The following is a 115,343-nucleotide window of genomic DNA, read 5'->3' on the forward strand; positions in this document are numbered from 1 at the left end:
CAGTTTACTTTACACCCTCTAATTAGAATATCATGTTACGTTTGAAAGCACAGCCTAATTCAATGATCGAATCCGTTTTTGCAATTCCCGGAATGCTATCGATTTTTTCATACAGCAATTGTCGCATATGTTCGTGGTTTTTAGCAATAATTTTCACATACAGCGTGTAGTTACCTGTGATATAATAGCATTCTGTAACTTCTGGTATTTTCTTAAGTTCTTCAATTATTCGGTTTGAGTCATGATCTTTTTCTAAACTTAGCCCAGTAAAAGCTCCCCAATCATAACCTAGCTTTTTTTCATTCAATAGCGGCTTTATTCCTGTCAATATTCCTTGCTCTGTCAAACGCATGATTCTTTGATGGATCATGGTATTGGAAACTCCCATAGCAGTTGCTATTGCAGAGTAGGCCATTCGTCCATCTTGTTCTAAATATTTCAAAATCTGCCGGTCGAATTCATCGATACTATTCATTTTTATATACGATTAAAAAGGTAATTTTAATATTATAGTGCTAATTTAGTGTAAAATTTATTTTTTTTAATAATAAATTAGTGAATTTGTATATTTGTTTTTATTTAAAAAGTCTGAATTATGAGTACAGTTGTTAAACACGGTAAGGGCGAGTTATTCATTGCCAAAGAAGAAAAATACGGAGCGCACAATTATCACCCTCTTCCAGTTGTATTGGAACGCGCTGAAGGCGTAATGGTATGGGATGTTGATGGAAAGGCCTATTTTGATTTCCTTTCCGCATATTCTGCAGTCAATCAGGGACACTGTCATCCAAGAATAATTCAAGCCTTAAAAGAGCAGGCTGAGAAATTGACACTTACTTCGAGAGCATTCTATAATAATAAATTGGGTGATTTTGAGGAAATGCTTTGTCTGCTATTTGGATTTGATAAGGCGCTAGTGATGAATTCGGGAGTAGAAGCGGTAGAAACAGCGATGAAGCTTTGTCGTAAATGGGCGTACCAAGTAAAGGGTGTAGTACCTAATCAAGCGAAAATTGTCTTTGCCAAAGACAATTTCCATGGTAGGACCATCTCTGTGATATCGGCTTCCGATGATCGTGCAGCAACCCATGAGTTTGGTCCCTTTTTAGACGGGATAGTGCTTGTTCCCTATAATGATGTTGATGCTTTGGAACAGCTATTCAAAACAGACAGCGATATTGCTGGTTTTATTGTTGAGCCTATTCAAGGGGAAGCTGGTATTGTTGTTCCTGACGAACAGTATTTGAAGCGTGTCAGACAATTATGTACGGCATATAATATTTTATTTATTGCAGACGAAATTCAGACGGGCATTGCTCGTACTGGAAGTATGTTGGCGTCCTATAACATTGAAGATGAGCATAGCGACAGTAAACCGGATGTTTTGATTTTAGGTAAAGCTTTATCGGGCGGGGTATTGCCTGTTTCGGCTGTATTGGCCGACGATTCAATTATGCTGTGCATTAAGCCAGGGGAGCATGGATCTACCTATGGGGGAAATCCCCTTGCCTGTGCAGTGGCGAAGGAAGCGCTACAAGTTGTATTGGATGAAAATTTAACCCAACGGGCGCTTCAAATGGGTAACTTATTTTTGGATGGGCTACGCAGAATTGCTGCGAATTGTGAGTTAATTAAAGAAGTGCGCGGAAAGGGACTTCTAACTGCTATTGTCATTGATGCGGATGAAACAAGTGATTTGGCTTGGAACATTTGTCTCAAATTTAAAGAAAATGGACTATTAGCGAAGCCGACACATGGGAACAAAATTAGGTTAGCTCCACCATTGGTGATTACAAAAGAACAGGTCGAAACTTGTTTAGAGATCATTGAGCGATCGTTGATTAATTTTAAATAGTGTATGGAGAGAATGATTGAATTGATCAAAAATAGGTCGGATATCGGAGCTGGAACTAGGGGCTCAGATTTGGGGATAGACGCAATTGAAATTGCGGCAATTAATAAGGGAAGTCAATATTTCATTAATTACCCGTTTGTTGATGTACCGACTCGAAATAGTTCTATTTACCAAAACGATCATCATCCTTTTGGTAAGCATATTCAGCAAATTTATGAGCAATGCAAGCAGGTAGCTTCTACCGTCGAGGATAGTCTTTCTTCGGGCAATTTTCCATTGGTTTTTTCTGGTGACCACTCCTCGGCAATGGGAACTGTCAGTGGTATAAAATCTGCTTATCCGGACAGGAAACTAGGAGTGATCTGGGTAGATGCGCATGCTGATATTCATTCTCCGTATACAACACCGTCTGGAAATATGCATGGAATGCCTCTAGCGGCTATGTTAGACGAGGATAATATGCAATGTAAGATCAATCAAATCGACCAATCGACAGAAGAATTCTGGAATAAACTAAAGCGAATAGCCGGTCCGTCAGGTAAAATAGCATCCAGTCATTTGATTTATTTTGGCGTAAGAGATACTGAAGAGCCAGAGGATATATTAATTGACCGTCTTGGGATTAAGAATTACCGTGTTGAAGATATCAGGCAAAGGGGCATAAAAGATTGTGTCGCGGAATCATTGACCTGCCTTGGAGACTGTGATATGATCTATGTTTCTTTTGATGTGGATAGTATGGATAGTGAACTGATATCGGACGGTACAGGAACACCGGTTCCGAAGGGTTTTTTGCCACAAGAAATTGTAATGATTTTAGAAGAAATTATTCGATCCGGTAAAGTGGTTTGTTTTGAAATTGTTGAAGTTAATCCGTTATTGGACAATAAAGGTAATAAAATGGCAGAGGTGGCATTTGATATATTAGAACGGATCACCCCGCTAATTGAATTGAAATCGGGTAATTAACTGGTTTTGGCATTGTCTATTTTCAAAGCCCTTTTATTGCTAATATAGAGCAATAAAAGGGCTTTTTTAATTGCTTATCATTTTGCTTGTTGGATAAAATAAGTCAGTCTTCCTTATGTTAAAACTCGTTTTGCTTGATGTGATTTAATATTGTGTTAACATGTTTCATGTACATTTGCAAATCGATTATTTACATTAAATATGAGGATTTCTGATAAAATTATTTTGTTTCTACTTTTTTTTATACAGCTTTTTTTGTGGCACCCAGGTACTGCTCAGGTTGAATCCTTTAACGATATTCGGGCTCTGAGTCAAAATCATCCTGATTCTGCGATTGCACTAGTGAAAAAACGTTATGCAAAAGCTGTGACCGATAAAGACCTATTATTACAAGCAAATTGTTTGCAGGCAATTGGGTGGTTATGCGTCAATCAAGGACATTATGGGCAAGCACAGGATTACTATTTTCAAGCGGATCAAATTTATAGGCAATTGGATTCAAAGCATCATCTTGCTTCAAATTGGAGTGATATTGGTGTGCTCAATATTTTCAACAAACAACATGCTGTAGCGAAACTTTATTTTAACAAGGCGCTAGATTCTTTCCGGGCAGAAGGGGATAAAATTGGAGAGGCGGGAACACTAGGAAATATCGGTCATTTATTTGAAAAAGAAGGGAATTACGACGCTGCTTTTATTTATCAAAAACGTGCGTTATCCATCTATAGTAGTGTGGGAAATAGAAATGGAGAAGCGAAGATTCATGAAAATTTAGGTAGTATTTATGAAGACCTTGCTAGGTATGATAGTGCTTTTTTTCATTTTGAAAAAGCAAGTAAGTTATACACCGAGACAAAAGACAATTATGGTAGAATTGTGGTCTTAAATAACATGGGTGACATTTTTAGAAAGACTAACAACTATCCGGAAAGTATCAAATTGACGCAAGTGGCTTATCAGATGGCGGCAAACTTGGGAGATGTATATCAGATGGCTGCCACGACAAAAGATTTGAGTAGAACCTACGCATTGCGTGGCCAAATGGATAGCGCATATTTTTATGCTGAAAAAAGCCGAAAGCTCGTTCTTGAACTGTATAGTGTAGATGGCGCTCGACATACTGCTTTTTTTCAGGCGCTATACGATATGAATCAAAAGGCTGAAGAGATCGAAAGACTGCAGGTGACAAAAAGAATTAATTTGATCATGCTGTGGGGAACGATCGTGGTTTTAATTTTGTTAATCGTATTGTCCTATGTCTTATATAGTCGTCAGAAAATTAAGATTAAAAATCAGATTGCCGAATCCCGAAAGCAGGAAGCCGAACGTGAGTTAACAGAAATAGCACTTAAAAATCAACTGCTTGAAGATAAGCAACTCAAACAAGAGCTATCACTAAAGCAAAAAGAATTGACATCCCATACGCTAAATCTGATTCGCAACAATCAATTCTTGGAAGAACTTCGGGATGAATTGAAAGAAATGGTGAAGGACGAACGCCGGGATCAAAAGAGACAGATGCAGAAGCTAGTCTTGCAAATCAACGAAAATATTACTCAGGGAATTCACTGGAAAGAATTTATGGGAACTTTCGAAAAGGTACATCATAGCTTTTTTGAAAAGCTTATTCGACAATGCCCAGATTTGACCGCCGCGGATATGCGGTTAGTAGCATTGCTTAAAATCAATTTGAATAATATCGATATCGCCGTTTTATTGGGCATATCGCAAGATAGCCTTCGTGTTGCTCGACACCGCTTAAGAAAGAAATTAAGGTTGGAACAAGGAGAGGACCTGGCGAGCTATCTCTTGAGTGTTTCATAATTTTTTAACACAAGGGTAATGGAAAGTTAATGGTGGTTTGTTCTTTGTTAAACTGTTGTTTATTAGAAGTTTAATTTCATTTGTTTCTTCCATGTATCGTGCTTTTTTACCTTGTTTCCCTGTCGTAACGCTCGGGATTTTGTGAGATCAAAATTGGCTGTCATCTTTGCGACAACAATCAAAGATTCATAATAATCTAAGCAAAATGAAAAACTTTTTAACAGTATTACTTGCCTCCACTATTTCGGTTAGCGCTGCCTATGCGACCAAAATCAAAGGTAAGGTATTGGATGGTCAGACCGGTGAAGCGATTGCTGGAGCTACAGTGTTCCTGGAACAGCGTGGGCTATCGACAAAAACACAATTGGATGGTTCATTTGAATTCAAGGGATTATCAGCAGGTGTGGATAGGGTTCATATCAAGCATATTGCCTATGCTGTATTAACTAAAGAAATCGAGATTCAAAAAGAAAATACGCCCCAGATTATTTTTCAGCTGACGTCTACAGAACAGACATTAATGGAAGTAACTATAAAGGGACGTCGGAATGGGGGAGATGATGATCCGAGCGCTAGGCGTTTAGAAAAGAATGCTTCACAAATTATGAATGTTGTTTCTGCACGTGCAATAGAAATCTCCCCGGATATTACCGTTGCAAATGTTGTACAGCGCGTTTCGGGTGTATCAATAGAAAGAAATTCGAATGGAGAGGGGCAATATGCTATCCTCAGGGGGATGGATAAACGGTACAACACCACTTTAGTGAATGGTGTAAAGGTTCCGAGTCCAGATAATAAATATCGTTATGTGCCCTTGGATTTATTTCCATCTGATATGCTGGAACGTTTAGAAGTATACAAATCGCTAACACCAAATATGGAAGCCGATGCAATAGGTGGGCTTGTCAATATGGTTATGAAATCGGCACCGACTAAATTATTCCTTCAAGCAAATTTGGCAACAGGCTACAGCCAGCGTTATTTTAATCGTGATTTTGGAAGTTTTTCGACAAATGGAACCTCGGCAAAATCTCCTTACGAACTGAATGGCAAGGGTTAAAATGCAACTGCTGCTGACTTTAATAGGGGAGCGTTAGCGTATACCTATAGTAAGCCGCTACCAGATCTTGTCGGCAATCTGACAATAGGTAATCGGTATTTGGCGGATAAATTGGGCGTTATTTTAGGGGCAAGTTATCAAAACTTACATCGAGGTAGCCGTTCTATTTTCTATAAATCTTCTGTTGTTGGCGTAAATCCCAACGCGGTGATTACTGAGCAGAGTGATCGTCAATATGACGAACAGCAACAACGCTTAGGTTTGCATAATAAGATCGATTATCGATTTAATCCAAGTCATCGTATTAGCTTTTATCAAATGTATGTGAGTTTAAATAACTTACAATTGCGTGATGCGGTTAATACGATATACAATGGCCAGTACGATCCCAGTATTGGTAAAGCCGAGCTGACTTATGTGACGAGAAGCCGAAAAACACAGCAAGAGATCTACAGTGGTACCTTACAGGGGGATCATCGATTTTTAGATAATCTGCTAAATGTCCGGTGGTCAGGGGTTCTTTCTTCTGCCCGCAACCAATTGCCACAAAATACGATGATCAGTTTGGATGGAGTAGAAGAAAATTTTCAACGTAAACGTACTTCTCTTGTCAACAAGTCTCCTGTAACCTACCGTTGGGAACGGAATACGGATAATGATCGAGCAGGCTATTGGGATGTGGCCTATAAGGTCCCAATGGAAAATAGTAAGTTGGAATTGTCCACCGGTGGTTTGTATCGGGATAAACAGCGTAGTAGCTTCTACAACAACTACAACTTATCACCCGCTTCGGCGGAGGAAGCAAAGTATAGCTATGGCGTGGATTTTCAGCGGTATACTGAGCTCAATCTGACCGTTACCGATCCTACGGGAGCTGTCGCAAATCCGTTAACGTATGATGCTGGAGAGAAGACTACAGCAGCGTATGGTATGTTTAATTATGAGAATGACAAATGGCAAATGATCGGTGGAGTTAGACTCGAACATACCAATCAGCATTATAAATTATTGTTTCCGGCTGGAGAAAAAAGGCCTACGGGATCACAAATTTATACTGAATGGCTGCCAAGTTTGACCATGAAATATCATTTGAACGGAAAACAGCAGCTTCATGCCGCATATTACCGTGCGTTAAACCGTCCAGGATTTTACGAGATTGTTCCGTCAAGTGTGGTTAATGAAGAGTTTCTAGAAAAAGGAAATCCTGATTTAAAACATGCCTTGGCGGATAACTTTGATTTAAGGTATGAAGTATTTCCAGAAGCTTCTTCTCAGTTTCTTGTAGGTATGTTTTACAAGCAAATCAAAAACCCAATTGAATATACCTTTCAACCGGATGAGATTCGTAAGCAAGATGTATACTACACACCTGGAAATTTCGGTCAGGCCAACAACTATGGTATTGAGGTTGATTATATCAAGTATATAAAGAAATTTGGTGTCAAGGCCAATTACACCTATACACATTCACGTATAACGACGGCAAAGATGTCGCGTCGAATCAATGAGACAACACAAGACCCTGAAGCGATTATCGTGGATCAAACGAGACCGTTATATGGGCAAGCTGCACATGTGGCTAATCTATCGCTACTTTACAAAGATGCTAATAATGGCTGGGAAGGACAGTTAGCTGGATCTTATACGGGTTCACGCATCAATACAGTGTCGCAATTTTTGAACGATGATTTGTGGCAAAAAGGATTTGTTCAGGTAGATGCTTCTATTGAAAAGAAATTTAAAGCTGGTTGGGCTGTTTTCGCCAAAGCCAACAACATCTTGAATACACCGATGGAATTGTATGTGAAAGGAACAAATCCTGAAAATGAGAAGATCGCTGAAAAGCTTATTGAAGGCGGAAATACATTGATTAGAAAGGATTTGTATGGACAGAACTATATCCTTGGTTTACGGTATTCGTTTAATAAATAATAGACCCGCGTAAAACAGGGCATGTTTTAATCTGAACATGTGCGACGTGCAATAACAACAGTTTGTTTCGGTGAAGCTTTCACTTTTTTGGAAAGCCCAATGTTTTGGATAAGTGAAATCTGCTTCATCATTAAAAATTAAATATATACAGATGAAAAATAAATGTATTTTATCGTTTCTAGCGTTTTTTATCGTGGTGCTAAGTGCCTGTGAAAAAGCAAATATTGATGTGGATACTTCTGATGCTGATGGAAGTGCTATTGGTGAGGTCTCCGGTGTGTGGAGCAAAGGGAGTGTGCAGCATATCAAGGGAGACATTATTATTCCCGAAGGCAAGAGCCTGACGATTGAGGAAGGTGTAACCGTATTGATGGATTCCGTTAATAAGCCTGAAATTGTTGTTTTGGGTAATTTGTATGCACTAGGTACAGCTGAAAATCCTGTCAAGTTTACGGTTGAGGAAGGCTATAAGACGAAGACGAATGAGTTTGGAAAGTTATGGGGAGGAATTTTAGCCGCTCCAAGCTGCCAGGAACTTGTTTTGGACAATACCGTTGTTGAGTATGGTGGTGCAATTACATCGGATGCGTCGACTTCTGTAAAAATGGGTTTATATAAAAAGGTGTCTGGAGAAGCTTTGCCAGCTTTGTGGTTTTCAAATCCAGACGGAAAGCTAGTGGTACAAAATAGTACCATAAGTCATTTTCAGGAAGACTGTACGTATATTGAAGGCGGGAAAATTATTTTTGCAAATAATCGTTTCTTTTCTAATGGGGTGACAGGTGGAGAAGCGATGAACTTCAAATCGGGAAGTCTTGCAGACGTCGCCTATAATCTGGTGTACAGTGTAAATACAAATGCATTAAAATTATCCAACTCGGGAGACCGTACGCCTCAGGCTTATGTGATTGTTTATAACAATACCATGCTCAATACCGGATGGCGAAGACCTACAGCAAAAGGAGGTTCTATATGGTTAGAAGCCTCTGTAAGAGCCGAAATTTATAATAATCTCTTTGCCAATACGCGATTTGGCGTGAAACGTGACCCTAAAAAACCAGAAGATAACCGTTCGATTTCCAGCAATAATTGGTATTATGGTTATAGTCAATTGACTGTAGATCAATTTCAGGTTGGTAAAAATGATATTGTAGCTGGGAGTAATGATGTGAGAGCCAAATTAGCCGGGGAAAACAACCCTAAATTTAGCTTTTATCCTTTAGAAACAGCGGTGGACAATTACCTATTTGATTCAACCTGGGATTTTCATCTCCAAGGGAATTCACCGGCATTAAAGGCAGGTATTTTAACTTTCAAACCTCATTTTGCGACTGGCCTGGTGATGGCAAACGGCCTAACATATCATTCTCCCCAACCGGCAGCATATGTTGGAGCATTTGGATCCAAATTCTAATTTATTTCATATCATGACACATTCAAAAACAATATTAACGTTAACCTTAGCAGCGTCAAGCTTCCTTCAAACGGCATGCAAAAATGCGCAAACAAATACTGTAAACGCAGTTAAACCCGTTATTGTAACTGATGCAGTACGTTATGACTCGGATGATCCTGCAATTTGGATCAATAAGAGCGATCCGAGTAAGAGTCTGGTCATCGCAACGGACAAAGATGCCAACGGCGCATTATTTGTGTACGATTTACAGGGCAAAACGGTCGAAGAAAAAGTGGTTTCAAACTTGAAACGACCTAATAATGTTGATGTGGCGTACGGTTTGGTATTGGGTGGCAAACCTATTGATATCGCTGTTACAACAGAGCGTATGACCCATAAATTGCGTGTCTTTTCACTACCCGATATGAAACCTATTGACCAAGGGGGATTAGATATGTTTGTTGGTGAAACCGGGCCTGAATTTAGAGATCTTATGGGGATTGCTTTATATACTTCTCCAAAAGGAGAGATTTATGCGATCGTGGGGCGGAAAAATGGACCAAAGGATGGTTATCTAGGGCAATATTTATTGGAGGATAACGGTTCTGGTAAACTCAGGGCTACCTTGGTTCGCAAGTTTGGTTCATTTAGTGGAAAGAAAGAGATTGAGGCGATAGCAGTGGACAACGAACTTGGGTATATTTACTATTCCGATGAACAAGTTGGGGTAAAACAATATTATGCGGATCCAGCAAAGGGAAACCAACAATTGGCATTATTCGCTACAGGAGGTTTTAAAGAAGATCATGAGGGTATTTCGATTTACAAACTAACCGATAGTACCGGCTATATTTTGGTGTCTGACCAAGGCGCAAATCGTTTTCAGGTTTTTAGCCGGGAAGGAACCAAAAGCAACCCATTCGAACATAGCTATTTGAAAACTGTGCCGGTCATGGCGACACAAAGTGACGGTTCAGAAACAACCTCTTTTAGGTTAAACGAAACCTTTAAACATGGCCTGTTTGTCGCGATGAGTGACGATAAAACATTTCATTATTACCGATGGGAAGATATCGCCGGAGCGGATTTGAAAAAGAAATAGTTACGGAATAAGTGGCTTTGCAACAGTTGTTATTTGATTTGCAGCTGTTGCTCTTTTTTGTTCGAAACGATCAGTGAACAGAAATTTGTATCTTTATTCTGTTTATGTATTTTGTTTCTTGTTTCTTCCAAATCATGAAATATTGTAAACCGTCATTTTGATATAGGTTTGGAAGTGGGGAGAATCGAATTTTTATTTAAAAGCTTTAGAAAATGAATACGGTTAAAATACTATTGGTTGAAGATCATATGGTCGTACGTAATGGTATTAAACTACTTTTGGAATCTCAGGGAGAATTTAAAGTAATAGGAGAAGCATCCGATGGCACGGAAGCATTGTCTCAGTTGGCGGACGGAGTAGTGCCAGATATTGTTTTGACGGATGTAAGCATGGAATTAATGGATGGGATGGAGCTGTTAAAGAATATTAGGCAAAAATATCCGTTTGTCAAAGTTGTGATATTGTCTATGCTCAGTCAAATTCGTTATGTTGTTGAGGGCTTCAAAAATGGATTGTCAGGATACTTGCTAAAAAATATCGATTATAATGAATTACTTTTTGGATTAAAGCATGTCGCCGAAGGTGGTCGGTATATAAGTGAAGAAATTAGCTTAGCTCTGCTTGAGCAAGTGTCTTCGGATCGACTGTATAATGATGATGGTGCTAATATCATCCTGGAGCTGGATCTAAATGAGCGAGAGCTAGAAGTGCTCGAATTGATTGCGGATGGTTTTACAAATCTAGAAATTGCCGATAAAATCTTTTTGAGTAAGCGTACTGTAGAAGGGTATCGTCAGAACTTGCTCGATAAAACAAAAGTGAAAAATACAGCAGAACTGGTGAAATATGCTTTTCAGCATGGTTTATTAAAAAAATCATAAATCATATTTTTCAAATGTATTTCAAAAGGGAACGTATGGGATTGTATTAATTTACTTTTAATGATTTCTTAAAACGATTGTAAATAAATACACATAGTCCAATAACAATAAAGGGTAGGCTAAGTATTTGGCCCATATTGATGAATAAGGAGTCTTCAAAATGTTCTTGATTTACTTTCAAAAATTCATCCAAAAACCGGAATGAAAACAGCAATATCAACAATAGGGAGAAATAGTTTCCGTCGTTAATTCGAAACTGTTTTTCTTTCCACAATCGATATAACACTATAAATAGCAAGAAACAGAACAATGCTTCATAAAGCTGCGCTGGGTGTCTAGGTATGGCATCAATATGGGTAAACACAAAAGCCCAAGGTAAGTCAGTGGCTTTCCCGATCATTTCGGAGTTAAATAAGTTACCGAGACGGATACAGGCTCCTGCTAAAGGCACAAGCAAAGCAATACGGTCTGCAACATGAAGAAATGGAAGTTGCTGTTTTTTTGCGAATAAATAGATTGCAATAACGATGCCTATACCTCCACCATGACTTGCTAGACCACCTTCCCATATCGCAAAAATTTTTAAGGGATTATTTAAGTAATAGCTCGGATCGTAAAAAATTACATGCCCCAGTCTAGCGCCAATAATGGTACCCAAGACAATGTACATGCTGAGCTGATCTAAAAATTCGATTGTACGGCCTTCATTTTTTAATATTGATCTTAATACCCTATAACATAAGATAATACCCAATAGCCAAAATATACCATACCAGCGAATTGGATGGTCAATAATTGGAATGACGAAGATCTCAGGATCTATCTTCCAAGTTATATCATTCAATGTGAGATTACTTACCATATGATGATTTATCGTGATGCTTTAGGGATAAGTGTGTGATAATGCTTTTTCGTTACACTTATCATAAAAAAAATAAATATAATTGTAAACAGATCGTTATATAAAGAATACTGATGACACAGAATTTGGAAAGATTTATTTTTTGTTTTCTATTGTTCCTATTGATGGTACAGTTGTTTTCCTGCCATCAAAATGGCTCCCAGACATCTAAAAATAATAAAGAACAGGAAGATAATTCACTTACTTTAACCTATCAGGATACGTTACTAAAATATCTCTCTTTACAGGATTTTAAGGATCAGACTATCATCACTAAGAAAGTAAATGAATTTGGGAAAGATCAGTATTTCAATAAATCTGGCTATAATTGGATTTTTTTTGCGTATAACTACCTTTTGCAAGACAAAATTGATTCTATTGAAATTGCATTGGATAACTTGGATGGGAAGGTGTCACCAGATTTGCGTGTTCTGAAAGATTATTTTAAAATTAGGGCTAATTTTAGTTTTAATGATGTGACCAATATTGGTACGATGGAAAAAATGATTGATGCTAAGGAATATGCATTAGAAAATAAAAGTAGGTTTAGCTTTCTTTTTTTCAATCTATTGGCCAACGCAAACTATCGTCGGGCAGATTATAGGCAAGCATTAAAAGATAATGAATCATGGTACTCTTATCACCCCAATAAATACGATCCACATGTTGCGCAAGCGTATCAGGAAATCAAATTTATGCAGTACATCGAATTACATGATGATAACAAATTAAAAGAAACATTGGATAGCTGTAAATATTACGCTAACAGGACGGCGGATTCAGCGATAATCATGCGTATGTATAATCTGCAGTCACAATATTTCTTTAGCATCGGTAATAATCGCAAAGCAGTTGAGGCATCCCAAAAGTATTTTAATTATTTATCTTTGAGCAAGATGCTCAATTCCTATGCTTATGCTAATTTGGCAAAAAATTTCTTAAATAATCGTCAAATTGATTCGGCCATATATTATTTTAATGCGGGATTACAGTTTATCCGAACGCATAAAAGCAAGCAAAATAAATTATTCTTTTATCAAAATTTGCAATTAGCCTATGCATTAAAAGGAGATTATGAGCGGGCTTATTTTACATTGGATTCTGCTTATCAAGATTACAAAAATAGTATAAAAAACATTGAAAATGATCGGATAAACGAGATTAATACGCGATATGAAACCGAGAAAAAAGACCAGGCTATAAAACTTCTGAAAACAACCAATGCTTTTAACTATCAGATTATGGTTCAACAGCGGTGGATATTTGTCATTTTATTTGCTCTTATCTTTAGCCTTGCATTTTTCATCTATTATCGAAATAAGCAGAAATTATTGACAAATATAAATCAGCGTATAATTGCAGAAAATAGACAATTGATTTTAGAACAAAAGACACGGCAAAATCAGTTAAATCCACATTTTATTTATAATGCAATTGCTAATTTGCAAGGTTTGATTAGTAGCGAGCAAAAATCAAAAGCAAATCAATACCTCCTTCTCTTATCCCGTCAAATTCGAGATATACTCGAATTAAATAGAGAAGAGTATATTTCTTTGGACCAAGAAATTAAATCATTAAAGAATTATATACTTTTACAGCAGATGCGTTATCAAGATCTATTTGATTTTGAAATCGAGAGCGGTAATATTGATGTCGATGATGTCATGATTCCACCCATGTTAGTACAGCCGTTTGTTGAAAACGCTATTGAACATGCTTTTAAAAATTTAGATTATCGTGGTTACTTACAGATTCTTTTCAGTCAGACGTCAGATCAATTGCATATTGTTGTCAGTGATAACGGCAGGGGAGTGCAGTCTGATAAGATAAATACTGGGCATAAGACTTCTTTATCACAGATTATCACTAAAGAGCGTCTTGAGCTTATGTTTAATGATCCGATGCAAAAAGCAACGATTGAAATAAAACCCAATTATAGGGAAGATAATAGCGGATATTGTGTAGAAATCCATATCCCACTTGTTTTTACATTTTAATTAAATACGTGAAATGATGAAAGTTTATATTCTTGAAGATGAGCATAATATCTATTTGTATATTAAGTCTTTATTAGATGCGATACCCTATGTTCAAATAGTAGGGTATAGTCCATCCATTGCTCAGGCAGAGCGCGAATTGCCCATATCCAATCCGGATCTTATTTTAGCTGATATTCAATTAAAAGACGGATCAAGTCTATCCTTTCTTTCAGAGCTGAAATTGGACATTAATACCATTTTTATAACGGCTTTTAACCAGTATGCCATAGAAGCACTCAACATAGGTGCAATTGCGTATTTATTAAAGCCTCTTGTTCCGGAGCAATTTATCGAAGCAATTGAAAAATGTTATAAGAAAAATACAGAATTTAGATTCAACAGTATGCAGTTAAGCATGGCTGAAAACTATCTAAAGTCTCCTAACAGACCTCGGAAAATAGCGTTGCGTACATTTGAATATACCCAGATCGTCAATATTGATGATATTCTATATTGCCATGGCGACAAAGGTTATACCACATTCTATATCAAAGACAACAAACCTATGATGGTTTCAAAAGTCCTCAAACATTTTGAAACCATGCTTCCAGAATCAGATTTTATCCGTTGTCATCAATCTTATTTAGTAAATGCAAACTATATAAAAAAGTATTATAAAGATGGGCAGATTGAAATGTCTGATGGTAAAATGATCCCCGTTGCGACAAGAAAAAAAGATGTTATCCAACAATTCCTGAATGAAATATAAGCCCTAAACCAGCACATACCTTTTACATCAGCTTTATTACTAAAAAATGTAGCAGTATTCTTTATTGCTAAAATATTTAGTATTATATTTGTTTGTTATTAAATAGGAGGGGCTATGATGTTAGAAGATAAACAGGCTTTGATCAGCAAGCTTAAAAGGGATCTGCTTGCCTGGCAGGGGGTACCTGAAAGGTCAAGTGATGAAATTGCTATGGATTTGGGACCTTTGGAAAAAGCTTTTCCAAATGGTACTTTTCCCAAAGGTGTAATACATGAATTTGTTAGTTTTAGCCGTATGGATAGTGCTGCATCCTGTGGATTTATCGTTGGTATCCTTGGAAAACTGATGCAAAATGCCGGGATTTGTATTTGGATAAGCTCGGTACAAACCGTATTTCCGTCTGCAATCAGCACATTTGGGGCCGACCCTGCATCGATTATTTTTGTTTCCATGAAGCAGCAAAAAGATGTTTTATGGGCGATGGAAGAAGCGTTGAAATGTCCTGGTATAACAGCAGTATTAGCCGAAATACACCAACTGGATTTTGTTCAGTCAAGGCGGCTTCAACTTGCTGTAGAAAAAAGTAAAGTTACGGGTTTTATCCTCCAACATAATCCAAAGCTATTGTTGGCCACCACTTGTGCCGCACGTTGGAAAGTCACTTCTTTGCCTAGTCAATCGGAGGAAGGGTTACCCGGTATTGGCAACCCCTGTTGGAATGTCGAGCTGCTTAAAGTAAGAAATGGTACAGCAGCCAAAGGAAAAATAGTTTGGACTCCGAAGGGCTTTAAAATATTCTCCAACAAGGATGTCGAGTCAAAAAATTGGAACTATAATTATCAAAATCTTGGTTAGTCATGAAAAAAAGATTTGCGTCATTATGGTTTCGTTACTTAAAAACAGATTGGTTTACTGTGTGTAAACCACATTTGCAAGATATTCCCTTTGTTTTGTCGATCGTAGTTCAAGGAAAACTGATCGTTAGTGCGCATAATTTACTAGCAGAGCAAGCGGGCGTATATTCGGGTATGGCCATAGCGGATGCGCGGGCATTTATTCCATCACTTAAAATTATCCATGAACAAGCAGGACTGTCTGATAAATTACTCCATTTTATAGCTGGTTGGTGCATAAGGTATACACCGCAGGTTTCGATAGATGAACCCGATGGGATTATGTTAGATATCAGTGGTTGTGCCCATCTTTGGGGCGGAGAATTTGCTTATTTAACACATATTGCCTCTACATTTAAATACCATGGTTATACTGTCCGCATAGGTATTGCTGATACCATTGGTGCCGCCTGGGCGATAGCGCATTTTGGATCTGATGATAGTATTATAAAAGAACAGGGCCAATTGGAGGCTCTTCTGCCTTTACATCCAGCAGCATTACGGTTGGAAGATATTCAATTGAAGAGGTTGCAAGCGCTTGGATTACAGTCTATAGGGAGTTTTGCTCACATGCCCCGGGCAGTTTTGCGCAGGAGATTTGGCGCTAGTTTGCTGCTTCGACTAGATCAGGCCATGGGATTAGAGAACGAATTTATTATTCCTATAAAGTCTATTTTACCATATGAAGAGCGTTTACCTTGTCTTGAGCCAATATGTACACCAAATGGTATTGCATTGGCTTTAGAAGATTTAATAAATAAGTTGTGCAAACGATTGTCGGGTGAAGGTAAAGGATTACGGGCAGCCGAATTGGACTGTCATCGGGTAGATGGAAAAATAGAGACAATTACTATTGAAACAAGTCGTGCTACAGCTCAGGTAAAACATATTCTTCAGTTATTTGAAATAAAAATTCCACAAATTGAACCCGCATTGGGCATTGAATTATTTACGCTGGGTGCATCCAAAGTAGAGGCAGCAGATCCTGTTCAGGAAAATCTTTGGGACAATCGAATTGGACTCAAAAGTCCATTGGTTACCGAACTTTTAGATCGTTTAAAAAGCAGAGATTCCAGTTGTGAAATACTACGGTATGTTCCATCTGCACACTATTGGCCTGAACGATCCATGAAAATAGCTGCTTCTATGGATGAGGTCGTAACTGCTGAATGGCAAACCGAGCGTCCACGTCCGACACGACTATTAAAGGTTCCCGAGCGTATTATAGTCACAGCACCTATACCCGATTATCCTCCCTTACTGTTCCGCTATAAGGGAGATACCTATAATATCAGAAAAGCAGATGGTCCCGAACGTATTGAGCGTGAATGGTGGATTGATCCAGGTGAACATCGGGATTACTATGCCGTGGAAGATCTACAAGGCCGGCGGTTTTGGCTGTATCGATCTGGACATTACGGCGGACAGGCAGATGAATGGTTTTTACATGGCTTTTTTGCATAAAGATGAATTATTGTGAATTACAGATAACAAGTAATTTCAGTTTTCTCGAAGGTGCCTCACACCCCGAAGAATTGATTGAACAAGCGGCTCAATTGGGCTATCATGCTGTAGCAGTAACTGACCGTAATAGCCTTGCTGGTATTGTTCGTGCACATATAGCGGCCAAAAAAGCCGGTATACGACTTATTCCTGCCTGTCGCTTGGACTTACAAGATGGCCCTAGCTTACTGGCATACCCGACAGATAAAGAGGCTTATGGTCGACTTTCAACATTATTAACTGTTGGGAACTTAAGGACTGAAAAAGGCAGATGTGCGTTGTATAAAAAAGATGTGTTTCAATATGCTGAGGGAATTATGTTTATTATTTGTCCACCTGAAAAATTGGTGGCTGGTTTTGAGCTAGATCCTTTTTTTATTGAATTTGTACAGCAATGTCAACAGTTCCTCCAGGGCTTTCTTAGTCTAGGTATTAAAAAACTCTATCGTGGAGATGATTCAAAACTATTGTTTAGAATAAATCAACTGGGTAAACAATGCGATATTCCACTTGTTGTTGTCGGCGATGTATATTATCATATACCCGAAAGACGTGAATTGCAGGATATTTTAACATGTATCCGTCAAAAATGTACGATACAAACTGCTGGGTTTAATTTGCATCCCAATGCGGAGCGCTATCTAAAGTCAATCACTGAAGTTGAACGCTTGTTTAGGGGGTATCCAGAGGCTATCGAACAGAGTGTAAAAATTGCCAATGCTTGTCATTTTTCCTTAGATGATTTGAAATATGTATATCCAGATGAGTTATCTTCTAATGGGCGAACGACGCAGGAGGAATTAACCTATCTAACTTGGGAAGGAGCCAAGAAAAAATTTGACGGTGATATCCCCGATAGCATTCGGGAAACGATTCAAATGGAACTTGATTTTATCGAGCGTAAAAATTATGCTTCTTATTTTTTGACGGTATATGATTATGTTCGATTTGCCAAAGAAAAAGGAATTTTATGTCAGGGGCGAGGTTCAGCGGCAAATTCTACGGTTTGTTACTGTTTAGGAATTACCTCGGTAGATCCCTCTAAATATAGGCTTCTTTTTGCACGATTCATGTCCGATGCGCGCGATGAACCACCAGATATAGATGTCGACTTTGAGCATGAGCGTCGTGAGGAAGTAATCCAATATATTTATGAGAAATATGGACGCAATCGAGCTGCCATTGTGGCTACAGTCACACAAGTACGTTCAAAAGGAGCTATACGTGATGTTGGTAAGGCCATGGGACTATCTTTAGATGCTGTAGGGCGCTTAGCAGGCATAGTAAGTAGTCATTGGGATGATGTTATCAATTTGGAGCGTTTGGTTGAACAGGGCTTTAATCCCGATGACCAGCATCTGAGAAAAGTGCTGGAGTTGACGCATCAATATATTGGATTTCCGAGGCAATTGGGCCAGCATACTGGTGGGTTTGTAATTACACAAGGTAATTTACATGAACTCTGTCCTTTAATAAATGCTCGAATGGATAATCGAACCAATCTCGAATGGAATAAAGATGATCTGGAAGCTCTCGGTTTTCTGAAAGTAGATGTACTGGCTTTGGGAATGTTGACCTGTATCCGTAAGGCTTTTGAACTCGCAAAAAAACATTACGGAAAAGAGCTTACACTCGCCGATATTGGGGCAAATGACGATGAAGCAGTTTACGATATGATCTGCCATGCGGATACCTTAGGTGTATTTCAGATCGAAAGCCGAGCCCAGATGTCGATGTTACCACGATTAAAACCACGAAAATTTTATGATTTGGTCATTGAAGTGGCTATAGTACGCCCGGGACCTATACAAGGGGATATGGTGCATCCCTATTTACGTCGTCGAAATAAAGAAGAAAATGTTGATTATCCTAGTCAAGAGATCGAAGCTATTCTTAAAAAAACCTTAGGAGTTCCTCTTTTTCAGGAGCAGGCCATGGAAATTGCTATCGTTGCAGCGGGATTTACACCTGCAGAAGCCGACGAGTTGAGGCGTAGTATGGCAACATTCAAATCTAAAGGGCAGGTATCTTCTTTTCACAAAAAAATGGTCGATGGCATGGTCAAAAAAAACTATTCAGAAGAATTTGCCAATCGAGTCTTTAAGCAACTGGAAGGATTCGGTAGTTATGGTTTTCCAGAGAGCCATGCCGCATCTTTTGCATTACTGGTATATGTGTCCTCATGGCTTAAGTATTATTATCCCGATATTTTTGCTGCATCCTTATTGAATAGTCAGCCGATGGGCTTTTATCAGCCCGCTCAAATTGTTATTGATGCACAGAAACATGGTGTAATGGTACATCCTATTGATGTAAATTATTCAACCTGGGACAATACTTTAAAGGGTGAGATGGGTAAACCGCATGCCCTTCAATTGGGGTTACGCCAAATCAAAGGATTTTCCATGGAAGAGGCTGTTGTGCTAATTACTGGTCGGCACAACGGATTTTCATCCATTATAGGAATGATGGACGTCGGATTATCGCTTGCGACCTTAGAAAAGTTAGCGCATGCAGATGCGTTTAGGTCGCTGCATATGGACCGCCGGCAAGCACTTTGGGAGATTACAGCATTAGGTGATCGGCCAATTGAATTATTTAAAGGGCAAGCTTCTGAAAGTATAACCGAGGGACAGATCCAGTTACCATTGCTTACGGAAAGTCAGCATGTAGTTGCAGACTATGCAAAAACATCGCTATCCATTAAAGCACATCCGGTGAGCTTCTTGCGTGGAAAGCTAGATCTTCTCCATGTAGTGCCGACAGCAAAATTGGGAGGGATAAAAAATGATATGCCGATAAAGATATGTGGATTAATTACCGTTCGGCAACGCCCAGGAACCTCTAAAGGTGTTTTATTTATCACTATTGAAGATGATACAGGTTTTGCAAATATTGTGGTTTGGAGTACTGTGTTTGAAAAATATCGGAAAGAGATCCTTCGGGCAAAGCTCCTTATGATCGCTGGTAAAATTCAAGCTGAAGGAGAAGTTATTCATGTCATTGCTCAGCGCTGCTTTGATATGTCTGGATTGTTAAAGGATCTAACAGCAGAAAATGATAATGCTGCAGGCGTTTTTCATAAAGGAAGAAATTTTCATTGATCTCTCCCTTATTAATCTCATTTTTGAAGTAAATGCATTTACTCCGCGTAGGTAGCAAGCATTCTAATCTATAGGAAATTAAAAGATATGATCAAAAATATTCTCGTAAATACGATTGAAATTGATAAAGCCACTATTCGGGAATTCATTAAACAGGGCGATGTAAATAGTGCTATTGATCTGATTGCCATACAAGCGAATGTAACGTATAAAACTGCCCGTGATATTGTAGAGATGTTTAAAGAAGACCAGATTGATCTTTTTGATGGTAAAGACCTATTTCTGGTGGATTACGATCTAGTAGCTCATAGCAATGATATTAAAACTGCAAATCCCAAGGCATCTTCTTTTTTGGAAGTTGAAACAAATGAGAGTGGCCGAACCAGTATTTGGAAGTCATTTTTAATATTTTCTGTCCTTGCCCTATTGGCTTTTGTTATCTTAAATTACGTTGTGGGTTTTAACCAAATAGGGCACCATATTTCAGAATTTACGCAGTTATTTGATAAAAGTGCCGGCTCATCTGCCATTGATGCTGATACATCCAAACAAAAAGTTTTACGAGCGGGTGGTGTCACTCGGGTTGCAGATGTGGAAGACTTATATCCCGTCGATACCAACCTTCTGCCCTTTGACTTGAGGGCCGCAGAAATAGAGCGAATAAATCGTGCTCAGTTGGATCAATTGAGACCGGCGAAGCATTCACCAACGGATGAAAATGCGCAACGTGCTTTAATTCAACTTACAAATGGGCATTTGACAGACGTTATTGGTCAGCAAAAATTAACTGTAAAAATAGGAACGTGTTATGAAAATTCGACCAGGAAAGATAAGCAAGCTTGCGTGAGTTGTATGATATTACTTTATAATAGGGAAAAGAAAAACTGGCAAGAAGCTCCCAATGGTGAAAATTTTCTGCGTAATGCCTATGATTTTTATTTGCCCAGCGGTTCTGGTCAATGGGAAGCGAGCCCGCTGAGCATGTCCATTCCCTATGATTATGCTTTGGTAAACAAATATAAGGCAATGGAGTAACTACTTTAATTTTCTGCAAGATATGGTAAGTATAATGCTGAACTAAACTATGTTCTATTTTACTTTTTAGAAGGTAAACATGCTACTGCACACACGACACTCAACAGCAATATGACCGATATTGACATTGAGTAGCCATAGGATGAGGAGATATGCTGCCAACCAAAAAAATTGCTTTCTTTTTGATGGAGAAATACACCAACAATACAAGCAATGCCTAGGCAGATCGATAATTGTTGTATGGTAAGATAAACGGCAGTGGCGTCAGCAATTAATCTCTCATTGAGATCTTTTAAAGCAAGTGTCATTAATGCGGGCAATACACTGCCACAGCCAATACCATAAAAAAAGAAGAGTGCATGTAATTGATCATGATCTAAAAACTGTGTATTGAAAATAAAAAGATGAGACAACAAGCCCAAAATCATAATTCCTAATCCATTAAGTATAACTATTTTTCCATAACGCTGTATTAATCTACTTACAATAACGCTAGCGAGTACATAACCCATGCCTTGGTAAATAAAGGCAATTCCAGTCATTGTAGACGTATAATTTTTTTGATTTTGAAGGTAATTGGAATTAATGATAAAGTAGGCATCCTGAACCATATAATAAGCTAATGCAGCGAGAAGCCCTATGTTGAAAATCCGATTGTTGAATAGGAAGAAATTTAGTAGGGTAGGATAACCTTTTTGTTGTAGTTTTCGTTGCTTTTTTAGAAACAATAAAACGAAAAAAAGTGTTCCTCCCAACAGGAATTGTGACCACAACGGCCATTTCAACTCCGGACCCATGATTAATGGAAAAATTATCCCCATCAAAAGTGCAAACAATGTGAGCATTGGCATAAAAGAGATCGAAGACTTTACACTGGAATCATCTTTAGGCGTATACCGATATATAGCAAAGAAGGCAAGAAATCCAATAGGTACATTGATTAAAAAGATAAGGCGCCAGCTTTCGTTTATCCAGGTTTGATCCGGGAGTATTCCACCCAATAACTGACCTATCACCGAAGCAATACCTGCTATACTTCCATAGATGCCCAATGCCATGGATCTCTTTTCTGGATTTTCAAATAGTAAAGTGATCAGTGCAATACCCTGTGGAACCATCAATCCAGCACTAATTCCCTGGGCCAGCCTTCCGAGCAATAAGGCGTAGAGATTGCTTGAAACACCACATAAAAAAGAAGCGAGGGTAAAACCAGCCATTCCAACTAAATATAACTTTTTCTTTCCATAACGATTGCCGGCATTGCCGGCATAAATCAAAATACTTGCGTAACCAACAATATAAAGTACAATAATCCATTGCGTATCACTATTACTTAAGTGTAGCGCATGTTGAATGTTCGGAAGGGAAACATTCAAAATAAAAAGGTCGATGACGAAAAGAAATACAGCAGTTGAAAGAAACAAAATATGAAGTAGATCTTTAATTTGAAAGCTCATATAGAAAGTTTTTAATATTTTTACGGCTAAAAATAGTTTGGATATTTTTTTAAGTCAAGTAGTTACAAATTATGTACTTGGTATGTTTTTATGAACTAATGGTTAGTATCAGGTGATTATGAATGAAAAAAAAAGTGAAAATTTTGGCGCTTGTTGTGATGTCAATGGAATTTTTAAGATAATAGGTGGAAAATGGAAGGTATTGCTCATTAAAGCTATAGCGAAACAATGTCCCAAAAGATTTGGTGAGCTTAGGCGTGAAATGGAAGATTTGGCGCAAACGACATTGACTGTTCAGCTGCGCGAGCTCGAACGTGACGGAATTTTATGTAGACAGATTTATGCCGAATCTCCGCCACGGGTAGAATACAAACTCAGCGAGTTGGGAAAAACTTTATTGCCGGTCATCGAACGTCTTGATGAGTGGTGGGCAAGTTACCAGGACGAAAGGGGATAGATGGAAAACGAATACAATAATCGAATTAATTCCAACTGCCTTTTTGAGCACGTATATACCGGAATGATTTGAAATGCTTACGACGTCTTGCTTATAGCAAGACGTCTTCATCAGTGGTTCCTTTAGATAATAAGTCGGAAATACTCCGCAGTGTTCTTTGAGAAATTTCTGTTAACGCTTCAGTGGTGAAGAAAGCCTGATGTGCGGTTACCAAAACATTAGGATAACTCATTAATAGTTGTATGGTCTCATCTTCAATAATTGTCGTTGATAAATCTTTAAAAAACAATTTTTCCTCCTGTTCATACACATCAATACCCAGTAGTCCAATCTTACGCTCTTTAAGCGCTTTGAGAACATCATTGGTATTAATTAAGTTACCTCTACTTGTATTAATAATTGTAACGCCATACTTCATCTTATCCAATGATTCCTTATTAATCAGATAGTGGTTGTCGGGAGTGAGCGGACAATGAAGAGAAATGATGTCTGATTCCTTAAAGACCTCATCCAACGATTTATAATCGACGCCTTTTGCTGCAAGCTCAGGATCTGGATATAAATCATAGGCAATTACATTCGCGCCAAACCCTAAGGCGATTTTGATAAAAGCCTTTCCAATTTTTCCAGTGCCAATTACCCCAATTTTTTTCTGATAAAGATTGAAGCCCAAAAGTCCATGCAATGCGAAATTTTGCTCCCTAACCCGATTATAAGCTTTATGCGTTTTACGATTTAATGTCAATAACATGGCCATTGTATGTTCAGCAACTGCTTCGGGAGAATAAGCAGGAACTCGACACACTTTTATTCCAAACTCCCGTGCCGCCTCTAAATCAACATTATTAAAGCCCGCACAGCGCAAGGCTATCAACTCAACGCTTTTTTCAGCAAGTACTTCGATAACTTGTCGGTTTAGTTTATCATTGACAAATGCACAGATTACCTTCTCGTCTTCAATAGCATTCACAATGTGTGGCCCTAGATGCGTTTCATAAAAATTAAATTGAAAGCCATAGGTACTGTTTTCCTTTTCAAAGAATAACTTGTCATATGGTTTTGTGGAAAAGAAGGCGATTTTCATAAATTGTTTGCTGCGTATTAGTATACTATAAATATACAGTATAAATTAGTTAATTGGGGGATATACCAGCGGTTTAATTTACTCCATTCACATTAAACTATTGCACTTAGCGTGTTAAGACTATTAAATAATAAGTTGAACAATATCTTGGTGAATACTTGAAATCAACATGCTAAAGCATGCTATGAATTGAAATCAATGCTAATTAATTTTTGCAGTCTTGTAGTTGTGCGTCTACAACGACTTTTGTTTTTTTTTCTAAACTTTGTCGTACTATGAAGTACTAAAATTAAAGCCCCTATGAAGAACGAAAAGAAGAGAATGACGATAATAGTATTTTAGAAGGATTTAAGGTAGGCACCAATGATTATATTAAAAAACCTATTTCTCCGTATGAGCTGATATCGCGTATACGGTTAAGGATAGGTCATGCTGAATCAACGGTTGTGAGCTATTTTGCTCGTATCTATCCGTAGGATAAATTTTTATATGATGTGGAAGTGTATGTTAGGTCTATTGTCATTGGTAACGATAGTGCAAGCACAAGAGCGAATTACATTAGTTGAGTATGGGAAAACAGATTATATCATTCAAGCGGATATAGACAATCCTGTTTCAATGCAAGCCGCTGGTGTTATCAAATCTTACACAAAAGAAAGTACGGGTGCAGACTATGCTATACAAGCTAAAGTTGATGTTTCGGATGCTATTATCCTAGAAAGCCTACCCATAACGGAATCCTTTCCTGAGGATAGTTATTCTATTGATGTTGTGGGAAAGACGATTTGGATTAAGGGGAGTGGCAAAGGAGTGCTATTTGCGGCATACCGTTATGTAAGGGATATCATTGGCGGAAGAAAATGGTATGCAGGTCATGAAAACACCTATATTCCTAAGTCTACTAGTTTATATGTAGCTGCAGATCTAAAAATTTTTTCAAAACCAAGTTTTCAGTATAGAGAGGTCTACTTCCCTGTAGAACTGGATCAGGAATACATGGATTGGTATGGGCTACATTATTTGGAAGACAAATGGGGGGATTGGGGACACACGGCCAGTAAAATATTGCCACCATCGATTTATTTTAAAAGTCATCCCGAGTATTATTCTCTATTTGATGGGAAGCGCCAGCCGGCTCAGCTTTGCCTCTCTAATGAAGATGTCTTTACACATACCGTTGTTTACTTTAAGCGCAGGATGGTTGAAAATCCGAAGGCTATTTATTGGTCTATTGCGGCTAATGATGATAGGGGAAGCTGTACGTGCGATCGTTGTCAGGCTATAGATAAGCGCGAAGGGGGACCGCAAGGCTCATTGATACACTTTGTAAACCGGGTAGCCGCAATTTTTCCAGATAAGAAATTCACGACATTGGCTTATCTTGAAACGGCCAATGCACCTGCACATTTATGTGTTGCAGATAATGTGTCAGTTATACTAAGTAATATTGATGCTTTCCGGAAAAATGATATCACTGTTGAATCCTCGGCTGCAACTTTCAGAAGGCAATTGAGCGCTTGGAAATCCAAAGCTAAACATGTCTTTGTATGGGATTATTTGACCCAGTTTACCAATTATCTTGCACCATTTCCAATTCAAGGAACGATGCAGAAAAGTCTACATTATTTGAAAACACAAGGGGTAGAAGGCATCTTTTTACAGGGCGGTGGAGGGACTTATAGTGATATGGCGGAGCTAAATGCCTATGTTTTGGCCAATCTTGCCTGGGATACGAACGTTCGCTCAGAAGATCAATTGATGAATGAATTTATCGAGGGCTATTACGGTAAGGCCGGGCCTTTTGTGAAAGCATACCTTAAACAGCGAAGAGGTCGTTTGCCTGGGCCGTCCTCTGCTCTGTCGATTTATGGAAATCCAATTGATAATAGAATTGATTTTTTAAGTCCAGAGGCCATGGATCAATATAGGATGTTATTAGAAAAGGCAGAAGCTACCAGTAAGGATAATCCCTTATTGGCATCACGCGTTAGACGTATCCAATTGGGGCTGGATTATACCTATTTGCAGCAAGCAAGATTTTACGGCTCCCATGATCGTGGTATATTTGTGCGGGATGGTAATCGATGGGTAGCGAAACCAAGTGTAGCGCGCAGGGTCGCTCAATTCGTTGAAGATGCCAAAAGGCTAGGGGTAATAGAACTCGCCGAAGCTGGAGCATCGCCTGATAGTTATTCAAAAGAATGGACTGACATCTTCAATACCGGAGTTAGAATAAATAAAGCTTCAGAAGCAAGTATTACATCGAAAAATCCATTTGAACCATCATCCCCAGCAAATGGGTTAAAGACATTAACGGATAGCGTTCCGGGCTATTTGGATTATAGTTACAATTGGCTATTGTGGAATGGTAAGCCAATGGATATTACTTTCCACTTTAAACAACCAACACAAATAGATACAATCGAACTCAATTTTCTGAAAGATGCCCGGCATTGGATATTTCCACCAAACGAATTACATATTTCTGTCGCTATAAATGGGAAAGATTTTCGAGAAGTATCCGTTCAGAAGCATGCATCCATGAAAGAAGATTATAAGGTGGATAAAGTCCGATATCAAACATCAATAAATAGCAAGGTTACTGCTATTCATATTTATGCTGTCCCATTTAGAAAATTACCGCTATGGCGTAATCATCCCACAAAGCATCCACTGATGGCGTGTGATGAAATTTGGTTATACTGATCGGTTGAAATACTTTATTTAATTTCCAATAGTTGTAGATATTGTTCTACAATAAATATTTTGCGACTTTAACTTTATATGGATAGTGGTTAAATTAGAGTTAACTAAGTTGTAAATAGAATGCTATGGAAATTAAAACATCTTCAAAATTTTTCGCTGAACTAATTGGGACATTTGGTTTAGTGCTTTTTGGTTGCGGTGCCGCAGCGATTGCAGGAGCCAATACCACGGGGGGGCTCTCTGGTCTTGGTCTGTTGGGCATCTCCGTGGCTTTCGGTCTTTCGGTAGTCGTTTTTGCTTATGCGATTGGAGGGCTATCGGGATGCCACATCAATCCAGCCGTGACTGTTGGTGTGTTATTGGCAGGACGTCTGTCTGCCAAACATGCGGTTGTGTATATTGTTGCTCAATTTAGTGGTGCGCTTTTGGCCGCTTTGGTTTTGCAACAGATTTTATTGGGGCAGTTGGCTGGATTTACAGCAGGTGAATGGGCCTTTGGCTCCAATGGCTGGGGGAAGGGGTATCAAAATGAATATGGTACACCTTCAGCCTTTCTAATTGAATCCGTGTTAACCTTTCTCTTTGTATTTGTTATATTGGTAACGACATCGAAATTTGGCAACAGCACCATGGCTGGACTTGCCATCGGTTTTACACTTTTATTAATTCACTTAGTTGCTATTCCAGTGACGGGAACATCCGTTAACCCAGCCCGTTCGTTTGGTCCAGCTGTTTTAGCTGGAGGGCAAGCATTGTCTCAACTATGGCTGTTTATTGTTGCACCACTCGTAGGGGCCATCGCTGCAGCTGCAGTATGGCGAGTTTTGGAGCCCAAAGATTAGTTTATTCCGCTTTCATTTAACGAGTTTTATAGGCAGGCATCTACGTATTAAACTCGTTAAATGAAAGTAGAACGTTGCTGGCAATAAACCTATCTGAAATTCGATAGGTCAGTAATAAAGTTCACCACCTGTTCCTCTTCGGTAGCCCAAGAGGTAATTAGGCGAATAGCAGCATTATCATGATCTATTTCTTTCCAAATGTAAAACTGATATTTTTGACTCAATACCTGAATGAGAGACTTTGGTAAAATAGGGAATAGCTGGTTTGTAGTGGAATCAGTTAAAAACGAGTAGCCCTTTTCTTTAATTGCTTTGGTGATTTGCATCGCATATGAATTTGCTTTTTGCGCTAGTTGAAAATACAAATTATCTTTAAACAATTCGAGAAACTGAACGGATAACACACGACCTTTGGCTAGTAAAGCACCTTTTTGTTTGATCGCATAATCGAAATCCATCGCCAATTCGGACTTATTGAAAATGACAGCCTCTCCTAAAAGCGCACCGTTTTTTGTACCTCCAATATAGAATACATCACAATATTTTCCAAGATCTGATAGCGCTAAATCATTGTTTTCCGCTGTCAATGCATGTCCTAAACGGGCACCATCCAGATAGAGTAGCAAGTGATGTTGCTGACAACATCCGAATAACGCCTGTAGTTCTACCAAGGTATAAATTGTCCCAATTTCTGTAGAATTTGAAATATAAACTATTCGTGGTTTTACCACGTGTGGCGCTAAAGCATGCTCTTTCAATGTTCTTATGATATCGTCAGGAGTTAATTTTCCATTTATAGTTTCTATGGCAATAACTTTATGCCCAGTTGCTTCAATAGCACCAGTTTCATTGGCAGATATATGTCCAGTCTTTGCACTAATGACGGCTTCATGAACGCGTAAGAGAAACGATAGTACCAATAGATTGGTCTGTGTCCCTCCAGATAAAAAATAAACGGAGGCTAGTTCATTAGCTATCTTTCTCTTTAAAATGGCTTTTGCTTCTTTAGCATATTCATCCTCTCCATACCCAGGTTGCTGTATGAGATTTGTTTCAATAAGTTTATCTAAGATGCGGGGATGCGCCCCTTCTGAATAATCGTTTTTAAAACTATACATAGATTTATTTTTTAGTTGACCTGCTCTTAACTATTTTGTTCTAACTGTTACTAGCATTAGCAATGAATTTTGACCGAATCAAATGTATAAATACATTACCGTTTTTTTATAATCTTAACCTTGAAAAAGATTTCTTTTTGAACCACTATAGCTGCATTTTTGAAAACGAATGACTAAATTGGCTAGCGATTGTAAATCACTTGTTTATCTATATTAAATTATGAAAAGAGTTGTATTTGTTGGAAGTATCTTGCTGGCATTTGGAATGGGCTATGCTTTCAATACCGTTAAGCATTTAAACCAGTCTGCCGAACTTAAAAGAGTAACTGGTATAGGTGGATTTTTCTTTAAGAGTAAAGATCCAAAAAAACTGAGAGCATGGTACGCGCAACATTTAGGTATCACTACCAATTCCTATGGCGGTGTATTTGAATGGTATCAAGGAGCAGATAGTACAAAAAAAGCATTTACTCAATGGAGTCCTTTTAAGGAAAGCACAGCCTATTTTGACCCTTCGGAAAAGGATTTTATGATTAATTACCGCGTGGAAGATATTGAACTTTTAGTCGAAGAATTGAAGAAGGAGGGGGTTACCGTTCTTGATAATATCGAAGCATTTGACTATGGCAAATTTGTTCATATCATGGACATTGAAGGAAACAAAATAGAGCTTTGGCAACCGAATGATATGGTTTACGAAAAGATGGGAATTGATATGGGAGTCACAACTATAAAATAAGCTATTTTAGTCACGTACAGTAAGAACCGATTTTAACATGAGATGCCTAACGCAATCGAGAGACGTAGCTGCGATAGTCCCCAAACAATAAGCGACTAGATCTGACCATACGAATCCCTGGCCAAATGCAAGACGTAACAGCACATTGGTTCTTATCCATAAAAAGAACGGAGATTGTATGAGTTGTAAAAATTCGATCGTAAAACAGAATAAGACAGTGATGATGCTGGAAAAGAGTATTGATTTTTTAATAAATATAAAGCGTGATAGCCAGTATACCATCACAGCATAGAGGACATCACCGCATATCGGTGGTATTACCACTATTTTTCGGGACAACAGACCGAGAATGATAGTTGCTATGGCTAGAACAAGGTACTGAATATTTGTAATTTTTTTCATCACGATAATAGGGGCCTAGTTTATTGCCTTAAATAGGAGACCGTTGGAACAGCATTCCCGAAAATCTTCTTGTTTCCTTTTGTCACTACAAATTCACCATGTAATGCTATCGTACTGGCAATTGAAAAAATCACATTGGTGTCGGTTTGAGGATGTATTGTAGCGAGTAGTTGTTTGTTTTGATCAAATATCTGAAGCTGGTTGACCAGCTTCTGGTTGATTTCCATGGAATGTATTGTCGCTAGTGGAATAGTTTTGGGAATTTTTTTCGAGCTCTGAATGGATAAATTCTTACTGTCGACCTGTATATCGATTTTAGGATTAATGAATTGCAGGAGGATAATAAGTGGTCCAATTACAACTACCGTGACCAATATGCCTAAACCTTTCGCGGAACCGAAATTATTTGCCGCATCGGCAAGCCCATTTATACCACCAAAAAAGACATAAAGGACCACAATTAATACTGCTAAATAACCTAATCCGAACATTAAGCCCTTTTTTACATGATGTGATTTAAATTGAAAAGTCTTCATAAAATGCGCCTTTAATTTTTCGATGTTTTTTATTAAAGATATTTATATTTATGTAATCAGACAGATTAGTTATACATATTTTTTAATTTTATTATAGGCAACATTGGAGAGTATCATTGAGATTAAGCGAACTAACTTGTTAAAGAAGTCGGATTATTTTCTATTATTGAATTATACAGTATGCTCAATCCTCGGGATTGTCAGTATATTTTGGGATTGGCAAGCGAGCATTGGTCCTTTGATAGGTACGATTTTGGTCGTTGTTTTAGCAATACTTTTTTCAGTAATTTTATTAAAAGTTACTAATCGGTCTTATCACCATACTAAGAATGACTAGAGTTGTTATTTAAGAAATTTGCGTACCATTGCCCAGAAGATTTTATAATACGCTGTTGATTTTTGAAATCAACATAAACAAGTCCAAATCTTGGACGATAGCCCTCTGCCCACTCAAAATTGTCAAGAAAAGTCCATACAAAATACCCTTTGATATTTACATTTTCCTGTTTTGCACGATAAATTTGTTGTAAAGCGTCCTGTAAATAGGTAACTCTTTTTGGATCATGAACGATACCATTTTCTACTTGGTCGGCAAACGCCGCTCCATTCTCCGTGACTATTAAAGGGGGCATATTAGGATATGTACTAAATTTTTTAAGCATATAGTAGATGGAAGCTGGGTAAACCTCCCAATTCATTTCGGTCATTTCAACTTTACGCTCTTTCGCAGATACTATTTTCGCTCGAAGATAAGGAACAAACATTGCGTATCGTATAACTTCCCGTGTATAATTTTGTACCCCTATGAAGTCCATGTTAAATTTCAAATCTTTTTCATCATTCACTTGAATGTACTTTTCGATTCTATTCAGGATTTTAATCTCTTCTGTCGGATAGCCCATACCTAAAAGCGGCTCTATAAAGAGACGATTCAGCAATACATCTGCTTTTTTTGCCGCTACGATATCCTTATCTCTTAAAGAAAAAGGTTCTACATGAGAACAGGAGAATGTGGTGCCAACATGACTATCAGCTTGTATTGATTTAATGATTCGCCCTCCCTGTGCCTGTGCTAAAGCAGCATGATGGACTGCAGCCAAAAAATTGCCCAAGCCTCTTCTTTCCGGCGCATGTACACCAAAGAAATAGCCCGCGGCAGTGAAGACAGTAGGCTCATTGAGCACCATCCAGTTCTTGACACGATCGCCATAGGTTTGCACACATTTGGAAACGAATTCTCCAAACCAATCTTTCACCTCACGGTTTACCCACCCACCTTTTTTCTCTAATGCATGCGGTAGATCCCAATGATACAATGTAATCCATGGAGTAATTCCAAGTTCAAGAGATAGATCAATTAGGCGGTCATAAAAATCCAGACCTCTTTGATTTACTTCGCCTATTCCGTTTGGAAATATACGGCTCCATGATAAAGAAAATCTGTAATTAGGAATATGCATTCCCTTCATCAGATATAAATCATGGACATACCGATTGTAAAAATCACAGGCTTCATTACCATGTTGATTTTGGAATACGCGATTCTTTTTTTGTACGAACACATCCCATATTGACGGCCCTTTCCCATGCAAGTCGTGAGCCCCTTCAATCTGGTAGGCAGCTGTGGAAACTCCCCATATAAAATCTTCGCCAAAGGCGTCTTTGGTTAAAAGCATGTATGATAATATAATTATTGGATCTTAATGTCAATTCTTTTAAACCATTAAGTTTTGTAAAATCTTAACGGTGAATAAAATGAACTGAATTGACCCAAAAAGATTCTAAATAAAATCCGCCCGACAAAATAGCTTATTGTTTTCATAATACATACGTTAATCTCTTTTAACTTCAGTAACTATCGTACTATAAAGTAACAAAACTTATATGAAGTCGATGTGAACGAAAGATTAAATATCACGACAATAAGTGATTCGATCAGCTGGCAGAAAAGAACTATTTGATTTCAAATTCCGTAAATATCGTTCTCTTGAATTCTAAAACTTCTGGTGTAATTTTGAAGCCATCACCACCATATCCCTTATTGAATGTCTCTAAAGCCATTCCTGTTCGATATTGGTTTGATTCGTTTGACGCGCTTCCATCATTGGACAAATACAACAGTTTCCCAATTTTAATATCAGCCCGAGAAGCAAGTTTTTTTGCAGATTTTAAAGCGTCATCATACGCAATGAGGTCGGCTTCTCTCAAAATACTGTCTGCTTTAGAGTGACCGAAAGAAATAGATCCAATTCCACTTATTTTAGTTTCTAACAGTTTTCCTGTCAATTCGGTGAATTTAGATAAATCATGTAAAACGAAATCGATTGTTTGCTGCGCCTGGTAACCTACAAATTTATTGGTATTAGCAACATATTGATAGTCTTTGTTGGCCGAAACACTACTTGTTTTAATATCTTCTTTCTCATTCTCGTATTTTTGCAGCAAAGCTATTACCGTGTCGACAGTGGCTTGCGTCTCTCGTACAGCATCTACCATCCTTGGTTTTGTAAAAGCCGTATTGATTGTTAAGGTTACTTGATCTGGCATGATTCTGATCTTTCCCTCACCACTGACACGAATTCTATTTTGATTGTCATTGGATATTTTACCGCAGGAAGATAAAAATATGGTTCCGCTTAAGCCGATTAGAAAGATATAAATGAATTGCTTTTTCATACATTATGATGTTCGATATGATATTGATAGTTAAGTAATCTCTTAAATATAATAAATATATAGGAGATACCTATTAGCAAACATCACTTGAAGGAATTGGTTGCAAGAATAAACTTAATAGGCTATTTGAATAGTTTGAATAAAAATGGCCAGAATTTCTTCTGGCCATGACTGCTTTGTAAACTGTCTTTTTTAGTGTATCGATTATACTAATCAACGCTCTTTGAATATATCTTAAGCTGCTTTTGCAATGACTTTCTAGCCATATGTATCCGTGTTTTGACGGTACCCTCAGGAATTCGCAGATGCTCAGCGATCTCATAATATTTAAATCCCTCTAAGAACATTACAAAAGCATTGTAATAGTCTTTTGAAAGACTATTTAATGCGTGTTGGATATCCGATGCCACAAAATTACTCTCTCCACGATTTGTTGTCATGTCGTTTCGATAGCCAGTGCTGATATATTCACTTCTATAGTTCTCCAGTCGTTTATTACGCGTATATTGATTGATATACGTATTTTTCATAATGATATAGAGCCATGACATCAACTTAGGATGTTTCACGAACTTTTCGATAGATGCTAGTGACCTAACCATGGTTTCCTGCACCAAGTCCTCCCGCTCATCCGGATCATTTGTAAATTGCGCTGCCAAATATTTTAATGTAGGTCTTTTTTCCTTAAACAGTTGATCGATTGTTGTATTTTCCATTTTATCAAATTTTAAGTGTCTATCTTGGTGGATTTACTGCAATTAGGATGCTAGAAAACAGGTATGAAAATAGTAGCTGTACTGATTTTTAAGTCATGGGTATGGTATGGTTTATTTTTAAATAGTTTTAAATCAGACTTTTAAATTGTTTTTTTGTAGTGCCAAAATTTTTTAGTTGCTCAATTTTGCTTAAACAATGAGTGTTTTCCTGTGTAATTTCCCCTTTTTATCTATCGCTTATACGTATTTATACGCAGTACATTAATTTGTACATTTTATTTACAGAAATAGATATTAATTTTTAAAACTGTTGCCCTATTTTAATGGTTATAAGTACAACATGACGTGGAAAGCAATATGGGGAACGACAATAAAAAAATATATTTTGACGTATCGGAAGGAGCGAAAGAACAGTGCGAAAGTTTGGAAGATCATTCGGAATTGAAGCAGGCGTGGGATGGTAGTCAGGAGGACTTCTATAAATCGATTATCAAAAATCAACAGGATGATCTTGGAAAAATAGGACGATATTTCCGTGACGAATTGGCTCAGGAGCTCTATGGAATGCGTATATCACTTCAAAATTTTACGAATCGATATGGAGATTTTGAAGAATTACGTTGTTTACGTGATTCATTGGGGACTTTAGTTATAGAAATTCGCAATAAAGCAGTTTTACTTTACAATCCGATTTTAAATGACTTAGGAATTTTTCATGCTGTAGATGAATTGGTAGGGAGTTATAAAAATCAATCAGGTTTTACAATTGATACGTTACTTGATCCGCATTTGAGCGAGTTGCATCGGGAGACACAAGTCCATCTATTTAAATTCATAACGGCATTATTTCAATATTTAAATGACGAGGTATCTGCACAGGCTATTGCGATTTCAGTACAGGTGATTGAATGCGAGATCTTAATTAAAATTTCTCCCTTTTTTAGACAGGGAGATGCACTCTCAAAAACACCGTCTGTAAATAATCCTATGCGCTTAACAAAGATTGCTGAACTATACAATGCACGCATTATGAATGATTCGCTGGCGACCGGTATTTTAATTAAATTGACTATTTAAACAGATAATAATGATAAAAATCCTATTGGTTGAAGACCACATGGTTGTTCGTAACGGAATAAAATTACTATTGGAATCGCAAGATGGATTTGAAGTTATAGGGGAGGCATCTAATGGAAAAGAGGCTCTTCATTTCTTAGCTTCGAATCCTCTCCCGGATATTGTATTGACCGATATCAGTATGGATGAAATGGATGGGATGGAACTACTGCAGGTGATAAAAAAGCAGTATGAAAAAGTTAAAGTGGTTATATTATCCATGCTGAACCAAATTAATTATGTTATTGAAGCTTTCGAATCTGGACTATCTGGCTATTTGGTTAAAAATGTGGGGTATAGCGAATTACTATTTGGATTAAATCATATTGCTGCTGGTGGTCGGTATCTGAGTGAGGAAATCGCCATGATACTATTGGATCAAGTCAGCTCCGGACAGAGCTATACACAGCTGCGAGGAGAAATGTATGACGATTTCGACATCTCGGATAGAGAGCTCGAAGTATTAAAACTCATAGCTGAGGGGTATACCAATGTGGAAATTGCAGATAAGATTTTTTTAAGCAAGCGTACAGTTGAAGGCCATAGGCAAAACCTAATTGATAAAGCAGGAGTGAAAAATACCGCACATTTGGTTAAATTTGCTTTCGAAAGAGGTATTTTAAATTAATAGGTTTATCAATTCAACCCTGTATTTGATGACTTGTCATATCCAATACAGATTGACGTAACGGTCAATCTGTATTTTTCAGAATAGTTGGATCTTCGATATGTTTAACACAGTATGGATTTGTTTTAACCTCTTTTTTTACTATCGTCTTCCACCGATAAATTCTGATGTTTATAATTGATGTTTTCCTCTTCTTCGGGATCGATTTCGTCTAAGTCTGGTTGGGGATGCTCGCTAGGATCAGTGTCATTTGGATCCGGTGCTGTATGTTTCCCAAGCAACCCTTTTCCGTACCATATGTTACTAAAATAGTAGGCAATAATAATACCTCGTTTTACTACTGCACTTTGTGATAATATTTCTTCCATTTCGATTTTCCTTAGTTGATTACAACCCATTTTAAGGGATGCTATTCTTTTTATAAATAAACAATGTCTAGTGGAAAATAGTTTGACAGATTTAAGTATTCAAGATCAGGGATCAATCGACCAACATTTGTTCAGGGAACGGTTTAACAATAGGGAAATACAGGTGGACGGTAGTACCTTGGCCGACTTCAGATTCAATTTCTATTCTTCCGCTTAACCGTTCCATTATTCTTTTTACAAGTGAAAGACCAATGCCAGTACCAGGTATTGAACCTACATTATCGGCCCTGGTAAACATTTCATAAATATGTGGCAATTGCTCGCTCGGAATTCCAATACCGTTATCCTCAATTCTATAATGCGTATGGTCATTTTCATGGCAACTATCAATTGTTACTATTGGCGTATCTGATTGTGCTGAATATTTTATTGCATTAATAATTAAGTTTGAAAAAATTTGATATGCTGCACTTTTCTCGCCCCAGATAGGTAATAGCGTTCCAAAACGGGGCTCACAATTATTAACATTGTACAGCATGCTGTTTTCTTGAAAAATACGCTGTATCGTGTATGCCATCGGAATCGGTTCCTTGTCCAAAATGCTGGAGCGGTGCTGGCTTATTTGAACCATATTATTAATGATATCTTCTATGTTCGTAACACTTCGGTTGAAATTCTGATACCATCTGTTGATTTTTGTCAAGTCAATATTGTCCGGGTGCTGTTGTAGGAATTGTATTCCCATTTTTAAGATGGACAATGGATTCTTTAAATCGTGAGATAAGGTATGGGTAAACATTTCCAACTCATTATTTAAACTGAGAAGCTCCTCATTCAGTAATTGGCGTTCTTTTAATTTGGCAAAAATAGATTCTTTGATGATTTGGTTTAGGCGAAGAACGAAATTGATTTCAGCATCATTCCAGGGTTTGGCGACATCGTAACGTATGTCCTCCCAAATTTTGAGTCGTTTGTTTTCAGGTTTTGTATTTTTCAACATCATCTGCATCACCTGACTACGGTTTTCTATTCTAAACCAAACAATATAATAGTCATTTTCCAAACCGACTTTTAAATACATTAAACCTGCAAATTCAAGTTTATCGTTAAACTTATCCTGATGATTCAGACGAAAATTGTAATCTTTAAAGACTGGCTTATCGGTATAATTTTGGAGAAATTGGATGATTTCATAAAATTGTGATTTATGGGGGGCATGTCCATAGTTAAAAATATCACCATGATTAAATATAGCCAAACCATCTGCATGTACTAATTTGGTCAAGATATCCATATGCTGAATAAGAGCACAATTTACCATCTTATTTTCGGCTAGGCTTCTCTTCAGTTCTTCTTCAGCATTTTTAAGAAGTTCTGTTCTTTCCAAAAGATTCTGTTTAATATAGCTTTCATATTTGCTGGCTGCAGCCTGGATGGCGAATGTACATAGTTTTCGTTGTTGCAGATCAACTAAACATTTTTCTTTGTTTTGGGCAACTACAAGTCCCCAAAAGTCGTCATCGATACAAATGCGAAAAAACAAGGCGCTTTGCACATCTATTTTTTTTAGAAAGAGACGATGGAGTTCTGGTAATGGAGATAACAAACTCGAAAGAGAATCAACCCTATTGTCCGTATAATAAAATTCTTGCCCCTCGATTTCAATATGTGGGGCATATCGATATGAATAGCTTTTATAGTATTCCAAAGCTTCTTCGGGCATAAAATCTTTTGAGAATTCCTTTCCTTTGAAATGAGATTTCCCAGTGGTAGTATGCTCGGCAACCACTGTGCTATAGCCTGTTTCCTGGATGTGTAGAACAAAAACCCGATCATAATTTAGTAATTTGCTCACTGCAGCACAAACACGATCCCAATTATTGGGTTGAATACTATCAAGCAGGAAATTAAGTTCATTAATTTTTTTAGCAGCGATGTTTTTTTTGTGCTGTCTTTCCCATTCTAAATAAATGAATTGATCATGTTTTCGCAATTTTAAATAGATACGTTCTTTATTTACTTTAATGGTTAAAATATGGCTTGATTGTTGTCCATCAATAAAATCAGTCACTGCATTTTTGACCTTTACCCATGCTTCGCCAAATAGATTGCTTACACTATGAAAAAAATTTGTTCCTAATATATTTTCTTTTAAACAATCCACATGTAAAGCAGATTCTGATATTCCGACAACAATAAAATCCCGGTTTAGAACCACGAGACTTCCAAAAGATTGAAGCTTATTGAGTAATTGGCTGTTAGATTGATATGTATGATTCATGCTACCCCAAGATTCCTTATGATATAGCTAAATATACGGATAAATTACTGTAATACAGCTAAAAATTACGGGGGTAAGCTTATAAAAAGCAAGTTTTGGAGTCCTTTACAACACCAATAGGAAAGTACAGCAACTTCTGTTTGGAAAAATCAACTACATTCGCACATCAAATTTTTTTGCTATGACGTTAGCCATACCTTTGATCAGTGATTTCCACTGTGGATAGGAAGCCCCCAATTTGGCCGCTAAACCAACGAAATAATTTCGGATGTTGTCACTTACTTTCTCGTTGTCTACGTTAATGATTTCATTTCTCCCAGCATATTGGAACAGCAAGCTGTTTCTACGTTGTTCGATCAGAAAAGTCGATGAAGAAATTCCTTCAAAAAAGTGAGCTGTATTTTTATCTTCTGGATGACTTGGATCGGGGCAAGGCTTTAGTGTGATTGCGAATACCTTGTAATCCGAGGTTTTCTCGGACATCAGATTAACTACGTTTACCCAGTCGTAACCGTCACTAGCTGGAAGTCCGGGGCCAGGAATGTCTAGTCTGATGTAATCGTGCAATTCCAAGGAGCGTTCGATGGGCGTACCGTAACCGGAAGTGAGCTGAAATACTGCTGCCGGAAGCTCTGCTAATTCATACCAATGATTAACGTTTTTTAGATTATCTACCGCCAAATCAAAAGCCATACTGGCAATCGCCTCGCTTGGAAACTCCAGTGACTCAAAACAATCTAATCGTTTGCCATCTTTCTGTTCTGGAATAATATTTTTCATAGTTCCTCCTTTTCTTTGACTAATTAAACCCAACCGTTATTTTTAGCCTTTTCGCTATTATACTATCAATTGAACGTGTAATGCTATTTAATGCTCAATGGAGTTAATCGGAATTTATCCTATACTTGACCTTACTTTGACGATTACGGGTCTATGCTACATGCTTCGATTAACCTAAACTAGCTTTAAGTTTTGCAAGCAAATCATCCGCTTTTGTATGCTTTACTTTCATTTTTCGAATGGTTGGTCGCTTACCCTTATCTTTTTGTTTAATTATTTTTAAAAGGTCGTCCATATACTCATTTTTATAGCTACTGATATCAAAAGATTTGCTATGTTGCTCAATCAGCTGTGTTGCCATGTCCATCTCTGCTTTTTGAATTTTTATTTTGTTCGGTAGTTTTAGTTCATCAAGCGTTCTGATCTCTTGTTGATAACGAATTTTATTCAATACTAATGCATTTTCATAAGGCTTTATAATAGCTAGGTGTTCAACGTTCCGCATAACAAAAGATCCTAAACCAGCCATCTTTGTTTTTTCCAGCGCTTTGATCAAGAGTTGGTACGCTTTTTCACCACCTTTCTGCGGTTCTAAATAATAGGGTGTTTCAAAATATACACTATCAACATCTGCTACCTTTACAAACGCATGCAAATTGATCAATTTTGTTTTTTCCGGACTTGCATCTTCAAAATCTGCATCTTCCAAAACAACATAATGGTCTTTCATAAAATACCCTTTGACAATATTGTCCCATTTCACCTCTTTACCCGTGTTTTCATTTACACGCTTAAATTTGATATTGGCTAAATCTTTCCGATCGAGCATATCCAAATCTAAGGAAGCGCTTTCTGTTGCACTGTATAATTTAATTGGAATATTGACCAATCCAAAACCAATAGCTCCAGTCCAAATTGCACGCATAAATAATCTTTTTAGTGTTATTAGCAGAACCTTGATGCGCATGAAATGGTTTGAAATTTTTATGAAATAGCCTTCCTAAATCAACTGCTTAGAAAGGCGATCGCATATTAGTTCGCTGCTGCAACACCTACTTGACTATTCTTCCGCAGAAAACGGAATAATTTATCTTCCAGTTTAGCTAAAGGTAATTTATTTTTAATCGTTGGGAACTGTCCCTCCATAAACACGCGCTGTATTGCAGGATGGACATAATATTTTTGTGAAACGGTCTTAGTATTACCTAGTTGCTCAGCAACATTTTTAATGACATTATTGAGCTGTCTTTTGCGCGCATTGATAGCCTCCGCCGGTTTGATTTGCGCAAGCTGATAAAATGCTTCCCGGCTAGCTCCCCAAATACGAATACTTTTGCAGCTGATTTGGCCTTTCGAATTTTCCCGTAAATAGTGATTAAAAGCGGAACCACAGAAGCTGCTTTCGCAATCTGCGCTATCAATCTGAAATATCCTTTTCCCTTTCATTTTTAGCAGTTCCGTCAGTAGCTTTGCCTGTTGACTATTGGACCATGATTTTTGTTGAAAAACTCCCTTTTTTCCTTTGTATGCTAACGATATCGTATTATTCGCAATAGTAACGTGTCTTTTTTCCAACGTGCTCAGGCCGTAAGACTTATTGGTGAGGGTGTAGCGCTTATTGCCGATACGTATCAGTGTACTATCCATAATTTTAAAAGCAATCGCACACAATTTATTCATGTCCCACTGTTCGCGCTTAATATGTTTTGTGCTGATTTTTCTCAACTCCTGCAAGTATTTCCCCATAAAGAGGACGTTGCTAAATTTTGCTGCTTGCCTTTCGTCAACAAATTTCGAATGATAAATATATTGTTTACGCTCTTTCTGGTCGAACCCAAAAGCTTGTAAGTCGCTTTTGGCACTTTTGGCAATCCACACATCCTTCCAATTGGGTGGAATTACTAACTTCGTAATTCTATCTAAAATCTTTTGATCCGAAACTTCCGTTCCGGACATATCGAAATATTTAAAAGACTTGCCTATTTTCTTTCTGGTATATCCAGCCTTTATTTTCATATTACTCTTTAAAGTCAACGTGATCCAATGTTTAAGATAGCTTAGCCCTGTTTGCAAGCATCTTGATATACTCCTGCGTTGCTATGGTATGTTAAGAGGATAGATTCGCAATGCTATCCCTATTAACCCGTATATCATCGCCTGTTCGATTAATGTCCTTTATAGTGTTGAGTTCCATTTAATTTCTTGGTGAGTGAATAATTATTTTTGCTTAGAAGAACGAAATAAACATTAGTTCCGTTTTAGAAAAGCAACAATATTATTCTAACAAGTTAGCGGTGTTGCAAAGGTCGGTATATCCCGTATGGTCAATCTATCTATTTTCTCGATCAGCATAGGAGTTCTTTTTGCCTTTCTCATGATCCGTTTTGATCGGTTTGTTTCCTGATGCATTCAAAACTTCTCCCTGTTCGACTGTTTTAACAGTTCCTTTTCCAATAGGACCACCGCAAATAATGAGCATAATGACCATATCTTGCTGATTTGTAATTTTAACTCGTGATTTCATACCTTTTATTTCTATTAATTTGCGCATCATTATATCTCGTTAAGATCTTCGTAATAAGATAACCTTACAATATTTAACTTGTTTCAGTTTAATTTTGAGTCTTAAGCCGCTTTTTTATACACCTTGAGTTGCTTTTGCAGTTTCTTCCTCGTCATGTGTATTCTCGTTTTGATTGTACCTTCTGGAATGCCAAAATAGGACGCTATCTCATGATATTTATACCCTTCAAGGAACATCTGGAACACCTGGTAGTTCTCTTCTGATAAACTGCACATGGCTTTTTCAATGTCGTCCGCAATAAATTTATTCTCGCTTTTATTGGCTTCTACCGTATTGCTGCTCTCCAGGCCGATATACGTGTCGTGGATATCGGTAATTCGTTTAGCCTTGCGATATTGATTGATATATACATTTTTCATGATAACATATAGCCAAGACATTAATTTGGGATGGCGGATAAAATCATCAATCGATTTTAATGCACGAATAAGTGTTTCTTGAATTAAATCCTCTTTTTCATCTGGATCATTCGTAAATTTACCAGCAAAATGTTTCAAAAGGCTTCTCTTTTCTTCGACTAATAAATTTAAATTGTAATTGCTCATAATACCGTTTGTTAAATTGATGGATGTTTTATTTGGGGAAGTAAGTACAATTAGAGTGCTAATTTTTCGATTTTAATTCTTCTAAAACTTTGTTCAAGCAACTATATGTGAAAAATACGTATAACCAGAATAATTGCTTTTGTAGCAGAAAAACTACAATAAGGCAAACTGCACTCGATCTTAATCGTCAATCAGCATCAATTGATGTGATTTTGAAAGGGTATTTGTTCCCTAAAGAAATGTCTAAATTACGGGGTGCCACGTTTTTGTTTAAATGTAATGATCGTCTATTTTCTTCCACAGGTATCTAAAAGTCTTTTTGTCTTTTTGTTAAACTAATTAGTTTTGATTGTGGTTCTTAGATAAATATTTAATATAAAAACAATTAGACTATGAAGAAGACTAGAAAATTTGCATTAATTGCATCGACATTAATGATGGGGGGCGTAATGTTATTCTCCTGTCAAAATTCCAAAAACAATACATCTGAGGGAGCGGGGCAATCGGACAACATTGCGCCGACTGACGCCGATGAGACACGGTATAATTTAAGCGAGCAGCAAAAGATGAGCATGCAGAAAGATACGAGTCTATCAGATACACTAAGAAAAGATAGTATTAGTGGTAAGTAGTATTGTTGATAACGGCGATTCGGCTTATAAAGGATAAGCCCTATAAATTTGTTAAAGCGTTTGTCTAAAAAAAACTCCCTCAATCGAGGAAGTTTTTTTGTTTTTAAATTGATTCCAAATCATCATCATCTTGTTCAGAACGATTTGGTTGTGCTCCGTCATGATCTTCTTCTGTTTGGATTTTTTCCTCATTGTTGCGATCACGTTGTTCTTCCTCACTTGGATCAGGCCCATCGGCATTTTCTGGATAGTACAGATCCGGAGTTACATCATCAAGATCGGGCACCTTGGGTGGGGTATATGTACGGCTACCATCATGTGTAGATGGATCGCTGTCTAAGGGATCTATTCCATTTAGGAATAGTGCATTGTTGTTGAGATACTGTGAATAGGTATCATTAAATCGAATCGTTGCATTCATAATTTTTTTTTAAAAGAGAACACTCTTCAACTCTTATTGGTTGATTCTTTTTTATAAATGTATCCAGTAAAGTTTAATAACAAATTCAAAACTTTTCATTTATCGATCTTGTTATTAGTTCAATTAAAGTTATTTATAAATTATAATAGAGATACGATGAGAAAATTTACACTTCTTTTATTAATAACAGCGGGTATTGGCTATCAAGCGCAAGCCCAGAAGATTGAGACAACTCCTCAGATGTCTTCAGAGGTCGGCATTGAACCGATACGTCAGGGCAACTGGATGGTTGGTGGATCGATCGGTAATTTGGGTTATAGTTTTGAAGGAAAATCATTTAATATAGCACTTCAACCTAGAGCTGGTTATTTTGTTTCGGATGGTTTAGCTATTGGTGCGCAGGCTAATCTTGGTTTAACTACTATCAAGGATGCCGATAACGATTGGACGTATGGGATAGCACCATTTGTGCGATATTATTTTCCAAATGCTGGTTCAACCACAGGAAGGTTTTTTGGGCAGGGTGATATCGGTATTTCGGGAAGCTCTAAGGGTAAAGATGTTGCTCTTGCGGTAGGGGCAAATGTTGGTTATGCTCATTTTATAACTCGAACAGTCGCATTGGAAACGACTTTCGGTTATAACTATAGTAAAGCCAATATAAATACCGGTAGCGGTGCAAGTGGATTAGGTTTTGGTGTGGGTTTTCAAATCTATTTACCTGGTAAGCGCTAAGTAGCGAAAATTAATTAAGACCTCAAAAAGCATGGCTCCAAAAGAATTCGGACCATGCTTTTTTTTCGAACGTATTACTACGTGCTCTTTGGTAAGAAAGACCCTTTCTTTTTTAAAAGCATTCAATTCAGAAAACAATTGAGGTGCAGTTGATGTTTCTTCAAAAACAAGTGAGACGATGACAGCAACAAAAAATATTGGATTGGTACTTAAAGATAGAATGGGTAAATGGTCTTCTTATAATATTCCATTACTCAACGAGTGCCATCTTAACAACAAGCTAGTGAAAAGCAATGAATTTGAGGGCATTTTTATTGTAGGAAGTTTGGCAACAGGACTTTATATTTTTTCATTGTACAAAAATCGGTTTATCGATTTGATGGGTAAGCGAATTGAGACGGAGGAGATTTGTGAACATTTTAATCAATATAAACAGGCATTCATTTAAGTAGCTACTTCATCGAAACAAGCACAATTCAAAAACGGTCATCTGTCCTAAATACGATAGATGTAAAAAATATAGGGTATGTAAAATGTGCGATCAACTTTTATTGATCGCACATTTTTGTGTTAATGAAAAATTGGCTTATCTAGCTTTATTGCTAAACGATAAACAGCGTTCATCAATCCAACATGACTGTATGCTTGAGGAAAGTTACCCCACTGACTGCCATTTTCTTCGGTTACATCTTCACTGAATAAGCCGAGGTGATTACTATAGGTCAGTAAACGCTCTAAAATTTCTTTCGCCTCATCGACCCTTCCGACACAAGCCAGCGCTTCTACATACCAAAATGCACAGACCAAAAAAGTCGATTTGGGTCTTCCGAAATCATCTTGATGTTTATATCGATAGAAAAGGCCATTTTCTCCCTTTAATTCTTTCTCAAGCATTTCGAGATGATGTAGCGCCTTTTCCGATTTCGGATCTAAATAGTCCATTACGATCAGCTGCAAGGTGCTGGCATCCAAATTACTGCTATTTATTGCATTTTGATAGACCTTACGATCATCATCATAGCAAGCCTCAATATATGCTTCTGCCTTTTTTAGGAGGATATTTGCGCGATCCTCCATGTCTTGATAACCGTTTTGGCGCGCAATTAGTAGTGCCGCTTTACATCCGACCCATTGAAATAAGTTAGAATAGCAATGGTGGTTTGCAAAGTTTCTGAATTCCCAGATGCCCGCATCCTTTTCCTCGATCGTAGCCTCAATCTTTTCGAGGATGAAATTCACCCATCCCAAAACGTTTTTATTCTCATGAATTTTAAAGCGCTGATCAGTGAAGAGCGGTAGTAATGCAATCATCGCCTGACCATAAACATCATTTTGAATATGTTCGAAAGCTTGATTTCCAATTCGTACCGGACCACTTCCCTGATAGCCTTCTAAGTACGGTAAGATCTGTTCGGTAAGCTCTGTGGTACCAAGAATACCGTACAGCGGCTGAAGTCTTCCCGGATTACGATGAGTGATGCCAGCAATGTAATTTGCGAAGCTTTCCATTTCTTCAAATTGACCAATATGTGTTAGGGCGGTCAGTACATAATAACTGTCGCGTACCCAGCAATAGCGGTAGTCCCAGTTTCTTCCAGAGCCTGGATATTCAGGTAAACTAGTGGTTGAGGCGGCGATAATTGCTCCCGTGTCCTCATATTGGTGAAGCTTAAGCACTAACGCTGATCGGATAACCTCTTTTTGGTAAATGTTGGGAATACTGCATCGTTTAATCCAACGTTGCCAATAACTGATTGTCTTTTGAAGAAAATCTTCACAAGTACTCTCAATGGCCGATTCAAAGGCCGAATCATAGGTGAGTACAAGATATCTGTTCTCACTTATGATGGTCCAGCTCTCATCCTGAAAGAAGTGAGAAATGGGCAAGTCAGTAGTCAGCCGAATTCGTTCTCTGATCTGGTCACTCGTATAAAGAATATGATTGCTTCCGCGTGTCGGCTTTAGCGCCACACGGCCATAGTCGCCAGTTGGTTGACACTTGATGTTGACGCTTGGAGCTCCATAGAGCGGCTCAATTTTCCGTATCAACATTAGCGGCTTAAAGTACCGCCCAAATTGTTCGAACCGCGGTGCAAAATCTGTGATACGATAACCATAGGAGTCGGTATGTATTTCTGTGCAGAGTACATTTGAATTTTTGATGTAATACTGCTTCGTTTCAACAATAGGCTCTTCAGAACTAATCCTGAACGTTCCCCCTTGATTTTTGTCAATCAAGCTGCCGAATACAAAGCTGTCCTCAAACGAAGGCCAGCACAACCAGGATATGTTTGTGTCAATGCCGACGTGCGCGATATAGGAACAGTTACCGATGATTCCAGATTGATAGGTATGTCTTTTTTCAGTAGTGTTTTCGCTCATTATTTTATAATAAGTTGATTCAAAAATTGAAGAACATCTTCTTGTTCATCTAAATAATATTTTGCTGCAGATTTGTTACTGCCTACTTTGATACTTATGGTTGACTGAGGTAAGTACCGAAATAAATCCTCATCGGTAATATCGTCACCAATTGCCAACATAAAATCGGGCTTTATATGGCCAGCGATTTCCAATGCAGCCTTACCTTTATTAACTTCTGTATTTTTAACTTCAATGACAGCATTTCCATCCAATAACTGTAGTCCATATTCGTTCAACATTGGATTTAATACCTCTTTAAGTTCTGTTGCCTTTAGTTCGCCCAATCCGAGTTCGACTTTGCGATAATGCCACGCTAAAGAATATGGCTTAACTTCCATGAAGGCACCAGGGGTTTGATCGGCTAATTTTTCCATCAGCTTTTTTACTTCGGGCATCCAATGTAGCGCTAATCCTTTTTTATATGACCAGCTGAAATTGGGGAAATTAGACCATATGCCATGTTCTGCAACAAGATAGTAGGACCGGCCATCAAACCAGGATGATAAACTTTCCTGTGAACGGCCGCTTATGATAACTAACGTGTTCAGTGGATCTGAAATAATGTTGTCCAAAAGATTATAGAGTAGCGTTGTTGGCGTTGCCTTTTGCGCATGGTTCTGAAATTTGACCAGCGTACCGTCATAATCCAGAAAGAAAAGTCTATTGCTACTTTTGCTATAGCGTTCAGAAATACTGTTAAATACTTTGTCCGAAATTCGTCTCGCCCATTCGTCACGCTGTATAGCCTTAGTTTCAGCTAAGCGATTGGTAAAGAGCTGGACCCAATGCTGTACATTAAATTTCTGTATAATTTGCATATTGGCATCGGCCCTTTCTTGAATCTCTTCAGGAGCCATTTTTAGCGCCTGATAAATACTATCTGCAGTTTCCATACGATTAAATGGATTGATAATCAAGGCATCAACGAGTTCTTTGGAAGCGCCTGCAAATTCGCTTAATATCAATACACCTTTCGATAACGTCTTACTGGCGATGTATTCTTTACTCACCAAATTCATTCCATCGCGAGTGGAAGTAATCATACAGATATCTGATGCAACATATAACGCAACCAACTCTTCGAATGGAAGCGATTTGTAGAAATACAATACCGGTGTCCAGCTGAGGTTTCCATAAATAGAATTGATTTCACTTACTGTTCGATTAATCTCATCTTTCAATTTTTTGTATTGCGATACCTTATCTCTAGATGGCACGATTAGCATATATAAAACAACCTTTGTGTGCCATTCAGGATATTTTTGAAGGAAGGTCAGGTAAGCGCGCAGTCTTTCTAAAATTCCTTTACTATAATCGAGCCGGTCGACTGAGATAATAATTTTTTGATCAGGAAAGTGACTTCTAAATTGGGTAGCTACAGCCTGAATTTTTGGTTGGGTACTGACTTCAACAAATTTGTGAAAGTCAATGCCCATGGGAAAAGATTCGATAAATATATGTCGGTCTTTATATTTTAACTGATTATAGCCCGACGAAACGTGCAGAATTTTTTTGCAGGCATTTAGAAAGTTTTGACTGTCAGCAAAGGTATGAAATCCGATAAGATCTGCTCCAAGCAAGCCTTCAACTAACTCTTTACGTTGTGGGATGTTCATAAACAGTTCCTCTGAAGGGAAGGGAATATGATGAAAATAACCAACGTTGAGTTCTTGATTTTCTGAGCGTAACAACTGGGGGAGTAGCATAAGCTGATAGTCCTGAACCCAGATGAAATCAGAAAGCTCATCGATAGAAAGAGCCGCTTCACAAAACTTTTTATTCACGGCTACATAGGTAGACCAATATTCGGGATCAAAATGGATGTAGCTCGGTTGATAGTGACAGATAGGCCAAAGCACCTCATTTGAATAACCTTCATAGAAATTGCGAATTTCGTCTTTTGATAAGAAGACAGGAAGTAAGTTCATCGGCTTTAGGAGCTCAACAATTTTCTCCTTTTCCTCTTCATCTTTAGGCACAATTCCGGGCCATCCAACCCATAAGATGGCATCTGTATCAAAGGCTGAATTTAAACCAGTGGCCAGTCCTCCTGCACTGGGTTTGATGATTAATTTTTCTTTTTTTCGTTCTATTTGTATCGGCAGTCTATTTGAAATTATTATTTTCTTCTTTTTTTTCATAAGAATATTAGATCGATTTATTTGTCGTGTAGAAGAGTTATATCGAATATAACGGTGGGTATTTAATCCAATATTTTAACAACCTTGGGGGAAAATAGTTTGGATAAATTCAAATTACAAGGACCAATCGGAACGAAGGCGAAGTATATTTCTGCTTTTTTTAAAATCTAACGGACAACCTTTGGGGCAGTTGTATTCAGAATAGCAAAGTAATAGCAACAAAAAGGCCTGTATTTTTTACAGGCCCTAATATGGTATATTCAGTTGGATTACGATAGGTTCACTGGAGCTCTTTCTGCATCCAGCTTTTTCATGAATTGATCGAGTATGTTACCTAGTCTACCTGAAATTTCTCCTAGAATACTTTCCCAATCTTTCACTGTACCATCGCAGTTGTCTGAAACGATTTTAATACTATGAAAGGCAAGATTCTTTTGGAAACAGAAATTCGCTAGCGCATAAGATTCCATGTCAAAAGCCATAGGGTTTAAATGTTTAATATCCTGATAGAAAGATGAATTTACATGGATAAAACGATCCGATGTCAAAAGTGCATCTTCGTAACGAAACTCTTCAGCCGATATCGATTCCAATACTCCCTGCCCCTTAAAAAATAACGTGTTCTCTAGAAAAAATCCATCTGTATAAGCGTCTCCTTGTGCGTAATAGGACGGATAAAGAACATGTCCTATCGGATGCCGTGTACAGCCCACTGTGCCAACATTGAGAACAATTGGATTAATTCCCAGTGTTTTAATGTCCTCGTAAAGTCTGGCGACAGACAAGAGCGCATTCACTTTGCCAACACCAATTTCATAGATGTAAGTGGATTTACTTGGTGAATGAAAAGATAGTTCGTTCTTATTTGCTACCAAGATTATCGTTTCAATATCTTTATTCAGGATCATTTAATTTTCTTCAATATATGGGTATTCGAATTGCAATTCTCCAGCAGTGATTAAATTTAAGAAGTTAACACAAGCTTGTTTTGACGAATCAAAATCCATGAATGTGTAATTTCCACAGCTAATCGGATTTTGGAAAGGAACTTCATATCCTGCTGTAAGAATTATTTCGAGCACCTCCTTCATCAACTCCGCTACGTTTTGAGGAGTTCGCGCTGTTCCGGCCAATACAACATAAAATCCTGTACAGCATCCCATCGGGCCCACATAAATGACTTCATCACCTAAAATCGTTCTAATTTCCGTTGCAAAGCAGTGCTCCAGTGTATGCATTACTTCAGGAGACAACATACGCTCAGGAGAATTTGGCCTAATCATGCGAATGTCGTAAGTTGTATAATTTTCGACATTGCTGTTATTGGTCGTAGAAGCCTTTGCGTAGATCCCTTGTTTCAATTTGGTATGATCTACCGTAAAACTATTTACTTTTGCTTTTTCTTTTGTGTACATCTTAATCTGTTCAGTGCTACAAAGCTTTTGGCCTCATAGGGGTTAAAAGTTGAATATTAAAAATTTCTACAAAGATACTAGATTATTATAGAAAAGGGCTAAAAAACGACTATTTTAACACTTCGTAATGTTCGACTGTTGGGAATGGATCGTAGTAATGATGTAAAAGTTTCTCCCATTCCATAAATAATGCAGACTCCTTGAAACCGATGGTATGGTCCTCTAACGTTTCCCATTCCACCAACAGGATGTACTGGTTATCCTTTTCGATGCATTTACGGAGAGAATGCGTGATATAACCTTTACTTGCACTGATATACTGGCAAGCTGTTTTATAATCTCTCTCAAAATTGGATTGTTGCCCTTCAATAATTTGTAATACAGCTACTTCTAAAATCATAATTTCGTTTTTTATTTAAATTTAGTAATATATCAAACTTAGAGAATTTGTTTTTTATATGCAATACAGTGACAATCTTATCCAGGTAATTTATTCTATATGCAGTTTAAGAAGGATTTAGGTCTTATCACTGTATCAAATGTAGCTATGCATTATTAATTTGTAAATTCATAAGCTGCACGACTAAAGGAACTCCAGGATTACGATTTTGGTCGTTCCAAACTAATGAAAGAGTTGTTCGCTGTGGTAAAGCATCCAATTCGAAAAACGAGACATCAACATGATATCCATTTTTTAACGAAGATGGAACAATAGCAACACCGAGCCCCTGGGCCACCATATTAAATATGGTCAATGCATTGACTGTACGAAGCGTTACTTTGGGAATAAACTTATGATCACTGAAAATACTCATGACCAGATCGTAATAGGAGTGACTATAGTTTTTGGAAAATAAGATAAATGATTCGTCTTTTAAGGCATTCAGACTTGGATACTGAGACATTAAAAACGGATGATTATTGGGTAATACAAGACTGAAATGCTCCGTATATATCGGTTGGCTGCTCAGCCCAAGCGGGGTTTCGGAAAGACGGACGAATCCCAAGTCTAATTCTTTTTTTTCCAGCAGATCCAGCTGCGTTTCATTCGCCAATTCATGAAGAGATAACTCAATGTCGGGCTGTTGCTTTTTTAGATTAATAAGTAATTCCGGAAGAATAGTCTGAACAGCCGATCCGATAAAACCGAGCTTTAAGGTGCTTATTTTACCATTGGCATAACTCTGAAGTTGAGTTTCAATTTGTGCTAAATGTCTAAATAACTCTTGCACCTCTTTAAATAGATACATTCCGGCCTCGGTTAACATGACATTCCGCTTAGTACGTTCAAAAAGTAATACCCCATAATATTCCTCCAACTGCTTAATTTGCCTGCTCAAGCCCGGTTGTGCAATAAACAATCTTTCCGCCGCCCTTCGGAAATGCAATTCTTCGGCCAATACTTTGAAGTACAATAAGTGTCTAAACTCTATTTGATAATTCATGGTTATCAATTGATGATCAAAATGGTATTTCTGCTTATCAAATATAGCAAGTACTTTTGAGTAAAGCAGATCGTAAGATGGATATATTTTTATACGGCAGTGGGCATTTGACTTGTTCCACAGCCTTAGCAATAGCGAAAGGATTGGTTCGGGGAGCGATATCATCCGATGTTAGGAACAAGATCGATCAAAGCGCTAGTTACGTCAGCAAAATAGTTGGACGCGGCGAGGTCGTCTATGGGATCAACACGGGTTTCGGTCCGCTGTGTACCACTCGCATTGATGCTGGTCAAACGCAATTATTACAGGAAAATATCCTTAAAAGCCATGCTGTCGGTGTGGGTGAACCTATAAGCGATGATTTAGCTAAGTTGATGCTTATCCTTAAAGTTCACGCGCTTTCTAAAGGATTCTCGGGTGTTCAATACAGTACAATTGAGCGGATGATTTGGCATATTGAGAACGATATCATTCCTGTTGTGCCAAAACAAGGATCAGTGGGAGCATCGGGTGATTTAGCGCCTTTGTCTCATTTATTTTTGCCATTAATTGGTTTAGGAAAAGTAAAGGTAGAAGGGAATGTTGTGCATACAGCCGCCATTTTGGAAAAATACGGTATGGCACCGATTCACTTAGGCGCAAAAGAAGGGTTGGCGCTGATCAATGGGACTCAATTTATGGCGGCACATGGCGTTATGGGCGTTATTGAACTGAATCGTATGCTTCAAAATGCCGATATTATTGCCTCTTTAATGATTGAAGGCTTAAATGGTTCGATAAAACCCTTCTTTTCGGAGCTACATGAATTACGACCACATAAGGGAAATCGTTATGTCGCTGCAAGCATCTTTCATATGCTTCATGGATCGGCTATTTTAGAAAGTCACAAACACTGTTCCCGTGTGCAAGATCCTTATTCTTTGCGTTGTATTCCTCAAGTTCATGGCGCATCACGCAACGCTTGGTTTCATTTAAAGGATACCATCGAAATTGAAATAAATGCGGTGACTGATAACCCTGTGATCATTAACGACGAACTAACCATTAGCGGTGGTAGCTTTCATGGGCAATCCATTGCATTACCTTTGGACTATGCCACGCTGGCGGCGTCTGAAATTGGGAATATTTCTGATCGAAGGGTCTATCTGTCTTTAGAAGGCCAAACCAACGGTGTACCCAAATTGTTGATGAAATCGACTGGACTCAATTCAGGATTTATGATCTTACAATATAGCACGGCGGCTCTAGCAAGTGAGAATAAAGGACTTTGTTTTCCGGCGAGTGCCGATAGTATTCCAACCTCTTTAGGCCAAGAAGACCATGTGAGTATGGGATCTATCGCTGGACGAAAACTGTTGCAGGTGATTGATAATGTCGACAAAATATTGAGCATTGAACTGTTGTGCGCAGCCCAAGCCAAAGATTATCATCAACCGTTAACATCAACTGCTTCACTGGAAGCTATCCACGGGAGAATCCGTCAGTCCATTCCACATATTGAATCGGACCAGCCGATGGAAGAGCTGCTGACTGAAGCATTAAAAATGGTGAAATCAGGCGAGCTTATTGCATTGCATGGTCAATATGCTGCTGGAGAGATTGCTGAAGAGCTAAAACAGCAGTTTGAGGTATTTTAAACAAGGAATGATGAAAAAGGAGTTAAAATTAGTTGGGCCTTTTAGGCAAATATTAACGATGTCAAATATGCCTATAAAAGGTCCAATCGACGATAGCCAATTGTCTATTATTAAAGAGGGTGGGATTTTAATCGCAGGAAACACGATAATGGATGTGGCCGCTTTTGCTCAATTACAACAGCAATGGGGGGAGCAGGCGGTTCTGATACATGTTGAGGGAGATCAGGTCGTTTTGCCAGGATTTATTGACTGCCATACACATATTGCTTTCGCAGGCAGTCGTGCAAATGATTTTGCCCTTCGAAATGCCGGTTCAAGCTACTTGGAGATCGCGGCGGCAGGTGGGGGGATCTGGAGTACCGTATCCCATACAAGGGATTGTGATGCCCGAGAATTGGTAGAGCTCACCATAAGGAGAGCACATTTACTATTGAAACAGGGAATTACAACGATCGAAGTTAAAAGCGGTTATGGGCTTAACGTTGAACAAGAACTTAAATTATTGCGTGTCATCCGCGAATCAGATCGACAAATACAACCAGACCTTATCCCAACTTGTTTGGCAGCACATATGCTTCCGCGGGACTTCAATGGGTCGGCAAAAGATTATCTTCATATGATGGCTGAAGTTCTTTTTCCAGCATTAAAATCAGAAAGGCTATCAAATCGGATAGATGCATTTATCGAAAAGACAGCTTTTCAGGGGCAGGACATTGTAGCTTATTTACAAAAAGCAAAAAATATGGGTTTCGATCTGACAATTCATGCCGATCAGTTTACGACTTCTGGAAGCCAGATTGCGGTAGAACTCGGTGCTATATCTGCGGATCATCTTGAAGCATCAACAGCTTTTGAAATTGAACTTATCGCACAGTCGGACACTGTCGCGGTGGCTTTACCTGCCGCTTCTATCGGATTGGGTTGCGGTTTTACACCCGCTAGAAAACTGTTAGATGCAGGTGCATGCCTAGCCATAGGTAGTGATTGGAATCCGGGATCTGCTCCAATGGGACAGTTATTGACAAGTGCGACGATTTTGGCAGCGGCAGAAAAGTTGACCAATGCTGAACTACTTGCGGCATTAACCTACCGTGGGGCAAAGGCATTGAACTTGTCTGACCGGGGGATTTTGGCGAAGGGAATGCGTGCAGATTTTAGTTTATTTAAAACTGACAATTATCAGAATATTACTTACTTCCAAGGAAGTTTGCAGCCTACAGCGGTATGGAAAAATGGTACGGAAGTATTATCAATATAACACCATGAAAGATACATTTAAGCGAGAGGTTGCAGAAGGTATTCCTACCACATTACCTCCAACAGTAGAGCGCGATCATACCATCAGCCACGCTCCCCGACGAAAGAATATTCTTACGAAGTCAGAAGAGAGGCTAGCTATACGGAATGCATTACGCTATTTTCCTAATCCCTGGCATGGCATTTTAGCGCCTGAATTTTTACAGGAGCTTCGCGACTATGGGCGAATTTATATGTACCGTTTTAGACCACAATACACAATGCATGCTCGACCAATAGCTGATTATCCGGCGTTAAGTAAGCAGGCGGCGGCAATTATGTTGATGATTCAGAACAACCTCGATCCTGCTGTCGCACAGCATCCGCACGAATTGATTACTTATGGTGGGAATGGAGCCGTATTTCAAAATTGGGCTCAATATCGGCTTACTATGCAATATTTATCGCAAATGACCGATGAACAAACATTACATCTTTACAGTGGTCATCCGATGGGACTTTTTCCATCTTCAAAAGATGCTCCTCGTGTTGTGGTGACAAATGGCATGATGATTCCAAATTATTCGAAACCGGATGACTGGGAGCGTTTCAACGCGTTGGGCGTTACGCAATATGGACAGATGACAGCCGGCTCATACATGTATATCGGTCCGCAGGGTATTGTGCATGGAACGACTATTACGGTTATGAATGCATTCCGGAAACATTTGGCGGTAGATGATACAATACAAGGCAAGGTGTTTTTGACTTCCGGCCTGGGGGGAATGAGTGGAGCACAGCCTAAAGCGGGTAATATTGCGGGATGCATAACGGTATGCGCTGAAATAAACCCCGACGCAGCAAGAAAACGACATGAGCAGGGATGGGTTGACCGATTGATAGTGAGCATAAAGGAGCTTGTTAGACAGGTAAAGCGGGCAGTGGAACAAAAGGAAATAGTATCCTTTGCTTATATCGGTAACATAGTCGAAGTATGGGAGGCTTTCGATCGTGAAAATATCCACATTACGGTAGGGTCTGATCAGACATCATTGCATAATCCGTGGTCCGGAGGATATTATCCCATGGGATTATCCTTTGATGAAGCAAATGTTTTATTGGCGAGTGACCCGGACAAATTTAAGCAATGTGTGCGAGAAAGCTTGGTACGACATGTTGATGCGATCAATAAGCATGTGTCCAAGGGAACGTATTTCTTCGACTACGGAAATGCATTTCTTTTGGAAAGTAGCCGTGCCGGCGCAGCAGTCTGGAATGATAAAAAGGACCAATTCCGCTATCCGTCGTATGTACAGGATATTCTTGGTCCCATGTGCTTTGATTATGGTTTTGGACCATTCCGTTGGGTTTGCACCTCTGGAAGGGCTTCGGACCTGAAAAAATCTGACGAAATAGCCATGACCGTTTTAGAGGATCTTCGATCAGAAGCCCCCTTAGAAATTCAGCAGCAGCTGCAAGATAATATACAATGGATTAAAGAAGCTGAGAAAAATAGACTCGTCGTAGGTTCTCAGGCGCGCATCTTATATGCCGATTCCATTGGACGTATTTCAATTGCAAAGGCCTTTAACGAAGCAGTAAAAACTGGTTTATTTGAAGGGCCGATTGTTTTGGGTAGAGACCACCACGACGTTAGCGGAACAGACTCACCTTATCGGGAAACTAGCAATATTTATGATGGAAGTCAATACACGGCGGATATGGCTATTCATAACGTCATTGGAGATAGCTTTCGCGGGGCGACTTGGGTTTCTATCCACAATGGCGGTGGCGTCGGGTGGGGAGAAGTAATCAACGGCGGCTTTGGCCTACTCTTAGATGGTTCAGACGAAGCAGTTGTTAAATTGGAAAAAATGTTATTTTTTGACGTGAATAATGGAATTGCTAGACGTGCCTGGGCTAGAAATAAGGAGGCAAACCAGGCGCTAGTCCGTGCGATGGAAGAAAATCCTAAATTACTAGTCACCCGTGCGCATCTTGTTGATGACCAAATTATTGAACAATTATTTGATGTGAACGAATGAAGCGCTTGTTGAATGATCCCGAAATATATAGCAAAGGCGACCAAGCTGTTTGGAAAGGACGTGTGGATGGTCAGAGTCGCGAATGGATGCGCTGGCATCAATTAATGAATTGTGTTGACCTTCGTGAACCGTCCGATTTGCGGCAAGCCATCGCTTTTCTTGGATGCTGTAGTGATGAAGGAGTTGCCCGAAATCAGGGACGACTAGGAGCCAAAGAAGGGCCTGCCGCACTCCGGAATGTATTGGCCAATCTTCCTGTTCATTTTCCAGATAAACTTAAACTTAAAGATTGCGGCGACATCCTATTAAAAGACAATGATTTAGAATTATGTCAAGCATACTTGGGAACAGCTTTGAAAATTATTCTGGAACAAGAAGGGTTCCCCGTCATATTAGGGGGAGGCCATGAAATTACCTACGGCCATTATCTAGGGGTTAGTCAATATCTAAAAAACGATAATAAATGTTTAGGTATCATTAATTTGGATGCGCATTTAGATATTCGTGCCTTGCAGGATGGCCAAGGGAATTCTGGAACGGGATTCTATCAAATTGAACAGGATCAATCGGCAGCTGGCTTGCCCTTTCATTACTTAGCAATCGGAATTCAGGAAATAAGCAATACCAAGGGATTACTTAACTATGCTCGCGAGAAGAATGTAAAGATTATAGAACGTGATAGTTTGATCAATGAACAGCTTGATCAGATTCGGGAAAAAATAATTGGTTTTTCTAAATTGGTGGATTATGTGTATTTAACCATAGATCTTGATGCCTTTGCTTCGGCCTATGCCCCGGGAGTCAGTGCGTTGGCATTTAACGGTATAGTCCCAGATCAGCAGTTTTTTATGATCTACGATTTTCTTTTGGATCTACCTAATCTGAGATCTGTCGATTTGGCTGAATTAAATCCGTATTTTGATATCGATTCGAGGACAGCCAAATTAGCGGCTGATCTACTATTTAGGCTGGTCAATAAATTAGCAGCAAAAATTCAATAACCGTCGTAAAGTAAGTTACACGCTGAGCCTCACTTTAGTCTATTGAATGAGAGGGTCATAAGGATATATCCGGTTTCATCCTGTTTTGCAAAAGTTTAAAGATATTGCTTTTATTAACTAATATTTTTAGTATATTTGCTGTGTGTTATGGATGTAAATCAAAGCAAAAAACAAGAGTATGCCATCGTGGATATAGAGACTACAGGTGGCCACGCAAAATCGAGTCGGATCACGGAGGTTGCTATTGTTATTCATGATGGTAACCAAGTTCTAGAGCGCTGGGAAACATTAGTAAATCCAGGAAAGGAAATTCCTAACTCCATTTTTGCGCTTACTGGCATCGATAATGACATGGTAAAGGATGCTCCAACATTTGAGGAAGTTGCCGAGCGCATTTATGCAATGCTTAAAGACCGTATTTTTGTTGCGCATAATGTCAATTTTGATTACTCATTCATCCGTTTTCAGTTGCAGGAATCGGGATTTGAATGGTCAGCAATAAAATTATGTACAGTACGCTATGCGCGAAAAATAAAGCCGGGGTTATTATCCTATAGTTTGGGACGTCTATGCGATTATTTAGATATACCGATAGAAAATAGGCATCGTGCAGGTGGCGACGCCGATGCAACTGCTATTCTTTTTGCTTATTTGAAAGTTCTGGATACTGAACAGATCTTTCAGGATATGATTAAACACAAGGCGATAGATCAACGTTTTCCGCCACACTTAAATCCGTTAGCGTATGAACAATTGCCGAATGAGGCTGGAGTCTACTATTTTCACGACAAAGATGGAAAAGTAATTTATGTGGGAAAGGCTGTAAATATCAAAAAACGGGTATTATCCCATTTTACTGGAAATAACATTCAAGCCCAAAGGCAAAATTTTTTAAAGGAAATTCATCATATCAGTTACGAATGCTGTGGGACGGAGCTTATGGCGCTACTTTTGGAATGCGCGGAGATTAAACGGTTTTGGCCAAAATACAATAGGGCACTGAAACGGTACGAACCTAAGTTCGGATTGTTTTCCTATGAAGATCAAAACGGATACCTTCATCTTGCCATTGGTAAGACAAATAGGGGACAGACATGTATTCAAGTCTTCCAGCGTGAATACGATGCAATTCAGTTACTCCAAACATTTATCCAACAAGATGCTATTAATCCGCAATTCTGTCAGTTTGGGCAAGCCAGTTTGTCAACAAAGTCCATTAAGAAGGATGTGTTGCCCGATCGCGACTTACACAATACCAGAATTGAACGCTGTATTGAGGAGTGGTTGGTGCAACGTCCATCGTATGTACTGATCGATAAGGGACGTCATTGTGAAGAGAAAAGCTGTATTGTTATTGAAAATGGTACTTTCTATGGCATGGGCTATATTGATCAATACTATCAAAATTATGGTTTTGAAGATTTAAAAGCACATGTTAAGAGATATCCGAGTAATCACTACATGCTGGAATTAGTCAAAATGGCAGCAGCAAGGCATCCTGCTAAAATACATTTTTTAACAGAATCGACTTTTTTACCAAATACTGCTGCCGAACCGGATTTACATTATGAAAAGTTAGAGCCAAATAGTCTTTTCAACTTTAGCTAATTGTCTATACTTGGTATCGTAGTCATTTTCTTACATTTTGGTCATCTTAATCTCAGTTATTTGTTAAAGAAATGTGAAATAAAAAATTGTAGATTATAATGGTCCGATAATTGAAATGTGTTTGTTATATATTAGTAAAGACTTTTCATAATTTAGGTTAATAATTGGTTAGTTAAAACCTGAGGTTCCCAACCTCAGGTTTTTCTTTTTTTACTCCTTTTGGAACTAGCATTCATTTAAAACATGCAGGAGGATAAGAGCTACGAAATTTGACCTTTCGACACTACTTGTTCAGTGCTTGTTCAGTGCTCGTTCAGTGATGACTCAGTATCCACTGTATAATCATTGACTGATTACTGTCTAAAAATTGAATTAAAAATGAGCCAAGGGACAAGGTGTTGTTTTTTGCGTCAAACAACTTTTTATTTAATAAAAAAAGGTTTTAATCGCATGTATGTCAGTTAAATAACATTTGTCCCCGTTTTGTCCCCCTAAGTTTTTTCTCTATATAGTTAGTTTAAGCTACTTTAGTATTCGTATACTGTAAACGGCGAAATAGTAAAACAAAGATGGGGCGTTTTCTTAAAGTAGCTGCGGTATATCTTATCCATATCTTTATATATAAAAAGGGCCTTGGCCCTTTTTTTTATTCCTATTATTCAGATTGCCTATTTTAAGCCAATGGCACCTTAACCTAGATTTTGATATAGATCTTTTTCTTCCGTAGGCAATATGCGATCAACCAATTCAAAGCGACAAATAGCAGCGCAAATAGGGCGGAGGATAATAGTTGGTTTTGCCAGCTATCAAACAGGAAATGGTAGCTTAAGTTCCAAAGATTTTGATGTGTATCCCCGATGAGAATAAAAGAAAAAATCGTGGGGATTAAGCCGCTAAGACAATAGATAAATAGTGTATTCTTACCGAAATCGTCAAGGACAGTGTAAATTATCCCTTTGATGTTTTGAAATTCGATAAGATAGATTAATATAGCGAGAAAAGAGAGTGCAATTCCAGTGCTGAATACGGCGTAGCTGCTGGTCCAGATCTTCTTATTAATAGGAAAAACAAATGACCATAGATAGCCAATCAGGATAAAGGACAGACCTACGATAAATAGGTTGATCAGCTCCCTTTTTCCTGTCAGTTTTTGAATAATGTACTTTCCGGTAATATACCCGAATATTGTTTGACTGATGGCCGGTAAAACGCTCCAGATATCCTCTGGATCAAATGCTGTGCCCTCGCCGTGATAGAGATGGGATGCACCGAAGATTCGAATATCTATTGCAGTTCCGAACCAACCGTCCAAACTATAAGGATCCGATGGATTACTATAGTAGCAAATCAACCAATAGAACAAGAGAAATGCCGTACCGATGATAATTGCGCCTTTATCTTTAAAATAATATACTAACATGGCGCAACTGAAATAACAGATAGCGATACGTTGCAGTACGCCGAAATACCTGTACTTGGCAAATGGAATCCATTCCAGCTGGTGAAGGCTATTCCATTCAACAAAAGGAAAAACATTTAAAAAGATGCCCAGCATAAAAAGGATGCCTGTTCTTTTCGCAACTTTTTGCCAATAGGCTGATGGAGCCTGTTGATCGATATTTTTTAAAGAAAATGCCATCGAGTTTCCAACAGCAAATAAGAAAAATGGAAATATAAGATCTGTAAACGTACATCCATGCCAGATGGAGTGTTCAAGTTGAGGAAATACATGATGATAGTTGCCAGGATTATTGACGAGAATCATAGCCGCGAGTGTAAACCCACGGAAAATATCCAGTGATTTAAAACGAGTCATAATAAAGTATATTCGTAAAAAAGGCTGTTCCAGGAATTAATCCTTTGAACAGCCTATGCTTGGTCTAATTAATAGCCTGGATTTTGAGTCAGGCTCGGGTTTGCCTGCAGTTCCAATAATGGTATTGGAAGGAGCAGGCTATTTTGGTTAAAATTATACTTAATCAACGTAGGGTTGCTCTGTTTGCCGTTATCGCATGTAAATTTTATTTCATTTAGTTTATTCATTACATCTACCGTTACACCATAACGATTTAAATCATCCCAACGTTGACCTTCGAAAGCAAGTTCCAATCGGCGCTCGTTGAGAATGATGGCCTTTAGTGCAGTGGAGCTGACACCTGATAAATCGGACAGCCCTGCGCGATGACGTATGATGTTTATAGTGTTTATCGCACCAGAAGCATTTCCCAAGGCGTTTTGAGCCTCTGCTTTAAGCAGAATGATGTCCGCAAGCCGCAAAAGGTAAAAATGATCGCCACTTTGGAAGCTGTTGGCATGTTTTTGCTTTACATTAAATGGGATTTCTGTATCGGCATCTCCACAAGGGTTCCAGAACTCATCTGCCCAAGGAACAGAGAAAAACCAGATGTTGGCATTCTTTCGTTCAGTGTCGCCAGCGTTGTCATAAGCTTCGACAAGATCTTTCGAAGGTGTGCCATACCGGCGCCATTCGTTTTCGTTGATTTGGCCATTTTCATCAAGATCCGGGAAAAAGAATGCGCCACCCCAACAGCTTAGATTGGGACTGCCGGCGATATAGGGAATCTCTATGATAGATTCACTGTTATAGTTATGTTTACCGTCAAAAAGATCCGCATAATTTTGAAGGAGCTGATAGCCACCTTTTCCAGTAATCACTGCATTGGCATATTGCAATACCTTATTGTAATCCCGATCAGGGCGTTGTGCCCATATCTTGGTCAGCAAGGCATTTGCAGCACCTTTTGTAGCTCTAACTTTGTCAATAGAGGCTTGCCCAAATCCATCGGGAAGATTGTTTGCTGCCACCTGTAGATCCGAATCTATAAAATCATAAACCTCCTCTACAGTTGATCGCTTGATGCGTAATACTTCCGAATCTGTACTGTTGGAGTGTTTTTCCAAGGGGACACCACCGTAAAGTTTGACCAATTGATAATAATGGAAGGCTCTTAAAAATGAAGCTTCTCCAAGAATTTGTTTGCGTCTTTCATCCGAAAAAGTAGGATCTGTGACTTTACCAACATTGTCGATAACGATATTGCATTTTGAGATTGCTCCATACAGTTCTTCCCAATCCCTGCGTACCATTTCATTGGTATTGGTAATCGTATTATAGTCAATTTGTGAAAAGTCTATCTCACCACCGCCGGCCGCATGCGCATTGTCCGAACGGATATCGGTCTGTAAAATCATCTCCCATTGATAATAATTGGCATTGCTTCCTGGGCGGGTACCATTGCCTATAAAAGAATTATAGGCCCCGTTTAATGCTTTCTCAATATTGTCTCCGGTGAGATAGGCATTTTCACTCGTTACCGTGGAGGTAGGCTGAAGATCTAAAAACTTTTTGCAGGAATTTAGAGCAAGAGAAGCCAATAAGGCGATGGCTAATGACGTATATCTATTTGATTTCATTGTTTGTAAGCTAAAAGGTTAAAAAGTTAGGTTTAAACCAACAATAAAGGTGCGTGCCTGCGGCGAAGTACCAAAATCGATGCCCGGCGCCATATTGGAGCTCACGGTTTCCTGGTTAGTTCCCCCATACATGCTTACCTCAGGATCTAGACCTGAGTATTTTGTGAATGTTAACAGATTCTCGCCTGTCACATAAAGACGGACCTTATTGAGCTTCCATCTTTCAAGCACTTGTTTAGGTAGGGTATAGGCCAAGGTCATCGATTTTACCCTGAGGTAGGAACCTTTCTCTACAAAACGGGAAGAAATCTGTGAATTGTAGTTGTCATCTGTATTATTTAGATCCGGACGCGGCATAGTACTATTTTTGTTATTGACTGTCCATCTGTTTAATACGGCAGTACTTTGGTTTCTCGGTTCCCACATACCCTCTGTATAAATACGTGTCGCATTAAGGATATCATTTCCCTGTACACCTTGTAAGAAAAAAGAAAAGCTGAAGTTTTTATAACTAAAATCATTTGTCATGCCATAAGAGAATTTTGGTGTAGCATTACCAATGATAGCCATATCACTCGTTTGAAGACCTGCTTCAGGGTCGGCCATCTGATAGATCATATCTCCGGTCTCTGGATTGACGCCTTTCGCGACGTAACCCCAGAATGATCCCAATGCAACCCCTTCTTTTGCAATCGTACTATTGCCACGGCCATCAATATTTCCGTCATAGTAGGTTCCGCCATCAATATTCAGTACTTTATTGCGATTGAGCCCAAAGGTGACTGTTGTATTCCATTTGAAATCGTGAACGAAATTTCGGCTACTCAATTCGAATTCGAAACCTTTATTCTGTAGGTCGCCGAGGTTTTTCAGCGCAGTTCTATAACCGGAACTATACGGAACTCTTGAGTTGAGAAGTAGGCCTACAGTCCTTTTTGCATAATAATCTGCACCAAATATCAATCTAGAATTAAAGAAACTGGCATCCACACCAATGTCGGTCTGGTTTGTTGTTTCCCATTTTAGATTGGGGTTGTCCAAGGTAGCAGGTGTATACCCCGGTACAACTGATCGCCGATATTGTACGATCCCGTGACGTCAACTAAACCAAGATAGGAAAAGGCCGGGATTTGGCTATTTCCAACCTTACCCCAACTAGCGCGGATTTTCAAATCGTTTACCGTTTTTTTCAGCGAACTAAAGAAATCTTCATTGGATAAACGCCAGCCGGCAGAGAAAGAAGGGAAGTAACCCCAACGGTTATTAGGCCCGAATACAGATGACGCGTCAGCTCTCAGATTGGCTGTAAATAAGTACTTGTCGTTATAATCATAACCGATTTTTGCAATGCCGGAAATAGTGGATACAGCAGCATCTATCGCTGTTGGCATCGCCGTAATCATTGAACCTCCATTGACGGTATGAATTGCTGGATTAGCAAAATTCTGGGTAGCGATATTTGAGTTTGTTGTTTGTGTTTTAGTGGTAATATAACCTAGTAAACCTGTGAAGTGGTGCTTGTCACTAAAAGTTCTGTCATAGTTTAATGTATTTTCGGACATCCAATACTGATTGTCCTGCTGCTGGAGCGTCGCCATTCCTTTATATTTTCTACCCTCTGTCGTGCGGAACGGATCCACAAAAGTGCGGTACTGGTTGTTAAATTTCTCATACCCAAACAGCGATTTGAATTTTAGTCCCGGTAGGATATTGGCTTCCACAAAGGCATTTCCTGTAAATCTGTTGTTGATATAGCTGTGCTCGTTGCCTGTTGCCAATGCAACGGGGTTGTCAAGATCTGTATAGAATGGATCCACTGTGAAAGCACCTTTATCGCCATATATGCCGATTACTGGAGAGCCCAGGTAAGCATTCATGATGACTCCATTTCGGGAGTTCTCGGTAATGTCCACGTCGTACCAACGGTTGTAAGATAAGCTTGTTCCAACTTTAAAGATTTTATTGATCTGATGATCCAAATTAACCTTGAAATTGACCTTGTTTACTGTATTTGTGATGACTGTACCATTATCTTTTTGATAAGATCCAGAGATGTAAAACCCTGTCTTTTCATCTCCACCGCGTACTGAAGCCTGGTATTTTTGGCTGTGACCGGTGCGGAATAGCTGATCTGGCCAGTTCGTATCAGCGGTATATTTCGACCAATCCAAGGCTTCTCCCATCTCAGTCATTAATTCTCTATATTGTACCGCATTTAGAACGCTAGGCTTTTTTCTGATGGCTGAAAATCCTTGATAGGTTTCGAAATTTACCTGTGTCTTACCGTTTGTTCCTCTTTTGGTCGTAATCAGCACCACGCCATTGGCTCCTGACGATCCGTAGACAGCGGCAGAAGCAGCGTCTTTTAAGACCGAAATGCTTTGAATATCTGATGGATTGAGCTCCGATATATTTTCTGTAGGGACACCATCTACAATGTATAATGGGTTGCTACCTGCAGTAATTGTAGAGGTTCCACGAACACGAATGGAGAAGCCAGCTTGCGGTTGTCCGGAGGATTTTACAATTTCTACCCCCGCCATTTTACCTTCCATGGCACTCGCCAATTGGGTCACAGGGCGATCTTCAATATCCTTTGTGCTCATGGTTGCAATGGCTCCCGTGATGTCCTTTTTTTTCTGTGTTCCAAAACCGACCACAACGATCTGCTCCAGTTGGTTGTTGGCAGTTTTCATCTGTATATTGAGGTAACTATTGGAACCTACCGTACTACTGATAGTCTCATAACCTATCGAACTAAAGCTCAGTTGATGTGTAGAGGTTGCTTCAATCGAGAATTCACCTTTACTGTCTGTTTCCGTTTGTTTACCCGTTGTTGTATTGCGGATTGTGACCCCTGTTAATGCTTTACCATCGCTATCGGAAACGCGCCCTTTTACAAGCTGTTGTACATTGATCGTGTTTCTTAAGGGCCTTTCATCGATTTTCCTTTTTAAAACAATGGTGTTGTTGACAATTTTGTATGAATACGAGAGTTCTTTTAGGTTGTCATCCAAAATTTCAACGATAGAACCATCTTTATGGTTTATTCTGATCTTTTGATTTTTATTGATCTGTGAGTTATCATAAAGGAATACATAAGAACTCTGACGTTCAATTTCTTTTGCAAACTTTGCCAACGTGTATTCTTCGTGCTGTAACTTAATTTTAGACTGGTTCACATTTGTTAGCGCCAGGTTATTTGCATGAGAAATGCACTGGATAGCAAGTAAAGCGGCAAATAGCTTTGCTCTTTTGCCAGCCCTCTGAATGGGTATACGTTTATTCATAATTAGTTGGTTAATTAGATTTTATATAGATAAATTTAGAGCTCCACTTCAATTTTATTGTTGTGCAATTGGCATTTGATATCAAGAAAATTGAGCGTTTCAACCAATTCTTTTGCTGTGGAATTGCGTTTTATTTTTCCGGTCAATTCACGCTTGTCGTTTGTTCCTATGTAGACTATATCCACATTATACCATCGTTTTATGGCAGCTAATGCATCTTTGATTGGCGTCGATTCGAAATAGAAAAAGCCATTTCTCCAGGCCATCGCTTCTTCAATATTGGCTTCTTCCACAATCAGATTACTCCCTGTGCTAAATGCTGCCTGCCCGGGTTTCAGCATTTTTGATCTGCCGAATTGCGAAACTTGTACTGAACCCGTAATAAGTGTTGTCTTGTTGTTTTCATTTGGATAGGAACGTACATTAAAGTGGGTTCCGAACACACGAATTGTCTGCTCATTGGACTTTACATAGAATGGCCGTTTGCTATCGTGGCTTACCTCGAAATATCCTTCGCCAGACAATTTTACCTCACGTTTATTCGAAGCAAAAGATTCTGGGAAGGTTAATGTCGAGCCAGCGTTCAACCACACCTTTGTGCCATCGGTCAAAATGATTGCATATTCGTTGCCAATCGGAGTCTCAATACTATTGGTGTGGCTAGCATTGACGGTCTTGTTTGCTGTAAACTGATAGTGTACTGTACCCGAGGCCGTCGTAACTATTTTCACCCGCTCATCTTGGTGGAGAAGCTGTTGCTGTTTGGCAGAGAGGTCGATTTTGGTTCCATCCGCCAACGTTAATACGGCTCCCTTCATACCAGGATGAACCTGCTGCTGCATCTTTGCGGTAATCGGCACGTTATCTCCAGTTGCCCTTTTGACAAGGTAGAGTGGCAATACAAATAACAGCGCAAGCGCTGCAGCTATTCCACCCAATTTTGCCCATTGTGGAATACGTTTAATTTTGGATCTTTGGATTTGCTGCTGTATCTGGGATAGGAGTAGCTCTTTAAGCTGTTGCTCGTCTGTTGCAATTTCTTCGGGAATATTGAGCGGCTCATCATCATTTGCATTATACCATTCTTGGAGCTCTGTCTCCTCTTCTGGTGTAGATGTGCCTTTCAGCCATTTGTAAGCTAATTTTTTTATCCGGAATTGATTGTTGTCAGCCATGTTTAGAGTGTATTTGTTTATATAGTCCCTAAATTGGAGTGATACCCTGACAAGAAAAGAAAAAAAATTATAAGGTGATCAGAAAACGCTGAATACCAGCGCGGATTTTTTTTAATGCACGGCTTAATTGGGTTTCGACAGTCTTCACCGAGATGTTCATGCGTTCAGCAATCTGCTTGTAGGTGAGCCCATCTTCGCGGGATAATTTAAAAATAAGTTGGCATTTTTCAGGCAGTTCGGAAATAAGCTGTTCCAACCGGACGCGTAATTCTTCGAATTGGAGCCAATCTTGCGTAGAATTGTCAAAATCTATCCACGCTGTATCCTTTCTAAATGCTTCTTTCTTGTATTGCTGAGCTAGATATTTAAATATCTTGTATTTAACTGCCACAGTGAGGTAGGAAGCTAGATTGCTTTCAATTTGGAGTTGATGACGGCGTAGCCACAGTGAAGCAAATATATTCTGTACAATTTCCTGTGCATCTTCCAGCGAATTTGTTTTGCGGGCAGCCTGATAATAGAGCTTTTTCCAATAGCGATCATACAGGGCTTCGAAAGCTATGGAATCGTCCTGTTGAATCAATACGATCAGCTCCTCGTCTGAATGGGCTCCAAAATCTTTCATGCACGACAATACTATGTTTTTCTACGGTTATGCTACGCAAATAGCAGAGTAAATGTAATGACTAAATGGTGAATAATACAACTTTAATAAATAAATATAGCTGTTTACGAACGAATTTCATGATTTCCTAAAGCCTTATCTGCAGCGATACACACAAAAAAAGAGCATCTGTTAATCTCAGATACTCTTTTTTTTGCGAAAGCAACTACTTCTTAGAAGTTTGGCTTCAATAGGTACTTGTCGTAGAATCGGAAAATATGGTCCGCAGCCTCCTCCGCAGTATCTACAATTCGATACAGCTTTAAATCCTCCTCACTGATATATTTATTGGAAATCATAGTATTTTGAACCCAGTCCATTAATCCTTTCCAATAATCAGAGCCGACCAATACGATTGGAAAACGTGCAATTTTGCCCGTTTGGATCAATGTGATTGCTTCAAAAAGTTCGTCCATTGTTCCGAAGCCTCCCGGCATAACAATATAGCCCTGAGAATACTTCATAAACATCACTTTTCTCACGAAGAAGTACTTAAATTCTAGTAGCTTATCTCGGTCAATATATTTGTTGTGGAATTGTTCGAAGGGTAGTTCAATATTCAATCCAACAGATTTACCCCCTGACTCATAAGCACCTTTATTGGCTGCTTCCATGATACCTGGTCCACCGCCCGAAATAATACCGTAACCACGTGCTGTCAATAAACTTGCAATTTCTACCGCCATTTGATAATATTTGTGTTCACGCGGGGTACGCGCAGATCCAAATATTGAAACACAGGGGCCAATTTTTGCTAGTTTCTCAAATCCATCCACGAACTCTGACATCACTTTAAAAATCTGCCAAGAGTCTTTTACTTTAATTTCCTGCCATGTTTTGTTTTCAAATGCACGGATAATTTTATCTTCTTTTGTAATGTCCATATATAACGTTATACATTTAATTTCTAAATTCAATTTTCCAAAAAGGAATACAATATAGGTATTTTTTTAATAGTAGCTACTTTTTCTGATTATTCTTACATTTGCATTATGAATTTTTCTTCTAAGCTTCTCGAGAACGCCGTTGCTGAATTTGGAAAACTGCCGGGCGTAGGACAAAAGACATCATTGAGGTTAGTTTTGCATCTACTGAAGCAATCGGATGCGGATGTAGCTCGTTTTACCGCTGCTATTGACCGTTTGAAAGAGGACATTCAGTATTGTCAGGAATGTTTTAATATTTCAGATCATACAATTTGTGAAATATGTGCTTCATTCAAACGCGATAAAAGTTTGATCTGTGTCGTTGAAGACACGCGTGACGTAATGGCAATTGAGAATACGAACTCCTATCAGGGTGTATATCACGTATTGGGCGGATTAATTTCACCGATGGACGGCATCGGTCCTGCTGATCTAAAAATTGAAGGATTAATCAATCGAATCCAGAGAGGTGAGGTGGAAGAAGTTATTTTAGCGCTGTCAGCAACGATGGAGGGAGATACAACCATTTTTTATTTATATCGTAAATTGCGGGAGTTTGATGTCAAAATTACAACCATCGCGCGCGGGATCGCATTTGGCGGAGAATTGGAATATGTTGATGAGTTGACTTTGGGTCGCTCCATTGCCACACGCGTTCCTTACGAGCGCAGTGTCGGTTAATTGTACTTTAGATAGATTTCTTTAACCCCTTCGTGTATTTTTCTGCCTTTATCAATTTGCTTTTTTCGCCATAAAGAATTGTCTATCCTATAATTCGACGTCTTATTCTTTAACATATTTATGTAGGCAATACGACCAACTAATGTTTTTTCTAAACCTAATAGCGCGCAGGAATAGTCGCCCAATAGATACTGATTGTAATAGAGGTGAATTTCGCGCATGAGCTTTCGTCCCCATTTATTTATAGGGTAAGCAGCTTTAACGGGTTCTTCCATAAGTGCCTTTGCCAAAGCAAGGCTATCTTGGTCTCCAGACTGCTGTGTCATTGTCCAATAATATAAAGCTTCAATTGCTTCCTCTTCCGTGTCAGGGAGAAGATGAAGGGGGATGCCTAATAAGTTTCCTACAAATTTCCATACGTGGAATAGACCTTCAATTTCGCTTCTTAATATATTGAATTTCATTCGTTTAAGCCCTGTTAGATAAACAAGGGAAAATCCTAAGTTTGTGGCAAGCATATCCCAGGTATTTAATGGAATACCCCATTTTTCAGTTTCCCACTGACCCTGCTTTAAAATGTTTAACCGCGCATACGAATGGATACATCGGGTGAGTAAAATGGCTTCAATACCAATATGTCCCTTTCTTAGGGCATTATTACCTGTAATATCAACCCAAAAGGTAACGGTTTCAGTAAGTCGCTTTACGGCGCCTTTTTTTAGCGCTCCCGTGAAGATCAAAGGTTTGTTTATCGCGCTGGATTCATAGCCACCCATGAGCACATAATCACGTAATACAATTAATCCAGATAAGCCCGATCGTTGACTGAGTTCAATTCCTTGCGCAATTTTATCCCAATCCAACCAAGATGGGGCAAAATCCACGGTATGGAGAAAGTCTATCAATACCTGCTCGTAGGCAGGTTCAATAGATCTACCAGCAAGCGCATCTTTGAGTAACTGTTGTCCTTGATAAAAACCAATTTTTAGGTGTAGTTGTTCTACAAGCTGGTCGCAAGACATGTCGTATTGATACAGTAAAGGCGCAAATCGACCAGCATCGGTTATCACGGGTTTCTTGGGCAGTTTGCGAAGCAGATCAACACCAGGGCCCTTTGACCAATAGAAAGAGAATGAGCTCGTATTAATTTGAAAACGTTCGGGTATACGCATAGGTTCTATTGAATTGTCCAATCTACATAGGATCCATGAATCGCGATGGTATCGTTGGAAATATTGAATTTAAAGTCGATATAATCCATTTGACAGGATAAAAGATCGCTGCAGCAGAACTGACGGTCAATTTTAAAGTGCATTCTGAAACTACCGCTGGTATGATCAGTATAAAAAGACAGCCTGCTAATACTAAAATCGCTTAAATGTGGTGCACCATCTTTATTCTCTAAGCAGTCAACAACATAGTCGTTGATATCTTTCATGTTTGCGTCCATGGACTGGAGAAGATCCTGGATATTGAAAGGGATGCTGAGGTGATCTTTTTCTATTGAAATTTTTATGTTTATCGCTGTCATTGTATTATCGAATCTTTACAAAGCTCTTTCCAATTTGGAATAAATAGGTCGAAAATAGCCTCTGTTTCCATACGGGATTTCTGAGCAAATTTACAGAATGCCTTGAGTACAATTCGATTTATATGTTCTTTTTCTAAATCGATGAGTCGATTTGAAAAATAAATTCCACTGTCAACAATCGTAAATTCGCTTTTTGGTAACTTTTTGACGGCAACGCTGGAGATATTGTAGATGTCCAGCTGTTCTTCCCAGTAGGACATCTGCTTTATAACTTCATTATAAAGTAGTTCTTTGCTCCACTTGGAGAGTAATTTCAATGTATTTGTGCTCTTGTTTTGATAAACAGCTATGCTAGTTGCTGTTAGATTAACTTTTGTTGAGGTTGAGTTAGAATAAATTTTAACTAAATAAGGTTTTCCAAATAGGATATAAGGATTGTCCAGATATGCATACGATTGAAGATCGTCTTCGATTGTTGGCGGATTCAACTTAAGATATTCTTTAACTGAAGCCATATCCCAATGAGCCGGAGCATATACACGATAAGGAGATAGGCTGCCTAAAACTTGAATATAATCTTTATTACAAGGAATTATTTCGTAAAATGTATTAGCGATTTCGATTTGCATTGTTCGATTTTAAATTACAAATGGTGAGTTCGACGTTAAGAGTGCACGATACCCCATAAGTTGCGTTAAAGTAACGTTTTTTATAGTATACTACAGTTATAATGGTAATAATTTCTTTTATATAATGAGCCGCATCAATGCGGCTTTCGTTCGACCAAATGATGCTTTCCTAGTAACCCACTTCTAACTGTAAGTACGATGTTCCCAAGGCGGACGCATTGTGAAAGTACATGTATAAAGGTGGACTTAACGTGGACTCATGGTGTACTCACGGTACATACAGTTGGAAGTTGCTCCAGAATTGGTAATAACTTTTTAGCATTCTTATCAGCTATCAATACCGTATGATATCTACAAAAGCCATGATAATTCTTACAAAGAAAATTACCTCAAATCACTTAGTTTTGTTAAAAATGATATCGGCATGAATGGAATTACGCAAAATCAAGATTCATATCTGTTAAAGAATGTATTGTTAGAAACAGGCTTTCTTTATGAAAACGCGGAAGTTGTTGCTACAAAAACAGCATTATTTGATATACAAATTGAGGGAAATAAAATAAAAAGTGTTGAGCCTGCGCAATCTACAACGGATGTAAAAGGCTTTGACATCAAAGGTAAATTGGCATTACCACCATTTCGTGATATGCACATTCATTTGGACAAAACCTTATTTGGCCTTCCTTGGAAGGCAGTATTTCCAAAAAATAGGACTGTAAAAGATATGATTGCCAAAGAGCAGATGATCATCCCGGAGCTATTGAAAACCTCGGCTGAACGGGCCGAAAAGCTAATTTCACTCTTGCAGGGCTACGGAACCAATTTTGCGCGCACGCATTTTAATATTGATCCGACGTCTGGCACAGCGTCACTGGAGCACTTGTTACAGGCTCTTGAACATTTAAAGGATTCATTTTCTGCCGAATTGGTCGCATTCCCGCAGCATGGGCTATTTTATACAAAATCTGCGGAGCTGATGGAGGAGGTGGCCAAATGGGAGCAGGTGAACTTTATCGGTGGTCTAAACCCCTTTAGTATTGACGGTAGTATTGAGAAGCCGGTGGACTTGACCATTCAACTTGCATTGGACAATAACAAAGGTATCGATATCCACTTGCATGAAGGCGGACAATCTGGCGTTAAAACGATTCATTATTTAATTGATAAAGCTTTCGAAAATCCAGCGTTGCAAGGTCGTACCTTTATCAGCCATGCTTTCGCTTTGGGCTACATGGCAAAAAGGGAATTAGCATATACGGCCGAACGCCTCGCGGCAGCGAAAGTTGGTATTTGTAGTTCGGTGCCTTTCCGCAACATGTTAATGCCACTTCCGGAACTGGAAAAGGCAGGAGTGGAAGTTTTTATAGGGAATGACAACGTTCAAGATCACTGGAGTACTTTTGGTAGCGGTAATATGCTTCAAAAGGCCAATTTGGTTGCACAATTATACGGTTATGAAACCGAATTTGAGCTATCCCGCAGCCTCCGTTACGCGACTAATGGTAGCATTCCACTTGATGACCATGGGAAAATCGTGTGGCCAAAAGTGGGAGACGATGCTAGCCTTATTTTTGTTGATGCAAGTTGTTCTGCAGAGGCGGTGTCCCGCATCTCGACCGTAAATGGATTTGTTTATCAGGGAAATAGCTCATCAATCATAGCATAGAAATCCCAAGTTATGGTTTATAAAATTGGCGTTTTTTATTTTGATGTATTCGTTTAATGTAGGAAAGTGGTTTTGCAGTAATCTATTTTATAGGATTCTCCGTTGTGTACCAGTTGAACCTCATTTTTGGTTCTTACATCATGGCCGTAATCGACAAATACGATAAATTTACTGTCTGATACTTTTTCAATTTTAACATCCTGAATATCCAACGCATCATCATTCCCGCGTCCAAATAGCCATGTCTCATGGGTATACAGTGGATAGATTTTTCTCCATTTGGCTTTGTAAGCTGCCTCGGCCATGGGTAGTTCCTCATCGGAAAGGTTTGATGGCCCGTAAATTTCATTGGCGTCTTGTAAAAATGCACGAAATCGCGGGGTACATAATGCATCTTCTTTGTCTAAGTAGTAGCAATATTTTCCAGTTGAGAAGCCTTCGCACTGAAAAATGCCTTCCAGCCAAGATTCTGCTGGATGGCTATCCTTTAAAGTTGAATCCCGTATTTCTGCCATCTCCTTATTTTGAGGTGTAGTTTGCTGTATTGCAGCTGCTATAGAATTGCTTTTATCCTCTTGAACTCCATTTGTACAACTTGCTAAAATACAAGATAGAACAATTGCTGCATATGAACTCTTCATTTGTTGATATCATCTTAGTTGGTATAAAATTAAGCTATTAAAAGCATATTACCATCATTGATTACAGCGACATCGAAAATCGTATTGGCTAAAAAAATATGCTATTCGATATGGTTTCTACAATTTTCCTCATTCACTATTGGATTATTATTTATGTTATATGCGCAATACATCTGCGTAATTGATAGATTCTGTTTGCTTTCTTACATTTTTTTTATTTTTTATAGCTGTATATCAGTTTATTATTTTGATATAAAGGACTTTTTAATTCCTTTTTATTACTACGCAAATTGGCCGCGTGGTGCCCCAGCGATATTTGTAATGTCAGCAATGACAAACATTCTTTGATGGAAAGGATAGCAGTAGAATTCGAATCCCACTTCCATCTTCGGATAGAATAGCATAACGATACAGCATAGCGCATTGCTATTTGTGGACATCATTTTACTAAATACCGTTAGGCTGATGGAAGAAAACAGTATGGAGTTCAAATTAAAGGAAATGGAATATATTAAAAAGATCGTTGAAAAGATCAATACGATTTCGCTTGTTGGAAACGGACAGATTGTCGATCAACTTAAACAATATGTGTGAAATAAAAGATACTACATGTGAAGAGGTGCAGGTAACAACGTAAAGAGGTGTTGTTGCCTGCTTTAGAGGAGTTGTAAAGTTTACTATATTAGAAAGTCAGAAAATGGAAAATAAAAGAATAAATGGCAATGATTTAATTGCATTAGGATTTAAAGAAAATCATACGTTGGGTGTTGCGTTGAAAATCAACAGTAAAAGACACGGTTATACACGCGAAGAAATGTTGGAAAAGTTTAGATCTGTCTTGGAAGACCCGACGAGTTATTCCGAAGACGCTGTGTTTGGTATTTTGTCCAGTGCTATACTCGGACAAGACGCGGTTGATAAGTCATTAATAGTGTTGAATGAAACACCGGTAGATTATGCGATCTATGGCGCTTCTGAAATCGAAACCGGGGCGAAAGCACAAATGAATGTTGCCATGAAATTGCCTGTTGCAGTTGCCGGTGCATTAATGCCGGACGCGCATCAAGGCTACGGACTACCAATCGGAGGCGTATTGGCGACCAGTAATGCGGTAATCCCTTATGGGGTTGGTGTAGATATTGGATGTCGTATGGCTTTGTCCATCTTCGATTTACCAGCCTCATTTTTGGAAGAAAATGTAATGATGCTCAAAGATGTTATTCTACGTAACAGCAAGTTTGGAGCCGGTAATGGATATCTGAGACACGAACGTGTAGATCATGGGGTGTTAGATAATAAATTGTTTACGGAGAATAGCTTGCTTTCGTCCTTGAAGGATAAAGCCTGGACACAATTGGGATCTTCAGGTGGTGGAAATCACTTTGTGGAATTTGGTGTCGTCGAATTTGAGGATAAAGATGAGGTTTTAAATATTGAACGTGGGACTTATTTGGGCTTATTAACACATTCAGGTTCAAGGGGAATGGGCGCTACCATCGCTGGACATTACACAAAATTAGCCAAATCTTTGTGTAAGTTGCCTTACCAAGCTGAAAATTTGGCTTATTTAGATCTGGACACCCATGAAGGGCAAGAGTATTGGCTGGCCATGAATCTCGCCGGTGATTATGCGTCAGCTTGCCATGAGGTGATTCATAAAAAAATTAAGTTGGCTTTAGGGGCAGAGTTGTTAGCGCAGGTGGAAAATCATCACAATTTTGCATGGAAGGAAACCTGGAACGACCAAGAGGTTATAGTCCATCGAAAAGGTGCGACACCCGCGGCGAAAGGAGTGATGGGCATTATCCCCGGATCAATGGCCACACCGGGTTTTTTGGTGCGTGGAAAAGGGGAGGTGAAGGCTATTCAGTCGGCCTCTCATGGAGCAGGACGATTGATGAGCCGTACACAAGCAATCAAAACATTATCTCCTCATAACCTTAAAGAGATGCTTACTGATAAAGGTATTATGCTGCTTGGGGCAGGCATGGATGAAGCGCCAATGGCCTATAAAGACATTCATGCCGTGATGGCTTCGCAAAAGGATCTCGTTGATGTCGTAGCAAAGTTTTCTCCAAAGATTGTACGCATGGCAGACGATGGAAGCCGAGAAGACTAATTGTCAAAAAGCGCCTTAACAATACGTTTGAGGCGCTTTTTGACTACTAGTTTGTTCAATTATGTCAATCAATACGAGCGATTAGATCGGTTTGGCCGTCGCAACCTCTTTGTAGGTGTATACGTTATATGGATATAGTTTTTTTGCTAATACCTTTGCTATAAAACTACTGATAAGTAGGGGCGCTAATAATAGATATCCTGAAGGAACGAGGCTTGCAATAATAAAAATAGCCGTAAAAGGTGCGTGTATGGCTGCAGAAAGCATTGCCGCGGCACCAAAAAGAGCAAAATTAATGACGATCAGCTGTGTTCCGAGGTAACGATTGCAAAGCTGCGCAAACAAAACGCCTAATAAAGCTCCTGTTACAATGCTTGGCGCAAAAACACCACCATCGCCACCCGCGCCGAGGGTCAAAGATGCCACTAGTGGTTTTAGAAGAACGAGCAGAATCAATGGAAGAAAGTAGCTCAAATTTACGGAGTCATGAAGACTGCCTTTTAGAATCTCACCAAGTCCGTGATAACTATCGCCATAAAGTGCTGGTAGGAAAAAGATAAATATTCCTATAGTGATAGCTCCTAAATTGACTCGTATAAAGTTACTTTTTATACCTGCAAAATAGGATTTTGCATAAATAACAATCTTCGTAAAATATAAAGCTAAAATCCCGCCAATCAATCCTAAAAGGACGACAAAGGGGACTGTCTGCCACCGCCATGCCTTTGCCTCAACTATAAATAATGGACTGGCGTCAACATAATAAACAAATACATATGCCACCGCCATAGAAGTGATTCCGCTAATGAGCAAAGTCTTATTATATTTCCGTGCAATGACTTCAAAAGCAAATAGAAAGCCACCTAGGGCGCTTCCAAACAAGAGCGTCACTCCGGCGATTACACCGGCGCAAATCAGTTCGGTTTTATAGGCCCAAGCGGCATGTAATCGTTTATATGCATGGTTCCCTACTGTCGCTGTAGCAACAACGGTAGAAACCTCAACGCCCGTTGATCCGCCGAAAATGACGGTTAGAAAACCGTTGATGTAGTGAGATGGAATTTTAAAAAAAGGCAAATGGTCTTTTCTTGTTTCTAAGGTGGTATAGATTTCTTTTATCCCTTTGTTTTTTCTGCTTTTAAAAGCATGCTTTCGTAAGAAGTAAATAGCTGTTATACCTATACTAGGTAAAATAATAAGCAGTCTAGGATCCCAAGAGGATACGCTTTCAAACAACTCTTCCTGTACATAGCCCGTGCTGTGCTTGAGGCTGAACGCCACTAGGCAACAAAGAATGCTGACGACAGCTGAACTTCCAATTAATTTTAAATAGCTATATCGAACAACTTTTTTTCTATATGCCGTATTGATTTGCATGATGTTCTTTTTTTAATCGACACAAAGGTAAGGGATATTTAATTTAAAATAAACGGCAATACTGAATGACATATGTTTTGTTACGATATACACCCTAATAGATACCGATGAAAATATCTACTTTTGCATTTGCTGGATCCTGTGCTTTTTCTCCGTAGATTTCAAAGTCTGCTGTAAATGCTCTTGATAGATCAGAATTCCAAATCTCTTGCCAAGCTTGATAAACAATGCCATCTTCCAGATTTCCTTCTGCCGTAAAGTGCTGATATTGATTTTCAGCGATATGAATACCGTCCATGTCTTCCGGTACTTCTTCAAGACTTCTTACTTTGCAGCCCAGTAACGTTGTATAAGGCAAGGTATGATCTCTTTCATATTCTGTATAAATACAATAGAGGTCGTTGGATATCTTGTTGGGGATACGGCTCAATACGTCTTCTTTAAAAAAACGGCTCCAAAGTTCGGGAATGTCCTTAGCAGCCTGTCCATTTTTATTGCTTGTCCGAACAGCTAGACCAATTATACTGAATGAAGGAATTGTCTTATTTTTCATGAGTTTTAGTTTTCCTCAAAGTTAGGTTAGCGAATGACAGCTGTATGTCACGAAAGAGAAAATAATGCGTTTTTTTTGCGATGGATGTATAGGGTATTTAAAAATAGCGGAGTTTATATTTGTTTTCCGTTAGGCCTTATATTTTTGGTAATTCAGTGCTTTTATTTAAAGAAAAAGTATGGTGCGAAAACCGCGTGCTGCGTAATAGGAGATGGCTCCATTATGATACGTGAAAACTCGGTTGTAGCGTCGATCACAGAATAAAGCGCCACCAAGTTTGCGGATAGCTTCTGGCGTTTGTATCCAGCTAGAAGTTTACAAATCAAATTCACCGAACATCTGTAGCTGGCGATACTGTTCTTCAGAAAGGAGCTCAGTCCCCATCTTTTTAGCCTCTTCCAATGCACTTCCAATAGGCTTGTTTTCTTTCCGATCATTTAGGGCCTTTTGGTCAAAACAAAGACTTCTCCTTCCTTTGGGGCTTTCCTACGCACAGTCTACGTAAGCATATAGCTTTGCTTTTGGATCAATAATAACGATATCGGGTTCACCGGCACTCTTTTCCATCTGGAAGAGGCTCCACAATTTTTGGGGATTGTCACGTAATTTGTCGGCTACCTCATTCCAACTGATCTGTGGATGCCTATTCGGGAATTTATTAAATCTTTTTTCTAAAGTCTCCAGCAGTAATAACTGCTCCTCTTGTGTAAGTGAATGTTTCATAAATGGTTATCCTTGTTTAATTAAAAGTAAGCATTTAATTCAATACTTGTGAAGCTTCGCGCATGTATTGAATTAAATATCTTACTCCAAAATTGAATTAAATTTATATTTTTACGTTCAATTTTTATATAAATATGGCTTCAGGAATATTTGCAATATTAGATGATATTGCAGCTTTGATGGATGATGTGGCAGTAGCGAGCAAAATCGCGACTAAAAAAACTGCTGGAATCTTAGGTGATGATTTAGCAGTTAATGCCGAGAAAGCAACTGGCTTTTTGGCGTCGCGTGAGCTCCCTGTTCTATGGGCGATTACCAAGGGATCACTGCTTAATAAATTGATTATTGTTCCAATCGCCTTATTATTGAATGTTTTTTTTCCAATCGCTATTAAGTACATTTTAATCTTGGGCGGTTTCTATCTTGCTTTCGAAGGGGTAGAGAAGATTATGGAATACCTATTCCATCGAAAGGATACCACCAATGAGGCCAAAGTGGAGGCGGTAGTTGCTGAAGACTCGGTTGCCGCGGAAAAGGCTAAGGTCAAATCGGCTATTACAACAGATTTCATTCTTTCTGTGGAAATTGTCATTATCGCCTTAGGAACAGTTTTAGGAAAGAGCTTATCCTTACAAATCATCACGGTGTCTGTTGTGGCTTTTCTAGCCACTGTTGGAGTTTATGGAATTGTAGCACTTATTGTTAGGATGGATGATGCGGGATATAAGTTGATTAAAACATCACGTGAGAAGGGGCCTATTGCAAGTTTAGGCCGATTTTTAGTACGTGCACTGCCGTTTGTCATCAAACTACTGGCCATCGTTGGTACATTTGCTTTAATTTTGGTTTCGGGTGGAATATTTGCTCATTATATTGATTTTTTACACCACGCGCTTCCAACGCTGCCGGGGATAGTAAAGGAACTATTATTCGGTCTAGCAGGCGGGATTATTGTTGTAATTCTATTTACAATTGGAAAAAAACTGTTTAAAAAGAAAAAATAAAGTAGATCCCTAAGCAAGGGATCAGTACTTAATAACAAAAAAAAACAGGCTACTTTAAAGTAGGGCACTGAAAAAGTCCCCTTAGAAAAAGGCAAAAAAAGGAGTAGAGAACATCAGTTTTCTGCTCCTTTTTTCGTATCTTAAATTAGGCTTTAACAGAAATCAGCATGCTTTTTACGCAACAAAAAATACAGTTCAGTTCCTATTCAGGATTGTACGATATCATTGTTCCAAAAGACAATCTACTTCGAAAAATCAACGCCCTAATCGATTTCAGCTTTATTCATGACGAGCTTTTGGAGAAGTATTGCCATACCAATGGACGCAACGCTGAAAGTCCGATCAAGATGTTCAAATACCTTCTGTTAAAGACGATCTACACCGTTTCGGATGTTGATGTCGTTGAGCGTTCCAGATACGATATGTCCTTTAAATACTTTCTTGAAATGGCTCCTGAAGAGGATGTGATCAATCCAAGTTCACTTACCAAATTCCGTAAACTACGATTAAAGGACATGGATTTATTGAACCTTTTGATCAATAAGACCGTAACGATCGCTCTTGAAAAGGGTATTATCAAATCGAAATCCATCATCGTAGACGCGACCCATACCCATTGCAGATCAAACCCATATACAGCGTTGGAAGTACTCAGGGAACGTTCCAAGTTATTAAGAAAAGCGATATATCAGATTGATGAGGATTACAAGGAGCATCTACCCGACAAGAACGAATCGGGCGACCTAGATCAAGAGCTTGCCTATTGCAGGGAATTACAAAGGGTGCTGGATCAGGATCAATCGATCAGTGAAATACCGGCTGTAAAGGAAAAGCTGAACCTGTTGAAGGAAACCATTGAGGACACAAAAGAATACTGTCTGCTCTCCAAAGATGATCAGGCCAGGCTTGGATACAAATCAGTGGACAGTAGTTTCTTTGGCTATAAAACACATCTGGCGATGACAGAGGAACGTATCATCACGGCAGCGGTGGTTACCACGGGCGAGAAAGGTGATGGACCGGAACTCCCCCAGTTACTGGAGATCAGTAGGCAGAATGGAATGGAAGTGGACACGATAATAGGCGATGCTGCATATTCTGGAAAAGACAACCTTCGGCTGGCAAAAGAGCAGGACATTGATATCATAGCTAAATTAAATCCGGCAGTCAGCCAGGGATTCAGGAAAGAAGGTGATCACTTTCACTACAATAAAGATGCAGGGATGTTTGTCTGTCCAGCAGACCACCTGGCAATCAGAAAGGCCCGTCAGGGCAAAAAGAACATTGGTGAAAATCAAGTAGACACATATTACTTTGATGTGGAGAAATGTAAGGTTTGTCATCTCAGAGAAGGATGTTACAGGGAAGGCTCAAAAACAAAAACCTATTCAATAACCATTAAATCCGAACTCCATAAAGAACAGATGGCTTTCCAGCAAACCAATCATTACCGGAGCAAGTCTAGGGAAAGGTATAAAATTGAAGCCAAGAACAGTGAACTCAAGAATGTGCATGGTTATGGCAGAGCTGATTCTTATGGCATCCAAAACATGGAAATGCAGGGTGCATTGGCCATCTTCACTGTAAACTTGAAAAGAATCCTGAAATTGATCTGAAAAGGAGGAATATTACCTCAAAAATAGCCTAGATGGGATGCTTAAAACTCAAATAGCAAGTCCTAGGCGACTAAATCTTCAGTAAGGCAATTAAAAAAACACACTTCCAGAAATCCTTTAAACAAAAATGACCGAGTAACGTAAACCCGATACTCAGTCATTTCTTTAGGACTCATTAAAAACTTGAGACTTTTTCAGTGCCCTCATCTGCAGCCGGTCTTTTTTGTTGTTGGTTATTAATTAACATCACTTTCTTCTTCTGTATCTATTTCTATGCGTTCGCCTTTGGTATTAATCAAAATTACATCATCCGAATCCAGTAAAGATACAGAAGCTATACCACCACTGAAAGCAGTAGCTCCGCTGTATATGAATGGGATTGCTATTTTTCCCTGTCCATCTAAATAGCCGTATTTTCCATCTTTGCTCGCCAGGAAAAGATTGGGTTCTTCGGTAATTGAAATAAAATCGTAATCAGGTGCAATGATCCGATTCATTTTTATGTCAGCAAGATTATACTTGTCGTTTTCGATGCTAATGAAATGCGTTGAATTATTTTCTGAAATGTAGCTATATCGTGCCGGAATAACAATTTTACCAGCTTGATTCAAAAGTCCATAGTTGTTATTTAATTGAAAGATAGCATATCCGCCATTAATAACCGATATCATATCATAGTTTGCTGCAATCAAAATATTTCCGGTTTTATCCATCACTCCATATCTCTCGTTTAGTCCAAAAACAAATTGTTCAAGATAATCATCATAACCTAAATAATCATATTTGAAAGGGATTGTTACTTTACCAACGGGGTTAATAGTACCATATTTCTCATTCTTATATTGAACTATGCTGACATCTCCGACAAATGGTGCGATGTAAAGATATTGGGCGGGTACAATTGTTTTTTCCTCGCTGTCTTTTAATCCCACAAGACGAGTTGTGGCATCTTCAAAGACATAGAGATTTTCAGCCATTTGATTGCTCTCTATTGTGTTTTCTTTGGTTGAGTCGCTGGAATGCTCATTCGAATTGTTGGTCTTGAACGTTTCATTTATTTGAGCAAACGACATCGTACTGGTTACCAGGAAGGCTGCGAATGATAAGGATATTTTTTTCATTTTGTTAAACTTTGAAGCACAAATATCCTGATTGCAAGTAAGGCGTTGTATCCCTGAAATCCGTTATTTTAACGATAAATCCACTTCGGTCTTTTCTTTCAGCAAGCAACAAGACCTTATCGATGTATGGTGTTGGTATTTAGTCAATGGTCAATTGATAGTTAAGCAATAGTCCGGGCAGTTGTTCTAGGCTAAATTTACTTTTTTTCATGCGATTGGCGTCTGGATCAAGCTGTATATTGATGGACGATCTAAAATCACAGCCTTCGAGGTTACATTGAACGAAACGGGCATTAAATAGATTAGTCTTTTTGAATACCGATTGCTGAAGATTGGCGCGTTCAAAATCCACGTGTTGCAAAGAGCAGTTTTCAAATTGAAACTTCTTTAGGTTTCTTTCAAAAAAAGAGGAGTAATCCAGCACAGAATTGCTGAAATTGACATGAAAGGAAAATGAACTACATGCATTAAAGTTTATGCCCAGCATTTTACAGTTATCAAAAACAACATGATCTAATTGTGTCCCATTTAAACTGACATTGGAGACATTGCAAGACTTAAATTCACAGTTTGTGAAAATGAGGTTTACCAGCTCCGCATTTTGAAAATCGCATTGTTCAAAAATACATTTATAGTATTCTTGAACTTCTTTTAGTTCGGTTGTGAAAGTCTGTTTAGTGATTGTTTGTTCGACAAGCTCTTTCATTTGCTAACGTTTTGGCATTGATTCTAGTTGGTATTGATTTTAGCTAAAATAAGGAATTCTTCGGAATGATTTCATTTTAATATGAATTAGATCTTGATGTTTTCGCTTGCAGAAAATACCTGTTTCTAGGGATACAAATGCTGATTTTTTAAGGCTATCTTTGGTAAAGCCATAGACATCACCATGGGGATGCTGGGTACCAAGTTGGAGCATTGTAGAACTCTGGTAGGGTTTAGTATAAATTGTTAAAGGGCACTTTTGGGTGCCCTTTACATGCTAATAAATCCTGGATCGTATTAATACATCTTAGTTATTTTTTAAATATTGACGTAGTACATATTGTAGGATGCCGTCATTCTTAAAATATTCAATTTCGATGGCCGAATCAAGCCTTGCTTTTACTTGAAATGTGGTGACTTTTCCAGTTTCATGTACAGCCGTTACCGCGAGCAGTTTATGGGGTGTTAAGTCGGTTTCCAGTCCTGTGATGGTATAAACTTCTGTTCCGTCTAGGCCCAATTTCTCGGCATTTTCATCATTGATAAAAACCAGTGGTGCTACGCCCATGCCGACCAGATTGCTTCGATGGATACGCTCGAAGCTTTCAGCAATTACAGCCCGCACGCCAAGCAGAAAAGTCCCCTTGGCGGCCCAATCTCTCGAAGAGCCCGAACCGTACTCTTTTCCAGCCAATATAATCAGTGGCGTATTGTCATTACGGTAATTCATAGCAGTATCATACACAGTTTTTACCTCATTCTTCGGAAAATAGCGACTAAATCCACCTTCGCGATCGACGATTTTGTTTTTAATACGTACATTGGCAAATGTTCCACGCATCATGACTTCATGGTTGCCACGTCTGGATCCATAGGAATTAAAATCTTCTTTAATTACCTGATGTGACCTGAGGTATTGCCCAGCTGCCGTGTCTTCTTTGAATGAGCCGGCAGGAGATATGTGATCCGTCGTCACCGAATCGCCGAGATAAAGAAGCACCCTTGCATTTTCAATATCCTGTATAGGGTTAGGAACAGCCTGTAAATTTTCGAAAAAAGGTGATTCCTTGATGTAAGTGGAAGTATTATCCCATTGGTAATTCTGGTCAAGATTTACTTCAAGTTCTTGCCAATCTGCTGACCCGTCGAAGATCACATCATAAACTTCTTGAAAATCTGACTGTTTGACACAGGCATTGACGGTTTCCATAATATCTTCCCGGGTGGGCCAAATATCTTTAAGATATACAGGCTCACCGTTGGGGTCGTAATCAATTGGCTCTTCCAGTAGGTTGATATCAACTCTCCCGACGAGGGCATAGGCAACAACAAGCATCGGCGACATCAAAAAATTCATTTTGACCTGCGGATGCACACGTGCCTCAAAATTTCGATTGCCAGATAATACTGAGGCGACAATCAGTTCACCCTTTTCTACCGCTTCTGCAATTTGGGGCGGGAGAGGGCCGGAGTTTCCAATACAGGAGGTACAACCATAGCCCACGGTGTGAAAACGCAGGGCGTCAAGATCTGCGCGAAGTCCCGATCGTTCGAGGTATTGCGTAACGACCTTTGAGCCCGGTGCTAAGGAAGTTTTTACCCAAGATTTTGTGCGAAGTCCGCGTTCGATCGCGTTTCGAGCCAATAAACCAGCGCCGATCATGACGGTAGGATTCGATGTGTTTGTACAGCTCGTAATGGCAGCGATGGCAATACTACCATCACTAACAATATACTCCTTATGATTGTGTTTGATGCGAACGGCATGAATAGACTCCTGAATAACTTCATGTGGCGAAGCATGGTCGACAGGTACTTTTCCAAAGGTAAACTCTGTGCCTGAACCACCGTCGGCGAGCCATGCTGATTCAGATCGCTGCAGCACTGGAACATATTGACGATGGTGTTCGCTGTCTAAGAGCGCTGAGAATGTAGCCTTTAAATCTTTTACCAAAATCTTATCTTGAGGACGTTTGGGACCTGACACAGTAGGCTCTAGGTTGGATAAATCGAATTCTACCACAGAAGAATATTGAATATCCTCGTTGCCCGTACGCCAAAGTAGGTTGTTTTTGCAATAATCTTCAACAAGTTTAATTTGTTCAGCACTTCGATTGGTACTATGCATGTATTCGAGGGTTCGATCATCAATTGGAAAATACGTAACCGTACAGCCAAATTCCGGAGACATATTTGAAATGGTTGCACGATCTGTTACAGATAGGCTGTCTAATCCATCTCCAAATACTTCAACAAATTTTCCGACAACGCCTTTTTCGCGTAAGACTTTTGTTATGGAAAGTACCATATCCGTGGCGGTGCATACACCTGGTATTTTTCCACTGAGCTTGAGACCGATAACTTCTGGGCAGGTGAAAAAGATGGGTTGTCCAAGCATGGCGGCTTCAGCTTCTATGCCGCCAACTCCCCAGCCTAAAACGCCAATACCATTGACCATTGGCGTGTGCGAATCTGTACCTACTAATGTGTCTGGAAAAAGCCAATTGTCATGCGCTACCACGCCTTTGGCTAGATATTCCAAATTGACCTGGTGACAGATACCCATACCCGGTGGAACGACAGTAAAATTCTTTAATCCTTTCTGCGCCCATTTAAGAAGTTCATAACGCTCGCGGTTACGTTCATATTCCAACGCGACATTTTTATCATAAGAATATTCAGTGCCAAAGTAATCTACCTGAACGGAGTGGTCAATCACAAGATCCACTGGTATGGCAGGATTTATCTTCTGTCCATCCTTGCCGTGACGGATAAATTCGGCACGTAAGGATGCCATATCGACCACTGCAGGTACTCCCGTAAAATCTTGCATTAAAATCCGGGCCGGTTTGAAGGGAATATCTTTATCTACGGGCTGGGGCGACCAGTTGATCAGTGTATTAACGTGCTCATCCGTGATACTGAATCCATCGTGGTTACGCAAAACATTCTCCAATAATATCCGAATGCTAAAGGGTAAGTGATTGATGCTACCTTCCGGAAGGTCCTTAATGGAACTGTAATGGTAAGATCTTCCGTTAATTTCAATTTCGCGTATTGATTTCTCTTTGCTCATATTCATCTACTTATTTTTCTTAGTATATAATATGCATAGGCCCAAATTTGTTTGTAATATCTTTTACACACACCTTTATCTTTTTTATGTAAAATCGACCTGTGGTTAGCAATGGTTAAAAAAAACGTCAAACTAAGTATTTGATCCTTTTGAAGCAATCAAATGAAGTTATTGATATTGTGTTAGGTATTATGAAAATAGCAATAAACAAGCATCGTACAATAGGACTACAGAATTTAGTAGTGGACTGTTTTATTGATGGGTTTATTGTTTTTTCTGCACCGCCAGAATCGGGCTGGGGATAGATTCCAGGATTATTCAAGATAGCAAGATAATGGAAGATAATTTATGTTTCATTTAGTATTTTCGGCATTTTCTTGCTAATTTTGCGTGCTAATTGTATAAGGAGAAATTATCTATGCCCGTCAAACTTCCTAATAACCTTCCTGCCATTGAGCTGTTGAAAAAGGAAAATATATTTGTCATGAGCGATTTAAGAGCAAATGAGCAAGATATTAGACCACTACGTGTTTTAGTACTTAATTTAATGCCTCTTAAAATTACCACTGAGACAGATTTTATCCGTTTGCTGTCCAATAATCCTTTGCAGGTGGAAATGGAGTTTTTACGACTTGAAACACATGTATCTAAGAACACACCGGAAGAGCACTTGGAAATGTTTTACAAGAGTCTGACTGAGGTAAAGGAAAACTTCTACGATGGTATGATCATTACGGGTGCTCCGGTTGAAATGGTTACTTTTGAGGAGGTGACCTATTGGAATGAAATCAAGACGATCTTTGATTGGGCGAGAACGCATGTAACCTCCAGTTTGTATATCTGCTGGGCTTCCCAAGCGGCATTATATCATTTTTATGAGGTAGAGAAGAAGCCGTTAAGAGAGAAGCTTTTTGGTGTATTTAAGCATACAGCTTTAGATAAGAGACACCCTTTGTTCCGGGGGTTTGATGATGAATTCTATATCCCCCATAGCCGCCATACGACTGTTGAAAAGGATGATCTTTTAACGAAGGATGGTTTGGAAATTCTTTCAGAATCTCCGGAAGCGGGCATTGCGATCGCTTCATCCCGTGGGGGGCGAGAGTTTTATTTGACTGGACACTCGGAATATGCACCTTTTACATTGGACGAAGAATATAAACGAGACTTGGAAAAAGGTCAGCAGATTGCAATGCCTGTAAATTATTATGTCGATGATAATCCTGAGAATCGCCCTTTGGTTCGGTGGACAAGCCATGCCAATCTGTTGTTCAATAATTGGTTGAATTACTTCGTTTATCAGGAAACACCTTTTGACCTGAAAGATGTTATCCATTTGGGGGAAATCAAACAGGGGTAATCGCTTTTATCCCGACGAAACCCGTTAGAATAGTATGCTATTTTAAGACAAATCTCCAGTTGTCGCGGATAATCTAAGTTGCTTTTTGAAACTCATTTGTTGCATCGACAATAGAATAAGTTTTCTTAAGTTTGTATATAGCGACAAACAAACTAAATTTTATATGAAGAAAAACATACTCTTAGCAGCCCTGCTGACCTGTGGCTCATTGATAAGCCATGCGCAAAACAATGCAATTAATGTGACTTACATGGATAAAAGCGTGCGCCCTCAAGATGACTTTTACAATTTTGTGAATGGACAATGGATGAAAACAGTCAAGATTCCTTCCGATAAGGCGCGATGGGGATCATTTGATGAGCTTCGTGAAAATACAGATATTGCTACATTAAAGGTCCTGCAAGAGTCACTTTCAGGCGAATTTCAGAAAGGAACAGACAATCAGAAGATCGCAGATTTGTATAAATCGTTCGTTGATATGGAGACGCGTAACAAACTCGGTTTGGAGCCAGTTAAACCATATCTTAATAAAATCGCTGCGATTAAAAATTTCAACGACTTGTATGAGTATCTTGTCGAAGTGGCGCCTATTGGCGGAAATCCTTTTTTCAGTGGTTATGTTTATGCACATCTTAAGAATTCAGATGTCAATACGCTATATTTAGGTGGAGGAAGTCTCGGGTTGGGAAGATCCTATTATCAGGTAAATGACAAGAAGAATGAAGAGACATTAAATGATTATTCCATTTATATCTCTTCACTTTATGCCAAATCAGGTCAACTTACAAGGGATTTAAAGGGGCCGAAAATTGTTGCCTTTGAAAAGCAGTTGGCCTCAAATCTTAAAACTGTTGAGCAATCAAGGGATGCCAATGGCCGGTATAATCCGATCGCTGTTGCGGATCTGAAAAAAATCGTGAAGAATATCGATATTGCAAAATACTTAAATGACGTCGGTTTTAAGGCTGACACGGTTATTATACCGGAAATAAAATACTATGAAAATCTTGACAAAGTTTTCAATCCTCAAAATCTACCGGTGATTAAAGAGTTATTGACATTTCATGTGCTAAATAACGCGGCGTCATACACTACGCAAGAATTAAACGATCTGTCTTTTGATTTTTGGGGGCGTAAGTTAAAAGGACAAAAAGAACAACGTGCGCTAGACAAGCGCGGCGTAGAGTTTGTTAACTCCATCGCGGGAGAGCTATTGGGTAAATTATATGTGAAAGAAAGCTTTCCTCCAAAGGCTAAAGCCGAGGCTGAGGAGCTTGTAAGCTATCTGATTAAAGCATTCAACCAGCATATCAAGGACCTGACCTGGATGTCTGACGACACAAAAGTAAAGGCTTTGGAAAAACTGGATAAGTTTAAAGTTAAAATTGGTTACCCAGATAAGTGGAAAGATTATAGCAAACTTGAAGTGGGCACGTCGTTGTATGAAAACGTATTGGCATCAAGCAAATGGGCATTTTATCAAAATTTGGCTAAACAAGATAAGCCAGTGGACAAGTCTGAATGGGGGATGACCCCGCAAACTGTAAACGCTTATTATAGTCCATTGTTTAACGAAATTGTCTTTCCCGCGGCTATTCTTCAACCTCCGTTCTATGATTACAAGGCCGATGCAGCTGTTAATTTCGGTGGTATTGGTGCGGTAATTGGTCACGAACTTTCACACGGCTTTGACGATCAGGGTGCTAAATATGATGGGAATGGAAATCTGAACAACTGGTGGAGCGATAGTGATAAGGCAAAATTTGAAGCCGCTGCAGATGCATTGGTCCGTCAATTTGAATCTTATGAACCTGTGCCAGGAGTTTTTGTAAACGGTCGTTTCACATTGGGCGAGAACATCGGTGATCTGGGCGGCTCATCTGTCGCTTTTGATGCCTTGCAACTTTATTTGAAAGATAAGGGCAATCCTGGATTGATAGATGGGTTTACACAAGATCAACGCTTCTTCCTTTCTTGGGCAACTATTTGGAGGACCAAAACAACGGATGAGTTTGTGGTCAACCAAGTGAAGACCGACCCCCATTCTCCAGCGCAGTATCGTGCTTTTGCGCCGATTATTAACCTGGACGCTTTTCACAAAGCTTGGGATACCAAGGAGGGAGACAAAATGTTTGTTCCTGTGAATAAGCGGATTAAAATTTGGTAGTTTGTTCATGAGATCAATTAAAAAAGGGCGTATTGCAAAATGTAATACGCCCTTTGTATTGACTCAATTTAAGCTATCTCATCCATTTCAAAACCAGATAGAACCCAATGGCTGTAACGGATAAACTCAATGCAGTTGCCCACCATAGCGTTGTGAAACCAAAGGAATCAACAATACTTGTGCCCAGGATTGGCGAAAAAATATTTGCAGCTGAAAAGGCCAGCGAGTTGAAGCCCATGTAGGCTCCTTGGGTTTTCGGGGAAGACCGATTGACAGAAACGGTTGCCATAAAAGGCAATGTGAGCATTTCTCCCAATCCAAAAATAAAAAATGTGAAATATAACCAAGCAAGTCCACCAGTGAAATTTAGCATGGCATATGAAATGGCACATAAAAATGTTCCAAAGACGAGTGTGCTAATTAATGAAAATCTCTTCTCGGCAATATGAACAATAAACATTTCTAATAACACAATGACGAAGCCGCTCCATCCAAGCAGAAATCCAATTTGGTGATCATTCAAATGGTGAACTTCTCGATAGAATATCGGTAAGGTAGTGATCAGCTGAAAAAAACAAAAAGAGAAGATACAACAAAAGATATTGAATAGGATAAATGGCACATCGGTATAAGGATTTCGTCCTTTTTGAGGCATTTCATTATCAGGTGTAGTCTCTTTTTTTGATCTGATATCGCTTCTTTTTTGTCTTTTATGAAAAAAGACAAAGAAAATTATTGCTGCACAGAGAACGGCAAGGGAATTTCCATAAAATATCCAATTGAAAGAGATGGATGCCAGAAAACCTGCCACCGCTGGACCGATCGAGAAGCCCAGATTGATAGCCAAACGATTCAATGAAAAGGCGCGGGTGATATTTTCGGGTTTAGCGTAACTTGCTACTGAGACGGAGTTTGCAGGTCTAAAAGCATCAAAAATCAAGCTTAACGTAAAAATCATGATGGATAGCGACTGTACCTCTTTAAAGTATGGTATCAGTAGAAATAAAGGAGCGGCCAACACAAGACTTCCGAACTGAACCTTGAAACTACCAATTCGATCGGTCAGCCAGCCTCCTATGTAAGATCCACAGACGGAGCCAACGCCATAACACATCAAAACAATTCCGACTTGTTTTATATCGAAGTGCAAAACTCTGGTCATGTAAAGGCCGAGAAATGGAATCACCATGCTTCCCATTCTATTGATCAGCATGACGATAGCAAGCAGCCATGCAGCTTGTGAGAGTCCTCTAAAGGAGTCTAGGTATATTGATAAAATTCTTTTCATTAAAGGGTAAATCAGCTTATATAAACCTCGTGTTTTAAGTCTATAAGTCTTCTTGTTGTCTTGAAAAAAAATGCCAAATTGATTAGTCAATTTGGCATTTATGAATAGTGAATCAAATTATGCCAACATGGACGCTGGAATTGTAGGATCGATTTGATAGGTGCTCGCCACCATTTGTTTCTTTTTGGAACCCGGCTCCATAATGAAATCAATCCTCCCTAGGTTAATTCCTGCAAAACCGACTTGATTCACAACGGTCTTCATACCTTTTAAATTGGTAACTAATGTGGGTTCATTTAAAAATGTATGCGTATGCCCGCCTATAATTAAGTCGATATCTGATGTTTTGGCTGCAAGCACCAAATCCGACACTTTATCGTTTTCATATTGGTAACCTAAATGCGACAGACAGATGATGAGCTCGCATTTATGTTTTTCCTTGAGTATCTGTACCACCTTTTTGGATACCTCAATTGGATCCAGATATTTCATTCCCTTAAAGTTATTGGGATCTACCAATCCCTCGATATCTACACCGAGCCCGAATACACCGATTTTTATACCAGCCTTATGAAATATGGTGTAATCGCTGGTTTTTCCTTCCAATACTGTTCCTTTAAAGTCGTAATTGGCCGTTAAAAACGGAAATTTAGCATGATCCAGGTATTTCACAAGTCCGTCCAGTCCATTGTCAAATTCGTGATTTCCAAATGTCCCAGCGTCATACCCCAATTTCGTCATGAGATCCAGCTCCAGCTTCCCTCCAAATAGATTAAAATAGGGTGTACCTTGAAACATATCGCCCGCGTCTAATAATAGGAGGTGTTCTTCTTCTTTGCGAATTTTATTGATAAGCGTGCTTCGGCGTGCCACACCACCCAATCCTTGATATTTGCCACCATCCATAGGAAAAGGTTCAATGCGGCTATGCACATCGTTGGTATGTAAGATTGTAAGTTTTACTTTTTTGCTCTTAGCGTTAGCTTGAAAAGGAAGTGACCCCAATGCAACTGCGGCAGAAAATCCACCAACTTGCTTGATAAATGATCTTCGGTTAATTGATTTTAATTCTTCCATCTAATTCTGCATTTACTTTTTTGCCTTCTTTCGTTAATTCACTCACGTATTCAATCAGTCCTTCACGCATCCGCTGCGGATAATTTGCCCGCGATACAGATTGTGTCAACAGTGTCAGGTTGTCGCCACCATTAGCGAGATAATCATAGGTTACCAATTTATACAACTTATTGTCTTCAATTGCTAAACCTTTGATTTTAATGTCCTGGGCTTTGTTGCCTGTAATGGTCAACGTCATCCCAGCGATGGGTTGTCCATGTGTTGAGGCGATATAGTCTGCAAGTTGACGAATTTGACTTCCCTTGAGTTCGAGAATTGTTAAAGTGTTTTCGAAAGGCATCACCTCGAAAATATGTCCAACGGTAATATCGCCTGCTTTCAGATCATTTCGGATTCCACCCTTAGTAGCAAATGCTAAATCCGCAGGGTTATGGGCATTGTGTTCACTCATCCACAACAAGGCTTCACAAAAAAAATTGCCCATTAATGTTTCTGCCGCCTTCTCTTTTGTCAACGCTTTGTCTGCATGTCCTATCACTCGATTCATCTCCACTTCCATTTTATGTTTGAAGGGCTCGTAGATTGATACGATTGTAGGATCAGCTTGCATATCGCTATTGATATGATATTGTTGGAAATCTTTCTGCGTTGGATGGAGCTGCTTGCTACAACTGGCAACCATCAAAAGCGAACCGAATCCAAGGCTACCAATAAAGGCAATTTGCTTTGATATCTTCATTCTTTTTTCGTTTAACCAAATATTGGGCAAAGTTAGCCAATTATATATGAACAAATCTTATCCAATGTTAGCTAATTTTTAAAAACAACAAAAGCTTAACATCGTATGTTAAGCTTTGTCCATATAATTAGGAAAAATAACAACCTAGTGTACTAATTCCGACTCAGCGATAGGGTTGGTATCCAACTTATTCTCTGTTTGGAGAACTTTTCTACTTTTGCTACGCGCGGACAGTTTGGCTCGATACGCTTTCCAGTTCATTAACAAGACTGAAAATAAGATCACAGCTAGTCCGAAAATCTGCAATGAGGTCACTACATGCGAAGTGAAAAAATGACTTAAAATAAGTGCAATGATTGGATTCACATAGGCATACGTACTAACTTCCATTGCGGGGCGAACCTGTAGTAACCAAATATAGGAGCTAAAGGCGAGGATTGAGCCAAAAGTAATTAGGTAGCCCAAATTGAACCAGTCCACCGGTGCCACGCTACTTAGCGTAAATGTTGTATACTCACCGGTGAAAAGGGCGGTGATATTAAAGAGTATACCTGCAGTAACCATTTGCCAAGCGGTCTTCACCATGACATGTAAATCCTCTTCCTCTTGTTTCTCAGATTTTTTGAAATATTTGGAAATTAGAGACCCTACGGTCCAAGCGATAGAACCTAATACTAAAACAGATAGGGCGATCACCTTAAGTGTTCCATCGGTATTATCATTGGTCGACATAATCTGTTCAGCGAATAACATCACCACTCCACAGAAGCCTAACGCGACACCTAAAACCGTGCTAACACTGCTGAAATTTTCTTTCCATTTGGGTTTATCCAATAAAATAAACCAGATCGCTGCTGCTGCAGCAATAATGGCGGCAACACCACCTGAAACATATTGTTCGGCCCAGATAACCCCAGCCATATCGACAAAAAGCAATAGAAATCCTACGATTGCTGCTTCCTGAACGGATCGCTTATTAAACAATTTATAACCTTTCATTGCGCAATATGTCATTAGAATTGCGCTGGCTGTAACAAATCGAAACGAACCTAAAATAAATGGTGGAAAACTATGTAGTGCCTTTTCTATAAAGAAAAAGGTGGATCCCCATACAACATAAATAATGATATAGGCGACAACAACCATCAACGGGTTAGCGGCCTTTTTTTGTCCTTGCAACATGATTAAACTTCCTTTCTATTACTCAGGTATGACGACCTGCTGATCTTCCTTAACAGTTTGAAGTACAATTGTAGTACGGGTGGAGATGATCCCTTCCACTTTACTTAAAGTATTTCGCATCAGATCAACTAATCCGGTCGAATCTGCAGTTCTCACTTTAATCAGGTAACCATCATCACCTGCAATGTCATGTACTTCCTGTACTTCAGGAATTTCGGCAAGTGCCAACCCAACTGTTTGTTCACCAATGATATCATTGGCTTTTATGAAAATAAATGATAAAAGTTTTTGATCGACCGCTGCAGGATTGATCTTTGCACTGTATTTTAAAATTACCTCTTTTTGCTCGAGCTTTTTAACCCGTTCTAGAATCGCAGAAGGCGCCATTCCCAGCTCTCTGGCGATATCGGCGTTGTTAATACGTCCATTGTCCTGCATTAACCGCAAGATTCTGTAGTCGACCTGATCTAAATTATATTCTACTTTTGTCATTTCGACCGCAAAGGTACGTAATAAAGTATAAAATTCAAAATATTATAATGAACAATGAATATAATTCTGTTGTTTGGCTAGTGTTAGTGAATATTGTTCGAATATGGTGGTGCTTTGATTTGATCGAATGTGTGAATGGCCTGAAAATAAATATATGGTCTTTTAGTGAGCAGAGTTTAAGATTAAAAAATGTATCTTTTTCTTAATTTCAAAATAATATTTCTTGTTGAAAGTATGACGCTCAGTCCGATTAAACAACCTAAACAAACACAACCAAAGCGATCTAAGGCAGCGAAGTAGGAGCGGCTTTCCTGTTCATGCAGATAAACTATAATTAGCGCAACCATGGATGTCCTCGCTACAGCTATAATGTTGAGTACTTTACAAGTAATCAACGAGGCCAGGATACCGATTACCATTGCGTAAAGTTGCTGGATCGGAACAAAATATAAGCTCAGTCCAATGGCGGATCCTATGAAATTGGATTTGGCCCGATCGATTGCTATTTTTTTTGATTCATTCTCTTGTGGAGAAATCACCAGTATAATCGAGATAAGGGTCCAAGAAACAGAATATTGGGGAAAGGATACAAATAAAGGATAACCGATAAGGAAGCCAATTAGTACGCGAATCGTATATATAATAAAATCTGAATGGAGCGTATAGCGAAGGAATAGATTACGCATATAAGAATATCAATCGTTAATTTAAATGATGTAGTGCAACAAAAATACAAGCATTGTTTGAAGGAACGAAATAAAATCATCATTTATGGCAAATGTTCCTGTTTGCGTTTTTGTGCGTTTTTTGCTTTTGATTTGGTTATTTCTTGCATTCTTCTCTTTTACCAATGCATAAATTTGACTAGATTTGTTTTATACTTTAAATGCAGATTAAGTGAAAGATCAGAATCAATTAGCCTCATTAGCTTCACAACTCAAAGGGGAGCTCTATTATACCCATGAAACTAAGGACCAAACGATGTTGCTAGCCTATTCGACCGATGCGTCTGTCTATCAGGAAAAACCGTTGGCCGTAGCGATACCCGCAGATATTGATGATATTAAAAAATTAATTGATTTTGCGCGACAGAATAAGGTTACTATCATACCACGTACTGCCGGCACTTCGTTGGCAGGCCAGGTAGTCGGCCATGGTATTATTATGGATATTTCCCGTTATTTTAACCGTATTATTGAGCTTAATGTTGAAGAGCAATGGGTTCGAGTTCAACCGGGGGTGATTCGCGATGACTTAAACAACTATCTTAAGCCTTTTGGGCTGATGTTTGGTCCTGAAACTTCAACCGCGAGTCGGGCCATGATAGGCGGAATGATTGGTAATAACTCTTCGGGCCTGCATTCGATCGTCTGGGGCGATACACGGCACAATTTGATTTCAGCAAATGTAATCTTGGATGATTGCTCGGAGGTGGCATTTGAAACCTTAGATGAAGCGGCTTATTTTAATAAATTATTATTGACTGGCCGCGAGGGGGATATTTATCGTCATATGAATTCATTGTTGACCAATCCTCAGCATTTAAGCGCAATTGAAACCGGCTATCCAAAGCGATCCATCACAAGAAGAAATACAGGTTACGCGCTGGATATTTTAAGTGATCGTTCGGCTCCTTTTAATATGTGTAATTTATTGGCGGGCTCTGAAGGTACGCTGGCTGTCGTTACAGAGGCTAAACTTAAGTTAATGCCCTTGCCACCTCCTGAACTAGGTTTGCTCTGTGTTCATTTCGCCGATATGGTAGAATGTATGCATGGTAATGTTGTGGCTTTAGCGCACAAGCCGGAAGCTTCAGAATTAGTGGATAAATACATCATGGATTTTACGGTTGGGCATCCAACGTACAAGTATAATCGTTTTTTTATAGAGGGCGATCCGCAAGCGCTATTGATTGTGGAGTTTAGAGGGCATACAGCGGCCGAAACAGCAGCGAAAGCGATGGCGCTGAAAGCCGACCTGGTTGCACGTGGCCTAGGTTATGCTTATCCCTATATTACGGGTATAGAGCAGACGAATTTAGTTTGGGATGTACGCAAAGCGGGACTGGGGCTCATTCGTAATTTACCGGGTGATAGTCAGCCCGTAAATTTGATTGAGGATTGTGCGGTGTCGCCTGAAGATCTCCCTGCTTATGTGAGTGATATTCAAAAGCTTTTGGTGGAAGAGGGTGTGCATGCGTCATACTACGCGCACGCTGGCGCAGGCGAATTGCATATTGAACCATTCGTAAATTTGAAAACGCCAGCAGGGAAGCGTACTTTTCGTTCTATCCTTGAAAAAACCAGTGACCTAGTTTTGAAATATAATGGCTCATTGAGTGGCGAGCATGGTGACGGTCGTCTTCGCGGAGAGTTTATTGGCAAGGTGCTGGGCGATAAAGTCTACAAATTACTTGAAGAAGTTAAATTTATCTTTGATCCAAAGGGGGTTTTTAACGCAAATAAAATTGTCAACACACCGCCAATGGATTCTCACCTCCGTTATGATAATGATAGCAACCTTACAGAAATAAAAACCTATTTCGATTTTTCTAAAGAGGAGTCTATTCTTCGTTTGGCAGAGAAGTGTTCAGGCTCGGGAGATTGTCGGAAGACTGAAATTACTGGTGGAACAATGTGTCCTTCGTTTATGGCTACACGTGATGAAAAAGATACGACACGCGCACGAGCGAATATGTTAAGACAGTTTTTAACAAATTCCACCAAGAAAAACCGTTTCGATCATGAAGAGATTAAAGAAGTCATGGATCTGTGTTTGAGCTGCAAAGGTTGTAAAACGGAATGTCCTTCGAGTGTGGACGTGGCTAAAATGAAAGCAGAATTTTTACAGCATTATTATGATGAACATGGGGCTGGATTTAGAACAAAACTAATTGCTAATTTCACACAGTCTCAGAAGTTGGGGGCGTGGGTCGCACCCCTTTATAATTTTGTTGTAAAAAATGATTTTCTGTCTGGCTTGGTCAAGAAAACCGTCGGGTTTGCACCTAAACGTTCGCTGCCTACAGTAAATGGAACAACCTTGAGTCAGTGGGTAAAAACACAAGGTCCTATTAGGGATGCCAAGCGTAGGGTATATCTTTTCTCGGATGAGTTTACCGAATATAATGATGCAGAAATCGGTATTACAGCGTATAAATTACTAATTGCCTTGGGCTATGAAGTGATTATTCCAAAACATGTGCAAAGTGGACGGACTTACCTTTCTAAAGGTTTTGTGAAAGAAGCAAAGAAAATTGCCAATAAAAATATCCATTTTTTAAAAGGATTAATAACCGACGAAACACCGCTTTTAGGGGTTGAACCATCCGGTATCATTACGTTTAGAGATGAATATTTAAGCCTGGTGGATGACGATATTCGTATTGAGGCGCAAAACATAGCTAAAAATGCGCTGATGATTGATGAATTTTTACTGACTGAGATGAAAGCAGGACGTATTCGCCCGGAACAGTTTACAACAACAGCAAGAAAAATCAAGCTTCATGGTCACTGTTACCAAAAGGCTTTCCATCTGGTTACTGTTACGGAACAGGTATTGTCATTTCCGAAGAATTTTAGCGTAGAGACAATTCCTTCTGGATGCTGTGGTATGGCGGGTTCATTTGGTTATGAGGCCGAGCATTATGACGTTTCAATGAAAGTTGCCGAGCTGGTTTTGTTACCAGCTGTACGGAAAACGGAAGCCGACACCTTGATTGCCGCAGCAGGCACCTCTTGTAGACATCAAATCAAAGATGGGGTCGGACGAAAATCTTATCATCCTGTGGAAATTTTATATGATGCTTTATTGAAATAAAATAAAAACATTGATAATAGTTGTTTGTTATCTGTAATAATGGTAATATTATAAGAGCAATAATCATTGATAACTGATAACAAACAATTCATTATGTACAAGATTCAATCTATAGCATTTCTTGCAACCGCTACGATGCTGATGGCTGGTTGCGGAAACTCCAATCAGAAGAAAACTGATGGAAACGATACCACAGCAGCGAACAAAATTGATGGCGTGAAAATCGAGCAGTTTACAAATGGTGCTCCAGGAGCTGAGAAAAAGAATTTTTTCTTACGTATTACTGATGAAGTTAAAACGGATTCAAGTCGTATCTATATTACAAAATCTCTTTACAAGCAGGATACGGTGGGAGCGAAGTTTGAGGTTGTAGATTTTATTCCCGCCGGTATCATAGATGGTCAGCCCAGTGATGATGTTGGTTTCACAAAGGGTAAAATTAGAATTTCGTCGTCAGGTGCGCAGTCTGATAATTTAATTAAAGCTTTAGGTGAATTATTTCAGACACAGACCACTGATTCTTTTACAAAGGATGTGATTCTTCCGAATGTATTTTCATCCAATAAGGTGAATGCGGACCTATCAAAAAAAACGGCCTATAGCTTTAAATTATTCTTGGATAATAAGAAAGCTGAACCGGCAGAACTTTTCTTTAACGTTGATACCTACAAGCATTCTATTGAGTTTTCGGAGAAGGATCCTTCGTTCCGCGTTGGATTATTGTCGGCGCTAACGGGTAAGTAGTGCAAATGTCATATACGGTGTAATGCTGGTGAGCAGGAAGCGATAGTTGTCGCCAACGTATCATTACTCATACAATGAAGAGGCTAGATAAATTTTAGCCTTTTTCGCTTTTTAAAAATAAAAGAGATAGATTTGTGCTAATAAATTTAGTTTAATATGAGGAAATCCGGTACTGCAGACCTTCCATTGCATTTTGGTAAAGTACCTGCGTGGCTTTACGAGCGTATGGCTTCTCTAGGGCGTTCAATCGTGGAAGTTATGCTCATGGATTATGGAAAGGATGAGGTTTTAAGGAGGCTTGCTGATCCCTTTTGGTTTCAAAGCTTTGGAGCTGTTCTTGGCATGGACTGGCATTCCTCGGGGATTACAACGGCTGTTATGGGTGCATTAAAACGCGCCATTAATCCTGACGCCAAGTCATTGGGACTCTACATCTGCGGAGGAAAAGGGAAGTTGTCCATGCAAACCCCACAAGAACTGCTTCAGGTTTCTGATCGGATTGGATTAAATGGTAACGATTTGATTCGCAGTAGTAAGCTCGTTGCGAAGGTGGATAACACAGCCATTCAGGACGGTTACCAATTGTATTTACATAATTTTGTCGTGGCAGATAATGGCAATTGGTCAGTCGTGCAGCAAGGTATGCATGAAAAAGATGGGACTGCCCGTCGTTACCATTGGCATTCTGAAAAGATCAAATCGTTTGTAGAGGAACCGCATTCGGGTATCACCGGTCCTTCACAGGGTATTATCCTCAATTTAACGGCTGCTGAAGCGGCAGCAAATAGAGCGGGTATTATGACGTTGGTGGGAGAGGATTCGTTTAAAGTTATACAAGAATTCGCTAAATTGGTCATGCCATCTCATCACGATGTACGTGCATCGGATGTCAATCTAAAAAGATTGGGCGCGATGTTATACGTTGCTCGCGAAAGTCCACTAATTGATTTTGAAGATCTACTTCTTTTAAAGGGGATTGGCCCCCGTACGTTGCAATCGTTAGCCTTAGTCAGCGAAGTAATTCATGGCGCACCAGCCCGATTTAAAGATCCGGCTCGATTTTCGTTTGCTCATGGGGGAAAGGATGGACATCCATTTCCGGTTCCATTAACTATTTACGATGAAAGTATTCAGATTTTGAAAAAAGGCATTGAAAAATCTAAATTGGGTCATGGAGACAAATTGAAGTCCGTCCACAAATTACATCAGGTGGTGTTGGATAGTGAAAAAAATTTTGAGCCACAGTTTGATATTCAGCAAATTATCGCGGAAGAAAAGCGAGATTCCTGGAAATACGGTGGGAGGACAGTGTACGGGGAAGCAGTGCCTCAGAGAAAGAATCCACCGGGGTTGCAACTCAGTCTTTTCTAGGAAGAATCTTCCAATTGTAATTGTTTTGTTAAAATTTGTTAAAGATCAATAAATTCGTGTATACGCTAGTATATTTGCTCCGCAATGAAAACGGTTATTACCATATTCTTTTTCTTATGCTTCTTAGTTATAAGAAGCAGTAATAGCCATGCTGTGCTCATTGAATCCGATCGGCCGGCCGTTAGTTTTATGCATCAGCACAATCACGCCGATTTACAGCAGTATATTGACGCATCAGCTGATCACATCGACCCGCTTGTGTATGGTAGTATACACGACGATAACCCTGTTATAGCGGAATTTGATTATGAAAATTTTCAATTGACCAAAGATTTGCATGCCACATCCCAACTTGTTTCGCTGCTGCTCTTTGCAATTGTCCTTTTTATTTTTGTTTTTCGGTTTGCAAAGAAAATTCCTTTTTGCAATTTCATCGCCTATCTTTTCCCTCAAAGATATGTTCTTCAACAAAACTGGAGAATTTAATACATAACCTTCGAAATTTCGTATGCTTTGGTGGATATCCTGATGGATATTCCTTTTAGTTGCATCCAATTTGCACACTTATAGGCAAGTTTGAGCGACCATTAGCCCGAGCAGAGGTCATTTCACCATCCGGCACAACAAACAATCAAACTTATTTTTTAATTAGACGCTTACAAATGAAAAGAGTATTTATGCTCGCTAGTTTGGCAATTACCATATGCCAAATCGGGTGTACTTCCAAAAAGGAAGAAAAGGAAGAAAAAGAGAAATTCACTGCTACCTCGCCTGTGCAAATGGATACCACTATCCGTAAGGATTTTGTTTCTCAGATCAGATCTTTCCGTAATATTGAGCTCAGGGCTCAAGAGAAAGGATATCTAGAACAGATATTCGTCGACGAAGGACAATTTGTCCACAAAGGGCAACTACTTTTTCGGATTATGCCGAAGATGTATGAGGCAGAATACCGTAAATCATCGGCAGAAGTTAATGTAGCAGAAATTGAGGTTCAAAACACAAAGACGCTAGCCGATAAAAACGTCGTATCGCCCAATGAATTAGCGATGGCTAAAGCAAAGCTTGAACAGGCTAAGGCTGAGGCAGCGATTGCGAAATTGCATCTTTCCTTTACAGAAATCAGAGCACCTTTTGACGGAACTATCGACCGTATTCCGTTGAAACTGGGGAGTTTGGTGGATGAAGGTGAATTATTAACCAGTCTTTCCGACAATAGCGAGATGTTGGTTTATTTTAATGTTTCCGAACCAGAATATTTGAGCTATCAAACGAATGTAAGTAAACGTGGAGATTCCCACGTTGGTCTACTGCTTGCTAATAACGAGCTATTTTCGCAGAGCGGTATGGTGGAGACGATAGAAAGTGAATTTAATAGTGAAACCGGCAATATTGCTTTTAGAGCGAAGTTTCCAAATCCAAACCGTCTTTTAAAACATGGCGAGAGCGGCAAGGTGGTCATGAATTTCCCGTTGAAACAGGTTTTAATTATTCCGCAGAAAGCAACTTATGAAATGCAGGACCGTAAATATGTGTATGTAATCGATAAGGAGGGCAAATTAAAAGCCCGTCATATTACCATTGGCAACTCTTTACCTGATCTGTATGTGGTAACGAGCGGTCTTAAAAAAGACGATAAATTTTTATTGGATGGTATTCAGAAAGCGAAGGAAGATGAGAAGATCAGTTACAGCTTCGTGCAACCTAAAGATGCCATTTCCAATTTGAAATTAAAAACAGAATAGACCCTTACACTTAAATTCTTATGTTTAGTCGTTTTATAAATAGACCAGTACTTTCGATCGTTATATCACTGATCATTGTATTTTTGGGTGTGCTTTCTATGGTGCAGCTTCCTGTAACGCAATTCCCCTCGATATCGCCACCGAAGGTCAATATTACTGCCGAGTACCCAGGAGCAAATGGTGAATTGATGATTAAATCAGTTATCATTCCGCTGGAACGGGCGATCAATGGGGTTCCTGGAATGAAATACATGGCTTCCGATGCCGGTAATGACGGGGAAGCAAGTATTCAGGTCGTATTCAACCTAGGAACGGATCCGAATCAGGCTTCTTTAAATGTACAGAACCGCGTAGCCTCTGTGGTTAACAAGCTTCCGCCAATTGTGGTCCGTGAAGGGGTGAAGATTACACGTGAAGAATCCAATATGTTAATGTACATCAATCTCTATAGTAAAGACAAGGAGCTTGATGGAAACTTTATGTATAACTATGCGGACATGAATATTGTCTCCGAATTACGTCGGGTAGACGGTGTCGGGGTGGCAAATATTCTTGGAACACGCGAATTAGCGATGCGTATTTGGTTGAAACCTGATCGTATGACAGCCTACAAGATTTCTGCAGAAGAGGTGATGAAAGCCTTATCCGAACAGAGTTTAGAAGCTTCACCGGGTAAAGCTGGTGAATCGTCCGGTATGACCTCCCAATCTTTCGAATATGTATTGAAATACCCAGGACGCTTTACCACAACTGAAGGTTATGGAAATATCGTTTTACGTGCGGGCGAAAATGGCGAAATGCTACGTTTAAAAGACGTTGCGGATATCAAATTTGGCTCGGCGATGTACGATATCTATTCAACACTGAACGGAAAGCCATCTGCGGCGATTGTCTTGAAACAATCTTATGGAAGTAACGCCTCCCAGGTCATTCAAGATGTAAAAAGCAAAATGAAAGAGTTGAAGGCATCTTTTCCGAAGGGACTCGATTATGAAATTAGTTACGACGTTTCCAAGTTTTTGGATGCATCCATGGAAAAAGTAGTTCATACGTTATTGGAAGCATTTGTGCTTGTCGCTATTGTCGTTTTCCTTTTCTTGGGCGACTGGCGCTCCACGTTGATTCCAACCATTGCAGTGCCAGTTTCCTTGGTCGGATCATTTTTATTCATGCAGTTTTTTGGAATTACAATCAACTTGATCACCTTATTTGCCCTGGTGCTTGCCATAGGTGTGGTTGTGGATGATGCGATTGTTGTTATTGAAGCGGTGCATGCTAAAATGGAAGAGCTTCATATTTCGGCCTATAAGGCGACCAAAAAAGCGATGCATGAAATCAGTGGTGCCATTGTTGCGATCACATTCCTTATGGCGGCGGTTTTTATCCCGGTTGCCTTTATGTCTGGCCCCGTAGGAATATTCTATAGGCAGTTTTCCATTACCATGGCTACTTCAATTATTTTGTCCGGTGTTGTTGCATTAACTTTAACGCCTGCGCTGTGTGCGATCATGCTGAAGAATAGTCATGGCAAGCCAAGAAAGAAATCCATAATCGATAAATTTCTGGATTCTTTCAATAGATTGTTCGATAAGATGTCCAACAAATATGTTTACTTGTTGAAGGGCATAGTGGATAAGCGCGTTTTTACATTTTTAGTATTAATTGGTTTTTGTATTGGCGCATATTTTTTGAATAATGCTGTTCCTGCAGGTTTTATCCCCAATGAAGATCAGGGGATGATCTATGCTATTATTCAAACGCCGCCAGGATCGACATTGGAACGGACCAATCTAGCGGCCCAGACATTGCAAAAAGAAGCTGAAGACATTGATGGTGTGCAATCGGTATCTTCGTTGGCTGGTTATGAAATCCTGACTGAAGGAACCGGGGCAAATACAGGTACTTGTTTGATCAACTTGAAAAGCTGGGAAGAACGCAAAGAATCCTCGCAGGAGATCATAGAGCAACTGGAGGCCGCTGCCAAAAATATACCAGGGGCATCCATCGAATTTTTCCAACCTCCTGCTGTACCAGGTTATGGTGCTGCGGGTGGATTTGAGCTTCGTCTTCTGGACAAAGCCGGTTCTGGCGATTACAAAAAAATGGAAACGGTAAGTAAGGATTTTGTACGTGAATTGAACAAAAGGCCTGAATTATCATCCGTATTTACGTTCTATAGTGCGAGTTTTCCACAGTACATGTTGCATATAGACAATGATCTAGCGCAACAAAAGGGTGTTACGATCGATAATGCGCTGAATACACTCTCCACTTTGGTCGGTAGTAACTACGAAACGAATTTTATCAAATACGACCGTCAATACAAAGTTATGGTTCAGGCTTTGCCACAATATAGGGCCTTGCCAGAAGATATCTTAAAGCTGTATGTGAAGAATGAAAAGGATGAAATGGTCCCATTTTCAGCATTTATGCATATGGAAAAGGTATACGGTCTTTCTGAGATCACGCGGCATAATATGTATTTGGCCTCTGAAATTTCAGGCTCTGCCGCGTCCGGCTACAGTAGTGGTGAAGCGATTCAAGTGATTAATGAAGTCGCGGCCAAAACTTTACCCCGCGGCTATGGTATTGACTGGGCTGGTATCTCCAAGGATCAAGTAGGGCGTGGAAATCAGGCGATTTACATCTTCTTGATCTGTCTCGGCTTCGTTTATTTAATTCTTTCTGCTCAATATGAGAGCTTTATAATGCCTTTTGCGGTGTTACTTTCTTTACCAATTGGAATCTTCGGTGCATTTCTACTGTTGAAGCTATTGGGGTTGGAAAATAATATTTATGCACAGGTCGCATTGGTCATGCTTATCGGGCTACTTGGTAAGAATGCAGTTTTGATTGTTGAGTTTGCTGCTCAACGACATTCGCAAGGATTGAGCATTATTGAAGCTGCCTTGGACGGAGCAAAAGTAAGGTTTAGACCAATTTTGATGACATCTTTCGCTTTTATCGCAGGGCTGATTCCATTAGTTATGGCTTCAGGGCCTGGTGCGATAGGAAACCGTACGATTGGTACAGCTGCTGCGGGGGGTATGTTGTTTGGGACCGTTTTCGGTATCTTGGTGATACCAGGCTTATACTATATCTTCGGAACCATTGCCTCCAAACGTAAGCTTATTAAACACGAAGATGAAAATCCATTAACTGAAGAACTTGATAATAATGACTAATCGAAGCAAAATAAAATGGGTCATTGCATTTTCGCTTTCAGCAGCAGTGACGGGATGTAAAGTCCCTAAAGCGACATCAATACAGGAGAATAAGTTCGTTCCTAACCAGTATATAGATGTCGTTAAATCAGATACAACGAACACAGCGTCGGTTAAGTGGCGTGAATTTTTTACGGATCCAAATTTAGTTGTATTGATAGATACAGCGTTGAAAAATAATCAGGAGTTGAATGTTACTTTGCAGGAGTTGGCAATTGCAAAAAATGATATTTTGTTACGGAAAGGAGCATTAAAGCCTACCGTTGGTCTACGTGCAGGTGGTGGTGTTGAAAAAGTTGGACGATATACCAGCCAGGGTGCCGGTGATGCAAGTACAGAAATTGCGCCTGGAAAAGAAATGCCCGATCCGCTAGGAGATTTGACTATTGGCGCGTACGCAAGTTGGGAAATTGACGTTTGGAAAAAACTAAAAGATGGCGAGCAAGCTGCGCTCAATCGTTATCTTGCTACAGTAGAGGGGAAAAATTTTGTATTGAGTAGTCTTATTGCTGAAGTTGCCCGCTCGTATTATGAATTATTGGCATTGGACAATCAATTGACTATTATCAAACAGAATATTGAGTTACAGGACAATGCGCTTGCGGTAATCCGACTGCAGAAACAGGCAGCCCGTGTAACTGAACTTGCGGTGCAAAAGTTTGAGGCTGAGGTTTTGAAAACCAAGGGCATGGAGTTTGAAACTAGACAACAGATCAAGGAAACAGAAAATCGTATTAATTTTCTGCTGGGACGTTTTCCACAGGAGATTAAGCGCGATCAACGTAGTTTTGTAGATTTGATCCCGGCGAAGGTTCAGACAGGTTTACCCAGCCAACTCCTAAGCAATAGACCTGACATCCGAGAAGCAGAGTATGAACTCGCTGCAGCCAAATTGGATGTAAGTATTGCACGGAAAGAGTTTTACCCCTCTCTGGAGATTTCGGCTGCTTTGGGTTTACAGGCATTTAAACCTTCGTACTTGTTCAAGATGCCGGAATCAGTTTTATACAATTTAATCGGGGAGCTTGCGGCACCATTGATCAATAAAAATGGGCTTAAAGCAGAATTTAATACGGCCAACGCAAAACAAATACAGGCTGTTTATAATTACGAAAAAACAATTCTGAATGCTTACTTAGAAGTCTCTACTCAACTTTCAAATATTGAAAACCTTGGTCGCAGCTACGATTTCAAAACAAAGCAAGTTGAGGTCCTTAATAATTCCGTCACCGTGTCCAACGATCTATTTAAATCAGCGAGGGCAGACTATATGGAGGTTTTAATGACACAACGTGATGTACTGGATTCAAAGCTTGAATTGATAGAAGCAAAGAAGCAGCAGCTCAATGCTGTTGTCAATATCTATAAAGATTTGGGAGGAGGCTGGAAATAAGTTGTTTGTTTGAATGGACCCCGCTAGGCGGGGTTCTTTTTTTATGGTGACCGTGTGGTGTTTCTCTATGCTTAAATACATTCTTGGTCTGCTAGGGTAGACAAAAATTTAATTAAAGAGACTTAGTGATTTTTCTTTCACCAGATCCAATATCATACGATATGCTGCAACAGAGTTGCCATTTTGATCCAGTGCTGGACTATACGCACCAATACCCATTTTATTCGGTACACTTACTGCAATACCGCCGCCAACTCCCGATTTGCTAGGAAGACCGACAGTTCTGGCGTACTCTCCGCTGAATTCATACATTCCCGCAATAAGCATCTGTGATAAGATAAGCTGGGACAGGCTTGGATTGTAGTATTTTCTATTTCCATCATAGCGTATGCAATGATTGGCAAAAAAGAATCCTATTTTAGCCAGATCCTCAGCTGTTACCTCAATTGAGCACTGCTTAAAATAATTGTTGAGTTTGTCTTCACCCTCAGTTTCAATAAGTCCGTTGCTGCGCATGATATAAAACATGCCTCTGTTTCGATGACCAGTTTCCCTTTCCGAGTTATATACAGATTTACTGTAATTAATAGCTTCATTGTTGGTTATAAATCGAATCATATCAAGTATTTTAATAAAGGGTTCTTCACCTTTCCCTTTAATAAGTGATGTTGTTAGAATAGCTCCAGCATTCATCATTGGATTGAGGGGCTTGCCCGTAGTTTCCAGATTAGCAAAGTGATTGAAAGGCTTTTCTGTGCCGTAGTAACCCATCTTATTAAAAATATCCTGTTCACTATTATCTAATACGGCAACCATCAATGAAACAATTTTTGAAATGCTCTGCATGGTAAATCTCTGTTTTACATCACCGACATTCACTATTGTTCCATCGCTATTTACAACGGAAAGGGCTGAGGATGCTGCATTGGCTTTACCTAATTCAGGAATGTAATTAGCAACTTTTCCTGCACTGAATGACATTTTATTTGTAGTCCATATTTTTTCCAATAGTGGCTTATCAATTTTTGTACTTTTATTCGTATCCGACTGAATTTTAGTGTTATTTTGAGCAAAGGATACCGGGACTGATCCGCAAGATATCAGACCGATTATGCAGGCTATTAATCTGAAATTTTTTCTCATTTTTAAATTATTTGTCCATTTCAAAGATAGGGAACAGTGCATGAAAAATTAAAAGATGCTGAAATATGTAATTTTAGCATCTTTTAATATATTGGATAATTAGACAGTACTTGGCACGGGGTCTACATTCCAGCCAGAGAGTATTTCTCCATAGAAAAAGAAAGTCACATAAAAGCTCTTTTTACTTATCTTATCCGTTACGAGGTATTTTCTCGTGACATCGTAAGCATCAATTTTCTTATATTTTGATAACACGATCTGGCGTGCTGCGGGGTTTTCAGAACGAACTAAGTCTTGTATCTTTTGATTTACTAACTTCATTATTCCTTCTTTTTTGAACGGATTATTTTCAATTTTTACATTTGTAGAGTGCATTAGTGTTCCATGATTTTGCGCTTTTCTTGCTTTTGCAGCGGCCGTATAAGTGCTAAATTTTCTCTTGATCTCAGGATCTTTTAAGTTGTGGATAGTGAAGATAGAGATTCCTTGCGCACCATTGTTCAACGCCTCATCCATATCGCTCAGTATTTCTGCATCATTTTTGGCCATCAGCCCACAATACAATGTTGTATTGTCGCCCTTATCACGTAAATTTTCTACCGTACAATCGCTAATAAAGCTTGAGTCTTCCGTATAGAAATTGCTATACACCATTGGAAAAACTAGATCTAAATTCCACTTTCCCCAGTCTTGACGTACCATGCGTGCAGCCATTTTTGGTGTTGGGAAAGGGGATGCAGCCATGATTTTACCATGGGAATGGACAATCTTAGCAATCATATTGGCTATCTCGGTGATCTGGTCACAACGAAATTGGCGCCATTTTAAATCATTTGATGGATCTTTTTGTGCTCTAGGGTCATAGCCATACTGTTTTTTAAACTTTTCTATCGCGATCGGGTGATAGCCGTAATCCCAAGCTGGATATTCACGATCCTGTACAATATTGTATTTTGGCCAAAGTGTCGTTGGAAGGACAACATCTACATAGCGATTGTAATCAATGGAGATACCGGCAAGTCCTTCAACTTCACAATAAGATTCAATTTTCTGTCGAATGTATTCCTTCACGCCGGGAACAACAGGCGACAGGAACTTATAATAACTCACATATGCCGTTGTATCGGCCAAACTTTTTCCATTACGATTGACGCTAAACCAATCGGGGTGCTCTTGTAGCACTTTGTCTCTGTCGTGTTCTAAGTTCATTGTCCAAAGCCATGCGATGACTTGGATGCCGTATTTTTTTGCAATTGGAATTGCTACGCGATATTCGTCCGGACTCGCAGCATTTAACATTACACCATCGATTCCTAGATAGTTCATTTCCTGACAAATGGAATCGAAGTTTGTATTTACATTATAATCTAACCACGTCCAAAACATCGCTGGTTTTTCTTTGTCAGCTGCATGAGCTACCTGCAATGATAAACAGGTAATGATAAGAAGTAATGGTGCGATAGTACAATTCCTAATTAATTTTTCCTTCATAATATTTATTTATTCTAAGAGTTTCATCGCATAACGTATGCAGACTATGAAAAGTACGTCAAAAGACTTATAATTAGCTGAATCTGCAGATTTAAAATTATCCTGGTGTGATGCGTGCCGTGAAATTACATAAAAACTTGTAATTTAAGTTTTAATACATGCTGATTCGATTGATTTTCTTACCATTATTAATTCATTAAATAAGAAAACATTTTCTAAAGCTTTGTGTTGTCTCTATAAGACTAACACAAAGAAATAATATTATTAACAGCAAAAGTGGTGCTGACTACTGGTTAAGTTCATTTATTTTGGTATGAAGAGACCCTATATTCCAATCCTTATTGCATGCTTGCTATTATGTAACCTAGTTAAAGGGCAAGTATTGGCGGTACAGCAGAGCAAAGTAGATTCTATTAAGGAAGTGAAAGATAATGTAATTTATCCCAAGCTTCAGATCAAAGGTTTATTTCAGGCGAGATATCTTGTGAGTGGAACAAAAGATGTGGATGTCAATGGACTGCATCACAGTGACGGGACGGGCACCGATAATAACTTTATGGTGAAGTATATGCGCGTGCAAATGCGTGCTCAAATTAGTAAGCGCACTGAGGTTGCTGTTTTGGCTAATCTTGCCGATTTTAAAAGCGATCCAAAAACAAAAGTACTTGAAAATGCTTATTTGAAATATACTTTTAGTCCAAAACTGGCCATTACTGTGGGGCAGTTTCGGCCGTGGTTTGGTATTGAGGAAACCTATCCCATCGACGTTATCAAATCTTTAGACTGGTCAAATCAGTATCTCGAATTCGGCAAACTGGGCTGGGCCAGTTTTCAAATAGGTATCTCTGCAACGGGGGAGACCAATCTCGGTGAGGTTCCTTTTAGTTATTCTTTGTCTGTCGTGAATGGAAATGGAAAGAATCAGGTGGTTGATATGGATAACGGTAAACAGTATGCTACTAGATTGGCCTTTGGACTTTCGAAGAGGTATGGTTTCAACCTGGGGATTAATGGGGGGATTGGTGAAGTCATGAAGCGGCAAGTACATGCATTTGGAGTCGATTTGACTGGTCATGTGAACTTAGCTAAACGCTGGAATCTGGATATGCAATTAGAGGCAAAACAAGCAATTAATCATAATTTGTATTATTCGTTGAATGAAAATACTCGTAGCTCTAAATTGAGTGATTACTTAGTTCGAGGAATTTATTTTCTTCCAAATTTGAGGTACGAAGTGAATTATTTCAATTTAAGTGCTTTCGAGCTATCTTGTCGTTACGAATACATTGATCCTAATTATAAGCTTCACGCAAATGCACACCAAACATACACGCCAATGTTTGGGTTAGAGTTTTTAAAGAATTATGGGGCAAGGATACAGTTGGGGGTGCAATTGGACCGATATAAAAAGCAAACTGTGAATACTTCTGAGTTCAATAAAAACTTATTTATCGTTCAAGTACAGAGTCGATTCTAACCAATTAAACTACATGTAACATGAAAGAAATCAGTATTAAAAATGTTGCCATTACTATTCTGGTAGCACTCATTTTATGGTTTATCCCAATACCGAAAGGCGTCCGTCCAGAAGCTTGGCATTTATTTGCAATTTTTGCCGCCACTATTCTCGGTATCATTCTGAAAGCTGCGCCTATGGGGACTATGTGTATGATGGCTATTGCGTTTACGGCACTCACTCAAGTCTTGGCTCCTGGAGATGCGGGTAAGTCCATTACTAAAGCTTTGACTGGATTTGGCGACAAAGTTATCTGGCTGATAGGAATCTCTTTTTTTATCGCGCGTGGCTTTATCAAAACTGGTCTGGGCAATAGGATTGCTTTTCTTTTCATTCGTGTTTTTGGAAAGAGTTCGCTGGGACTGGCTTATGGATTGGGTTTAGCAGATGTCTGTCTGGCTCCGGCTATCCCGAGCAATACTGCTCGTGGTGGAGGAATTATCTATCCAATTATGAAATCTATGGCGATTAGTTTTGATTCAGTTCCTGACAAGCCAGAGACACATCGAAAATTAGGATCTTATTTAACTTTAAACAGTTATTACATGAATCTGATCGCATCTTCCATGTTTTTGACAGGCACTGCCAGTAATCCAATGTGTCAAAAATTTGCTGCAAATCTCGGAATAGACATTACTTGGATGTCTTGGGCAGTTGCAGGGTTTGTTCCTGGTATCGTTGCTTTTTTTATTGTACCGCTTGTTCTTTATAAGTTATATCCACCTGAATTAAAAAAAACAGGTGACGCTCCTAGAATGGCTGCACAAAAACTGAAGGAGATGGGCCCAATTTCCAAAAACGAATGGTTAATGCTGCTGGCATTCTTTATTTTATTGGCATTCTGGATTTTTGGTGGCTCCTTTTCAATAGACGCTACAACAACTGCTTTCATAGGATTGACGCTTCTATTGCTAACTTCTGTATTGACTTGGGAGGACGTCAAGGCCGAAAAAGGTGCTTGGGATACAATTGTTTGGTTTGCTGTCTTAGTGATGATGGCTAGTTCTTTAAATGAACTTGGTTTCATTGGCTGGTTTAGTGATTTAATTAAAGTACAGATTGGTGATTTAAGTTGGCAAATTGCTTTTCCTGTCATTATTCTTGTTTATTTCTTTAGTCATTACATTTTTGCCAGTGCTACCGCCCATGTAGCGGCGATGTATGCTGCTTTGCTTGGCGTTGGCATTTCACTAGGTATTCCACCGATGTTACTGGCAATGATGCTCGGATTTCTGGGTTCTATCTATGGTGTCTTAACGCATTACGGACATGGCCCCGCACCTGTGTTCTTTGGAAGTGGTTATGTAGATTTAAAATCCTGGTGGCTGCGGGGAATTGAAATAGGCATTGTATTGTTGGTGATTTATATGGTGGTAGGTGGACTTTGGATGAAAGTTATAGGTTATTATTAAAATTAAGATCTTATTATGTTATCTACTTTAGCTAAAAAGATGCTCATGTGTCTGACGGGATTGTTTTTAGTATTCTTTTTACTGATTCACTTTTTGGGAAACTTGCAGCTCTTCTTGCCTCAGGAACAAGCGCATTTACAATTTAATGCTTACTCACATTTTCTTTCAGGCAATATCTTGATTAAATTGATTTCTTATTTACTTTATCTAAGCATTATTTTACATGCTTTGGACGGGTTAATGATCACATTACATAATAAAAGGGCTGGAGCAAATTATGTGTCCGATCGCCGTGGGCGGGCGAGCAAGTGGTATTCGCGCAATATGGGAATTCTTGGAACCCTTATACTGATCTTTTTGGTTATTCATTTTCAAAATTTTTGGTATGTGTACAAATTTGGTGCTCCACCACTTGATGATCGGGGCAATAAAGATTTGTACATACTCGTCGTAGAGGTGTTTAAGCAATGGTGGTATGTGGTTATTTACGTATTCTCCATGGCTGCTCTCTGCTATCATCTTATTCATGGGATTCATAGTGCGATTCGAACCTTAGGTGTATTCCACCCCAAATTTGTTAAATGGTTTAAGATCATCGGTATCAGCTATTCTGTCATCATCAGCATTGGTTTTGCATTGATGCCTATTTATATATTTTTTACAGTAAAATAAGGAAGGGAATTCATGGCATTAAATTCAAAAATTCCGGGTGGACCATTGGATCAGAAATGGACGCTCTATAAAAAAACTGCCAAGCTTGTTAATCCTGCGAATCGTAAAAAGCTGGATGTTATCGTTGTGGGTACTGGACTTGCGGGCAGTTCGATAGCTGCTTCGCTTGGCGAAATGGGCTATCAAGTAAAATCTTTTTGCTTTCAGGATAGTCCAAGGAGGGCGCATTCCGTGGCTGCTCAAGGTGGCGTAAATGCGGCGAAGAATTACAAAAATGATGGGGACAGTGTCTATCGCATGTTTGTTGATACGCTCAAAGGGGGAGATTTTCGGGCCCGTGAGGCCAACGTTTATCGTATGGCCGAGTGTTCGCTCAATTTGATAGACCAGGCGGTAGCCCAGGGCGTTCCCTTTGGCCGTGAATACGGAGGTTATCTGAATAATCGATCTTTTGGAGGTGTTCAGGTAAGCCGCACATTCTATGCAAGAGGTCAAACTGGGCAACAACTTCTTTTGGGCGCTTATCAGGCGCTTATGCGTCAAGTGGGTAAAGGTGCCGTACAGCTTTTCTCTAGGCACGAAATGCTCGATATTGTTGTTATTGATGGGAAGGCCCGCGGTATTATTGTTAGAAATCTTGACACCGGAGAAATACAACGACATGCTGCACACACCGTTATATTGGCCACTGGAGGCTACGGGAAGATTTATTATCTATCTACATTGGCAATGGGCTGTAACGGCTCTGCAATCTGGCGAGCGCATAAAAAAGGAGCGTTAATGGCCTCGCCCAGCTGGATTCAGATTCATCCCACATCGTTGCCACAGTCTGGCGATTATCAATCTAAATTGACACTAATGTCTGAGTCTCTGCGTAACGATGGAAGGATTTGGGTTCCACTACATAGGGGTGAGACACGGGACGCGAACGCTATCCCCGAAGAAGAAAGGGATTACTATTTGGAACGGCGCTATCCTGCATTTGGCAATCTCGCGCCAAGGGATATTTCATCGCGGGCAGCGAAGGAACGCATCGATGCCGGCTTTGGCATTGGTCCACTTAAAAATGCCGTTTATCTTGATTTTGCGAAAGCTATTCGAGAACAAGGAAAACAGAAAATACAAGAGAAGTATGGTAATCTATTTGATATGTATGAAAAGATAACCGGATATGATGCTTATAAAGAACCGATGATGATCTCACCTTCCGCACATTTTTCCATGGGCGGATTATGGGTGGATTATGAATTGATGACAAGTCTAACAGGGTTATTTGCCTTAGGTGAAGCTAATTTTGCAGACCATGGCGCCAATAGACTTGGCGCTAATTCTTTACTTCAAGCTTCTGTGGACGGCTATTTCATTGCACCCTATACGATTGCAAATTATCTGGCAAACGATATCCATACGGGTAAAATTTCTACAGATCATATTGAATTTGTACGTGCAGAGGAACAGGTTAGGAAGCAAATTGATAGATTTTTGAAAATCAAAGGTAGGAAAACTGTTGATTATTTTCATAAAACACTTGGTAAAATACTTTATGATTACTGTGGGCTGTCACGAAATGAAAAGGGCCTTCGCTATGCTATTGGGGAGATTCAAAAGCTCAAACAGGAATTTTATAATGAGGTCATTGTTAGCGGTGTGGCTAGTACATTAAATACTGAATTGGAGAAAGCTGGACGAGTAGCGGATTATTTTGAAATCGGCGAACTGATGTGTTATGATGCGTTGACAAGGAACGAATCCTGTGGGGCACATTTTAGGGAAGAATACCAAACAGCAGATGGTGAAGCATTACGCAATGACGCGGATTACCAATTTATTTCAGCATGGTCTTGGAAGGGAGAAAGTGAACAACCTGAATTAGTCAAAGAGCCCTTGACTTTTGAAGAAATACAGCCGACAGTAAGAAGCTACAAATAAAACGAACAATTATGGATTTATATCTTAAAATATGGCGCCAGAAGGATCGCAATGCCACAGGAAAGTTAGTGACCTACACTTTAAATGACCTTAATCCCCATATGTCATTTTTGGAGATGATGGATACCTTAAATGAGCAGCTCATTACGCAAGGCGATGACCCTATAGAGTTCGATCATGATTGTCGCGAGGGCATCTGTGGTCAGTGTGGATTGATGATCAATGGAATTGCTCATGGACCACTTAAACATACCACCACCTGCCAGCTACATTTACGTTCATTTAACGATAACGATACGATAACTATAGAACCCTTCCGTTCGGCTGCATTTCAGGTAAAAAAAGATCTAAAAGTGGATCGATCAGCATTTGACCGAATTATTTCTTCGGGCGGATTTGTATCCATTAATACTGGGCAAGCTCCAGATGCAACCGTTATTCCTATTGCTCACGAATTAGCGGAATCTGCATTTGACTCTGCTGCCTGTATAGGTTGTGGTGCTTGTGTAGCGACCTGTAAAAATGGTAGTGCTGCTCTTTTTACTGCTGCGAAGATTACGCATATGGCTTTGCTTCCACAGGGTAAAGAAGAGCGTAGCCTGCGGGTTTTAAATATGGTAAGTCAAATGGATATGGAGTCTTTCGGTCAATGCTCAAATACGGAAGCCT

The 115,343-nt window shown here is 39.2% G+C and carries 96 protein-coding genes and 1 pseudogene (1 of these 97 running past the window's edge); 48 read left to right on the forward strand and 49 right to left on the reverse strand.

Annotated elements, in window-relative coordinates:
* Nucleotides 1-22 precede the first annotated feature (22 nt).
* On the reverse strand, nt 23-475 hold the full coding sequence (locus tag B3139_RS11245) for an Lrp/AsnC family transcriptional regulator (protein ID WP_293883013.1): 453 nt from the start codon (nt 473-475) through the stop codon (nt 23-25).
* A gap of 120 nt (nt 476-595) precedes the next feature.
* Between B3139_RS11245 and rocD the strand changes: the two genes are divergently transcribed.
* From rocD to B3139_RS11285, 8 genes are all read left to right on the forward strand, one after another.
* The gene (gene rocD / locus B3139_RS11250; RefSeq protein ID WP_293883015.1) at nt 596-1,855 is read left to right on the forward strand and encodes an ornithine--oxo-acid transaminase; all 1,260 of its coding nucleotides are present in this window, start codon (nt 596-598) and stop codon (nt 1,853-1,855) included.
* 3 nt (nt 1,856-1,858) lie between these two features.
* A complete protein-coding gene (locus B3139_RS11255; RefSeq protein ID WP_293883017.1) occupies nt 1,859-2,824 on the forward strand; it encodes an arginase in 966 nt (321 codons plus the stop codon).
* Nucleotides 2,825-3,025: 201 nt separating this feature from the next.
* Nucleotides 3,026-4,648 (forward strand): tetratricopeptide repeat protein, encoded by a 1,623-nt coding sequence (locus B3139_RS11260; RefSeq protein WP_293883019.1) that lies wholly within the window; start codon nt 3,026-3,028, stop codon nt 4,646-4,648.
* A gap of 205 nt (nt 4,649-4,853) precedes the next feature.
* The gene (locus B3139_RS11265; RefSeq protein ID WP_293883022.1) at nt 4,854-5,708 is read left to right on the forward strand and encodes a carboxypeptidase-like regulatory domain-containing protein; all 855 of its coding nucleotides are present in this window, start codon (nt 4,854-4,856) and stop codon (nt 5,706-5,708) included.
* A gap of 99 nt (nt 5,709-5,807) precedes the next feature.
* Nucleotides 5,808-7,640: a TonB-dependent receptor domain-containing protein gene (locus tag B3139_RS11270; RefSeq protein ID WP_293883025.1), complete on the forward strand. Its 1,833-nt coding sequence runs from the start codon at nt 5,808-5,810 to the stop codon at nt 7,638-7,640.
* A gap of 151 nt (nt 7,641-7,791) precedes the next feature.
* Nucleotides 7,792-9,054 carry a right-handed parallel beta-helix repeat-containing protein gene (locus B3139_RS11275; RefSeq protein ID WP_293883028.1) on the forward strand — a complete coding sequence of 421 codons (1,263 nt, stop codon included), beginning with the start codon at nt 7,792-7,794 and terminating at the stop codon, nt 9,052-9,054.
* A gap of 13 nt (nt 9,055-9,067) precedes the next feature.
* Complete coding sequence (locus tag B3139_RS11280; RefSeq protein WP_293883031.1) at nt 9,068-10,138, forward strand: phytase; 1,071 nt, start codon at nt 9,068-9,070, stop codon at nt 10,136-10,138.
* 212 nt (nt 10,139-10,350) lie between these two features.
* Nucleotides 10,351-11,019, forward strand: coding sequence for a response regulator (locus B3139_RS11285; RefSeq protein WP_293883034.1), 669 nt, complete (start codon nt 10,351-10,353; stop codon nt 11,017-11,019).
* A gap of 46 nt (nt 11,020-11,065) precedes the next feature.
* Here the strand turns inward: B3139_RS11285 and lgt are convergent, their stop codons facing one another.
* Nucleotides 11,066-11,881 carry a prolipoprotein diacylglyceryl transferase gene (lgt, locus tag B3139_RS11290; RefSeq protein WP_293883037.1) on the reverse strand — a complete coding sequence of 272 codons (816 nt, stop codon included), beginning with the start codon at nt 11,879-11,881 and terminating at the stop codon, nt 11,066-11,068.
* 113 nt (nt 11,882-11,994) lie between these two features.
* On the opposite strand from lgt, the gene B3139_RS11295 reads away from it, so the two are divergent.
* The 6 genes from B3139_RS11295 to B3139_RS11320 all read left to right on the forward strand — a co-directional run bounded on the left by B3139_RS11295 (nt 11,995) and on the right by B3139_RS11320 (nt 21,203).
* The gene (locus tag B3139_RS11295; RefSeq protein ID WP_293883040.1) at nt 11,995-13,917 is read left to right on the forward strand and encodes a sensor histidine kinase; all 1,923 of its coding nucleotides are present in this window, start codon (nt 11,995-11,997) and stop codon (nt 13,915-13,917) included.
* A gap of 13 nt (nt 13,918-13,930) precedes the next feature.
* Nucleotides 13,931-14,668 carry a LytR/AlgR family response regulator transcription factor gene (locus B3139_RS11300; RefSeq protein WP_293883043.1) on the forward strand — a complete coding sequence of 246 codons (738 nt, stop codon included), beginning with the start codon at nt 13,931-13,933 and terminating at the stop codon, nt 14,666-14,668.
* A gap of 114 nt (nt 14,669-14,782) precedes the next feature.
* Nucleotides 14,783-15,523: an ImuA family protein gene (locus B3139_RS11305; protein WP_293883046.1), complete on the forward strand. Its 741-nt coding sequence runs from the start codon at nt 14,783-14,785 to the stop codon at nt 15,521-15,523.
* A 2-nt stretch (nt 15,524-15,525) separates the two neighbouring features.
* Nucleotides 15,526-17,025, forward strand: a complete 1,500-nt coding sequence (locus B3139_RS11310; protein ID WP_293883049.1) for a Y-family DNA polymerase — start codon at nt 15,526-15,528, stop codon at nt 17,023-17,025.
* A gap of 2 nt (nt 17,026-17,027) precedes the next feature.
* Nucleotides 17,028-20,168: an error-prone DNA polymerase gene (locus B3139_RS11315; protein ID WP_293883051.1), complete on the forward strand. Its 3,141-nt coding sequence runs from the start codon at nt 17,028-17,030 to the stop codon at nt 20,166-20,168.
* Between the two features lie 87 nt (nt 20,169-20,255).
* A complete protein-coding gene (locus B3139_RS11320; RefSeq protein ID WP_293883053.1) occupies nt 20,256-21,203 on the forward strand; it encodes a hypothetical protein in 948 nt (315 codons plus the stop codon).
* Between the two features lie 59 nt (nt 21,204-21,262).
* Here the strand turns inward: B3139_RS11320 and B3139_RS11325 are convergent, their stop codons facing one another.
* A complete protein-coding gene (locus B3139_RS11325) occupies nt 21,263-22,660 on the reverse strand; it encodes an MFS transporter (protein WP_293883056.1) in 1,398 nt (465 codons plus the stop codon).
* 118 nt (nt 22,661-22,778) lie between these two features.
* Between B3139_RS11325 and B3139_RS11330 the strand changes: the two genes are divergently transcribed.
* Nucleotides 22,779-23,117, forward strand: coding sequence for a winged helix-turn-helix transcriptional regulator (locus B3139_RS11330; protein ID WP_293883059.1), 339 nt, complete (start codon nt 22,779-22,781; stop codon nt 23,115-23,117).
* Between the two features lie 91 nt (nt 23,118-23,208).
* On the opposite strand, the gene B3139_RS11335 is transcribed toward B3139_RS11330, so the two are convergent.
* Entirely contained in the window at nt 23,209-24,201 is a 993-nt protein-coding gene (locus tag B3139_RS11335; protein ID WP_293883062.1) for a 2-hydroxyacid dehydrogenase, read from the reverse strand.
* A 489-nt stretch (nt 24,202-24,690) separates the two neighbouring features.
* Here B3139_RS11335 and B3139_RS11340 point away from each other — a divergent pair, with 489 nt between their 5' ends.
* Nucleotides 24,691-26,907 carry a DUF4838 domain-containing protein gene (locus B3139_RS11340; RefSeq protein WP_293883064.1) on the forward strand — a complete coding sequence of 739 codons (2,217 nt, stop codon included), beginning with the start codon at nt 24,691-24,693 and terminating at the stop codon, nt 26,905-26,907.
* 125 nt (nt 26,908-27,032) lie between these two features.
* Nucleotides 27,033-27,749, forward strand: a complete 717-nt coding sequence (locus tag B3139_RS11345; protein ID WP_293883066.1) for an MIP family channel protein — start codon at nt 27,033-27,035, stop codon at nt 27,747-27,749.
* A gap of 89 nt (nt 27,750-27,838) precedes the next feature.
* Here the strand turns inward: B3139_RS11345 and B3139_RS11350 are convergent, their stop codons facing one another.
* Nucleotides 27,839-28,867 (reverse strand): threonine aldolase family protein, encoded by a 1,029-nt coding sequence (locus B3139_RS11350; protein ID WP_209579268.1) that lies wholly within the window; start codon nt 28,865-28,867, stop codon nt 27,839-27,841.
* Nucleotides 28,868-29,087: 220 nt separating this feature from the next.
* Here B3139_RS11350 and B3139_RS11355 point away from each other — a divergent pair, with 220 nt between their 5' ends.
* A complete protein-coding gene (locus tag B3139_RS11355) occupies nt 29,088-29,606 on the forward strand; it encodes a VOC family protein (RefSeq protein ID WP_293883069.1) in 519 nt (172 codons plus the stop codon).
* Between the two features lie 6 nt (nt 29,607-29,612).
* On the opposite strand, the gene B3139_RS21540 is transcribed toward B3139_RS11355, so the two are convergent.
* The 5 genes from B3139_RS21540 to B3139_RS11375 form a co-directional block, all read right to left on the reverse strand.
* On the reverse strand, nt 29,613-30,008 hold the full coding sequence (locus B3139_RS21540; RefSeq protein ID WP_409530110.1) for a DUF2809 domain-containing protein: 396 nt from the start codon (nt 30,006-30,008) through the stop codon (nt 29,613-29,615).
* A gap of 20 nt (nt 30,009-30,028) precedes the next feature.
* On the reverse strand, nt 30,029-30,544 hold the full coding sequence (locus B3139_RS11360; protein WP_293883071.1) for a hypothetical protein: 516 nt from the start codon (nt 30,542-30,544) through the stop codon (nt 30,029-30,031).
* Nucleotides 30,545-30,867: 323 nt separating this feature from the next.
* Nucleotides 30,868-32,220, reverse strand: coding sequence for a GH1 family beta-glucosidase (locus B3139_RS11365; RefSeq protein WP_293883074.1), 1,353 nt, complete (start codon nt 32,218-32,220; stop codon nt 30,868-30,870).
* A 277-nt stretch (nt 32,221-32,497) separates the two neighbouring features.
* The gene (locus B3139_RS11370; protein WP_293883077.1) at nt 32,498-33,220 is read right to left on the reverse strand and encodes an SIMPL domain-containing protein; all 723 of its coding nucleotides are present in this window, start codon (nt 33,218-33,220) and stop codon (nt 32,498-32,500) included.
* 209 nt (nt 33,221-33,429) lie between these two features.
* Nucleotides 33,430-33,936, reverse strand: a complete 507-nt coding sequence (locus B3139_RS11375) for an RNA polymerase sigma factor (protein WP_293883080.1) — start codon at nt 33,934-33,936, stop codon at nt 33,430-33,432.
* Between the two features lie 345 nt (nt 33,937-34,281).
* Between B3139_RS11375 and B3139_RS11380 the strand changes: the two genes are divergently transcribed.
* Nucleotides 34,282-35,013 carry a hypothetical protein gene (locus B3139_RS11380; protein WP_293883082.1) on the forward strand — a complete coding sequence of 244 codons (732 nt, stop codon included), beginning with the start codon at nt 34,282-34,284 and terminating at the stop codon, nt 35,011-35,013.
* A gap of 10 nt (nt 35,014-35,023) precedes the next feature.
* Complete coding sequence (locus B3139_RS11385) at nt 35,024-35,680, forward strand: response regulator transcription factor (protein ID WP_293883084.1); 657 nt, start codon at nt 35,024-35,026, stop codon at nt 35,678-35,680.
* A 125-nt stretch (nt 35,681-35,805) separates the two neighbouring features.
* On the opposite strand, the gene B3139_RS11390 is transcribed toward B3139_RS11385, so the two are convergent.
* From B3139_RS11390 to B3139_RS11420, 7 genes are all read right to left on the reverse strand, one after another.
* Nucleotides 35,806-36,048: a hypothetical protein gene (locus B3139_RS11390; RefSeq protein WP_293883087.1), complete on the reverse strand. Its 243-nt coding sequence runs from the start codon at nt 36,046-36,048 to the stop codon at nt 35,806-35,808.
* A 112-nt stretch (nt 36,049-36,160) separates the two neighbouring features.
* Nucleotides 36,161-38,329: a GAF domain-containing sensor histidine kinase gene (locus B3139_RS11395; protein WP_293883090.1), complete on the reverse strand. Its 2,169-nt coding sequence runs from the start codon at nt 38,327-38,329 to the stop codon at nt 36,161-36,163.
* Between the two features lie 153 nt (nt 38,330-38,482).
* Nucleotides 38,483-39,109, reverse strand: coding sequence for a hypothetical protein (locus tag B3139_RS11400; RefSeq protein ID WP_293883093.1), 627 nt, complete (start codon nt 39,107-39,109; stop codon nt 38,483-38,485).
* 169 nt (nt 39,110-39,278) lie between these two features.
* Nucleotides 39,279-40,034 (reverse strand): Ku protein, encoded by a 756-nt coding sequence (locus B3139_RS11405; RefSeq protein WP_293883096.1) that lies wholly within the window; start codon nt 40,032-40,034, stop codon nt 39,279-39,281.
* A gap of 107 nt (nt 40,035-40,141) precedes the next feature.
* Nucleotides 40,142-41,125 carry a DNA topoisomerase IB gene (locus tag B3139_RS11410; protein ID WP_293883099.1) on the reverse strand — a complete coding sequence of 328 codons (984 nt, stop codon included), beginning with the start codon at nt 41,123-41,125 and terminating at the stop codon, nt 40,142-40,144.
* 313 nt (nt 41,126-41,438) lie between these two features.
* Nucleotides 41,439-41,633, reverse strand: a complete 195-nt coding sequence (locus tag B3139_RS11415; protein ID WP_293883102.1) for a hypothetical protein — start codon at nt 41,631-41,633, stop codon at nt 41,439-41,441.
* Nucleotides 41,634-41,734: 101 nt separating this feature from the next.
* Entirely contained in the window at nt 41,735-42,238 is a 504-nt protein-coding gene (locus B3139_RS11420; protein WP_209579282.1) for an RNA polymerase sigma factor, read from the reverse strand.
* A 392-nt stretch (nt 42,239-42,630) separates the two neighbouring features.
* On the opposite strand from B3139_RS11420, the gene B3139_RS11425 reads away from it, so the two are divergent.
* The gene (locus B3139_RS11425) at nt 42,631-42,870 is read left to right on the forward strand and encodes a hypothetical protein (protein ID WP_293883105.1); all 240 of its coding nucleotides are present in this window, start codon (nt 42,631-42,633) and stop codon (nt 42,868-42,870) included.
* 103 nt (nt 42,871-42,973) lie between these two features.
* On the opposite strand, the gene B3139_RS11430 is transcribed toward B3139_RS11425, so the two are convergent.
* Nucleotides 42,974-43,291 (reverse strand): hypothetical protein, encoded by a 318-nt coding sequence (locus B3139_RS11430; protein WP_293883108.1) that lies wholly within the window; start codon nt 43,289-43,291, stop codon nt 42,974-42,976.
* A gap of 156 nt (nt 43,292-43,447) precedes the next feature.
* Here B3139_RS11430 and B3139_RS11435 point away from each other — a divergent pair, with 156 nt between their 5' ends.
* Nucleotides 43,448-44,026: a hypothetical protein gene (locus tag B3139_RS11435; RefSeq protein ID WP_209579285.1), complete on the forward strand. Its 579-nt coding sequence runs from the start codon at nt 43,448-43,450 to the stop codon at nt 44,024-44,026.
* Nucleotides 44,027-44,204: 178 nt separating this feature from the next.
* On the forward strand, nt 44,205-44,474 hold the full coding sequence (locus B3139_RS11440) for a hypothetical protein (protein ID WP_293883112.1): 270 nt from the start codon (nt 44,205-44,207) through the stop codon (nt 44,472-44,474).
* Between the two features lie 122 nt (nt 44,475-44,596).
* Here the strand turns inward: B3139_RS11440 and B3139_RS11445 are convergent, their stop codons facing one another.
* The 6 genes from B3139_RS11445 to B3139_RS11470 all read right to left on the reverse strand — a co-directional run bounded on the left by B3139_RS11445 (nt 44,597) and on the right by B3139_RS11470 (nt 51,451).
* On the reverse strand, nt 44,597-46,408 hold the full coding sequence (locus B3139_RS11445; protein ID WP_293883114.1) for a glycoside hydrolase family 15 protein: 1,812 nt from the start codon (nt 46,406-46,408) through the stop codon (nt 44,597-44,599).
* Nucleotides 46,408-48,591 (reverse strand): bifunctional alpha,alpha-trehalose-phosphate synthase (UDP-forming)/trehalose-phosphatase, encoded by a 2,184-nt coding sequence (locus B3139_RS11450; protein ID WP_209579288.1) that lies wholly within the window; start codon nt 48,589-48,591, stop codon nt 46,408-46,410. The genes B3139_RS11445 and B3139_RS11450 overlap by 1 nt, the downstream gene beginning before the upstream one ends.
* Before the next feature lie 269 nt (nt 48,592-48,860).
* Nucleotides 48,861-49,499 carry a hypothetical protein gene (locus B3139_RS11455; protein ID WP_293883117.1) on the reverse strand — a complete coding sequence of 213 codons (639 nt, stop codon included), beginning with the start codon at nt 49,497-49,499 and terminating at the stop codon, nt 48,861-48,863.
* Nucleotides 49,500-50,006 (reverse strand): S-ribosylhomocysteine lyase, encoded by a 507-nt coding sequence (locus B3139_RS11460; protein ID WP_293883119.1) that lies wholly within the window; start codon nt 50,004-50,006, stop codon nt 49,500-49,502.
* Nucleotides 50,007-50,115: 109 nt separating this feature from the next.
* Complete coding sequence (locus tag B3139_RS11465) at nt 50,116-50,406, reverse strand: antibiotic biosynthesis monooxygenase family protein (RefSeq protein WP_293883121.1); 291 nt, start codon at nt 50,404-50,406, stop codon at nt 50,116-50,118.
* A 145-nt stretch (nt 50,407-50,551) separates the two neighbouring features.
* Nucleotides 50,552-51,451, reverse strand: a complete 900-nt coding sequence (locus B3139_RS11470) for a LysR family transcriptional regulator (RefSeq protein WP_293883124.1) — start codon at nt 51,449-51,451, stop codon at nt 50,552-50,554.
* A 77-nt stretch (nt 51,452-51,528) separates the two neighbouring features.
* Here B3139_RS11470 and hutH point away from each other — a divergent pair, with 77 nt between their 5' ends.
* From hutH to B3139_RS11495, 5 genes are all read left to right on the forward strand, one after another.
* A complete protein-coding gene (gene hutH / locus B3139_RS11475; RefSeq protein ID WP_293883126.1) occupies nt 51,529-53,088 on the forward strand; it encodes a histidine ammonia-lyase in 1,560 nt (519 codons plus the stop codon).
* Between the two features lie 67 nt (nt 53,089-53,155).
* The gene (gene hutI, locus B3139_RS11480) at nt 53,156-54,346 is read left to right on the forward strand and encodes an imidazolonepropionase (RefSeq protein WP_293883129.1); all 1,191 of its coding nucleotides are present in this window, start codon (nt 53,156-53,158) and stop codon (nt 54,344-54,346) included.
* 4 nt (nt 54,347-54,350) lie between these two features.
* Nucleotides 54,351-56,369 (forward strand): urocanate hydratase, encoded by a 2,019-nt coding sequence (locus B3139_RS11485; protein WP_293883133.1) that lies wholly within the window; start codon nt 54,351-54,353, stop codon nt 56,367-56,369.
* Nucleotides 56,366-57,370 (forward strand): formimidoylglutamase, encoded by a 1,005-nt coding sequence (hutG, locus tag B3139_RS11490; RefSeq protein ID WP_293883136.1) that lies wholly within the window; start codon nt 56,366-56,368, stop codon nt 57,368-57,370. Before B3139_RS11485 ends, hutG begins: the two co-directional genes overlap by 4 nt.
* A 147-nt stretch (nt 57,371-57,517) precedes the next feature.
* Complete coding sequence (locus tag B3139_RS11495) at nt 57,518-58,978, forward strand: exonuclease domain-containing protein (RefSeq protein ID WP_293883139.1); 1,461 nt, start codon at nt 57,518-57,520, stop codon at nt 58,976-58,978.
* Between the two features lie 694 nt (nt 58,979-59,672).
* On the opposite strand, the gene B3139_RS11500 is transcribed toward B3139_RS11495, so the two are convergent.
* From B3139_RS11500 to B3139_RS11530, 7 genes are all read right to left on the reverse strand, one after another.
* A complete protein-coding gene (locus tag B3139_RS11500) occupies nt 59,673-60,794 on the reverse strand; it encodes an acyltransferase family protein (RefSeq protein WP_293883142.1) in 1,122 nt (373 codons plus the stop codon).
* 68 nt (nt 60,795-60,862) lie between these two features.
* On the reverse strand, nt 60,863-62,413 hold the full coding sequence (locus tag B3139_RS11505; protein WP_293883144.1) for a RagB/SusD family nutrient uptake outer membrane protein: 1,551 nt from the start codon (nt 62,411-62,413) through the stop codon (nt 60,863-60,865).
* An 18-nt stretch (nt 62,414-62,431) separates the two neighbouring features.
* Entirely contained in the window at nt 62,432-63,454 is a 1,023-nt protein-coding gene (locus B3139_RS11510; RefSeq protein ID WP_293883146.1) for a TonB-dependent receptor domain-containing protein, read from the reverse strand.
* On the reverse strand, nt 63,436-65,703 hold the full coding sequence (locus B3139_RS11515; protein ID WP_293883148.1) for a SusC/RagA family TonB-linked outer membrane protein: 2,268 nt from the start codon (nt 65,701-65,703) through the stop codon (nt 63,436-63,438). Before B3139_RS11515 ends, B3139_RS11510 begins: the two co-directional genes overlap by 19 nt.
* 35 nt (nt 65,704-65,738) lie before the next feature.
* Nucleotides 65,739-66,878, reverse strand: coding sequence for a FecR family protein (locus B3139_RS11520; protein WP_293883151.1), 1,140 nt, complete (start codon nt 66,876-66,878; stop codon nt 65,739-65,741).
* 67 nt (nt 66,879-66,945) lie between these two features.
* A complete protein-coding gene (locus tag B3139_RS11525; protein ID WP_293883154.1) occupies nt 66,946-67,503 on the reverse strand; it encodes an RNA polymerase sigma-70 factor in 558 nt (185 codons plus the stop codon).
* A gap of 212 nt (nt 67,504-67,715) precedes the next feature.
* On the reverse strand, nt 67,716-68,420 hold the full coding sequence (locus B3139_RS11530) for a TIGR00730 family Rossman fold protein (protein ID WP_209579315.1): 705 nt from the start codon (nt 68,418-68,420) through the stop codon (nt 67,716-67,718).
* A 114-nt stretch (nt 68,421-68,534) separates the two neighbouring features.
* On the opposite strand from B3139_RS11530, the gene recR reads away from it, so the two are divergent.
* A complete protein-coding gene (gene recR / locus B3139_RS11535; RefSeq protein ID WP_209579303.1) occupies nt 68,535-69,149 on the forward strand; it encodes a recombination mediator RecR in 615 nt (204 codons plus the stop codon).
* Here the strand turns inward: recR and B3139_RS11540 are convergent.
* Genes B3139_RS11540 through B3139_RS11550 form a run of 3 tightly spaced genes read right to left on the reverse strand, consistent with a single transcriptional unit; the run spans nt 69,146 to nt 71,309 of the window.
* Nucleotides 69,146-70,321 carry an oxygenase MpaB family protein gene (locus tag B3139_RS11540; RefSeq protein WP_293883159.1) on the reverse strand — a complete coding sequence of 392 codons (1,176 nt, stop codon included), beginning with the start codon at nt 70,319-70,321 and terminating at the stop codon, nt 69,146-69,148. The two genes, recR and B3139_RS11540, sit on opposite strands and share 4 nt — an antisense overlap.
* Nucleotides 70,322-70,326: 5 nt before the next feature.
* Nucleotides 70,327-70,680: a hypothetical protein gene (locus B3139_RS11545; RefSeq protein WP_293883162.1), complete on the reverse strand. Its 354-nt coding sequence runs from the start codon at nt 70,678-70,680 to the stop codon at nt 70,327-70,329.
* Entirely contained in the window at nt 70,677-71,309 is a 633-nt protein-coding gene (locus B3139_RS11550) for a DUF45 domain-containing protein (RefSeq protein ID WP_293883165.1), read from the reverse strand. Before B3139_RS11550 ends, B3139_RS11545 begins: the two co-directional genes overlap by 4 nt.
* A 424-nt stretch (nt 71,310-71,733) precedes the next feature.
* Between B3139_RS11550 and B3139_RS11555 the strand changes: the two genes are divergently transcribed.
* Nucleotides 71,734-72,975 carry an amidohydrolase gene (locus B3139_RS11555; protein WP_293883167.1) on the forward strand — a complete coding sequence of 414 codons (1,242 nt, stop codon included), beginning with the start codon at nt 71,734-71,736 and terminating at the stop codon, nt 72,973-72,975.
* Nucleotides 72,976-73,028: 53 nt separating this feature from the next.
* Here B3139_RS11555 and B3139_RS11560 read toward each other — a convergent pair whose 3' ends face one another.
* On the reverse strand, nt 73,029-73,616 hold the full coding sequence (locus tag B3139_RS11560) for a hypothetical protein (RefSeq protein ID WP_293883170.1): 588 nt from the start codon (nt 73,614-73,616) through the stop codon (nt 73,029-73,031).
* Between the two features lie 465 nt (nt 73,617-74,081).
* Here B3139_RS11560 and B3139_RS11565 point away from each other — a divergent pair, with 465 nt between their 5' ends.
* Both B3139_RS11565 and B3139_RS11570 read left to right on the forward strand, forming a co-directional pair.
* On the forward strand, nt 74,082-74,210 hold the full coding sequence (locus tag B3139_RS11565) for a hypothetical protein (RefSeq protein ID WP_293883173.1): 129 nt from the start codon (nt 74,082-74,084) through the stop codon (nt 74,208-74,210).
* A gap of 103 nt (nt 74,211-74,313) precedes the next feature.
* Entirely contained in the window at nt 74,314-75,735 is a 1,422-nt protein-coding gene (locus B3139_RS11570; protein ID WP_293883176.1) for an RtcB family protein, read from the forward strand.
* Nucleotides 75,736-75,816: 81 nt separating this feature from the next.
* Here the strand turns inward: B3139_RS11570 and B3139_RS11575 are convergent, their stop codons facing one another.
* The 3 genes and pseudogenes from B3139_RS11575 to B3139_RS11585 form a co-directional block, all read right to left on the reverse strand.
* Nucleotides 75,817-77,112, reverse strand: coding sequence for a chloride channel protein (locus B3139_RS11575; RefSeq protein WP_293883178.1), 1,296 nt, complete (start codon nt 77,110-77,112; stop codon nt 75,817-75,819).
* Nucleotides 77,113-77,206: 94 nt separating this feature from the next.
* Nucleotides 77,207-77,665: a GyrI-like domain-containing protein gene (locus B3139_RS11580; protein WP_293883180.1), complete on the reverse strand. Its 459-nt coding sequence runs from the start codon at nt 77,663-77,665 to the stop codon at nt 77,207-77,209.
* A gap of 165 nt (nt 77,666-77,830) precedes the next feature.
* A pseudogene (locus tag B3139_RS11585) lies at nt 77,831-78,388 on the reverse strand (DUF4256 domain-containing protein).
* A 134-nt stretch (nt 78,389-78,522) separates the two neighbouring features.
* Between B3139_RS11585 and B3139_RS11590 the strand changes: the two are divergent.
* Nucleotides 78,523-79,392 (forward strand): DUF808 domain-containing protein, encoded by an 870-nt coding sequence (locus tag B3139_RS11590; protein WP_293883183.1) that lies wholly within the window; start codon nt 78,523-78,525, stop codon nt 79,390-79,392.
* A gap of 167 nt (nt 79,393-79,559) precedes the next feature.
* Nucleotides 79,560-81,008 carry an IS1182 family transposase gene (locus tag B3139_RS11595; protein WP_293883184.1) on the forward strand — a complete coding sequence of 483 codons (1,449 nt, stop codon included), beginning with the start codon at nt 79,560-79,562 and terminating at the stop codon, nt 81,006-81,008.
* 236 nt (nt 81,009-81,244) lie between these two features.
* On the opposite strand, the gene B3139_RS11600 is transcribed toward B3139_RS11595, so the two are convergent.
* The 3 genes from B3139_RS11600 to acnA form a co-directional block, all read right to left on the reverse strand.
* On the reverse strand, nt 81,245-82,129 hold the full coding sequence (locus B3139_RS11600) for a WG repeat-containing protein (RefSeq protein ID WP_293883185.1): 885 nt from the start codon (nt 82,127-82,129) through the stop codon (nt 81,245-81,247).
* A gap of 139 nt (nt 82,130-82,268) precedes the next feature.
* Complete coding sequence (locus B3139_RS11605; protein WP_293883186.1) at nt 82,269-82,835, reverse strand: pentapeptide repeat-containing protein; 567 nt, start codon at nt 82,833-82,835, stop codon at nt 82,269-82,271.
* A gap of 306 nt (nt 82,836-83,141) precedes the next feature.
* A complete protein-coding gene (acnA, locus tag B3139_RS11610; RefSeq protein WP_293883187.1) occupies nt 83,142-85,910 on the reverse strand; it encodes an aconitate hydratase AcnA in 2,769 nt (922 codons plus the stop codon).
* Nucleotides 85,911-86,328: 418 nt separating this feature from the next.
* Here acnA and metA point away from each other — a divergent pair, with 418 nt between their 5' ends.
* The gene (gene metA, locus B3139_RS11615) at nt 86,329-87,270 is read left to right on the forward strand and encodes a homoserine O-acetyltransferase MetA (RefSeq protein ID WP_293883188.1); all 942 of its coding nucleotides are present in this window, start codon (nt 86,329-86,331) and stop codon (nt 87,268-87,270) included.
* A gap of 163 nt (nt 87,271-87,433) precedes the next feature.
* On the forward strand, nt 87,434-89,437 hold the full coding sequence (locus tag B3139_RS11620) for a M13 family metallopeptidase (protein ID WP_293883189.1): 2,004 nt from the start codon (nt 87,434-87,436) through the stop codon (nt 89,435-89,437).
* A gap of 73 nt (nt 89,438-89,510) precedes the next feature.
* On the opposite strand, the gene B3139_RS11625 is transcribed toward B3139_RS11620, so the two are convergent.
* The 6 genes from B3139_RS11625 to B3139_RS11650 form a co-directional block, all read right to left on the reverse strand.
* Nucleotides 89,511-90,725, reverse strand: a complete 1,215-nt coding sequence (locus B3139_RS11625; protein WP_209579456.1) for an MFS transporter — start codon at nt 90,723-90,725, stop codon at nt 89,511-89,513.
* A 117-nt stretch (nt 90,726-90,842) separates the two neighbouring features.
* Nucleotides 90,843-91,802 carry a bifunctional metallophosphatase/5'-nucleotidase gene (locus B3139_RS11630; protein ID WP_293883190.1) on the reverse strand — a complete coding sequence of 320 codons (960 nt, stop codon included), beginning with the start codon at nt 91,800-91,802 and terminating at the stop codon, nt 90,843-90,845.
* Nucleotides 91,780-92,541, reverse strand: coding sequence for a 5'-nucleotidase C-terminal domain-containing protein (locus B3139_RS11635; protein ID WP_293883191.1), 762 nt, complete (start codon nt 92,539-92,541; stop codon nt 91,780-91,782). The genes B3139_RS11630 and B3139_RS11635 overlap by 23 nt, the downstream gene beginning before the upstream one ends.
* A gap of 144 nt (nt 92,542-92,685) precedes the next feature.
* The gene (locus B3139_RS11640; RefSeq protein WP_293883192.1) at nt 92,686-93,723 is read right to left on the reverse strand and encodes an EamA family transporter; all 1,038 of its coding nucleotides are present in this window, start codon (nt 93,721-93,723) and stop codon (nt 92,686-92,688) included.
* Nucleotides 93,724-93,741: 18 nt separating this feature from the next.
* A complete protein-coding gene (locus tag B3139_RS11645; RefSeq protein WP_209579461.1) occupies nt 93,742-94,215 on the reverse strand; it encodes an Lrp/AsnC family transcriptional regulator in 474 nt (157 codons plus the stop codon).
* A gap of 182 nt (nt 94,216-94,397) precedes the next feature.
* Nucleotides 94,398-94,901 (reverse strand): FUSC family protein, encoded by a 504-nt coding sequence (locus B3139_RS11650; protein WP_209579463.1) that lies wholly within the window; start codon nt 94,899-94,901, stop codon nt 94,398-94,400.
* A gap of 211 nt (nt 94,902-95,112) precedes the next feature.
* Here B3139_RS11650 and B3139_RS11655 point away from each other — a divergent pair, with 211 nt between their 5' ends.
* The 7 genes from B3139_RS11655 (at nt 95,113) to B3139_RS11685 (ending at nt 106,511) form a co-directional block, all read left to right on the forward strand.
* Nucleotides 95,113-98,034, forward strand: coding sequence for an FAD-binding and (Fe-S)-binding domain-containing protein (locus tag B3139_RS11655; protein WP_293883195.1), 2,922 nt, complete (start codon nt 95,113-95,115; stop codon nt 98,032-98,034).
* Nucleotides 98,035-98,127: 93 nt separating this feature from the next.
* The gene (locus tag B3139_RS11660) at nt 98,128-98,778 is read left to right on the forward strand and encodes a hypothetical protein (RefSeq protein WP_293883197.1); all 651 of its coding nucleotides are present in this window, start codon (nt 98,128-98,130) and stop codon (nt 98,776-98,778) included.
* A gap of 156 nt (nt 98,779-98,934) precedes the next feature.
* Nucleotides 98,935-100,149 (forward strand): DUF763 domain-containing protein, encoded by a 1,215-nt coding sequence (locus tag B3139_RS11665; protein ID WP_293883199.1) that lies wholly within the window; start codon nt 98,935-98,937, stop codon nt 100,147-100,149.
* A gap of 84 nt (nt 100,150-100,233) precedes the next feature.
* Nucleotides 100,234-100,635, forward strand: a complete 402-nt coding sequence (locus B3139_RS11670; protein WP_209579468.1) for a hypothetical protein — start codon at nt 100,234-100,236, stop codon at nt 100,633-100,635.
* 176 nt (nt 100,636-100,811) lie between these two features.
* A complete protein-coding gene (locus B3139_RS11675) occupies nt 100,812-101,894 on the forward strand; it encodes an efflux RND transporter periplasmic adaptor subunit (protein ID WP_293883201.1) in 1,083 nt (360 codons plus the stop codon).
* 20 nt (nt 101,895-101,914) lie between these two features.
* The gene (locus B3139_RS11680; protein WP_293883203.1) at nt 101,915-105,079 is read left to right on the forward strand and encodes an efflux RND transporter permease subunit; all 3,165 of its coding nucleotides are present in this window, start codon (nt 101,915-101,917) and stop codon (nt 105,077-105,079) included.
* On the forward strand, nt 105,072-106,511 hold the full coding sequence (locus B3139_RS11685) for a TolC family protein (RefSeq protein WP_293883205.1): 1,440 nt from the start codon (nt 105,072-105,074) through the stop codon (nt 106,509-106,511). Before B3139_RS11680 ends, B3139_RS11685 begins: the two co-directional genes overlap by 8 nt.
* Before the next feature lie 108 nt (nt 106,512-106,619).
* On the opposite strand, the gene glsA is transcribed toward B3139_RS11685, so the two are convergent.
* Both glsA and B3139_RS11695 read right to left on the reverse strand, forming a co-directional pair.
* Nucleotides 106,620-107,654, reverse strand: a complete 1,035-nt coding sequence (glsA, locus tag B3139_RS11690; protein WP_293883206.1) for a glutaminase A — start codon at nt 107,652-107,654, stop codon at nt 106,620-106,622.
* A 99-nt stretch (nt 107,655-107,753) separates the two neighbouring features.
* Nucleotides 107,754-109,145 carry a hypothetical protein gene (locus B3139_RS11695; RefSeq protein ID WP_293883208.1) on the reverse strand — a complete coding sequence of 464 codons (1,392 nt, stop codon included), beginning with the start codon at nt 109,143-109,145 and terminating at the stop codon, nt 107,754-107,756.
* Nucleotides 109,146-109,458: 313 nt separating this feature from the next.
* Between B3139_RS11695 and B3139_RS11700 the strand changes: the two genes are divergently transcribed.
* The 5 genes in view from B3139_RS11700 to B3139_RS11720 are tightly spaced (at most 20 nt apart) and all read left to right on the forward strand, a layout consistent with a single transcriptional unit that may run on beyond the window.
* Nucleotides 109,459-110,622: a porin gene (locus B3139_RS11700; RefSeq protein WP_293883210.1), complete on the forward strand. Its 1,164-nt coding sequence runs from the start codon at nt 109,459-109,461 to the stop codon at nt 110,620-110,622.
* Nucleotides 110,623-110,642: 20 nt separating this feature from the next.
* The gene (locus tag B3139_RS11705) at nt 110,643-112,073 is read left to right on the forward strand and encodes an anion permease (protein ID WP_293883212.1); all 1,431 of its coding nucleotides are present in this window, start codon (nt 110,643-110,645) and stop codon (nt 112,071-112,073) included.
* A gap of 15 nt (nt 112,074-112,088) precedes the next feature.
* Entirely contained in the window at nt 112,089-112,745 is a 657-nt protein-coding gene (locus tag B3139_RS11710) for a succinate dehydrogenase cytochrome b subunit (RefSeq protein ID WP_209579484.1), read from the forward strand.
* Nucleotides 112,746-112,757: 12 nt separating this feature from the next.
* Complete coding sequence (locus B3139_RS11715; RefSeq protein WP_293883215.1) at nt 112,758-114,674, forward strand: fumarate reductase/succinate dehydrogenase flavoprotein subunit; 1,917 nt, start codon at nt 112,758-112,760, stop codon at nt 114,672-114,674.
* A gap of 11 nt (nt 114,675-114,685) precedes the next feature.
* Nucleotides 114,686-115,343 carry the 5' portion of a succinate dehydrogenase/fumarate reductase iron-sulfur subunit gene (locus B3139_RS11720; RefSeq protein WP_293883217.1) on the forward strand. 95 nt of this gene lie beyond the right edge of the window, so the window shows 658 of its 753 coding nt (coding positions 1-658); the start codon lies at nt 114,686-114,688; the stop codon falls past the right edge of the window.

The organism is Sphingobacterium sp. UBA1498 (genome assembly GCF_002325125.1).
Lineage (GTDB): Bacteria > Bacteroidota > Bacteroidia > Sphingobacteriales > Sphingobacteriaceae > Sphingobacterium.

Bases quoted from the DNA above. Each gene is read 5' to 3' on its own strand.
- B3139_RS11645 (WP_209579461.1), bottom strand. From the start codon at position 94,215: ATGACAAAAGTAGAATATAATTTAGATCAGGTCGACTACAGAATCTTG.
- B3139_RS11465 (WP_293883121.1), bottom strand. From the start codon at position 50,406: ATGATTTTAGAAGTAGCTGTATTACAAATTATTGAAGGGCAACAATCC.
- B3139_RS11550 (WP_293883165.1), bottom strand. From the start codon at position 71,309: ATGCAAATCGAAATCGCTAATACATTTTACGAAATAATTCCTTGTAAT.
- B3139_RS11565 (WP_293883173.1), top strand. From the start codon at position 74,082: ATGGAAGAAAACAGTATGGAGTTCAAATTAAAGGAAATGGAATATATT.
- B3139_RS11500 (WP_293883142.1), bottom strand. From the start codon at position 60,794: ATGACTCGTTTTAAATCACTGGATATTTTCCGTGGGTTTACACTCGCG.
- B3139_RS11430 (WP_293883108.1), bottom strand. From the start codon at position 43,291: ATGAATGCAACGATTCGATTTAATGATACCTATTCACAGTATCTCAAC.
- B3139_RS11390 (WP_293883087.1), bottom strand. From the start codon at position 36,048: ATGGAAGAAATATTATCACAAAGTGCAGTAGTAAAACGAGGTATTATT.
- B3139_RS11575 (WP_293883178.1), bottom strand. From the start codon at position 77,112: ATGCAAATCAATACGGCATATAGAAAAAAAGTTGTTCGATATAGCTAT.
- B3139_RS11365 (WP_293883074.1), bottom strand. From the start codon at position 32,220: ATGCTTTTAACCAAAGACGCCTTTGGCGAAGATTTTATATGGGGAGTT.
- B3139_RS11640 (WP_293883192.1), bottom strand. From the start codon at position 93,723: ATGTTGCAAGGACAAAAAAAGGCCGCTAACCCGTTGATGGTTGTTGTC.
- B3139_RS11450 (WP_209579288.1), bottom strand. From the start codon at position 48,591: ATGAAAAAAAAGAAGAAAATAATAATTTCAAATAGACTGCCGATACAA.
- B3139_RS11485 (WP_293883133.1), top strand. From the start codon at position 54,351: ATGAAAGATACATTTAAGCGAGAGGTTGCAGAAGGTATTCCTACCACA.
- hutI (WP_293883129.1), top strand. From the start codon at position 53,156: ATGCCTATAAAAGGTCCAATCGACGATAGCCAATTGTCTATTATTAAA.
- B3139_RS11595 (WP_293883184.1), top strand. From the start codon at position 79,560: ATGCTTTTTACGCAACAAAAAATACAGTTCAGTTCCTATTCAGGATTG.
- B3139_RS11305 (WP_293883046.1), top strand. From the start codon at position 14,783: ATGATGTTAGAAGATAAACAGGCTTTGATCAGCAAGCTTAAAAGGGAT.
- B3139_RS11405 (WP_293883096.1), bottom strand. From the start codon at position 40,034: ATGCGTGCAATTTGGACTGGAGCTATTGGTTTTGGATTGGTCAATATT.
- B3139_RS11245 (WP_293883013.1), bottom strand. From the start codon at position 475: ATGAATAGTATCGATGAATTCGACCGGCAGATTTTGAAATATTTAGAA.
- B3139_RS11455 (WP_293883117.1), bottom strand. From the start codon at position 49,499: ATGATCCTGAATAAAGATATTGAAACGATAATCTTGGTAGCAAATAAG.
- glsA (WP_293883206.1), bottom strand. From the start codon at position 107,654: ATGAGAAAAAATTTCAGATTAATAGCCTGCATAATCGGTCTGATATCT.
- B3139_RS11310 (WP_293883049.1), top strand. From the start codon at position 15,526: ATGAAAAAAAGATTTGCGTCATTATGGTTTCGTTACTTAAAAACAGAT.
- B3139_RS11395 (WP_293883090.1), bottom strand. From the start codon at position 38,329: ATGAATCATACATATCAATCTAACAGCCAATTACTCAATAAGCTTCAA.
- B3139_RS11680 (WP_293883203.1), top strand. From the start codon at position 101,915: ATGTTTAGTCGTTTTATAAATAGACCAGTACTTTCGATCGTTATATCA.
- B3139_RS11660 (WP_293883197.1), top strand. From the start codon at position 98,128: ATGTACAAGATTCAATCTATAGCATTTCTTGCAACCGCTACGATGCTG.
- B3139_RS11435 (WP_209579285.1), top strand. From the start codon at position 43,448: ATGAGAAAATTTACACTTCTTTTATTAATAACAGCGGGTATTGGCTAT.
- B3139_RS11495 (WP_293883139.1), top strand. From the start codon at position 57,518: ATGGATGTAAATCAAAGCAAAAAACAAGAGTATGCCATCGTGGATATA.
- B3139_RS11320 (WP_293883053.1), top strand. From the start codon at position 20,256: ATGATCAAAAATATTCTCGTAAATACGATTGAAATTGATAAAGCCACT.
- recR (WP_209579303.1), top strand. From the start codon at position 68,535: ATGAATTTTTCTTCTAAGCTTCTCGAGAACGCCGTTGCTGAATTTGGA.
- B3139_RS11555 (WP_293883167.1), top strand. From the start codon at position 71,734: ATGAATGGAATTACGCAAAATCAAGATTCATATCTGTTAAAGAATGTA.
- B3139_RS11670 (WP_209579468.1), top strand. From the start codon at position 100,234: ATGAAAACGGTTATTACCATATTCTTTTTCTTATGCTTCTTAGTTATA.
- B3139_RS11700 (WP_293883210.1), top strand. From the start codon at position 109,459: ATGAAGAGACCCTATATTCCAATCCTTATTGCATGCTTGCTATTATGT.
- B3139_RS11625 (WP_209579456.1), bottom strand. From the start codon at position 90,725: ATGAAAAGAATTTTATCAATATACCTAGACTCCTTTAGAGGACTCTCA.
- B3139_RS11505 (WP_293883144.1), bottom strand. From the start codon at position 62,413: ATGAAATCAAATAGATATACGTCATTAGCCATCGCCTTATTGGCTTCT.
- B3139_RS11590 (WP_293883183.1), top strand. From the start codon at position 78,523: ATGGCTTCAGGAATATTTGCAATATTAGATGATATTGCAGCTTTGATG.
- B3139_RS11445 (WP_293883114.1), bottom strand. From the start codon at position 46,408: ATGAGCGAAAACACTACTGAAAAAAGACATACCTATCAATCTGGAATC.
- B3139_RS11570 (WP_293883176.1), top strand. From the start codon at position 74,314: ATGGAAAATAAAAGAATAAATGGCAATGATTTAATTGCATTAGGATTT.
- B3139_RS11630 (WP_293883190.1), bottom strand. From the start codon at position 91,802: ATGGAAGAATTAAAATCAATTAACCGAAGATCATTTATCAAGCAAGTT.
- B3139_RS11370 (WP_293883077.1), bottom strand. From the start codon at position 33,220: ATGAAAAAGCAATTCATTTATATCTTTCTAATCGGCTTAAGCGGAACC.
- B3139_RS11300 (WP_293883043.1), top strand. From the start codon at position 13,931: ATGATGAAAGTTTATATTCTTGAAGATGAGCATAATATCTATTTGTAT.
- B3139_RS11600 (WP_293883185.1), bottom strand. From the start codon at position 82,129: ATGAAAAAAATATCCTTATCATTCGCAGCCTTCCTGGTAACCAGTACG.
- B3139_RS11440 (WP_293883112.1), top strand. From the start codon at position 44,205: ATGACAGCAACAAAAAATATTGGATTGGTACTTAAAGATAGAATGGGT.
- B3139_RS11415 (WP_293883102.1), bottom strand. From the start codon at position 41,633: ATGAAATCACGAGTTAAAATTACAAATCAGCAAGATATGGTCATTATG.
- B3139_RS11280 (WP_293883031.1), top strand. From the start codon at position 9,068: ATGACACATTCAAAAACAATATTAACGTTAACCTTAGCAGCGTCAAGC.
- B3139_RS11385 (WP_293883084.1), top strand. From the start codon at position 35,024: ATGATAAAAATCCTATTGGTTGAAGACCACATGGTTGTTCGTAACGGA.
- B3139_RS11515 (WP_293883148.1), bottom strand. From the start codon at position 65,703: ATGAATAAACGTATACCCATTCAGAGGGCTGGCAAAAGAGCAAAGCTA.
- B3139_RS11255 (WP_293883017.1), top strand. From the start codon at position 1,859: ATGGAGAGAATGATTGAATTGATCAAAAATAGGTCGGATATCGGAGCT.
- lgt (WP_293883037.1), bottom strand. From the start codon at position 11,881: ATGGTAAGTAATCTCACATTGAATGATATAACTTGGAAGATAGATCCT.
- B3139_RS11685 (WP_293883205.1), top strand. From the start codon at position 105,072: ATGACTAATCGAAGCAAAATAAAATGGGTCATTGCATTTTCGCTTTCA.
- B3139_RS11400 (WP_293883093.1), bottom strand. From the start codon at position 39,109: ATGAAAAATATTATTCCAGAACAGAAAGATGGCAAACGATTAGATTGT.
- B3139_RS11295 (WP_293883040.1), top strand. From the start codon at position 11,995: ATGACACAGAATTTGGAAAGATTTATTTTTTGTTTTCTATTGTTCCTA.
- B3139_RS11420 (WP_209579282.1), bottom strand. From the start codon at position 42,238: ATGAGCAATTACAATTTAAATTTATTAGTCGAAGAAAAGAGAAGCCTT.
- B3139_RS21540 (WP_409530110.1), bottom strand. From the start codon at position 30,008: ATGAAAAAAATTACAAATATTCAGTACCTTGTTCTAGCCATAGCAACT.
- B3139_RS11715 (WP_293883215.1), top strand. From the start codon at position 112,758: ATGGCATTAAATTCAAAAATTCCGGGTGGACCATTGGATCAGAAATGG.
- B3139_RS11335 (WP_293883062.1), bottom strand. From the start codon at position 24,201: ATGAAAATCGCCTTCTTTTCCACAAAACCATATGACAAGTTATTCTTT.
- rocD (WP_293883015.1), top strand. From the start codon at position 596: ATGAGTACAGTTGTTAAACACGGTAAGGGCGAGTTATTCATTGCCAAA.
- B3139_RS11260 (WP_293883019.1), top strand. From the start codon at position 3,026: ATGAGGATTTCTGATAAAATTATTTTGTTTCTACTTTTTTTTATACAG.
- B3139_RS11345 (WP_293883066.1), top strand. From the start codon at position 27,033: ATGGAAATTAAAACATCTTCAAAATTTTTCGCTGAACTAATTGGGACA.
- B3139_RS11275 (WP_293883028.1), top strand. From the start codon at position 7,792: ATGAAAAATAAATGTATTTTATCGTTTCTAGCGTTTTTTATCGTGGTG.
- B3139_RS11560 (WP_293883170.1), bottom strand. From the start codon at position 73,616: ATGAAGAGTTCATATGCAGCAATTGTTCTATCTTGTATTTTAGCAAGT.
- B3139_RS11710 (WP_209579484.1), top strand. From the start codon at position 112,089: ATGTTATCTACTTTAGCTAAAAAGATGCTCATGTGTCTGACGGGATTG.
- B3139_RS11620 (WP_293883189.1), top strand. From the start codon at position 87,434: ATGAAGAAAAACATACTCTTAGCAGCCCTGCTGACCTGTGGCTCATTG.
- metA (WP_293883188.1), top strand. From the start codon at position 86,329: ATGCCCGTCAAACTTCCTAATAACCTTCCTGCCATTGAGCTGTTGAAA.
- B3139_RS11410 (WP_293883099.1), bottom strand. From the start codon at position 41,125: ATGAAAATAAAGGCTGGATATACCAGAAAGAAAATAGGCAAGTCTTTT.
- B3139_RS11520 (WP_293883151.1), bottom strand. From the start codon at position 66,878: ATGGCTGACAACAATCAATTCCGGATAAAAAAATTAGCTTACAAATGG.
- B3139_RS11605 (WP_293883186.1), bottom strand. From the start codon at position 82,835: ATGAAAGAGCTTGTCGAACAAACAATCACTAAACAGACTTTCACAACC.
- B3139_RS11525 (WP_293883154.1), bottom strand. From the start codon at position 67,503: ATGAAAGATTTTGGAGCCCATTCAGACGAGGAGCTGATCGTATTGATT.
- hutH (WP_293883126.1), top strand. From the start codon at position 51,529: ATGGATATATTTTTATACGGCAGTGGGCATTTGACTTGTTCCACAGCC.
- B3139_RS11665 (WP_293883199.1), top strand. From the start codon at position 98,935: ATGAGGAAATCCGGTACTGCAGACCTTCCATTGCATTTTGGTAAAGTA.
- B3139_RS11580 (WP_293883180.1), bottom strand. From the start codon at position 77,665: ATGAAAAATAAGACAATTCCTTCATTCAGTATAATTGGTCTAGCTGTT.
- B3139_RS11635 (WP_293883191.1), bottom strand. From the start codon at position 92,541: ATGAAGATATCAAAGCAAATTGCCTTTATTGGTAGCCTTGGATTCGGT.
- hutG (WP_293883136.1), top strand. From the start codon at position 56,366: ATGAAGCGCTTGTTGAATGATCCCGAAATATATAGCAAAGGCGACCAA.
- B3139_RS11470 (WP_293883124.1), bottom strand. From the start codon at position 51,451: ATGAATTATCAAATAGAGTTTAGACACTTATTGTACTTCAAAGTATTG.
- B3139_RS11540 (WP_293883159.1), bottom strand. From the start codon at position 70,321: ATGCGTATACCCGAACGTTTTCAAATTAATACGAGCTCATTCTCTTTC.
- B3139_RS11355 (WP_293883069.1), top strand. From the start codon at position 29,088: ATGAAAAGAGTTGTATTTGTTGGAAGTATCTTGCTGGCATTTGGAATG.
- B3139_RS11265 (WP_293883022.1), top strand. From the start codon at position 4,854: ATGAAAAACTTTTTAACAGTATTACTTGCCTCCACTATTTCGGTTAGC.
- B3139_RS11675 (WP_293883201.1), top strand. From the start codon at position 100,812: ATGAAAAGAGTATTTATGCTCGCTAGTTTGGCAATTACCATATGCCAA.
- B3139_RS11375 (WP_293883080.1), bottom strand. From the start codon at position 33,936: ATGGAAAATACAACAATCGATCAACTGTTTAAGGAAAAAAGACCTACA.
- B3139_RS11425 (WP_293883105.1), top strand. From the start codon at position 42,631: ATGAAGAAGACTAGAAAATTTGCATTAATTGCATCGACATTAATGATG.
- B3139_RS11695 (WP_293883208.1), bottom strand. From the start codon at position 109,145: ATGAAGGAAAAATTAATTAGGAATTGTACTATCGCACCATTACTTCTT.
- B3139_RS11340 (WP_293883064.1), top strand. From the start codon at position 24,691: ATGATGTGGAAGTGTATGTTAGGTCTATTGTCATTGGTAACGATAGTG.
- B3139_RS11315 (WP_293883051.1), top strand. From the start codon at position 17,028: ATGAATTATTGTGAATTACAGATAACAAGTAATTTCAGTTTTCTCGAA.
- B3139_RS11330 (WP_293883059.1), top strand. From the start codon at position 22,779: ATGAATGAAAAAAAAAGTGAAAATTTTGGCGCTTGTTGTGATGTCAAT.
- B3139_RS11360 (WP_293883071.1), bottom strand. From the start codon at position 30,544: ATGAAGACTTTTCAATTTAAATCACATCATGTAAAAAAGGGCTTAATG.
- acnA (WP_293883187.1), bottom strand. From the start codon at position 85,910: ATGAGCAAAGAGAAATCAATACGCGAAATTGAAATTAACGGAAGATCT.
- B3139_RS11650 (WP_209579463.1), bottom strand. From the start codon at position 94,901: ATGCGTAATCTATTCCTTCGCTATACGCTCCATTCAGATTTTATTATA.
- B3139_RS11325 (WP_293883056.1), bottom strand. From the start codon at position 22,660: ATGAGCTTTCAAATTAAAGATCTACTTCATATTTTGTTTCTTTCAACT.
- B3139_RS11460 (WP_293883119.1), bottom strand. From the start codon at position 50,006: ATGTACACAAAAGAAAAAGCAAAAGTAAATAGTTTTACGGTAGATCAT.
- B3139_RS11350 (WP_209579268.1), bottom strand. From the start codon at position 28,867: ATGTATAGTTTTAAAAACGATTATTCAGAAGGGGCGCATCCCCGCATC.
- B3139_RS11705 (WP_293883212.1), top strand. From the start codon at position 110,643: ATGAAAGAAATCAGTATTAAAAATGTTGCCATTACTATTCTGGTAGCA.
- B3139_RS11285 (WP_293883034.1), top strand. From the start codon at position 10,351: ATGAATACGGTTAAAATACTATTGGTTGAAGATCATATGGTCGTACGT.
- B3139_RS11545 (WP_293883162.1), bottom strand. From the start codon at position 70,680: ATGACAGCGATAAACATAAAAATTTCAATAGAAAAAGATCACCTCAGC.